The organism is Massilia sp. CFBP9012, assembly GCF_034045115.1.
GTDB lineage: Bacteria > Pseudomonadota > Gammaproteobacteria > Burkholderiales > Burkholderiaceae_D > Telluria.
Genome location: NZ_JAXCWM010000008.1, coordinates 165,888 through 281,230, shown reverse-complemented (window position 1 = coordinate 281,230; position 115,343 = coordinate 165,888). Strand labels below are relative to the sequence as shown.

At 65.6% G+C, this 115,343-nt stretch carries 99 protein-coding genes and 1 tRNA gene (2 of these 100 cut by a window edge); 76 read left to right on the top strand and 24 right to left on the bottom strand.

What is annotated here, in order from left to right; genetic code table 11:
- The 6 genes from SOM61_RS15555 to SOM61_RS15530 all read left to right on the top strand — a co-directional run.
- Positions 1-787 carry the end of an AMP-binding protein gene (locus SOM61_RS15555; protein ID WP_320474923.1) on the top strand. The gene continues 842 nt to the left of window position 1, outside the view, so only the last 787 of its 1,629 coding nucleotides appear in the window; its start codon lies off the left edge, out of view; it ends in the stop codon at positions 785-787.
- A gap of 8 nt (positions 788-795) precedes the next feature.
- Positions 796-1,323: a MarR family winged helix-turn-helix transcriptional regulator gene (locus SOM61_RS15550; RefSeq protein ID WP_320474922.1), complete on the top strand. Its 528-nt coding sequence runs from the start codon at positions 796-798 to the stop codon at positions 1,321-1,323.
- Between the two features lie 499 nt (positions 1,324-1,822).
- Entirely contained in the window at positions 1,823-4,567 is a 2,745-nt protein-coding gene (locus SOM61_RS15545) for a type VI secretion system Vgr family protein (RefSeq protein WP_320474921.1), read from the top strand.
- Between the two features lie 20 nt (positions 4,568-4,587).
- Positions 4,588-6,399, top strand: a complete 1,812-nt coding sequence (locus SOM61_RS15540; protein ID WP_320474920.1) for an esterase/lipase family protein — start codon at positions 4,588-4,590, stop codon at positions 6,397-6,399.
- 11 nt (positions 6,400-6,410) lie between these two features.
- Positions 6,411-7,898, top strand: coding sequence for a T6SS immunity protein Tli4 family protein (locus tag SOM61_RS15535; RefSeq protein WP_320474919.1), 1,488 nt, complete (start codon positions 6,411-6,413; stop codon positions 7,896-7,898).
- Between the two features lie 3 nt (positions 7,899-7,901).
- Positions 7,902-8,168 (top strand): PAAR domain-containing protein, encoded by a 267-nt coding sequence (locus SOM61_RS15530; protein WP_320474918.1) that lies wholly within the window; start codon positions 7,902-7,904, stop codon positions 8,166-8,168.
- Between the two features lie 69 nt (positions 8,169-8,237).
- Here SOM61_RS15530 and SOM61_RS15525 read toward each other — a convergent pair.
- A tRNA-Arg gene (locus tag SOM61_RS15525) sits at positions 8,238-8,312 on the bottom strand.
- A 228-nt stretch (positions 8,313-8,540) separates the two neighbouring features.
- Between SOM61_RS15525 and SOM61_RS15520 the strand changes: the two genes are divergently transcribed.
- The 17 genes from SOM61_RS15520 (at position 8,541) to SOM61_RS15440 (ending at position 29,903) form a co-directional block, all read left to right on the top strand.
- Positions 8,541-10,457 carry an ATP-binding cassette domain-containing protein gene (locus SOM61_RS15520; RefSeq protein WP_320474917.1) on the top strand — a complete coding sequence of 639 codons (1,917 nt, stop codon included), beginning with the start codon at positions 8,541-8,543 and terminating at the stop codon, positions 10,455-10,457.
- Positions 10,458-10,487: 30 nt separating this feature from the next.
- Positions 10,488-11,213: a CAAX prenyl protease-related protein gene (locus SOM61_RS15515; protein ID WP_320474916.1), complete on the top strand. Its 726-nt coding sequence runs from the start codon at positions 10,488-10,490 to the stop codon at positions 11,211-11,213.
- Between the two features lie 36 nt (positions 11,214-11,249).
- Positions 11,250-12,473 (top strand): XrtB/PEP-CTERM-associated polysaccharide biosynthesis outer membrane protein EpsL, encoded by a 1,224-nt coding sequence (gene epsL, locus SOM61_RS15510; protein ID WP_320474915.1) that lies wholly within the window; start codon positions 11,250-11,252, stop codon positions 12,471-12,473.
- An 18-nt stretch (positions 12,474-12,491) separates the two neighbouring features.
- A complete protein-coding gene (locus SOM61_RS15505) occupies positions 12,492-13,877 on the top strand; it encodes an undecaprenyl-phosphate glucose phosphotransferase (RefSeq protein WP_320474914.1) in 1,386 nt (461 codons plus the stop codon).
- Positions 13,878-14,146: 269 nt separating this feature from the next.
- Positions 14,147-15,199 (top strand): GDP-L-fucose synthase, encoded by a 1,053-nt coding sequence (gene fcl / locus SOM61_RS15500; RefSeq protein ID WP_320474913.1) that lies wholly within the window; start codon positions 14,147-14,149, stop codon positions 15,197-15,199.
- A 6-nt stretch (positions 15,200-15,205) separates the two neighbouring features.
- On the top strand, positions 15,206-16,327 hold the full coding sequence (locus SOM61_RS15495) for an EpsD family peptidyl-prolyl cis-trans isomerase (RefSeq protein ID WP_320474912.1): 1,122 nt from the start codon (positions 15,206-15,208) through the stop codon (positions 16,325-16,327).
- A 43-nt stretch (positions 16,328-16,370) separates the two neighbouring features.
- A complete protein-coding gene (epsE, locus tag SOM61_RS15490) occupies positions 16,371-17,159 on the top strand; it encodes a polysaccharide export protein EpsE (RefSeq protein WP_320474911.1) in 789 nt (262 codons plus the stop codon).
- A 33-nt stretch (positions 17,160-17,192) separates the two neighbouring features.
- Positions 17,193-18,611: a chain length determinant protein EpsF gene (gene epsF / locus SOM61_RS15485; RefSeq protein WP_320474910.1), complete on the top strand. Its 1,419-nt coding sequence runs from the start codon at positions 17,193-17,195 to the stop codon at positions 18,609-18,611.
- Positions 18,612-18,640: 29 nt separating this feature from the next.
- Positions 18,641-19,510, top strand: a complete 870-nt coding sequence (gene epsG, locus SOM61_RS15480; RefSeq protein ID WP_320474909.1) for a chain length determinant protein tyrosine kinase EpsG — start codon at positions 18,641-18,643, stop codon at positions 19,508-19,510.
- A 1-nt stretch (position 19,511) separates the two neighbouring features.
- Positions 19,512-20,483 carry an exosortase B gene (gene xrtB / locus SOM61_RS15475; protein WP_320474908.1) on the top strand — a complete coding sequence of 324 codons (972 nt, stop codon included), beginning with the start codon at positions 19,512-19,514 and terminating at the stop codon, positions 20,481-20,483.
- A complete protein-coding gene (gene epsI, locus SOM61_RS15470) occupies positions 20,480-21,232 on the top strand; it encodes an exosortase-associated protein EpsI, B-type (protein WP_320474907.1) in 753 nt (250 codons plus the stop codon). Before xrtB ends, epsI begins: the two co-directional genes overlap by 4 nt.
- 18 nt (positions 21,233-21,250) lie before the next feature.
- Entirely contained in the window at positions 21,251-22,753 is a 1,503-nt protein-coding gene (locus tag SOM61_RS15465; protein ID WP_320474906.1) for an O-antigen ligase family protein, read from the top strand.
- Positions 22,648-24,276 (top strand): oligosaccharide flippase family protein, encoded by a 1,629-nt coding sequence (locus tag SOM61_RS15460; protein WP_320474905.1) that lies wholly within the window; start codon positions 22,648-22,650, stop codon positions 24,274-24,276. Before SOM61_RS15465 ends, SOM61_RS15460 begins: the two co-directional genes overlap by 106 nt.
- A 19-nt stretch (positions 24,277-24,295) precedes the next feature.
- On the top strand, positions 24,296-25,579 hold the full coding sequence (locus tag SOM61_RS15455) for a glycosyltransferase family 4 protein (RefSeq protein WP_320474904.1): 1,284 nt from the start codon (positions 24,296-24,298) through the stop codon (positions 25,577-25,579).
- A complete protein-coding gene (locus tag SOM61_RS15450; RefSeq protein WP_320474903.1) occupies positions 25,515-26,297 on the top strand; it encodes a glycosyltransferase family 2 protein in 783 nt (260 codons plus the stop codon). Before SOM61_RS15455 ends, SOM61_RS15450 begins: the two co-directional genes overlap by 65 nt.
- Before the next feature lie 432 nt (positions 26,298-26,729).
- Positions 26,730-28,964, top strand: coding sequence for a heparinase II/III domain-containing protein (locus SOM61_RS15445; protein ID WP_320474902.1), 2,235 nt, complete (start codon positions 26,730-26,732; stop codon positions 28,962-28,964).
- 81 nt (positions 28,965-29,045) lie between these two features.
- On the top strand, positions 29,046-29,903 hold the full coding sequence (locus SOM61_RS15440) for a beta-1,6-N-acetylglucosaminyltransferase (RefSeq protein WP_320474901.1): 858 nt from the start codon (positions 29,046-29,048) through the stop codon (positions 29,901-29,903).
- Between the two features lie 7 nt (positions 29,904-29,910).
- Here SOM61_RS15440 and SOM61_RS15435 read toward each other — a convergent pair whose 3' ends face one another.
- On the bottom strand, positions 29,911-30,339 hold the full coding sequence (locus SOM61_RS15435; RefSeq protein ID WP_320474900.1) for a VOC family protein: 429 nt from the start codon (positions 30,337-30,339) through the stop codon (positions 29,911-29,913).
- A gap of 156 nt (positions 30,340-30,495) precedes the next feature.
- On the opposite strand from SOM61_RS15435, the gene SOM61_RS15430 reads away from it, so the two are divergent.
- The 12 genes from SOM61_RS15430 to SOM61_RS15375 all read left to right on the top strand — a co-directional run bounded on the left by SOM61_RS15430 (position 30,496) and on the right by SOM61_RS15375 (position 45,775).
- Positions 30,496-31,008 carry an MgtC/SapB family protein gene (locus tag SOM61_RS15430; protein ID WP_320474899.1) on the top strand — a complete coding sequence of 171 codons (513 nt, stop codon included), beginning with the start codon at positions 30,496-30,498 and terminating at the stop codon, positions 31,006-31,008.
- A gap of 81 nt (positions 31,009-31,089) precedes the next feature.
- Complete coding sequence (locus SOM61_RS15425) at positions 31,090-32,310, top strand: glycosyltransferase (protein ID WP_320474898.1); 1,221 nt, start codon at positions 31,090-31,092, stop codon at positions 32,308-32,310.
- Positions 32,310-33,635, top strand: a complete 1,326-nt coding sequence (locus SOM61_RS15420) for a phenylacetate--CoA ligase family protein (protein ID WP_320474897.1) — start codon at positions 32,310-32,312, stop codon at positions 33,633-33,635. Before SOM61_RS15425 ends, SOM61_RS15420 begins: the two co-directional genes overlap by 1 nt.
- Positions 33,636-33,724: 89 nt before the next feature.
- Positions 33,725-34,804, top strand: a complete 1,080-nt coding sequence (locus tag SOM61_RS15415; RefSeq protein WP_320474896.1) for a glycosyltransferase family 4 protein — start codon at positions 33,725-33,727, stop codon at positions 34,802-34,804.
- A gap of 22 nt (positions 34,805-34,826) precedes the next feature.
- Entirely contained in the window at positions 34,827-36,821 is a 1,995-nt protein-coding gene (locus SOM61_RS15410; protein ID WP_320474895.1) for a heparinase II/III family protein, read from the top strand.
- Between the two features lie 88 nt (positions 36,822-36,909).
- Positions 36,910-37,608, top strand: a complete 699-nt coding sequence (locus SOM61_RS15405; RefSeq protein WP_320474894.1) for a WecB/TagA/CpsF family glycosyltransferase — start codon at positions 36,910-36,912, stop codon at positions 37,606-37,608.
- Positions 37,609-37,662: 54 nt separating this feature from the next.
- Positions 37,663-38,661, top strand: a complete 999-nt coding sequence (gene galE, locus SOM61_RS15400) for a UDP-glucose 4-epimerase GalE (protein ID WP_320474893.1) — start codon at positions 37,663-37,665, stop codon at positions 38,659-38,661.
- A 16-nt stretch (positions 38,662-38,677) separates the two neighbouring features.
- Positions 38,678-39,850, top strand: a complete 1,173-nt coding sequence (locus tag SOM61_RS15395) for a nucleotidyltransferase family protein (RefSeq protein WP_320474892.1) — start codon at positions 38,678-38,680, stop codon at positions 39,848-39,850.
- Positions 39,847-41,265: a mannose-1-phosphate guanylyltransferase/mannose-6-phosphate isomerase gene (locus SOM61_RS15390; protein WP_320474891.1), complete on the top strand. Its 1,419-nt coding sequence runs from the start codon at positions 39,847-39,849 to the stop codon at positions 41,263-41,265. Before SOM61_RS15395 ends, SOM61_RS15390 begins: the two co-directional genes overlap by 4 nt.
- 54 nt (positions 41,266-41,319) lie before the next feature.
- A complete protein-coding gene (locus SOM61_RS15385) occupies positions 41,320-42,033 on the top strand; it encodes a PEP_CTERM-anchored TLD domain-containing protein (RefSeq protein ID WP_320474890.1) in 714 nt (237 codons plus the stop codon).
- A gap of 176 nt (positions 42,034-42,209) precedes the next feature.
- Positions 42,210-45,164, top strand: a complete 2,955-nt coding sequence (locus SOM61_RS15380) for an ExeM/NucH family extracellular endonuclease (RefSeq protein ID WP_320474889.1) — start codon at positions 42,210-42,212, stop codon at positions 45,162-45,164.
- Between the two features lie 14 nt (positions 45,165-45,178).
- Positions 45,179-45,775 (top strand): NF038129 family PEP-CTERM protein, encoded by a 597-nt coding sequence (locus tag SOM61_RS15375; RefSeq protein ID WP_320474888.1) that lies wholly within the window; start codon positions 45,179-45,181, stop codon positions 45,773-45,775.
- Here the strand turns inward: SOM61_RS15375 and SOM61_RS15370 are convergent, their stop codons facing one another.
- Positions 45,776-46,120: a hypothetical protein gene (locus tag SOM61_RS15370; protein WP_320474887.1), complete on the bottom strand. Its 345-nt coding sequence runs from the start codon at positions 46,118-46,120 to the stop codon at positions 45,776-45,778.
- 303 nt (positions 46,121-46,423) lie between these two features.
- Between SOM61_RS15370 and SOM61_RS15365 the strand changes: the two genes are divergently transcribed.
- A complete protein-coding gene (locus SOM61_RS15365; protein ID WP_320474886.1) occupies positions 46,424-46,837 on the top strand; it encodes a hypothetical protein in 414 nt (137 codons plus the stop codon).
- Positions 46,838-46,921: 84 nt separating this feature from the next.
- Here SOM61_RS15365 and SOM61_RS15360 read toward each other — a convergent pair whose 3' ends face one another.
- Positions 46,922-50,068: a S8 family serine peptidase gene (locus SOM61_RS15360; protein WP_320474885.1), complete on the bottom strand. Its 3,147-nt coding sequence runs from the start codon at positions 50,066-50,068 to the stop codon at positions 46,922-46,924.
- Positions 50,069-50,118: 50 nt separating this feature from the next.
- A complete protein-coding gene (locus tag SOM61_RS15355; RefSeq protein WP_320474884.1) occupies positions 50,119-50,862 on the bottom strand; it encodes an NF038120 family PEP-CTERM protein in 744 nt (247 codons plus the stop codon).
- A gap of 393 nt (positions 50,863-51,255) precedes the next feature.
- Between SOM61_RS15355 and gspG the strand changes: the two genes are divergently transcribed.
- The 13 genes from gspG (at position 51,256) to SOM61_RS15290 (ending at position 63,453) form a co-directional block, all read left to right on the top strand.
- The gene (gspG, locus tag SOM61_RS15350; RefSeq protein ID WP_320474883.1) at positions 51,256-51,702 is read left to right on the top strand and encodes a type II secretion system major pseudopilin GspG; all 447 of its coding nucleotides are present in this window, start codon (positions 51,256-51,258) and stop codon (positions 51,700-51,702) included.
- 41 nt (positions 51,703-51,743) lie between these two features.
- Positions 51,744-52,931, top strand: coding sequence for a type II secretion system F family protein (locus SOM61_RS15345; RefSeq protein ID WP_320474882.1), 1,188 nt, complete (start codon positions 51,744-51,746; stop codon positions 52,929-52,931).
- Positions 52,928-54,634, top strand: coding sequence for a GspE/PulE family protein (locus SOM61_RS15340; protein WP_320474881.1), 1,707 nt, complete (start codon positions 52,928-52,930; stop codon positions 54,632-54,634). The genes SOM61_RS15345 and SOM61_RS15340 overlap by 4 nt, the downstream gene beginning before the upstream one ends.
- Complete coding sequence (locus SOM61_RS15335) at positions 54,627-55,442, top strand: hypothetical protein (RefSeq protein WP_320474880.1); 816 nt, start codon at positions 54,627-54,629, stop codon at positions 55,440-55,442. Before SOM61_RS15340 ends, SOM61_RS15335 begins: the two co-directional genes overlap by 8 nt.
- On the top strand, positions 55,439-55,984 hold the full coding sequence (locus SOM61_RS15330) for a PilN domain-containing protein (RefSeq protein ID WP_320474879.1): 546 nt from the start codon (positions 55,439-55,441) through the stop codon (positions 55,982-55,984). The genes SOM61_RS15335 and SOM61_RS15330 overlap by 4 nt, the downstream gene beginning before the upstream one ends.
- Complete coding sequence (locus SOM61_RS15325; RefSeq protein WP_320474878.1) at positions 55,981-56,541, top strand: hypothetical protein; 561 nt, start codon at positions 55,981-55,983, stop codon at positions 56,539-56,541. Before SOM61_RS15330 ends, SOM61_RS15325 begins: the two co-directional genes overlap by 4 nt.
- Positions 56,538-57,083 carry a hypothetical protein gene (locus SOM61_RS15320; RefSeq protein WP_320474877.1) on the top strand — a complete coding sequence of 182 codons (546 nt, stop codon included), beginning with the start codon at positions 56,538-56,540 and terminating at the stop codon, positions 57,081-57,083. Before SOM61_RS15325 ends, SOM61_RS15320 begins: the two co-directional genes overlap by 4 nt.
- Positions 57,084-57,106: 23 nt before the next feature.
- On the top strand, positions 57,107-59,125 hold the full coding sequence (locus SOM61_RS15315) for a secretin N-terminal domain-containing protein (protein ID WP_320474876.1): 2,019 nt from the start codon (positions 57,107-57,109) through the stop codon (positions 59,123-59,125).
- Positions 59,122-59,610 carry a type II secretion system protein gene (locus SOM61_RS15310; protein WP_320474875.1) on the top strand — a complete coding sequence of 163 codons (489 nt, stop codon included), beginning with the start codon at positions 59,122-59,124 and terminating at the stop codon, positions 59,608-59,610. Before SOM61_RS15315 ends, SOM61_RS15310 begins: the two co-directional genes overlap by 4 nt.
- A 5-nt stretch (positions 59,611-59,615) precedes the next feature.
- Positions 59,616-59,990, top strand: a complete 375-nt coding sequence (locus SOM61_RS15305; RefSeq protein WP_320474874.1) for a type II secretion system protein — start codon at positions 59,616-59,618, stop codon at positions 59,988-59,990.
- Positions 59,990-60,637 (top strand): type II secretion system protein, encoded by a 648-nt coding sequence (locus SOM61_RS15300; protein WP_320474873.1) that lies wholly within the window; start codon positions 59,990-59,992, stop codon positions 60,635-60,637. The genes SOM61_RS15305 and SOM61_RS15300 overlap by 1 nt, the downstream gene beginning before the upstream one ends.
- A gap of 89 nt (positions 60,638-60,726) precedes the next feature.
- A complete protein-coding gene (locus SOM61_RS15295) occupies positions 60,727-62,793 on the top strand; it encodes a protein-disulfide reductase DsbD family protein (protein ID WP_320474872.1) in 2,067 nt (688 codons plus the stop codon).
- A 21-nt stretch (positions 62,794-62,814) separates the two neighbouring features.
- Entirely contained in the window at positions 62,815-63,453 is a 639-nt protein-coding gene (locus tag SOM61_RS15290; protein WP_320474871.1) for a redoxin domain-containing protein, read from the top strand.
- Positions 63,454-63,465: 12 nt separating this feature from the next.
- On the opposite strand, the gene murJ is transcribed toward SOM61_RS15290, so the two are convergent.
- A complete protein-coding gene (gene murJ, locus SOM61_RS15285) occupies positions 63,466-65,022 on the bottom strand; it encodes a murein biosynthesis integral membrane protein MurJ (protein WP_320474870.1) in 1,557 nt (518 codons plus the stop codon).
- Positions 65,023-65,281: 259 nt separating this feature from the next.
- Here murJ and rpsT point away from each other — a divergent pair, with 259 nt between their 5' ends.
- Together rpsT and SOM61_RS15275 are read left to right on the top strand one after the other, a co-directional pair.
- Positions 65,282-65,548 (top strand): 30S ribosomal protein S20, encoded by a 267-nt coding sequence (rpsT, locus tag SOM61_RS15280; protein WP_005669248.1) that lies wholly within the window; start codon positions 65,282-65,284, stop codon positions 65,546-65,548.
- Positions 65,549-65,929: 381 nt separating this feature from the next.
- On the top strand, positions 65,930-68,161 hold the full coding sequence (locus SOM61_RS15275) for an NADP-dependent isocitrate dehydrogenase (protein ID WP_320474869.1): 2,232 nt from the start codon (positions 65,930-65,932) through the stop codon (positions 68,159-68,161).
- 50 nt (positions 68,162-68,211) lie between these two features.
- Here SOM61_RS15275 and SOM61_RS15270 read toward each other — a convergent pair whose 3' ends face one another.
- Positions 68,212-68,757: a pseudouridine synthase gene (locus SOM61_RS15270; RefSeq protein ID WP_320474868.1), complete on the bottom strand. Its 546-nt coding sequence runs from the start codon at positions 68,755-68,757 to the stop codon at positions 68,212-68,214.
- 128 nt (positions 68,758-68,885) lie between these two features.
- On the opposite strand from SOM61_RS15270, the gene icd reads away from it, so the two are divergent.
- Together icd and SOM61_RS15260 are read left to right on the top strand one after the other, a co-directional pair.
- Positions 68,886-70,139 (top strand): NADP-dependent isocitrate dehydrogenase, encoded by a 1,254-nt coding sequence (gene icd, locus SOM61_RS15265; RefSeq protein WP_320474867.1) that lies wholly within the window; start codon positions 68,886-68,888, stop codon positions 70,137-70,139.
- A 29-nt stretch (positions 70,140-70,168) separates the two neighbouring features.
- Complete coding sequence (locus SOM61_RS15260; protein WP_320474866.1) at positions 70,169-70,477, top strand: hypothetical protein; 309 nt, start codon at positions 70,169-70,171, stop codon at positions 70,475-70,477.
- A gap of 52 nt (positions 70,478-70,529) precedes the next feature.
- Here the strand turns inward: SOM61_RS15260 and cspE are convergent, their stop codons facing one another.
- The gene (gene cspE, locus SOM61_RS15255) at positions 70,530-70,733 is read right to left on the bottom strand and encodes a transcription antiterminator/RNA stability regulator CspE (protein ID WP_005669258.1); all 204 of its coding nucleotides are present in this window, start codon (positions 70,731-70,733) and stop codon (positions 70,530-70,532) included.
- Positions 70,734-71,052: 319 nt separating this feature from the next.
- Here cspE and clpS point away from each other — a divergent pair, with 319 nt between their 5' ends.
- The 3 genes from clpS to SOM61_RS15240 all read left to right on the top strand — a co-directional run bounded on the left by clpS (position 71,053) and on the right by SOM61_RS15240 (position 75,497).
- Positions 71,053-71,355, top strand: a complete 303-nt coding sequence (gene clpS / locus SOM61_RS15250) for an ATP-dependent Clp protease adapter ClpS (protein WP_020653505.1) — start codon at positions 71,053-71,055, stop codon at positions 71,353-71,355.
- Positions 71,352-73,652 carry an ATP-dependent Clp protease ATP-binding subunit ClpA gene (gene clpA / locus SOM61_RS15245; protein WP_320474865.1) on the top strand — a complete coding sequence of 767 codons (2,301 nt, stop codon included), beginning with the start codon at positions 71,352-71,354 and terminating at the stop codon, positions 73,650-73,652. The genes clpS and clpA overlap by 4 nt, the downstream gene beginning before the upstream one ends.
- 252 nt (positions 73,653-73,904) lie before the next feature.
- Complete coding sequence (locus tag SOM61_RS15240; protein ID WP_320474864.1) at positions 73,905-75,497, top strand: methyl-accepting chemotaxis protein; 1,593 nt, start codon at positions 73,905-73,907, stop codon at positions 75,495-75,497.
- A 7-nt stretch (positions 75,498-75,504) separates the two neighbouring features.
- Here SOM61_RS15240 and SOM61_RS15235 read toward each other — a convergent pair whose 3' ends face one another.
- From SOM61_RS15235 to prpR, 3 genes are all read right to left on the bottom strand, one after another.
- A complete protein-coding gene (locus SOM61_RS15235) occupies positions 75,505-76,698 on the bottom strand; it encodes a trans-sulfuration enzyme family protein (RefSeq protein WP_320474863.1) in 1,194 nt (397 codons plus the stop codon).
- A complete protein-coding gene (locus SOM61_RS15230; RefSeq protein WP_320474862.1) occupies positions 76,695-78,074 on the bottom strand; it encodes a cystathionine beta-synthase in 1,380 nt (459 codons plus the stop codon). The genes SOM61_RS15235 and SOM61_RS15230 overlap by 4 nt, the downstream gene beginning before the upstream one ends.
- A 155-nt stretch (positions 78,075-78,229) precedes the next feature.
- Positions 78,230-79,828: a propionate catabolism operon regulatory protein PrpR gene (gene prpR / locus SOM61_RS15225; RefSeq protein ID WP_320474861.1), complete on the bottom strand. Its 1,599-nt coding sequence runs from the start codon at positions 79,826-79,828 to the stop codon at positions 78,230-78,232.
- 164 nt (positions 79,829-79,992) lie between these two features.
- Here prpR and SOM61_RS15220 point away from each other — a divergent pair, with 164 nt between their 5' ends.
- The gene (locus SOM61_RS15220) at positions 79,993-80,301 is read left to right on the top strand and encodes a DUF485 domain-containing protein (protein WP_320474860.1); all 309 of its coding nucleotides are present in this window, start codon (positions 79,993-79,995) and stop codon (positions 80,299-80,301) included.
- Positions 80,301-81,959, top strand: coding sequence for a cation acetate symporter (locus SOM61_RS15215; RefSeq protein WP_320474859.1), 1,659 nt, complete (start codon positions 80,301-80,303; stop codon positions 81,957-81,959). Before SOM61_RS15220 ends, SOM61_RS15215 begins: the two co-directional genes overlap by 1 nt.
- 55 nt (positions 81,960-82,014) lie before the next feature.
- On the opposite strand, the gene SOM61_RS15210 is transcribed toward SOM61_RS15215, so the two are convergent.
- The 3 genes from SOM61_RS15210 to SOM61_RS15200 all read right to left on the bottom strand — a co-directional run bounded on the left by SOM61_RS15210 (position 82,015) and on the right by SOM61_RS15200 (position 83,726).
- Positions 82,015-82,341: an antibiotic biosynthesis monooxygenase family protein gene (locus SOM61_RS15210; RefSeq protein ID WP_320474858.1), complete on the bottom strand. Its 327-nt coding sequence runs from the start codon at positions 82,339-82,341 to the stop codon at positions 82,015-82,017.
- 20 nt (positions 82,342-82,361) lie between these two features.
- A complete protein-coding gene (locus tag SOM61_RS15205; protein WP_320474857.1) occupies positions 82,362-83,360 on the bottom strand; it encodes a zinc-dependent alcohol dehydrogenase family protein in 999 nt (332 codons plus the stop codon).
- A 63-nt stretch (positions 83,361-83,423) separates the two neighbouring features.
- Complete coding sequence (locus SOM61_RS15200) at positions 83,424-83,726, bottom strand: ArsR/SmtB family transcription factor (RefSeq protein WP_071363555.1); 303 nt, start codon at positions 83,724-83,726, stop codon at positions 83,424-83,426.
- 280 nt (positions 83,727-84,006) lie between these two features.
- On the opposite strand from SOM61_RS15200, the gene prpB reads away from it, so the two are divergent.
- The 5 genes from prpB to SOM61_RS15175 all read left to right on the top strand — a co-directional run bounded on the left by prpB (position 84,007) and on the right by SOM61_RS15175 (position 92,801).
- The gene (gene prpB, locus SOM61_RS15195; protein ID WP_320474856.1) at positions 84,007-84,897 is read left to right on the top strand and encodes a methylisocitrate lyase; all 891 of its coding nucleotides are present in this window, start codon (positions 84,007-84,009) and stop codon (positions 84,895-84,897) included.
- A gap of 12 nt (positions 84,898-84,909) precedes the next feature.
- Positions 84,910-86,070: a bifunctional 2-methylcitrate synthase/citrate synthase gene (gene prpC, locus SOM61_RS15190; protein WP_320474855.1), complete on the top strand. Its 1,161-nt coding sequence runs from the start codon at positions 84,910-84,912 to the stop codon at positions 86,068-86,070.
- A gap of 160 nt (positions 86,071-86,230) precedes the next feature.
- The gene (gene acnD / locus SOM61_RS15185; protein WP_320474854.1) at positions 86,231-88,837 is read left to right on the top strand and encodes a Fe/S-dependent 2-methylisocitrate dehydratase AcnD; all 2,607 of its coding nucleotides are present in this window, start codon (positions 86,231-86,233) and stop codon (positions 88,835-88,837) included.
- A gap of 14 nt (positions 88,838-88,851) precedes the next feature.
- Complete coding sequence (gene prpF, locus SOM61_RS15180; RefSeq protein ID WP_320474853.1) at positions 88,852-90,042, top strand: 2-methylaconitate cis-trans isomerase PrpF; 1,191 nt, start codon at positions 88,852-88,854, stop codon at positions 90,040-90,042.
- 143 nt (positions 90,043-90,185) lie between these two features.
- Entirely contained in the window at positions 90,186-92,801 is a 2,616-nt protein-coding gene (locus tag SOM61_RS15175) for an EAL domain-containing protein (protein WP_320474852.1), read from the top strand.
- A 39-nt stretch (positions 92,802-92,840) separates the two neighbouring features.
- On the opposite strand, the gene xth is transcribed toward SOM61_RS15175, so the two are convergent.
- The gene (gene xth, locus SOM61_RS15170) at positions 92,841-93,608 is read right to left on the bottom strand and encodes an exodeoxyribonuclease III (RefSeq protein WP_320474851.1); all 768 of its coding nucleotides are present in this window, start codon (positions 93,606-93,608) and stop codon (positions 92,841-92,843) included.
- Positions 93,609-94,066: 458 nt separating this feature from the next.
- Between xth and SOM61_RS15165 the strand changes: the two genes are divergently transcribed.
- From SOM61_RS15165 to SOM61_RS15155, 3 genes are all read left to right on the top strand, one after another.
- The gene (locus SOM61_RS15165; RefSeq protein ID WP_320474850.1) at positions 94,067-94,411 is read left to right on the top strand and encodes a phiTE_015 family protein; all 345 of its coding nucleotides are present in this window, start codon (positions 94,067-94,069) and stop codon (positions 94,409-94,411) included.
- 10 nt (positions 94,412-94,421) lie between these two features.
- Positions 94,422-94,634 carry a DUF1653 domain-containing protein gene (locus SOM61_RS15160; protein WP_320474849.1) on the top strand — a complete coding sequence of 71 codons (213 nt, stop codon included), beginning with the start codon at positions 94,422-94,424 and terminating at the stop codon, positions 94,632-94,634.
- 134 nt (positions 94,635-94,768) lie between these two features.
- Complete coding sequence (locus SOM61_RS15155; RefSeq protein WP_320474848.1) at positions 94,769-95,155, top strand: hypothetical protein; 387 nt, start codon at positions 94,769-94,771, stop codon at positions 95,153-95,155.
- 208 nt (positions 95,156-95,363) lie between these two features.
- Here SOM61_RS15155 and SOM61_RS15150 read toward each other — a convergent pair whose 3' ends face one another.
- Positions 95,364-96,857: a leucyl aminopeptidase gene (locus SOM61_RS15150; protein WP_320474847.1), complete on the bottom strand. Its 1,494-nt coding sequence runs from the start codon at positions 96,855-96,857 to the stop codon at positions 95,364-95,366.
- A gap of 64 nt (positions 96,858-96,921) precedes the next feature.
- Between SOM61_RS15150 and lptF the strand changes: the two genes are divergently transcribed.
- The 4 genes from lptF (at position 96,922) to SOM61_RS15130 (ending at position 101,608) form a co-directional block, all read left to right on the top strand.
- Positions 96,922-98,079, top strand: coding sequence for an LPS export ABC transporter permease LptF (gene lptF, locus SOM61_RS15145; RefSeq protein ID WP_320474846.1), 1,158 nt, complete (start codon positions 96,922-96,924; stop codon positions 98,077-98,079).
- Positions 98,076-99,260, top strand: a complete 1,185-nt coding sequence (gene lptG / locus SOM61_RS15140; RefSeq protein ID WP_320474845.1) for an LPS export ABC transporter permease LptG — start codon at positions 98,076-98,078, stop codon at positions 99,258-99,260. Before lptF ends, lptG begins: the two co-directional genes overlap by 4 nt.
- The gene (locus SOM61_RS15135) at positions 99,260-99,643 is read left to right on the top strand and encodes a sirohydrochlorin chelatase (RefSeq protein ID WP_320474844.1); all 384 of its coding nucleotides are present in this window, start codon (positions 99,260-99,262) and stop codon (positions 99,641-99,643) included. Before lptG ends, SOM61_RS15135 begins: the two co-directional genes overlap by 1 nt.
- A 135-nt stretch (positions 99,644-99,778) precedes the next feature.
- Positions 99,779-101,608: a DUF4214 domain-containing protein gene (locus SOM61_RS15130; RefSeq protein WP_320474843.1), complete on the top strand. Its 1,830-nt coding sequence runs from the start codon at positions 99,779-99,781 to the stop codon at positions 101,606-101,608.
- A gap of 3 nt (positions 101,609-101,611) precedes the next feature.
- Here the strand turns inward: SOM61_RS15130 and cobA are convergent, their stop codons facing one another.
- Genes cobA through SOM61_RS15100 form a run of 6 tightly spaced genes read right to left on the bottom strand, consistent with a single transcriptional unit; the run spans position 101,612 to position 107,605 of the window.
- Positions 101,612-102,328 carry a uroporphyrinogen-III C-methyltransferase gene (gene cobA / locus SOM61_RS15125; protein WP_320474842.1) on the bottom strand — a complete coding sequence of 239 codons (717 nt, stop codon included), beginning with the start codon at positions 102,326-102,328 and terminating at the stop codon, positions 101,612-101,614.
- Positions 102,329-102,355: 27 nt separating this feature from the next.
- Positions 102,356-103,672: a sulfate adenylyltransferase subunit CysN gene (cysN, locus tag SOM61_RS15120; RefSeq protein ID WP_320474841.1), complete on the bottom strand. Its 1,317-nt coding sequence runs from the start codon at positions 103,670-103,672 to the stop codon at positions 102,356-102,358.
- On the bottom strand, positions 103,672-104,607 hold the full coding sequence (gene cysD, locus SOM61_RS15115) for a sulfate adenylyltransferase subunit CysD (protein ID WP_147934690.1): 936 nt from the start codon (positions 104,605-104,607) through the stop codon (positions 103,672-103,674). Before cysD ends, cysN begins: the two co-directional genes overlap by 1 nt.
- 31 nt (positions 104,608-104,638) lie before the next feature.
- Positions 104,639-105,355 carry a phosphoadenylyl-sulfate reductase gene (locus SOM61_RS15110; protein WP_320474840.1) on the bottom strand — a complete coding sequence of 239 codons (717 nt, stop codon included), beginning with the start codon at positions 105,353-105,355 and terminating at the stop codon, positions 104,639-104,641.
- An 11-nt stretch (positions 105,356-105,366) separates the two neighbouring features.
- Positions 105,367-105,924, bottom strand: a complete 558-nt coding sequence (locus SOM61_RS15105; RefSeq protein ID WP_320474839.1) for a DUF934 domain-containing protein — start codon at positions 105,922-105,924, stop codon at positions 105,367-105,369.
- Positions 105,917-107,605, bottom strand: coding sequence for a nitrite/sulfite reductase (locus tag SOM61_RS15100; RefSeq protein ID WP_320474838.1), 1,689 nt, complete (start codon positions 107,603-107,605; stop codon positions 105,917-105,919). Before SOM61_RS15100 ends, SOM61_RS15105 begins: the two co-directional genes overlap by 8 nt.
- Positions 107,606-107,787: 182 nt before the next feature.
- Here SOM61_RS15100 and SOM61_RS15095 point away from each other — a divergent pair, with 182 nt between their 5' ends.
- From SOM61_RS15095 to SOM61_RS15070, 6 genes are all read left to right on the top strand, one after another.
- A complete protein-coding gene (locus SOM61_RS15095; protein WP_320474837.1) occupies positions 107,788-108,726 on the top strand; it encodes a CysB family HTH-type transcriptional regulator in 939 nt (312 codons plus the stop codon).
- 17 nt (positions 108,727-108,743) lie between these two features.
- A complete protein-coding gene (locus SOM61_RS15090) occupies positions 108,744-109,424 on the top strand; it encodes a class I SAM-dependent methyltransferase (protein ID WP_320474836.1) in 681 nt (226 codons plus the stop codon).
- Positions 109,409-109,924, top strand: a complete 516-nt coding sequence (locus SOM61_RS15085) for a GNAT family N-acetyltransferase (protein ID WP_320474835.1) — start codon at positions 109,409-109,411, stop codon at positions 109,922-109,924. The genes SOM61_RS15090 and SOM61_RS15085 overlap by 16 nt, the downstream gene beginning before the upstream one ends.
- A 31-nt stretch (positions 109,925-109,955) precedes the next feature.
- Positions 109,956-110,411 (top strand): YaiI/YqxD family protein, encoded by a 456-nt coding sequence (locus tag SOM61_RS15080; RefSeq protein WP_320474834.1) that lies wholly within the window; start codon positions 109,956-109,958, stop codon positions 110,409-110,411.
- A gap of 75 nt (positions 110,412-110,486) precedes the next feature.
- Positions 110,487-112,694 carry an aldehyde oxidoreductase molybdenum-binding subunit PaoC gene (gene paoC / locus SOM61_RS15075; RefSeq protein WP_320474833.1) on the top strand — a complete coding sequence of 736 codons (2,208 nt, stop codon included), beginning with the start codon at positions 110,487-110,489 and terminating at the stop codon, positions 112,692-112,694.
- A 282-nt stretch (positions 112,695-112,976) separates the two neighbouring features.
- The gene (locus tag SOM61_RS15070) at positions 112,977-113,642 is read left to right on the top strand and encodes a GNAT family N-acetyltransferase (protein ID WP_320474832.1); all 666 of its coding nucleotides are present in this window, start codon (positions 112,977-112,979) and stop codon (positions 113,640-113,642) included.
- Between the two features lie 193 nt (positions 113,643-113,835).
- On the opposite strand, the gene SOM61_RS15065 is transcribed toward SOM61_RS15070, so the two are convergent.
- Both SOM61_RS15065 and SOM61_RS15060 read right to left on the bottom strand, forming a co-directional pair.
- Positions 113,836-114,864, bottom strand: a complete 1,029-nt coding sequence (locus SOM61_RS15065) for a porin (RefSeq protein ID WP_320474831.1) — start codon at positions 114,862-114,864, stop codon at positions 113,836-113,838.
- Positions 114,865-115,027: 163 nt separating this feature from the next.
- Positions 115,028-115,343, bottom strand: partial view of a PAS domain-containing sensor histidine kinase gene (locus SOM61_RS15060; RefSeq protein WP_320474830.1) — the 3' portion only. 863 nt of this gene lie beyond the right edge of the window; the window shows 316 of its 1,179 coding nt (coding positions 864-1,179); its start codon lies beyond the right edge, outside the window; it ends in the stop codon at positions 115,028-115,030.

Here is a 115,343-nt window from a genome sequence, read left to right as displayed (position 1 = left end):
GGGCGCGATCGCCGAACAGCGCGCCACGGTGTGCTTCACGGCGCCGACCTTTTACCGGCAGATGGCGGCGCAGGCAGGACGGTTCAGGCTAGACAGCCTGCGCGCCAGCGTGTCGGCCGGCGAGGCACTGCCGGTGGCCACGCGCGAGGCCTGGCAGGTGGCGACCGGGCTGGCCATGATCGACGGCATCGGCGCGACCGAGCTGCTGCACATCTTCATATCGAGCGCGGGCGACGACGTCCGCCCCGGCGCCACCGGCAAGCCGGTGCCGGGCTACCAGGCCTGCATCCTCGACGCCCAGGGCCGGCGCGTGGGGCCGGGCGTGATCGGCCGGCTGGCGGTGAAGGGGCCGACCGGCTGCCGCTATTTGGACGACGAGCGCCAGCACGACTACGTCAAGGATGGCTGGAACCTGACCGGCGACGCCTACGAGATGGACGACGACGGCTATTTTTACTACCGCTCGCGCACCGACGACATGATCATCTCGGCCGGCTACAACATCGCCGGCGCCGAGGTGGAAGAAGCGCTGCTGCACCATCCGGCGGTGGCCGAATGCGCGGTGGTGGGGCGCAGCGACCCGGAGCGCGGGCAGGTGGTCGAGGCGCACGTCGTGTTGCGGAGCAGCCACGTGGGCACCGAGGAATTGGCGCACGAACTGCAGGAATTCGTGAAGGGCCAGATTGCTCCTTATAAATACCCGCGCGCAATTCTATTCAAGGAACAACTGCCGCGCACCGAAACCGGTAAACTGCAGCGGTTTAAATTACGCACTGAAGCGGTTTGAGGAGTTGCATGGATGACGACAGGCGCAAAGAGGTTGCCGACGCCGAGAGGGGCGAGGCGGCCGAGCTGGACCTGGAAAGTCGCCTGACGGACGAACATCACCAGTCGCTGCGGCTGTGGCTGCGCATGCTGTCGTGCACGACGCGGATCGAGAACGAGATCCGCAGCCGGCTGCGCACCACCTTCGGGATCACCTTGCCGCGCTTCGATTTGATGGCGCAGCTCGAGCGCCATCCGGATGGGCTGCGCATGGGCGAGCTGTCCAAGCGCATGATGGTCACCGGCGGGAATATCACCGGGATCACCGACCAGCTCGAGCGCGAGGAACTGGTGGTGCGGGTGCAGGATGCGCGCGACCGGCGCGCGTCGGCGGTCAAGCTGACCGCAGCGGGCCGGGCAGCGTTCGCCGAGATGGCGACGGTGCATGAACGCTGGATCGAGGAGATGCTGGCGGATGTGCCTGGCGAGGACAAGGCGGCCATGATCGCCTTGTTGTCGACCATGAAGCGCAAGCTTCGGGTGGACGATGAGGTCTAGGGGCCGCTAGTCACGCTCCGGCTGCTCGCCGATCTGGATCGGCGGCGGCAGCGAGAACGCTGTTATCACATCGCGCGCTTCCCGGCGCGGATTGCGTTCGAAAAAAATGCTTGAATTCCTGGCCGAGCACGGCAAAGGCGCGCCGATCGTGCGTGCCGCCGAGCCGCGCGAGATCGCCAAGATCATCGCCTTCCTGGCGCCGGACAAGGCCAGCTTCATCGGCTGAGCATTGTCAGTCGAATCCCCAAAAAAGGTACCAACAACTGCAGCCGCTGGGTAAGTTACCGCAATCGGATGTCCTGCATTGTCCGTCTGTATATCCGCGCGACCACACTGAAAGCATGAACAAGCGTGGGCTTAATTGATGTCAAGGATATTGTCGCTCCAAATACTTACCATTGATTCTTGGAATGTATTGCGAAGACACCTATAGCCGAGGACGAAGTCGCGCTGTCGCCATGTTTCGTCATCGGGTTAAAGCAGCCTCAGCGGCGGATAAATGAACCTCAATGACCTGATTGAAGGATTTACCAGCCTGAGCGAGTCGCATCGCCCCATACGTTTGCGGTTTTCGCGAGGACAGCAAGCGTCTGGCGACGTCCTGCTGGTCCAGCGTGTCAGCGGAACCGAAAGCTTGTGTGGCGGACTGGAATACCGGCTCCTGTGCGTGTCGACACGCGCCGATCTCGCTCTGAAGGACTTCATTGCACTGCCGGTCGAGCTGCAGTTCGTGACGGACCGCGGCAACATGCGCGGGGTGTGCGGCATCGTCGCGCAAGCGGCTGCCGGCCAGAGCGATGGTGGCCTGGCGACCTATGAACTGGTGCTGCGCGATGCACTGGCGCTGATGGAGCAGCGCACCAGTACCCGGGTCTTCCGCAATATGAACGAACTGGACATCACGCAGGTCATCGTGGGCGAGTGGCGTCGGAACAATCCGGTGCTGGCCAGGGCATTCGACGTGGAGTGGTCGCATGTGAAAGGCATGTTCCCGGCCCGCGAATTCACCATGCAGCACAACGAGTCCGACGCCGACTTCTTGCGCCGTTTGTGGAAACGGCGCGGCATCGCGTGGTTCATGCGTTCAGGGCTCGCTCGCGAATCGCAGGGAGAGGATATGCCGGCGCACACGCTGGTGTTGTTCGACGACGGCTTCACGCTGCCGCAAAATGCCGCGGGCGTGGTGCGCTACCACCGGGACGGCGGTACCGAGCAAAGCGATACCATCTTCGCCTGGAGTCCGGTACGCAAGCTCGTCCCGGGCAATCTCAACCGTCTCACCTGGGACTACCTGCAGGGCCGGCCGATGACCGCCAATATGCCGTCATGTATCGACCAGGGGGCGACTGGCAACCGCTTCGCGCTCGGTCTCGATGACTACCTGATCGACGTGCCGCATGCTGGGGCGGACGGCGACGACTACCGCGAGCTTGGCGAACTACGCATGAAGCGCCATGAGTACGAGTCCAAATGTTTTTATGGCGAGGGCAGTGTGCGCGCGCTTTGTATCGGGGAATGGATCGCCTTGAGCGGCCATCCGGATATCGACACCCACGCGCCGCAGGAACGGGAATTTGTCATCACGTGCCTGGAGGTCGATGCGCAGAACAACCTGCCGAAGACGCTGGACGATCGGATACAGCGGCTGTTTGCGCTCAACCGGTGGCACGAGGTTCATTTCGACAGCGGTCTGCAACAGGCCAGCGCCGAACGCGGCATGCGCTACATGAACCGCTTTGCCTGCGTTCGCCGCAGCATTCCGATCGTGCCGGCATTCGATCCGCGTACCGATCTGCCGCGTCCGCAGCTGCAAAGTGCAATCGTCGTCGGCCCCCCCGGCGAAGAGGTGCATTGCGATGAACACGGGCGGGTCAAGGTACGCTTTCCCGGTACCAGGGTGGAAGACCACGCGCATGCGCAGGGCGCCGGCGCCAGCGGCAGCGACCGGGACTCCGCGTGGATAAGGGTCGCCAGCACCTGGGCCAGCAATCAGTGGGGAACGATCACGCTGCCGCGCGTCGGCGATGAGGTCCTGGTTGGTTTCCTCGGCGGCGATCCGGACAAGCCGATCATCGTAGGCCAGGTCTACGGGCGCATGGCGCCGCCGCCTGCGTTCAGTCATGCCGGAGCGCTGCCTGGAAACCGATACGTGGCCGGCATCAAGAGCAAGGAGGTCGGCGGCGACCGCTACAACCAGTTGCGGTTGGATGACACGTCGGGCCAGATCAATGCACAACTGTCGTCCCAGCACGGTCACAGCGAGTTGAACCTGGGGTGGCTGACCCACCCGCGCAAGGACGGCAAGGGCGAGGCGCGCGGCGAAGGCGCGGAGCTGCGCAGCGACCTTGCCGTCGCGCTGCGGGGCGCGCAAGGGGTCTTGATCAGCGCCGCGGCGCGCCAGAATGCCGGCGGAAAACAACTGGATCGCAGCGAGCTTCTCGGCCTTGCCGAGGTCTTGCAGGGACTGCAGAAGCAACTGGCCGAACTGGCGTCGACGCATCACGCGGACAGTACCGACGATGCGGAGCTCGAACAACTGATCGGCTACCTGAAGCAGTGGGAAGCCGGCAGCAACGCCGAAAAGGTCGGCGCCGGCGGCCAGCCGGTGGTGGCGGTATCCGCGCCGGCCGGCGTCGCCATGACCAGCCAGGACAATATCGCGATCGGCGCGCAGACGCATGTCGATGTGCTCAGCATCGGCAATACCCAGCTGTCGGTCGGCAGGAAACTGCTGGCGCGTGTTTCGGAAAGCATCAGCCTGTTTGCACACCGACTCGGTATCAAGCTGATCGCCGCCGGCGGCAAGCTCGAACTGCAGACACACGGCGACGATATCGAGGTCACTTCCTCCAAACGCATCGTCCTGACTGCCACCGACGAGATCGTGCTGCAGGCGCCCAAGGTCCGCATCGTGGCGCAGGGCGCCCAGGTGGATATCGGCGCCGGCGTCATCACTCAGCAGAGCAGCGGCGAACACACGATCAAATCGTCGAAGTTCGCGCATATCGGACCGGGAGGCGGCAGCCCGGCCGCCGTGACGCCGTCGAAGAGCGAGGCGCAGCACGACCAGCAGACCGTGCTGCGCTGGATCGGGACCGATGAGCCGATGAAGAACCAGCGCTATCGCATCACCACCGAAGACGGCCGCAGCTTCGAGGGGCGGACAGATGCGAACGGACTGACCGAGCGTTTTAGCAGCGCCATTCCGTTTGGACGCTACAGCATCGAGGCACTGGACGACTGATACACCTTGGGGAGCATGCGATGACGACGGCCGAACATCCTTTGCCTGCGCAACATCATGCCCGCGCGGCCCGCAAAGCCGAAGGGTTTGCGACACCGAAGCAGGACAAGACGCCACAGTGCGCGCGGATGCTGCCGAAGCGGGTGCTGCCGGTAATTTTTCTGCCGGGCATCATGGGGTCGAATTTGCGGATGAGCGCCGAACGGCAGAGAGAGTTGAAGCAGAGCGACAATATAGCGTGGCGGCCAGATGCGCTTGGGGCGTCGAACATCAGCAAGAATGCGAACAGCCCGCCGCGTGAACGGCAACTGCGACTGGATCCGCTGCAAACCACGGTCGATATCTACGATCCTTCCGGGCCGTCTGACGTCACGGGCGATGGACGGCATGACAATGTGGCCCTGGAGAAGAACTTTACTTCTCCTCTATTGATGAGCGACCCGGCGACCATGCCGAACGGGCGGACCGCGGTCCAAAAGGCACGGGCACGCGGCTGGGGCGAGGTATTTTTCACGAGTTACGGCGTTTTGTTGCAGCACCTGGAATCTCGCCTGAACAACACGTTCGCCGATGGCAAACTGCGATCCGAATGGCGCGATGTCGTTGGCGTCGATCCGCGTGCGTGGAGCGCGGACCCGAAGCTACCCCAGCAAGTCCTGACCGAACAGGACCTCAAGAAGACGGTCACTGGCTGCTGGTTTCCTGTGTACGCGTTCGGTTATAACTGGTTGCAGTCGAATGGTGACAGCGCACAAATTGTCGCCGCGCGGATCAGTCGGGTTATCGACGATCTGAACGGCTCCGGCTATGAGTGCAACCAGGTGATCGTCGTGACCCATTCCATGGGCGGGCTGGTTGGCCGGGCGCTGGTGCATCCGGCCTTCGGCAGTCTGCAGGACAAGGTGCTGGGCATCGTCCATGGCGTCATGCCGGCTATTGGCGCGCCCGCCGCATACAAGCGCATGCGGGCGGGATTCGAGGATCCCGGCCTGATGCACGCGAGTCTCAGTCGCATCGAAGCTGGCCTGGTTGCGAAGGTGCTCGGCAATTATGGTGACGAGGTCACCGCAGTGCTGGCGAATGCGGCGGGCGGGCTGGAATTACTACCAACCGAATCCTACGGCAATGGTTGGCTGCGCGTGCGGCACAACGGGCACGACCTGGAGTCGTGGCCGAAACACGGAGATCCGTACAAGGAAGTCTACAAGGTACCTGGAAAATGGTTTGCGCTGTTTCGGGAAGACTGGATCAATCCTTCCAACTATCCGGAGAATAAGGGAGGGGGTACATTCAAAAGGACATGTGAGTATCTCGATATGGTCCAGGGTTTTCATCGGCAGATCGCCGGCACCTATCACCGCAGCAGTTATGCGCATTACGGCGCCGATCCTCGGCAGCAGAGCTTCGCCGAAGTTATCTGGGAAATTGAAAAGAACTGTGCCGATCCTAGCGGATGGCAGGATTGGCCTATTATCAGCGATACCAAACAAGGGAAACTCGAACTGGTCCGTTGGGATGCCAACCACCAGGGCAAGACATTTGCAGAGAGCCCACCCATGCCCAGCGCCAATCTGAGCAAGGCTTTTGCCGCACCGATTTCAAACCTTGGTGGCAACAAATCGATTCACGCGACGATTCTTCCGCCAAGCGCACCTGGCGATCAGACGGTGCCTATGGCTTCGGCTGACCATCAACTCCAAAGCGCTATGTTCAGGGGAATCTTCCGTCAAACTGGTTATGAACACCAGTCCAGTTACAAGGACCCGCTGGCCATCGCTTCAACCTTGTACAGCATCGTCCGCATCGCCCAGCAGGCAAGCTGGAAATGCTGAAAGGATTATCCATGCTCGTCGCCGCCCTCAAACGCTTGCACATTGCTGCATTCACGACCACGCTGGTGTTGATTACAGCCTGTGACGGCCACCCCAGACAATGGAAGACCCCGGACATGACCACACTCACGCCACGTCTGCAACCCGTGTTCGAGAAAACCAAGCCAGTCTGCTTCGGCCGCTTCATGGTCGATGTGCCGGCATCAGCCACCGTCGCATGGGGCGGTACCGATGTTCCGCTGGGCGTGACCATTTACCGTGACGGCGTGGATGAGGTAAAGGCCTTGGCGCAGAAGTTCATCGACGAACTTAACAGCAAAAAGGCCATCAACCATGATGATGTCCCCTTGCTGCTATCGGTAGAAGATATGGTCGAGCCTGAAGGCAGGATCGTAACCGGTTATGAGAGTTTTCAGTCCATTAACGGGCTTAAGATCAATGGTTACTTCAAGCTGAACAGCGACGGCGTTATTATCGATGCACGGCATCTAAGGGACGGCTGGGACGCAACATTAGCAGACATAAAAAGTATTGTACGCCGCCTGCGCCAGCGTCCCGAGAACGAAATCCCGACCCAGCCAGGCAACTGCGTTGAACACTTTTTTTTGCCAGACAAGCAAAATCCAACACAGGATGATCTGATGGAGCACATCCGTATTGGCTTTCGTTTGAAAGAGTTCCCCGACGCGCATTTTTCGATTTATGTCGCACCATCGAATCCTCACGATCCTGAGGGCGACTCGCTCCGGACCCAGTGGAAGCGCATCAAGGAAAGCCCAACCACGCTAGACGAGAAAGCGGCGCTCGCCAAAATTGATTTTTTCCGCGAGACCTCGCGCCAGATACATGATTGGAAGACAGGCTACGAGGTCCTCTTGCGTAACCCCGACGAAGAACACGTCCATTCTTATCACGACTTCCAGGCCAAATTCACGGGCGTTCCCCATGACCCGTTCAGACCGTACGCCGACATCCAGTTCCAGACCGGCGTCGGCGACAACGCAGCCGGCTCCACGAAGGCCAGCCTGACCGACGAAGAAGCCATCGCGGTCTGGGACAGGATCATCAGCACCATCCGCGTGCGCGCGACCAGTTCCAATCCCTTGAAATCCGCTGACACCGGTCCACGCCTGCCGCTGGGCGAACTCGCCGCAACCGGGCGCACCTGCCCGCAGACCGGATTGTGGGAGCACGATGGGCCGGGGCCGACGGGGGATAGCCGGCGTCAACACATCCGGGCCGGCGACCGCATGCCGCATGTGGTGGCAATGGGCGAACCGTCGATCTGGCAAAAACTCAAGGGGCAACGGCCCATCCACCGGGCGGCGACGGTCTGGAAACTGGTCAGCTACGATGATGCGCCTGCTCTTGCGCACACGGCGGGGCAGCCAACCGCGATCGTGGGAACCCCTCCCTCGGACGACCTTTCGAAAGACGCTGCCGTTCCCAGGCCGAACGGTGGCCGTGGCGAAGAAACCCCACCCAATGAGAAAGGCTGAGCGATGCCCAATGTGATTCGATTAGGTGATGCGACGTCTCATGGTGGCAAGGTCGAAAGTGTGAGCGCCACGCACTTCACGGTTGATGAAGTCCCGGTCGCCCGCGTCGGTGACGCATGCAGTTGTCCCGTCAAGGGGCATGAGAAATGCACGATTGCCGAAGGCGATCCGAGCCACGTCATCAGCGGCATTGCCGTTGCCTACGACGGACATAGGACGACTTGCGGGGCAAGCCTGATTGCTTCTATCGGAAACTTCAGTGGGCAATGAAGAACCCGTCCCTCTGATATTTCAGGCGCATGTGGAGAGATGCGGTGAAACATTCCGATTGAAAGGGGGTGGTCCCCCCGACTGGAATCGAACCAGTATCCCACGCTTAGGAGGCATGTGCACTATCCATTGTGCTACGGGGAGGAGGCAGGTTCCGCCGTGACTGGCGACGCCTCGCAAGACAAAGCCTGCAATCCGGTGGCCACGCCTGCAAGACAGACCGCGACCATGGACCGACTGCAATTATAGCCGAGGATCGCAAGAGTTTTGCAAGTTCAGGCTCGCCAGTCGGTACAATGTGCGCCTTAATCAATCAACGCACATTTTCCGACCCCGCGCCGGCAACACCGCGCGACGGAACGCTTACCGATCATGGCAGTCATCTCCCTATCTTCCGCACAACTGGCCTTCGGCCATGTCCCGCTGCTCGACCACGCAGACTTTTCGCTGGAATCCGGCGAACGCGTCGGTCTCATCGGCCGTAACGGCACCGGCAAATCCTCGCTCCTGAAGATCATCTCGGGCCGCTCGAAACTCGACGACGGCCTCTTGGTCATGCAGCAGGGCGTGAGCATCGCCTATGTGGAGCAGGAGCCGGTATTCGACCCGCAGATGACGGTGTTCGACGTGGTCGCACTCGGCATGGGCGACCAGCAGGCAATGCTGACCGAATATGAAGAACTCACCGGCAAGTTCGGACAGGGCGACGACGATGCGCTGATGGAGCGCATGCACGTGCTGCAGACCAAATTGGACGCCACCGACGGCTGGAACCTGGCGAACAAGGTCGAGACCACGCTGGGCCGCCTGAACCTGTCCGGCGACGCGAAGATGGGCACCTTGTCTGGCGGTATGCAGAAGCGCGTGGCGCTGGCCGTGGCCCTGGTGTCGGCGCCGGACGTGTTGCTGCTCGATGAACCGACCAACCACCTGGACTTTACCTCGATCAAGTGGCTGGAGAGCTTGCTGCGCGAATTCCGCGGCTCGATCCTGTTCATCACCCACGATCGTAGCTTCCTGGACAATGTCGCCACCCGCATCATCGAACTCGACCGCGGCAAGCTGCTCTCGTTCCCGGGCAATTTCACGACCTATCAGGAACGCAAGCGCGAGCTGCTGGCCAACGAGGAAGTCGAGAACGCCAAGTTCGATAAATTCCTGGCGCAAGAAGAAGTGTGGATACGCAAGGGCGTGCAGGCACGCCGCACCCGCGACGAAGGCCGCGTGCGCCGCCTGGAAGCGTTGCGCCTGCAGCGCTCCGCGCGCCGCGACCAGCAGGGCCAGATCAAGCTCGACGTGGCCACCGGCGAGCGCTCGGGCAAGATCGTTGCCGACCTGGAAGGCGTGTCGAAGCGCTACGGCGACAAGGTCATCGTCGACGGGTTTACCGGCACCCTCATGCGCGGCGACAAGGTCGGCCTGATCGGGCCGAACGGCGCCGGCAAGACGACCCTGCTCAAGATCATCCTGGGCGAAGAGTCCGCCGACAGCGGCAGCGTGCGCCTGGGCACCAAGCTGAACGTGGCGTATTTCGACCAGATGCGCACCCAGCTCAACGAAGAGGCGAGCCTGGCCGACACCATCGCGCCCGGCAGCGACTGGGTCGAGATCAATGGCCAGCGCAAGCACGTGATGACCTACCTGAACGACTTCCTGTTCTCGCCGGAGCGCGCGCGTTCGCCGGTCAAGTCGCTCTCGGGCGGCGAGCGCAACCGCCTGCTGCTGGCGCGCTTGTTCGCCAAGCCGGCCAACTGCCTGGTGCTCGACGAACCAACCAACGACCTCGACATCGACACTCTCGAACTGCTGGAAGAATTGCTGGAGGAATACACCGGCACCGTCTTCCTCGTCAGCCACGACCGTACCTTCCTGGACAATGTCGTGACCCAGGTCATCGTGGCCGAGGGCGGCGGCAAGTGGCGCGAATTCGTCGGCGGCTATACTGACTGGGAACGCGTCAAGGCAGCGGCCCCGGCGTTCCAGGCGCCGGCGCCGGGCGCGGTCAAGGCCAGCGCCGCCAAGGTGGAAGAAGCGCCCGCTCCGGGCGTGGCCAAGAAGGTCAAGCTCAGCTACAAGGAACAGCGCGAGCTCGAAGAACTGCCGCAGCTGATCGCGTCGCTCGAAGACGAGCAGTCCGCGATCACCCAGCAATTGAACGCGCCTGACTTCTACAAGACGAATCCGGCCGACGCCAAGCGCATCAATGCGCGCTTTGCCGAGATCGAAGATCTGCTGCTCGACGCGCTCGACCGCTGGGAACGCATCGAGGCGCGCGCCAGGGGCGAGTAAGCGCGGTTCAAGAACGAAGGGACGGCATCGATGAGCGAACACGATGATTCACAAGCCGTCCCTCCAGCGGCCGCGCTCGCGGCCGACGAACCTTTCCTCAACCGCGCCGCCTGGGCGCGGATCCTGCCTTTCGGCACCTATCTCTTCTTTATCGTCCTTGCCGACGTGCTCGAGCGCTCCGGATACAGCCGCGCCGAGCTGCGCTGGCTGTATCCGGTCCAGGTCGGCGCCGTGCTGGCGCTCCTGGTCGCGTTCTGGCGCGGTTATGACGAGCTGCACCGCTTCGCGCTGTCGCTCAGGCAGGTGCTGGCGGCGGGCGCCGCCGGCATCGTGGTGCTGGTCCTGTGGGTCAATCTCGACGCTTCCTGGATGACGATCGGCAGCGCGCCCGGCTACGACCCGCGCACGCATGGCGAGATCGACTGGCTCTTGGCGTCGATCCGCATCGCCGGCGCCGCCCTGATCGTCCCCGTGATGGAAGAACTGTTCTGGCGTTCTTTCTTGTTGCGCTGGGTCGAGCAGTCCGATTTCATGTCGCTTGATCCGGCGCGTATCGGCTTCAGGGCTTTCATGATTCCATGCCTGTTGTTCGGATTCGAACACCATCTGTGGCTGGCCGGCGTCATCGCCGGCGCCGCCTATGGCTTGTTGTATATGCGGCACCGCAAGCTGTGGTCGCCGATACTGGCTCACGCTATCACCAATGGATTGCTGGGAGTCTGGGTGGTGCATACCGGAGGCTGGCAGTTCTGGTAATTCCTTCGGCGTAGCATTTACCGGGAAACTTAGGACATGCCTTTCAACCCTGCATCGCATCGGCTTCGAACCGTGGCGGCCCTGGCGACGGTGCTATGTTCTTTCCCAGCAGTGTCCGCGCCGAACGACGGGCGGCAAGAAGAGGGCCTGCGGCTGCTTGGCGGCATCGGCTGGGCGTATGACGACAATCTCTTGCGTGTCGCCGATGAGGAGCAACCGTTCGACGGCAAACGCAGCGATTCCTATCGCACGCTCGATGCCGGCGTCGTGCTCGACAAGACCATCAGCCGCCAGCGCATCGCTGCCACTGCCAAGGTGTCGAAGGTCAAGTTCGACCACTTCGACCAGCTCGACTACGACGGCCGCGACCTGCAGGCGAGCTGGTTCTGGCAAGCCGGCAAACAGTACGAGGGCCGCGTCGAAGCGCTGTACATCAAGACGCTGGCGCCGTATACCGACTTCGACAGCGACGAGCGCAATCTGCGCGAGCAGCGGCGCCAGTTGCTCGATGCCGGCTGGAAGCTGCATCCAAGCTGGAAGCTGCGCGCCGGTGCAGCGCGCGACAAGTACACCTACGCGCTGGAGGCCCAGCGCTACAACGACCGCACCGAAAAGACCTATGAGGCCGAGCTCCAGTACCGGCCGAAAAGCGGCAGCACGGTCGGCCTGGTCGCGCGCCGCGTGAAGGGCGCCTATCCCTACCGGCGTCCTTACAACAGCAGCGTGCTCACCGACGATTTCACCCAGGACGAACTCAAGGCGCGGGTCGACTGGCTCGCCAGCGACTCGACGACGCTGCAGGCGCTGGTCGGCTATGCGCGGCGCGACCAGCCTTCGTACGGCGAAGGGCGCACCAGCGGCGTCAATGGCCGTGTCACCTGGCTGTACAAGCCGCAAGGCAAGATCAGCTACGGCGCCTCGCTGTGGCGCGAGTTCGCGCCGATCGAAAGCGTGCGCGTCAGCACGACCCTGAACAAGGGGGCGAGCCTGCAAGCCACCTGGCTGGCGACCGACCGCGTCCGGGTGGACGCCCGCGCGTCCTACGAAAAGCGCGACTACACGGCGCGCGACGAGTTTGCGGGCCTGGATGACCTGAACGACGCGATCCGCAGCGCCAGCCTGCGCGCGCTATGGCAGGTCCGGCCCAAGGTGCAAGTGATTGCCGGCTACGTCTACGAGTCGCGCTCGGGGTCGCAGGCACTTGGCACTGGCAAGTTCGACGCCAATATGGTGCAGCTGAGTGCCAATGTGCTGTTCTGACCATGGATGTGGCAGCGCATGACGGTCAACGACATTCCCATCATTTCGTTCTTCCAGCGCGTGCTCGATCCGCTGATCGTGATGGGCAGCCTGTATTTGGCGACATTGGCCTTTGGCGAACCGTTCTCGGGCTATTGCCTGGTGCTGATGATCCTGGCCTTCTTCATCTCGTCGGCCGTCTACCAGCAAATCGATCCCTACCGCACCTGGCGCAGCGGCCGCATGCTGGCCTATGCGCGCGACACGTTGTTCGGCTGGTGCCTGACGCTCGCCGTGCTGTACTTCCTCGGTTCGGCCAGCGGCATGAAATACTATTTCGACGAGCGGGTGTTGCTGGCCTGGGCGGTGGCGACGCCGCTGACGATCCTGGCCAGCCACATCGCGGTGCGCTTCGCCACCGGGGGCCGCAAGCACCACGCGCGTGAACTGCGCTCGATCGTGGTGGTCGGCGCCAACGAGGCCGGCATCAAGTTCGCCGGGGTGTGCGAGCGCCATCCGAACCTGTTCATGCAGGTGCAGGGCTTTTTCGACGACCGTGCCGACGGGCGCCAGCCGCCCGGCCTGCGCTATCCGACGCTGGGCAAGATGGCCGAGGTCGCCGCTTATGTGCGGCGCAAGAACATCAAGATGATCTTCATCAGCCAGCCGGTCTCGGCCCAGCCGCGCATCCGCCACCTGGTCGACGAACTGAAGGACACCACCGCCTCGGTCTATTTCTTGCCTGACGTGTATGTGTTCGATCTGATGCAGGCGCGTTTCGACACCGTGGGCGGCATGCCGGTGATCGCGATCAGCGAGACGCCCTTCATGGGCTTTAACAGCGTGCTCAAGCGCGGCACCGACGTCGTGGTCAGCGCGCTGGCGCTGGTGCTGTTGGCGCCGCTGATGCTGCTGATCGCCCTTGCCGTGAAGCTCAGTTCGCCCGGCCCGGTGCTGTTCAAGCAGCGCCGCTACGGGCTGTATGGCGAAGAAATCTATATCTATAAATTCCGCTCGATGACGGTGCTGGACGACGGGCCGACCATCGTCCAGGCCAGGGCCGGCGATCGCCGCATCACGCGCATTGGCCACTTTTTGCGCCGCACGTCCCTCGACGAATTGCCGCAGTTTATCAATGCGCTGCAAGGACGCATGAGCGTGGTCGGGCCGCGTCCGCACGCGGTCGCGCACAACGAGGAATACCGCAAGCTCATCAAGGGTTATATGCTGCGCCATAAGGTCAAGCCGGGCATCACCGGCTGGGCTCAGGTCAACGGCATGCGCGGCGAGACGGCCACCCTCGACAAGATGGAAGCGCGCATCCGCTACGACCTCGATTATCTGCGCAACTGGTCGCTGTGGCTCGACCTGTGGATCATCCTCAAGACCGTCAAGGTCGTCTTCACGCGCGAGAACGCGCACTGACGCCGGCCAGTCGCCGCGCGCGAAAAATGAACCGTCGGGCTTCGCGCGCATCGAATGGCAGGGTGGCAGGGATTCCAGCCGGGCTTTCGAGCAAATCATTTTTGTCCTGGAAACGGATGAGCGCTAATCGACGCGCTCTTTGATCTGGACGATTGGCGACAAGCTTGCGCGGCCATCCGCGCTGGGTAGAATCGTTAACGGGAATGCAAGAGCAATGACCGATTCTCCGCTGTAACAGGGGGATGTCGCCATTGATCATGGGAGGCAATGTGCACAACAAGCCACGCATCTACGTTGCCGGCCATCGCGGCCTCGTCGGCTCGGCCATCGTGCGCGCGCTGCGCGCCGCAGACACGGCCGAGATCGTCACCCGCAGCCACGACGAACTCGAGCTGACCGATCAGGTTCGGGTACGCGAATTCTTCCACGACGAAGGTGTCGACCAGGTCTACCTGGCGGCGGCCAGGGTAGGGGGCATCCACGCCAACAACAGCTATCCGGCCGAGTTCATCTACGACAACCTGATGGTGCAGGCCAATGTCGTGCACGAGGCCTGGCGCGCGGGCGTGCGCAAGCTGCTGTTCCTGGGCTCGTCCTGCATCTATCCGCGCCTGGCGGCGCAGCCGATCCGCGAAGAATACCTGATGAACGGCATGCTCGAGCCGACCAATGAACCCTATGCCATGGCCAAGATTGCCGGCATCAAGCTGTGCGAAAGCTATAACCGTCAGTACGGCACCGACTATCGCAGCGTGATGCCCACCAATCTGTACGGCCCCGGCGATAACTACCACCCCGAGAACAGCCACGTCATTCCGGCCCTGCTGCGCCGCTTCCACGAGGCAAAGACGAGCGCCGTACCCGAGGTCGTGATCTGGGGCAGCGGCAAGCCGATGCGCGAATTCCTCTATGTCGACGACATGGCGGCCGCCAGCGTCCACGTGATGGAACTGGCGCCCGAGGCGTATGCGGCCGCTACCGACCCCATGCATTCGCACATCAATGTCGGCACCGGCCAGGACGTCACCATCGCCGAGCTGGCGCGCCTGGTGGGCCAGATCGTGGATTACCGGGGCGAAATCGTCTTCGACGCCAGCAAGCCCGACGGCACGCCGCGCAAGCTGCTCGACGTGTCCAAGCTGGCGGCGCTGGGCTGGCGCGCCAGTACGCCGCTGGCCGAGGGTTTGCAGCGCGCCTATTTCGCCTACCTCGCTCACCTCTCTTGCGAAGCCGGCCTGGACGCCCGATGTGAAATGGACAACAGAGCGGATGGCGCAAGCGGTCCAGAATGGCGGATTTCAACCCGGACCGCGCATGCCTGAGGGGCAATGTCGTCCACGCTGGAGAACACCATGCAGAGCTCGTACCAGAATTCCACAGATTCGCCGCTGTTATCCGTACCGAGGTTGATCCCGATGCGGGCCGTGTGCGCGGCCCTGGTCCTGGCCAGCGTCGCGCTGGCGGGCTGCAACCGGGACAAGCCGGTGCCCGAGACGAAGCCCGGCCAGGCCCTGGCCAGCGTGAATGGCGAAGAGATCACGGTATTGCAGCTCAATGAAGAAATGCAGCGTGCCGGCGTGCCGGCGGCCCAGCAGCAAACCGCCAGCAAGCAGTTGCTGCAAGCGCTGATCGACCGCGAACTGCTCGAGAACGAAGCGGCCAAGGAAAAGATCGACCGCGACCCCAAGGTGATGCAGGCGATCGAGCGCGCGCGCTCCCTGATCATCGCCCAGGCCTATATGCAGAAGCGGGTGGGCGACGTCGGCCGTCCGACCGAGGCCGAGATCGAGGACTACTTCAACAAGCATCCCCAGTTCTTCGCCAAGCGCCGCCAGTTCGCGATGAACCAGCTCGTGTTTCCGGCGTCCAGCGTGACGCCCGAGCTGCGCGCCGCCGCCGACAAGGCCCGCTCGCTCGAGGAAGTGGCGGCCTATCTCGACACCAGGCAGGTCGCCTACGGCCGCGCCCAGGTCACGCGCAGCACCGCCGACCTCAAGCCCGAGCTGGCCGCGAAACTGCTGTCGATGCCGAAGGGCCAGTTGTTCCTGGTGCAGGAAGGGCAGCGCGCGCTCCTGACCTCGATCGACGCGGTGCGCGACGCGCCGGTGTCGCTGGCGATCGCGGCGCCGCAGATCGCGCAATACCTGGCCACCCGCAAGAACAAGGAACTGGCTCAGGCCGAGATCCAGCGCCTGCGCGCCACCGCGAAGATCGACTACCTGAACAAGGACCTGGCGCCCGACGCCGCCAAGCCCGGCGCACTTCCGGCCGCGGCGCCGGCCTCGCTGACCGGCATGCCCGGCGCGCCGGCGGGGTCCGGACTGGGACCGGAGTCGACCTCGAACGACGGCCACGGTGACAACGATATCGGCCCGGTGGCCGACACCGTGGACGCGGACGCGCGCGCCGACAAGGCGGCGCTCGATCGCGGCGTGGCCGGCCTCAAGTAGCGCATTGCCAAGGACTTCCCAACGACGTGCCTGGAGACTGACGATGAAACGCTGGATCAAGTGGATGACGGGGGCCGCCTTCATGCTGGGCATGGGCGTGGCCGTTGCGGCCGAGGTGCAGCTGGGCGCCGGCGACGTGGTCAAGCTGTCCGTGTATGGAAGCCCCGACCTGTCGATCGAGACCCGCGTCAGCGAGAGCGGGCACATCACGTTCCCGCTGCTGGGCCAGGTCGAGGTCGGCGGCCTGTCGGTGGCCGCCGCCGAAAAAAAGATCGCCGGCCAGCTCGAGAAGGGTGGCTACATCAAGCGGGCCCAGGTGAACATGCTGGTGACCACGCTGGCCAGCCAGCAGGTATCGGTGCTGGGCCAGGTGAACCGGCCGGGCCGCTATCCGGTCGAAGGCAGGCGCAAGGTGCTCGACATGCTGGCGCTGGCCGGCGGCATCCATGGCGACGGCGGCGACATGATCAGCCTGGTGCGCACGCGCGACGGCAAGACGACGCGCGAGACCATCGATGTGGTCGACATGGTGCGCAAGGGCGAGCTCGACAGGGACTACGAGGTTGCCGGCGGCGACATCATCTTCGTGGAGCGGGCGCCGCGCGCCTACGTCACCGGCGAGGTCGGCCGACCGGGGGCGTTCCGCCTGGAGCGCGGCATGACGGTCCAGCAGGCGATCTCGGCCGGCGGTGGCCTGAGCCCGCGCGGTAGCGATAACGGCATCAAGGTCACGCGCCGCGACCCCAGCGGCAAGCCGGTCACGCTGGATGTCCAGGCCGGCGATGCGGTCCAGGTCGACGACGTCATCGTGGTGCGCGAAAGCTGGTTTTAACGACGCTGGAGCACCGGCACGTAGAGGTGAGTCATGAGCGTGCATCAATTTTTGCTGATCTTGCTGGCCCGTAAGAAGATCGTCCTGGGAACGCTCCTGGTCACGGTGCTGCTCGCCCTCGGCTGGAGCGTGGTGCAGCAAAAGACCTACGAAGCCACGGCATCGGTGCTGCTCAACTACAAGGGCGTCGATCCGCTCACCGGCCTGACGATGCCGGGGCAGTTGATGCCGGGATATATGGCAACGCAGATGGACATCATCGGCAGCAAGAACGTGGCGCTGCGCGTCGTCGATACGCTGCGGCTGGCGTCCAGCCCGGCCGTCGTCCAGCAATTCCAGGAAGCCAACGAGGGCAGGGGGACGGTGCGCGACTGGCTGGCCGACCTGCTGCTCCAGAAGCTCGAGATCATGCCGTCGCGCGAGTCGAGCGTGGTCGAGATCAGCTTCAGCGGCGCCGACCCCGTGTTCGCGGCCGCGGTCGCGAACGCCTTCGCCGAGGAGTACCGGCGGGCCGGCGTGCAGCTCAAGACCGAGCCGGCCAAGAACGCCTCGCTGTACTTCAATGAGCAGACCAGGCAGTTGCGCGACAACCTCGAGGCGGCCCAGGCCCGCCTGTCGAAGTACCAGCAAGAAAAAGGCATCGTCAGCCTCGACAACAACCGGGTCGATGTCGAGCTGTCGCGCCTGAACGACCTGGCCGCCCAGCTGGTCGTGGCCCAGGCCGCGGCCATGGAAGCGGGCTCGCGTGAAAAGACCGCCGGTACGGCCGGCGCGGCCGTCGATTCGCCCGACGTCGCCAACAATACCCTGATCCAGAACCTGCGCATGAACCTGGCCAGCGCCGAGGCCAAGCTGGCCGAGGCCGGCGCGAACTTCGGTCGCAACCACCCGCAATACCAGGCGGCGGCTGCCGAAGCCGGCAAGCTGCGCGCCGAGCTCGCCAGTGCGCTGGGCACCGTCACCCGCAGCGTCGGCGCCAACGCCGACGTCTACCGCCAGCGCGAAGCCCAGCTGCGCAGCGAGCTGGCGGCGCAAAAGGAGCGCGTACTGGAGCTGAACCGCACCCGCGACGAGCTCGGCCCCTTGCTGAAAGACCTCGAGGGCGCGCAGCGCGCCTTCGATGCGGCCAGCCAGCGCTACTCGCAGACGCGGATCGAGGCCCTGTCCGAGCAATCCGACGTCTCGGTGCTCAACCCGGCCGTGGCCCCCACGACGCCGAGCGGCCCACGCATCCTGCTCAATACGCTGGCGGCGATCGTGCTCGGCACCGTGCTCGGCGTCGGCCTGGCGCTGCTGCTGGAATTGCTGGCGCGGCCGGTGCGCTCGGCCAGCGACCTGCGCGACATGCTGGGCATTCCGGTACTGGGCACCATCGCCTGGCAGGCGCCGCCCGCGCGCGAGGGCCGTATTCGCAGGCTGATGGCGCCCGGCGTGCGACCGCGCCTGAATTGAGCTGAACTGAGCTGAGCCGAGGACTCGCCATGAACTCATCCGTGCTATCCGCCCTGCACAGTGGCCCCGGCCGCGATGCCAGCCTGGGGACGCTGCTGGTCGATGCGGGCAAGCTCAGCGTCGATGACGCCGAGCGCGTGCTGCGCACCCACGAAGACCTGGGCATCCGCTTCGGTGAAGCGGCGCTGCGCCTCGGCCTGGTGAGCCAGGACGATATCCAGCAGGCGCTGGCGCGGCAGTTCGCCTATCCCTATGTGCAGAAAGGGCAGGCCAGGCTCTCGCCCAGGCTGGTCGCCGCCTACGAGCCGTTTTCGCCGCAGGTCGAAGCCTTGCGCGCGATCCGCAGCCAGCTGATGCTGCGCTGGTTCGCGCGCGGGCGGCGCGCGCTGGCGATCGCCGGCGCCGACCCGGACGATGGCGCCAGCCTGTTCGCGGCCAATCTGGCGCTGGTGTTTTCCCAGCTCGGCGAGCAGACGCTGCTGGTGGACGCCAACCTGCGCGCGCCGCGCCAGCATGAACTGTTCGGGCTCAGGCCGCGCCAGGGCCTGTCCGACCTGCTGGCGGGACGGGCCGATCTGGATGCCATCTTGGGGGTGCCGTCCTTTGCCGACCTGTCGGTGCTGCCGGCCGGGACCTTGCCGCCGAATCCGCAAGAACTGCTGGCGCGGCCCGCTTTCCGCACGCTATCGGCGCAGCTGGAAAGCCGCCACGACGTCGTGCTGGTCGACTTGCCGCCCTTTACCGCCGGCGCCGATGCCCTGGCGGTGGCGGGCCGCGCCGGCGGCGTGCTGCTGGTGGCCTGCAAGCACCGCACCCGCATCGCCGACGTGGCGCGCATGGCCGGGCAGATGGCCGATGCCGGCGCCGAAGTGGTCGGTTCGGTGGTGATGGAGTTCTGATATGGCGACCGGGCGCGAGATGGACTTGCGGCACGGCCTGCGCCAGGCCTTGCCCGAATGGTGGCCGGTCATGCTGGGCCTGGCCCTGCTGTTCGGACCGACCTTCCACGACCTGTTCAGCGGCGCCTGGATCGGCGAAGAGCAGGGCCATGGACCGATCATCTTCTTCCTGTCCCTGTGGCTGATCTGGCGCAAGTGGCCCGAGGTGAGGGCGGCCAGCACGCCGGCGCGGCCGCACCCGACCGGCTGGGCGGCGCTGGCCTTCGGCCTGGGCATCCACCTGCTGGGCCGTTCGCAAAACATCTTGATGTTCGAGGTCGCCTCGATCCTGGCGGTGCTGGCGGCAACCGTCCTGCTCAAGCTGGGCGCGGGCGCCCTGCGCCAGCTGTGGTTTCCGTTTTTCTTCATGCTGTTCATGGTGCCCCTGCCGAGCGAGCTGGTGGCGGCGGTGACGATGCCAATGAAGATGGCCGTCTCCTGGGCCACCGAACACCTGCTGTTCGCGGCCGGGTATCCGATCTCGCGCTCGGGCGTGGTGCTGCAGATCGGCCAGTACCAGCTGCTGGTGGCCGATGCCTGTGCCGGCCTGCAGACCCTCCTGACCCTCGAGGCGCTGGGCCTGTTCTACCTGAACCTGATGCGCCATCCTTCGGCCTTTCGCAATATGGCGCTGGCGGTCCTGATCGTGCCGGTCTCGTTCACGGCGAACGTGATCCGCGTGATCGCGCTGACCCTGGTCACCTATAATTTCGGCGACGCGGCCGGGCAGGGCTTCCTGCACGGCTTTGCCGGCATGGTGCTGTTCGTGACGGCGCTCCTGATGATCCTGGCGCTCGACTCGGCCCTGCAATGGTTCATCAAGCGCCGCGAAGACGCGCGTGGCGGCGCGCCGCGCCATCCCGGCGGCGGCCGGCCGGGTTCGCCGCCGAATTCTCCGGGCGTGCCGGGTCCCATGCGTGGGGCCGTCCGATGAAACCGGCGCGCCGCCACCTGGCCGTCAGCATCGTGCTGGGCCTGGCCATGGCCGCCACCTCGGCCCTGACCGGGGCCCTGACGCCGACGCCGCGCGCGCCGCTGCCGCACGAGCGCTTCAGCCTCGAGCAGATGATCCCGCAACGCTTCGGCGCCTGGACGGTCGACCCGGGCGTCGTGCCCCTGCAGCCCGACCCGGAGCAGCAGGGCGTGCTGGCGAAGATCTACGACCAGACCCTGTCGCGCACCTATATCGACCCGCACGGCCAGCGGGTGATGCTGTCGATCGCCTATGGCGGCGACCAGAGCCGGGCATTGCAGCTGCACCTGCCCGAGGTCTGCTACGTGGCCCAGGGCTTTGAGCTGGTCGAGGACAGCGACGACCTGCTGCCCACCCGCCATGGCCGCTTGCCGGTCAAGCGCCTGGTGGCGCGCCTGAGCGAGCGCAACGAGCCGATCACCTACTGGATCACCATCGGCGACAAGGCGACCAAGGCCGGCATCCAGCAAAAACTGCGCCGTCTCGCCTACGGCCTGTCGGGCGAGATCCCGGACGGCATGCTGGTGCGGGTATCGACCATCGGGTCCGACCGCCACGCCGCCTGGCGGGTGCAAGACCGCTTCGTGGCCGACCTGCTCGCGGCGCTGGCGCCGGGAGACCGGGCCCACCTGATCGGCGCCGACACAGTGGCCGTCGCCGCAGATGCGGCCGCCACACCGGCCCGCGCCGCCGGCAGAATGCACCACTGACCCGGCGACAGCGCGGCGATGAACGACATCCTGCCCTATATTTATTATTCGCTGCCGTGGCTGTTCGTCATCGGCCTGTCGCTCGCGGCCGTACTGGGGATCGGCGTCGGGATGGTATGGCCGCGCTTCCTGGTCTATCCCTATCTGCTGGTCTTTTTCTGGGTCAATTCCACCAGCTATGGCAACCTGGCCGTGTTCGCGTCACGCAGCATCTACAGCCGGGGCTCGGGCATGCTGTTCTTCGGCGTGGTGCTGTGGTACGTCCTCGGCGCCTGGCTGTGCGCCCGCATGGCCGCCAGTTTCAATAACAACGTCGCCAGCGGCCCGCAGCCCCAGGACGCCCCGGCCTGCAATCTGCGGCCCTGGTTCCTGGCCTGGACCGTCCTGCTGGCCGCCCACGTCGGCGTCGGGCTGGCCACCGGGGTGCCGCTGGCCGCGTCGCTGGCGCCGTCGGGCTTCTCGAATATCGTCTGGATGGCGCCGCTGATCTCGCTGATGCTGCTGGCCTTCCGCACCCGCGAGCAGGCGCTCGAACTGGCGCGCTTCATCATGCTGGCGGGTCTCGCACGCGCGCTGTTCGGCCTCGGCCGCTGGGCGGCAGCGGGCGGCGACCCGAACAATGTGTATGCCAATATGAATGCCATCCAGATCCGCCTGACCTTCTTCGACATCAACGACAGCCTGCTGTGCACCCTGGCGTTCGCTATCGCCGCCGTCGCGCTGTTCCAGGCGCCATCGGGCGCGGCGCTGCCGGCGCCAGGCCGGCCGTGGCGCGCGCTGGCATGGGCTACCCTCGTCGCGACCACGCTGTGCGTCGTGCTGTCCTATCGCCGCACCGCCTGGATCGGCCTCCTGCTGGCGTTCGCGGTCGTGCTGCTGCGCTTTCCTCCCGCGCGCCGCCTGCAGCTGGGCCTGGCCGCGATGCCGCTGGCCGGCGCCGCCATGGCCTTCGTGGCTGCGCGGCGGCTGGCGCAGACGCGGGCCGAAGGCGGAAGCCGTGCGGCGGGCGGCCTGTTGCACGATATGCAGTCGCGCCGCTTCGGTCCCGAAAGCGAACGGGTGCTGGAACTCAAGCTCGCCTTCGCCGACTTTCTGGCGCACCCGCTGGCCGGCATTGGCGCCTGGGGCCGCTACCATGGCTACCAGGCCATTTCGTGGCAAGGCAATCCGGACGGTGGCCTGTTCCTGCACAGCGGGGTGCTGCACATCGCGCTCAAGAGCGGCCTGATTGGCACGGTGCTGCTGGCGGGGACCATCGTCGCCTTCGTCGTGGGCGCGCGGCGGGCGCTGCGCAGCCTGCCGCCCGAACTGCTGGGGCTGGGTGCGGCCGGGGCGGCGGGGCTGGCGTTCATGATCCCTGACCTTTTGATCGGCACGCCGTTCCCGCAGGTGCGCACCACGCAAATGCTGGCCTTATGCCTGAGCTTGCCTTACCTGGCGCTGGCAGCAGCGCAGGGGCCGACAGCACTGCAGCGGCCGGCCTGGCAGCGCGCGCCGCAGCGCCAACCGGTGCCGGCCTGATGAAGCTGCGCCTGGCCCGCAACGCGTGGTCCAACCTGCTCGGGGCGGCGGTCCCCGCGCTGGTGATGCTGGGCACGGTGCCGCTGGTGGTGCGTGGCCTGGGCCAGGCCGGCTATGGCGTGTACTCGCTGGTGACGGCCATCGTCGGCTATTTCGCGGTGATGGACATCAACCTCACCGCCGGTTCCGTCAAATACATCGCCCAGCACCGCGCCAACGGCGATGCGCGGCAGGTCGCCGAGACCTTGTCCTTCGGCCTGGCCACCTATGCCGCCATTGGCCTCTTCGGCGCACTGGGCATCTATCTGAGCGCGGCCTGGCTGATCGAGGCCGTGTTCGTCGTGCCGGCGGCCTTGCGCCGCGAGGCGGGCGCGACCCTGCAACTGGCCGCGCTGGCTTTCCTGTTCAGCCAGCTGCAGATCTACCTGAACAGCGTGCCGCAGTCGCTGATGCGCTACGATATTTCAGGCCGGCTCGAGATGGCGTTCGGCGCGCTGCTGCCGCTGGCCTCGGTGGGCGTGCTGGCCCTGGGCTTCGGCCTGTTCGAGGTGATCCTGCTGCGCGTGGTCGCCAGCGGCATCCACGCCCTGGTGCTGTGGCGTGCGATCCGGCGCCTGCTGCCTGGCTGGCGCTGGCGCTGGCCGGCCGCCGGCGTGCGTGCCACCCTGCTGCGCTTCTCGGGCTGGACTTTCCTGTCGCGCTTTGCCGCGCTCTCGTATGCCCACGCCGACAAGCTGGTGATCGGAGCCCTGGTCGGCGTCGCCGGCCTGGCGTATTTCGCGGTTGCCGCCACCATGGCCAATCGCGTGCTGGGGCTGAGCTTTCGCCTGTCGGCCGTATTCTTCCCTGCCGCCAGCGCGCTCGCGGCCAGGGGCGAGCTGGCGCGCCTGGACGCGGTCTACCTCAAGGCGACGCGCTACGTGGTGTATTTGAACGCGGCGATCCTGGTGCTGCTGGCGGTGTTCGCCCATCAGATCCTGGGCTACTGGATGGACGCCGCCTTCGCGCGCCATGGCGCCGCCATCCTGGCGCTGATGGCCTTGTCGCAATTCGTCGATTCCCTGACCAGCCTGCCGTCGCTGGTCAACGACGGCATGGGCCACCCGCGCGTCTCGGGCCTGTTCGCCGTGGTGCGCGCACTGGCCGGACTGGGCCTCGTCTACGCCGGCGTGGCCGGCTGGGGCATCGTGGGGGCTGCCTGGGGCCACCTGGCCACCTCGCTGCTGTTCGCCACGGCCTTCCTGGTCTACGTCCATGGCCGCACGGTTCCGACCCCGCTGCGGCGCCTGCTGGTCCATGGCTATGTGCCGGGGCTGGCCGGGATCGCATTGGTCGCCATCGCCGCCAGCGCCGCCGAGGCCCTGTGGGGCGGCAGCCTGGGCGCCTTCCTCGCGATCCTGGCCGCGACCGCGCTGCTGCTGGCCCTGCATGGGGCGCTGTTCGTGCTCGAGCGCGAAGACCGCGACCTGGCCTGGGCCCGCCTCAAGACGCGCTGCCAGCCGGCGCGCGCCCGGGCGGGTTGAGGAAGAAGGACAACAGGACATGCGCATCCTGATGGTGTCCGAGGATTTGCCAGGCGACCAGGTGGGCGGCCTTGGCAAGCACGTGGTGACCCTGGCCAACCGCCTGCTGCAGGAAGGCCATGCCGTCGAGATCCTGGGCCGCGGCGACCGGTCCTCGGCCGACCCGGCGCGCCAGATCGGCTTCGCCGGCCGCTTCCGGCCCGGCTTCGCCATCGCACGGCCGGGCTGGAAAGAGGCCCAGCTGGGCATGTTCAATCCGCTCAAGCGGCCATATTTCGCGCGCCGCATCGCGCGCGCCATCGATGCCCACGCCGCCGGCTTCGACGTGGTCCACTACCATGGCCACCTGCCGATGACGGGCCTGTACGTCCGCGATGGCATCAACTTCGTGCAGACCCGCCACGACCAGGGCAGCGAATGCCTGACCCACCTGCGCTTCGTCGACGGCGCCGTGTGCGGGCGGCTGGCGCCGGGCGCGTGCACGGCGTGCAGCGCGCGCCACGCCGGCCCGAACCCTGGGCCGGTGCGGACGGTGCTGACGGCGCTCGCCGTCAGCGGCTACCGCAGCCAGGCCGCGCGCGCCTTCGCCCGCCACAAGACGGTGTTCGTGTCCGACTTCCTGCGCCGCCGCTTCCTGCGCGCGGTGCCCGATGCCGACCTGTCGCGCAGCCGCGTGATCCCCAACCTGGTCGACTATGCCTGCCTGCGCGCGCTGGCCCTGGCCGCGCCCATGCCACAGGCCGGAGAGGTGGTGCTGGCCGGGAGGCTCGACACCGGCAAGGGTTTTGCGGAATTCCTCGACGCCGCCGCCGGCCGCCTGCCGCTGCAAGCCCGCCTGACGGTCGTCGGCGACGGTCCGCAGCGCGCGGCGCTGGAGCGGCGCCACGCCGGCCCGCAGGTGCGTTTCCTTGGCTGGCAAGACCATGCGGCCACCATGGCCCTGGCCGCGCGCGCCCACCTGTGCGTGGTGCCCTCGGTGTGCGAGGAAGCCTGCAGCACCGCGGTGCTCGAAGCGCTGGCGCTGGGCCGCGGCTGCCTGGCGCTGGCGCGCGGCGGCACACCCGAGCTGGCGCAATACGTCCAGTATCCGGGCCAGCTGGCGCTGGCCCCCGCCATGCCGCAGCTGGTGGCGCGGCTCGCGCGCCTGCTCGCGGCGGCGCCACCGCCGTCACCCATTGCGCCGCCAGCCGGCTTCGGGGCCGACGCCGCCCGCCTGCTGCCCACCTTACTGGAGCTGTATGCCGAACCCGCCGACCTTCTCGATCGTCACCTGCACCTGGAACAGCGCCGCCACGCTGGCTGACACGCTGGCCTCGGTCCAGGCCCAGACCTGCCGCGACCTGGAGCACATCTTCGTCGATGGCGGCTCGAGCGACGCCACCCTGGACATGCTCGCCGCCTATCCCGGCAACAAGCGCGTGCTGCGCGACGTGCGGGGCGGCATCGGCCACGCCATGAACCGGGGCATCGCCGCGGCGAGCGGCCGCTATGTCGCCCACCTGCACTCGGACGACTACTATGCCGGCCCGGCGGTGCTGTCCACGGTCGCGCGGCGCATCGAGCAGGCGCGCGATGGCGGCGGTCCGCCGGCCTGGGTGGTCGGCAAGATCCAGGTGCTCAAGGCGGGCCGCCTGCTGCCGCCGAACGCGATGCCGCCATTCTCTTACCGCTCTTTTGCCGCCGGCCGCGCCTGGGTGCCGCACCCGGCCGTGTTCGTGCGGCGCGACGTGTTCGCCCTGGTCGGTGGCTTCGACGAGCGCCTGCGCTATGCGATGGACGTCGATCTGTGGCTGCGGCTGGGCATGTTGAGCCCGCCGGCGCTGGTGGACGCGGTGCTGGCCGTGTTCCGCGACCATGCCGGCAGCGTCTCGTCGCGCAACCGGATCGCGGCGCGGCGCGAGGAATTCGCCGTGCGCCGCCGCCATGCGGGCAAGGCGCCGCTCTCGTTCGGCGTCTATTGCCTGCGCTACCTGAAGCGCATGCGGGCCTTGCACGCCCGAGATGGCCAGGCGCAAACCTAAGTACTCACCCGTAAATAAATGTGTTTTTGGCTGCCAGAACCGGCGCGTTGCCGCGTTGGCGCCTGCTTGCAGTGCTCGCACTGCGGCGCAGTCGCCGCCTTGCACCGCATCCCGTTCCGTTTGCCAAAATTCACATTTATTTCCAATTGAGTACTTAGTTATCGCACAGTCTTTCCACATCGAGCACGACAGTTACAGGACAGAACATCCTGTTCACAAAATGTTAAATCGCTCGTGTTGGATTCGTGCGAACGGCAGGCGAAAAAGCAAATAAACCTCGTGTTTCCATGGGGAAGTTGATTTTGTTCAAAAAAACCTGCGGTAACATTCTTCCTATCAAGCAAGCATCGTCCGATGCCTGCAGCAGGTATCGATCCAGCGCCCGACCGTGGCGCGGTCCCTGAACAATCCTAGTTCTCTCGGAGCTTGAGCATGAATTTTCACCGGAAAGGTCTGGTCCACGCGCTAGCGCTGGCGTCGCTCTTGGTATGTGCGAGTGCGCGCGCGGACTGGGCCCAGTCCCCCGATCCTTTGGTCGTCCAACCCAGCCCGGCTTTGGGCCAGGTCCAGGCCCAGAACCCGCCCGGATTCACCTGGGCGCGCCACGCAAACGGCCCCGCCGCCTATGAACTCGAGATCACGCCAAGCGGCGGTGCGCCGGGAAAGGTCGTCACCGAGCGCAACTGGTACCTGCCGCCGAAAGCCCTGGCCCTGGGCAAGTACACCTGGCGCGTGCGTCCGGTCGGCAGCGACGACTGGTCGACGCCGCGCGCGTTCTCGGTCACCAGCCGGTCGAACCTGTTCGAGGTGCCGGACAATGCCACGCTGCGCGCGCGCATCACGGCCAAGGCGCGGCCGCGCGCGCTGCCGCCCTCGTTCACGCCATATGCGAGCTGGAACAGTGCCAAGCGCGCCGAACTCGATCCCTACGTCAGCCGCATGAGCAACGAGATCAAGCTGCAGATCAACGCCGTGCCGACCCTGAGCGATGGGCGCTGGCCGATCGTCATCAGCTCGCCGCTGACGGCCGCCATGGCCAGCCAGCAGACCGACATCCGCCAGCGCGTCAACGAAGCCAGCCGCCAGCTCGAGGCCGCCGCCGTGATGTGGCGCATGAAGGGCGAGCGCCTGTTCCTCGACGAGGCATTGCGCCGCGGCGACCAGATGGCGGCCCTGGACCCGCGCGGGCCCACCAGCTATGCCAACCAGGACCAGGCCACGCGCCAGATCTCGGTCTCGCTGATCAAGGCGGTCGACATCCTGGCCGGCGACCTGGACGCGCCGCGCCGCGCGCGCTGGCTGAACACGGTCAAGATCCGCACCGAAGAGATCTATGGCAACCTGGCCGGCGACAACGGCCGCCTCGACCAGTACCCCTTCGATTCGCACGGCAACACGAGCCTGATCTTTCTGTCGCTGATCTCGACCCTGGCGCTGGGCGACATCCCGGAGGCGCAGAAGTGGTTCGATTTCTCGTTCCGCGCCTATGCCAATTCGCCGTCGCCCTGGAGCGGCGAGGAGGGCGGCTATGCCAACGGCACCGCGTATGCCGAGTACGCGGCCGGCTACCTGGTCGCGCTGTGGGACCCGATGTCGCAAGCGTCCGGCGTGAATTTCTATGCCAAGCCCTGGGTCCAGGGCCTGCTCGACTTCGCCACCCAGTTCACGCCGCCGGGCTCGCGCGTGCATGCCTTCGGCGACGGCTCCGAGACCAAGCCCGACACCCGCGTCTGGCACGCCTTCGGCTCGCGCATGGTGTCGCCGCGCGCGGCCTGGTACGTCGCCAGCCTGGGCGGCACCGAAGACACGCTGAGCCTGCTGCAAGCGCCTTATCCGCTGCCGATCAAGGACACCAAGACCAAGGCTCCGCCGACCAACTCGGCCTATTATCCGAGCATCGGCTGGGCCTCGATGCATAGCGATATCGGCTCGGCCGAGCGGACCTCGCTGTACTTCAAGTCCAGCCCCTATGGCTCGTTCAACCACAGCCATGGTGACCAGAACGGCCTCCTGCTGTCGAGCGCGGGCCAGCCGCTGCTGGTCAAGGCCGGCTGGTACGACTGGTACGGTTCGCCGTACTGGAGCGACTGGTACCACCAGACCCGCTCGCAGAATGCGGTCACCTTCGACGGCGGCAAGGGCCAGATGGTGACGGGCTACCGCGAACAGCTGCAGCGCAACGGCAAGATCACCGGCTTCGCCGCCCAGCCCGCCTATGATTTCGCCGAAGGCGACGCCACCGCCGCCTATGGCGGCCAGCTGACCATGGCCAAGCGCCAGGTCTGGCATCTGCGCAATGCCGGCAACGCGATCCTGGTGCGCGACCGCCTGGCCAGCACGATCGCCCGCACCTATGAGTGGAATATCCATACCCCTGTCATCATGACGGTGGAGAACGCGCAGAACGTCAAGGTGTCGGCCGGCGGCCAGTCGCTGTGCCTGCGCTCGCTGAACCCGGACGCCGGTTTCGCCAAGTGGATCGGGCCGGGCGCCAAGGTCAATGTGATCGAGGACCACGGCGCCTTCTACCTCAAGAACGACGGCAAGTCGACCGCCGAGTTCCTGGTGCTGCTCGACGTCGGCTGCAGGAAGCCGAAGGTAGACATCGCCACCTCGGGCACGGTGCGTACCGTGACCGTCGCGGGCCAGAGCGTGACCTTGAACTAGTCAATAGCCCAGCACCTAGGTGGCGCGCTCCGTTCATGCGCGATGCTAGTTTGGCGCGCATGAGCGTAGCTGCGGCCACCGATGAAACAGGCGTTCCTGATCTGTGCGCACAAGGACATGGACCAGCTCAATGGGCTGGTCCGGCAATTGTGCGATCCCGACTTCTGCGTTTACGTCCACCTCGACCGCAAGAGCGCGCTCGATCCGGCGCGACTGCATCCGGCTGCCCGCCTGGTGCGCGAACGGGTCGCCGTGCGCTGGGGCGATGTGTCCCAGGTCGAGTCCACGCTGGCATCGATGCGCCAGATCCTGCTCGACGTCCCGGACTTCGACAAACTCATCCTCCTGTCGGCCCAGGACTTCCCGCTGTTGCCGAATCATATGTTGAAGGCAGCGCTGGCAAGGATGCGTGGATACGAGATGATCGAGACCGCGCCGATTGCGGCCCATGGCTGGCGCGTGATGCATCGTTACGCGTACTTCCATCGCGACAGCGGCAGGCTGGCCGAACGACTAGCCTGCGCCGTCGCGAATCGCGCCCTGCGCCTGCTGCGACGCACACGGCATCTGCCGGATGGATTTGTGCCCTATGGCGGCTCATGCTGGTGGACCCTGTCACGCGGCTGCGTGCGCGAATTGCTGCGCCTGGCCGACGCGCATCCGCGCCTGCTGCGTTTTTGCCGCAGCGTCCAGTCGCCCGACGAGCTGTTCTTCCAGACGCTGGTGATGCATTCGCGCTTCGCCGGCCGAGTGCTGCCGGACAATTTGCGCTACATCGCGTGGCCGGATGGCGGCTCCTGCAATCCCAGGGTGCTGGACGAAGACGACTTCGAGCGCATCAAGGCCTCCGGCGCCCACTTCTGCCGCAAGCTCGACAGCCAGGCCAGCGCCGTTTTGCTGTCACGCCTGCTGGCGTGGAAGGAGGGCCGGCTGGCGTGAAGGCTGTTCAGAAAGTGATCTTGATCTCGCGCGCGCTGAAAGTCGCTTCACCGTGGTACACGGCTTCGATATTGTTCCCGTCGGGATCGATCACGAAGGCGCCGTAATAGCCCGGGTGGTAGCGCCGTTCTCCCGGCGCGCCATTGTCCTTGCCGCCGGCGGCCAGCGCCGCATGATAAAAGGCGTCGACCATGGCGCGGTCGCGCGCCTGGAAGGCCAGGTGATGGCGGCCGGTCAATTGGCCCTGGGCCGCTTCGCTGTCCGCCGTCGAGACGAACAGCTCGTCGGCCCAGAAATAATCAATGCCCGAGCCGGCCAGCGGGATGCCCAGCACCTCGAACACGGCCGTATAAAACCTGCGTGAAGCGGGCAGGTCGCGCACCACCAGCTGGATGTGGTCGATCAGGCGGCCGCGGTAGATCTCCATCGTTTCCATCAGGTTCTCCTCGTGAAGGTTGGCTGAGCAGCCGATTATACGAAAGCCGGCGTGGCGCGTGCGCGTCAATACCTTGTGGAATGGCTGAGCGTGGCGACACGCATCTTGCGTGAATGGCATGATTTGCAGGAAATCGAACCGGACGAGGATAGACGAATGCAAGTGTGGTGGAGCCAGAGCTGGGTGACGATCCAGCGTGAATTTTCCGACCTGAACAATGCCGAAGACGTGACCACCGTCGTCGTGCGCCTGCTGGTGGCCACCGTGCTGGGCGGCCTGCTGGGTTACGAACGCGAATCGGTCGGGGCGTCAGCCGGCCTGCGCACCCACATGCTGGTCTCGGTCGGCTCGGCGCTGTTCGTGCTGATTCCGCTGCAGGGCGGCATGAAGATCGAGGACCTGTCGCGCGTCCTGCAAGGGGTGACGGCAGGCATCGGCTTCCTCGGCGCCGGCGCCATCCTCAAGCAGAAGGAGAGCAACGACATCAAGGGCCTGACGACGGCGGCCAGCGTCTGGATGACGGCGGCCATCGGCGTGGCGGCCGGGATGGGACTCGAGGCCACGGCGATCCTCAGCGCCTTGTTCGGCCTGGTGATCCTGTCCATCCTGCGCACCCCGGCCAAGAAGGCGGGCGAGTACGGCAAGGCCGACCGCGACAGCGATCGCTAACATCCACGTCTGCGATAGCTGAAACGTTTGCGTCGTGCGCCGGTCTAGTATCGTAGGTCCCACCCATCGATACGAGGCGCCATGCGCAAGCCGTTTTCCATTGCCTTCATCGTGCGCGACCCCTTGCCGCCGGTGCGCGCCGACCTGCTGACCCTGTTCGGCGTCGAGATGCCGCGCCATGGCGTCGGCAGCGAACTGGTCGGCCAGTCCGGCGGCGCCCGCCCGGTGGAGTGGGGTGGCGGCTGCATGCACGCCGTCGGCAGCCTGGGCAGCCGCTACGCCAGCGTGCTGTCGCCCGCCTGGGACTTGCTGGGCCTGGCGCGCGCCTGGCGCCGCCGCAAGCCGGACGGCATCCAGGTGCGCGACAAGATCGCGTCCGGCCTGCTGGGTCGCCTCGCCGCCGCCGCGCTCGGCGTGCCCTTCCTGTACTGGATGTCGTTCCCGATCGTCGAAGGCTTCGAGGTGCGGCGCGACGAGATCGCGCGCCGCGGCCGGGGTCCGCGCTGGCTGGCGCATGCGGCGCGCGCCGCCGCCTCGCGCTGGCTGCTCTACCGCCTGGTGCTGCCGGGCGCGCGCCATGTGTTCGTGCAGAGCGAGGCGATGGCCGACTGGCTGGCAGGCAAGGGATTCGCACGCGAGCGCATGACGGCGGTGCCGATGGGCGTCGATGCGGCGTTGTGCGAGCGCGGGCGCATTCCTCCCAGCCTTGACCCGCGCCTCGACGGACGGCGCGTGGTGCTGTACCTGGGCCGGGTCGCGCAGGCGCGCGGCTCCGGCTTCCTGCTCGACGTCGTCGAGCAGCTTGCCCTCGATGTGCCCGACATCCTGCTGGTGATCGCCGGCGACGCCCCCTCGGGCGACGAGATGGCGTGGATGCGCGCCGAGATCGCCCGCCGCCAACTGGACGAGCGCGTGCTCCTGACCGGCTGGCTGGCGCGGCACAAGGCGCTCGGCTATGCGGTGCGGGCCGAGGTCGGCCTGTCGCCGATTCCGCGCGGCGTCCTGTACGACGTCTCATCGCCGACCAAGCTGGTCGAGTACCTGGCGCTGGGCATCCCCGGCGTGGCCAACGATATCCCGGACCAGGCCCGGGTACTGGCCGAGAGCGGGGCCGGGCTGTGCGTGCCGATGGAGGCGCCGGCCTTCGCCGCCGCCGTGCGCCGGCTGCTGCACGAGCCCGGCCTGGCCGCCGACTGTCGCGCGCGCGGGCCGGCCTGGGTAAAAGCCCATCGCAGCTATGCGATCCTGGGGCAGGTGGTGGCGCAGGCTTACGCCGGCATCCCGGCCGGGCGGGGCGCCTGATGGCTGCGCGCACGCTCGCCCTGGCGTGGAGGTCGCTCGGCCGCCTGCTGGCGCGCGGCCTGCCGGCGCGGCTGCTGGTGCTGCCGGCTCTATTGCGCAACGAGAGGTCGGCCGCTGCCCTGAATACCTACGTGGCGCGGCGCGCGCGCCGCCTCGGCGTGGACGTGCCGCCGGACGCGACCCGGCTGCACGCGGTGCCGCCCGGCGCCTTCCTGCTCGCCAAGTCGGCGCTGCGCCAGGACCCTGCGCGCCACCTGCGGCCGCGCCGCTTCGGCTCGCTGCTGCGCAACACGATCCGCACCAGCGGCACCTCGGGTTCACCGCTCACCCTGGTGCAGTCGCTCGGCGCCGTGATCCGCGAGGAAGCCTTCATCCAGCGCCAGCTGCGCTGGATCGGCTGGCGCCCGGGGCAGCGCCGCGCCTGGATCCGCGGCGACCTGGTGTGCGACGAGCGGCCCCCTGATGGACGTTACTGGCGCCGCGATCCGGTCGGCAAGCTGCTCGTGATGTCGTCCTATCACTTGTCCAACGCGACTATCGGCGCCTATGTGGCGGCGCTGGAGGCCTTCGATCCGGTGGTGATTCACGCCTATCCGTCCTCGATCGGCGCCATCGCCCACTGGCTCGAAGCGGCCGGACGCCGTTATGGGGGGCGGGCCTTGCGCGGGGTGATGACCTCGTCCGAGACACTCGAGCCGGATGTGCGCGCGGCCCTCATGCGCGCCTTCGGCGTCCTCGTGTTCGACTGGTATGGGCAGGCCGAGCGGGTCGCGGCCGTCGGCACCTGCGAGCATGGCCGCTACCACCTGCTGAGCGACTATGGCGGCGTGGAGTTGCTGGCGCTGCCGGACGGCAGCAGCGAACTCGTCGGCACCAGCCTGAACAATGCCGCGATGCCGCTCGCGCGCTACCGCACCGGCGACACCGTGCTGGTGGGCATGGGCATGGGCATGGGCATGGGCATGGGCGAAGGCGGGGGCAAACCCGCGCCTTGCCCCTGCGGCCGCGTGTTTCCGACCGTCGAGGCCGTGATCGGACGCCAGGAGCGCAGCGTGACCTTGCCCGATGGCCGCATGGTGGCGCGCCTCGATCGCGTGTTCCAGGGCAGCGGCCTGCGCCTGCTCGAGGGCCAGGTGCGCTACCACGGCCAGGCCCGCTTCACCTTGCGGGTGGTGGCGGCCGACGGTTTCGGCAGCCGCGACGAGGCCGCCTTGCGCGAACAATTCCTGCAGCGGGTGCCTGGCGTACAGGTCGCCGTGGAGCGGGTCGAGGCGATTCCGCGCGGCGCCAACGGCAAGTTCGAGTTCATCGCCGTCGATGGCTGAATCGTGCGCGAGATCGGACAATACGCCATGTATGATCGTAAATATTGCTCCTTTGGTAAGCAGTCGCAAAGTTTTCCAGGGGCGCCTGCATGAGCTCGGCGCCCCCACGTGTGTTGATGGTTGGAACGGCGCTAGGGGGCAGGGGAGGCATCGCCAGCGTGGTCGAGGTGCTGCGCGCCGACGGCCTGTTCGAGCGCGAGGGCGTCACCTATGTCGCGACCCACGCCGAAGGGCGCAAGCTCGGCAGCGCGCTGCGCGGCCTGTGGCGCACCGGGCAGGCCTGCCTCGGCCCTGGCGCGCGGCCGGCCATCGTCCACGTGCACGCCGGCTCGCATGCCAGTTTCCTGCGCAAGTCGCTGGTGCTGCTGATGGCGCGCATGGGTGGCGCGCGCACGGTGTTCCACCTGCATGGCGGCGGCTTCCGGCGCTACGCGGCGATAGAGGCCGGGCCGCTGCTGCGGCGCTGGATCCGGCACACCCTGGAAGCGAGCTCGCGCGTGATCGCGCTGTCGCCCGGCTGGGCCGCCTGGGTGCGCGAATGCGCGCCGCGCGCGCGGGTCGAGGTGGTGGCCAATCCGGTACGCCTGACGCCGCACGCGGCGCGTGAACATGCCGAAGCCGGCCGCATCCTGTTCCTGGGGCGCCTCGATCCGGCCAAGGGCGTGGACGAACTGCTGCACGCCTGCGCGGTGCTGGCCGCGCGCCACCCGCGGCTGCGCCTGGTGCTGGGCGGCAGCGGCGACCTGGGCTGGGTGCGCCGCCGCGCCGCCGAACTCGGCATCGCCGGCCGGGTCGAGACGCCGGGCTGGCTGGATGCGGCCGCGCGCGACGCGCAGCTGGCGCGCGCCTGGCTGTTCTGCCTGCCGTCGCATGCCGAAGGCTTGCCGATGTCGGTGCTCGAGGCGATGGCGGCCGGGGTGCCGGTGGTCGCCACGGAGGTCGGCGGCATCCCGGAAGCGCTGGCCGGCGGCGAGCGCGGCCTGCTGGTGCCGGCGCGCGACGCGGCGGCGCTGGCCGGCGCCATCGGGCGCCTGCTGGACGACGGCCAGCTGCATGCCCGGCTGGCGTGCGCGGCGCGCCCCGCCATTGAACGACACTACTCGGCCGGGGTGGTGTGCGCCAGATTGGCCGCGCTGTACGCGCAATTGCTGGACGAGAGGGCGCAATGATGAAAACGGTGAGGGAAATTTGATGAACGCAACAGTACGCATGGCATGGCTGGTCAACCGGCTGCGCTGCATGTCGGTGCCGGAAATGGCTTACCGCGTGCGCCAGGCGGCGACGATCCGCCTGGCGCGCCGCTCCATCGGCCGCGCCGCGCCGCCGCCGCTGCCGCGCACCCTGAACCTTGGCGTGCGCGGCGCGCCGGCTTTGGCGCGGGCCGAAATCGATGCGCTGCTGCTCGACGCCGAACGCATCGAGGCCGGCCACGTCGTGCTGTTCGGCGAACGCCGCTTCGACGTCGGCGTGCCGACCGCCTGGAACCGCGATCCCGAGACCGGCGTCGTCGCGCCGTCGCTGTACCGTGGCGACATCGCCATCAGCGACCGCGAACTGGTGGGCGACATCAAGCATCTGTGGGAACTGAACCGCCACCTGCACCTGGTGACCCTGGCCCAGGCCTGGGCCTTGACGGGCGAGCCGCGCTGGCTGCAGGCCCTGGAGCACAATCTGCGCAGCTGGTTCGAAGCCTGCCCGCCGCTCACCGGGCCCAACTGGACCAGCTCCATGGAGATGGGCATCCGCCTCGTCAACTGGAGCCTCATCTGGCAACTGGTGGGCGGCGAGAACAGCGCCTTGTTCGAGGGCGATGGCGGACAGCGCCTGCGCGCCGACTGGCTCGACAGCATCCATGCCCACTGCCGCACCATCGCGCGCCACCTGTCGCGCCACTCCTCGGCCAACAACCACCTGATCGGCGAACTGGCCGGCCTGTATGCGGGCGCCGTCACCTGGCCGTGCTGGAAGGAATCGAAAGACTGGGAAGCCCAGGCGCGGCGCGAGCTGGAGCACGAGGCCCAGGCCCAGTTCTCGCGCGACGGCGTCAACCGCGAGCAGGCCTTTGCCTACCATATGTTTTCCTGTGAATGCCTGTTCGTGGCCGGGCTGCTGGGCCAGGCCGGGAGCCAGCCCCGCAGTCAACCATTCTCGCGCAGCTACTGGGCCGTGCTGCAGCGCGCGCTGCGCTTCCTGCGCTCGGTGCGCGACGTCGACGGCGGCCTGCCGATGGTCGGCGATGCCGACGACGGCTGCGCCTTCCGCCTGCACGCCGGCAGCGGGCGGCCGGGCCCGGACCGCGCCGCGCAATTGCTGGCGCTGGGCGATACCGTGTTCGGCGGCCAACCCGATCACCACCCCGGCGTGCGCTGGCTGCTGCATGCGCTGCCGGGCGGGCGGCCCGACTGCGATCCGCACGAGGTCGAGTCCGGATGGTCCTTCCCCGACGGCGGCTACCTGCTGTTCGGCAACCACTTCGGCGAGGCGGACGAGATCAAGGGCGTGCTCGACTGCGGTCCGCTGGGCTACCTGGGCATTGCCGCCCATGGCCACGCCGATGCGCTGGCATTGACCCTGTCGGTGGCAGGCGAGGCCTGCCTGGTCGACCCGGGCACCTATTCCTACTGGCAAGACCAGAAATGGCGCGATTATTTCCGCGGCACCTCGAGCCACAATACCGTGCGCATCGACGGCCTCGACCAGTCGGTGCCGGGCGGGCGCTTCATGTGGCTGCGCAAGGCGCAGGCCAGTATCGAGCGCATGCCTGCCTCGCCTCAAGAGTTCGACTTCCGCGGCTCGCATGACGGCTATGCGCGCCTGCCGGACCCGGTGCTGCACCTGCGCAGCGTGCGTTTCGACGGCGCCAGCAACACCCTGACCGTGCGCGACGAGGTGGCGGCCAAGAAACCGCACAAGGTCGAGGCGTTCTGGCACTTCGCACCCGGCCTGGACGTGCGCCTGACCAGCCAGGGCCTGTCGGTGCGCGGCAAGCGCTTCGTGTTGCAGATGCAGGCCAGCGGCGAAGACCTGCACCTGGAACTGGTGCGCGGCGCCGAGAATCCGCCGCTGGGCTGGTATTCGGCCGCCTATGAATCGAAGACGCCGTGCGAAGTGCTGCGCATTACGACCGTATCGTCCGCCGTTCCCATCGAATGCAGGTTTACAATCACCTTTATCGATGATAAATAATTAATGGCAAGAAACGTCAGTTACCGGACCGGAGGCACGCATGAACGAGCGCGTCACACTGTTTGGTTGTAATATAGATAACGTTTCAATGGAAGAGACCCTGGAACTTGTCGAGGGTTTCGTGCGCACCCGGCAGCCGCACCAGCATGTGGTGGTCAATGTCGACAAGCTGGTCAAGGCCAGCCGCGACGAGGACCTGCGCCGTATCATCAATGCCTGCGACCTGGTCAATGTGGACGGCATGCCGGTGGTGTGGGCCTCGCGCCTGCTGGGCAAGCCGCTCAAGGAAAGGGTCGCCGGCATCGACCTGTTCGAGGCCCTGATGCGGCGGGCGGCGCAGAAAGGCTGGCGGGTGTTCCTGCTCGGTGCGCGCCACGATGTGGTGCGCGAGGTGGCCATGACCTATGCCCGGCGCTATCCAGGCCTGACGCTGGCCGGCGTGCATGACGGCTACTGGCAGGGCGGGGACGCGGAAGCAGGGGTGGTGCGCCAGGTGCGCGACAGCCGCGCCGACCTGCTGTTCGTGGCGATTTCCTCGCCCAGGAAAGAACAGTTTCTCGGTCTGCACCAGGCCGAGATGCGGATACCGTTCGCGATGGGGGTGGGCGGGAGCTTCGACGTGGCGATCGGCCGGGTCAAGCGGGCGCCGGCCTGGATGCAGAAGTCCGGGCTCGAGTGGTTCTACCGCTTCCTGCAGGAGCCGCGCCGTATGTTCCGGCGTTACTTTATCGACGACATGGCGTTTATCTGGCTCGTGATCAAGGAAGCGGCCAGGACAAATGAGTGAAACGCGATGACAAGAAGCAGATCATCAACAAACTATCAACTGAAAGCGAAAGACATGAAGATTCTGGTTACTGGCGGCGTGGGCTATATCGGGTCGCATACCGTCGTCGAACTGCAGAGCGCCGGGCACGACGTGGTCGTGGTCGACAACCTGTCGAATGCCCAGCAGTCGGTCTGCGAGCGCGTCGAGCGCATCAGCGGCAAGCCGTTCGCTTTCATCCAGGCCGACATCCGCGACCGCGCGGCCATGGAAGCCGCGTTCGCCGAGCACAAGCCCGAGGCGGTGATCCACTTCGCCGGCCTGAAGGCGGTCGGCGAATCGGTGGCGCAGCCGCTGCGCTACTACGACAACAACGTCAACGGCAGTGTGGTGCTGTTCGAGACCATGGCCAAGTTCGGCTGTAAATCGCTGGTGTTCTCGTCCTCGGCCACCGTGTACGGCGATCCGGCCTCGGTGCCGATCCGCGAAGACTTCCCGCTGTCGGCCACCAATCCCTATGGCCGCAGCAAGCTGATGATCGAAGACATCCTGCGCGACCTGGCCAAGGCCGAGCCCGACTGGCGCATCGCGCTGCTGCGCTACTTCAATCCGGTCGGCGCCCATGAAAGCGGCCTGATCGGCGAAGAGCCGAGCGGCATCCCGAACAACCTCGTCCCCTACATCGCCCAGGTCGCCAACGGCCAGCGCGACAAGCTGTCGGTGTTCGGCGGCGACTACGATACCCCGGACGGCACCGGCCTGCGCGACTACATCCACGTGGTGGATCTTGCCATCGGCCACGTCAAAACGCTCGATCGCCTGAACAAGGGCCCGGGCATCGTCACCTACAACCTCGGCACTGGCCGGGGTAACAGCGTATTGGAAATGGTGCGCGCCTTCGAAGCGGCCAGCGGGCGCCCGGTCGCCTACCAGATCGTCGACCGCCGTCCCGGCGACGTGGCCAAGTGTTATGCCGATCCGGCCCTGGCGCGCGAAGAACTGGGCTGGACTGCCGAACGTGATGTCGCTCAAATGTGCGCTGACGTATGGCGCTACCAAACCACAGCCAAATAGTACAAAGGATAGTCTAATGAAAGCCATGATTCTCGCCGCAGGCAAGGGCACGCGCGTCCGTCCGCTGACCTATGACCTGCCAAAACCCATGATCCCGATTCTGGGCAAACCCGTGATGGCTTACCTGATCGAACACCTCAAGAAAAATGGTGTGTCCGAAATCATGGTCAACGTCAGCTGGTTGCACGAAAAAATCGAAGAGTATTTCGGCGAAGGCGAGCAGTTCGGCGTCCAGATCGGCTACTCCTTCGAAGGCTATACCAAGGACGACGGCGAAGTCGTCCCCGAACCGATCGGCTCGGCCGGCGGCATGAAGAAAATCCAGGAATTCGGCGGCTTCTTTGACGACACCACCGTGGTGCTGTGCGGCGACGCCCTGATCGACCTCGACCTCAAGGCGGCGCTGCTGGAGCACCGCCGCAAGGGCGCGATGGCCACCGTCATCACCAAAGAAGTGCCATGGGACAAGGTTTCGTCTTATGGCGTGGTGGTCTCGGACGAGCAGGGCCGCATCGTGGAATTCCAGGAAAAGCCGAGCCAGCAAGAAGCGAAGTCCAACTTCATTTCCACCGGCATCTATATCTTCGAGCCAGAAGTGATCGACCTGATTCCGTCGGGCGTGGCGTTCGACATCGGTTCCGAGCTGTTCCCGCTGCTGGCCGAGCGCGGCCTGCCGTTCTATGCCCAGGGCCGCCCGTTCAACTGGCTCGACATCGGCACCATGGGCGACTACTGGGAAGTACTGCAGTCGGTCATCACCGGCGAAGTCAATAATATGGATGTGCCGGGCATCCAGATCAAGCCGGGCGTCTGGGTCGGCCTGAACACCAGCATCGACTGGGAGGGTACGACCATCGAGGGACCCGTCTACATCGGCTCCGGGGTTAAAGTGGAGGCCGGCGCCCGCATCGTGGGCCCGACCTGGATCGGCCATGGCAGCCATATCTGCGAAGGCGCCGAGATCGTGCGCAGCATCCTGTTCGAATACACCCGCGTGTTGCATGATGTAACATTGAATGAAATGATTGTCTTTAAGGAATATAGTGTCGACCGAAAAGGCGAAATGAAGCACGCCTCCGAATATTCATCGGAGGAATGGCTCAATGCACGCGATCGTCGCCGCTCCCGGCGCAAGGATTTCGTGGATCACGACACCAACGAGTTAGAGAAAGAGAAAGTCAGCGCATGAAGATCTATCCAGTCATCCTTTCCGGCGGCGCCGGCACCCGCCTGTGGCCGCTGTCGCGCAAGGTCCTGCCGAAGCAGTTGCTGCCGCTGGTTGCCGACAAGACCATGCTGCAAGAAACCGCATTGCGCGTGGCCGGCTGGCCGGAGATGATGGCGCCGCTCGTGGTGTGCGGCAATGACCACCGTTTCATGGTGGCTGAGCAATTGCGTGAAGTGGGTATCGCGCCGCTGGGCATCCTGCTCGAGCCGGTCGGCCGCAACACGGCGCCGGCCGTGGCCGCCGCCGCCCACCACCTGCAGGCGATCGACCCCGAGGCAGTGATGCTGGTGCTGCCGGCCGACCACGTGATCGAGAACGGCGAAGCCTTCCGTGAAGCGGTCGACCGCGCCACCCGCCTGGTGGCCAACGGCGCCCTGGCCACCTTCGGCATCGTGCCCAAGACCCCGGAAACCGGCTACGGCTACATCCGCCGCGGCGAACCGGTGGACGAGTGCGGCGAATGCTACAAGGTGGCGCGCTTCGTTGAGAAGCCCGATGCCGCCACGGCCGAAGGCTTCCTGGCCGAGGGCAGCTACTACTGGAACAGCGGCATGTTCATGTTCGCCGCCGCGCGCTATCTGCAAGAGCTGGAGCAGCATGCCCCGGCCATCGCCGGCGCCGCCAGCCAGGCCATGCACGCGGCCTACCGCGACCTCGATTTCTGCCGCCTCGACGAGAGCGCGTTCTCGGCCTGCCCGTCCGATTCGATCGACTACGCCGTGATGGAACACACCCGCGACGCCGCCGTGGTGCCGGCCGATATCGGCTGGAACGACGTCGGTTCGTGGTCGGCCCTGTGGGAAACCCAGGCCAAGGATGCCAACGGCAATGCCCAGCGCGGCGACGTCTACCTGGACGGCGTCAAGAATTCGCTGGTGCGCGCCGAAAGCCGCATCGTGGCGGTGGTGGGCCTGGAAGACGTGGTCGTGGTCGAGACCCAGGATGCGGTGCTGGTCACCTGCAAAGCCGCGGTGCAGCGCGTCAAGCAGGTGGTCGAACACCTGGCTTCCAAGGAACGCACCGAGCACCTGCACCACACCCGCGTCTACCGCCCATGGGGCCACTACGAGGGCATCGATGCGGGCGACCGTTTCCAGGTCAAGCGCATCACGGTCAAGCCGGGCGAGAAGCTGTCGCTGCAGATGCACCACCACCGCGCCGAGCACTGGGTCGTGGTGTCGGGCACCGCGCGCGTGACCTGCGGCGACACGGTCAGCCTGCTGTCCGAGAACGAATCGACCTATATCCCGATCGGCATGAACCACCGCCTGGAAAACCCGGGCAAGCTGCCGCTGCACATCATCGAAGTGCAGTCGGGCAGTTACCTGGGCGAGGACGACATCGTCCGCTTCGAGGATATCTACAAGCGGGCGTAATCTCCCCAGGCCGCGCGCCCGGAACTTGTCCTGCAACGGCCAGTCTGACGTTGCATGAACAAGATCCTGGCACGGGGCGGGGTGGCCGCCATCCTTGTTGCAGCGCTTGGCCTGGCGGCAGCGCCGGCAGTGGCGCAAACCGACACGCCGCTGCTCGATCCCAACCTGCAGGGCCAGCTCGAACGCTGGCTCGGCGCCGGTCCCCTCTATCTCGAGAACGTCTACACGCGGCAGCCGGGCGACGACTCGCTCGACTTCCATGCCGCTGCAGATGGGCGCGGCAGCAACTTCACCCTGATGCGCATCGCCAACGACAGCGGCGACAGCTGGGTGGTGGGCGGCTACAATCCGCGCAGCTGGTCTTCCACGGCCGGCTGGCACGTTTCCGAACTTGACTGGCAACGCACCGGTTTCCTGTTCAACTGTACCGATCCCGCGGTCTACCGCCAGCTCCTGCTCGACAACGTCCTGCCCAGCCAGGGTTCGCGCCAGACCTATAATTCGCCCGATCACGGCCCCACCTTCGGCGCCGGCCCCGACCTCTTCGTCGACGACAAGCTGACCACCTCCATCTCCTGGCAACTGAGCTATGGCGACCCCGCCTTCGAAGGCCGCAGCATCATCGACGGCACCTATGGCGGCCAGTTCAGGCGCATCGAGGCGCTCGAGACCTATGCCATTTCACTCGTGCCCGAGCCCTCCGCTTTTGCGCTGCTGGTCGGCGGCCTCGGCGTGATCGGCTGGGCCGCGCGGCGTCGCCGGCGCTGAGCTTCCATTCGTTGATTCCCTGCGGCAACCTGACTCCCGTCTGTTGAATTGCCGCTAAGCTAGAAATTATCCATATCGGCTAATTTCTAGTAATCATGTTGTCAATATCCTCAATTACTATCATTCTGCTAATGGAAATGGCAGGCACATCTTGTGCGATAACTAATGGGGAATCAATGACCACCTTTGCAACTTTTACTCCGCGGCGTACGCTGCTGGCGACCCTGATCGCCGGCCTGGCCGCGAGCGCACCGACGCTTGCCGCCGACGTCGTCATCAACCAGCTGTATGCCCACTCGCACAGCACCTCAAGCAACTTCGGTCACGATTTCGTCGAGCTGTATAACCGTGGCAGTGCGCCGGTGAGCCTGGCCGGCATGCGGCTGCAATACCAGTCGGCCACCGGCAGCAGCTGGAGCAGCGTCACCGCACTGCCGCCGGTCACGCTTGCTCCGGGCCAGTATTTCCTGCTGCGCGGCGCGCGCGACCAGGGCAAGACCCCGATCGAGCAATTCGATGTCCAGGCGCCGAGCTTCAATATGGCTGGCGGAACCGGCAAGGTCGCCATCAGCGACGGCACCCGCATCCTTGACCTGGTCGGCTACGGCAGCGCCAACCTGTCCGAAGGCGCGCCGGCGCCGTCGCCGACGCTCGAGAATTCGCTCCAGCGCGCCGCAGCCGGCTGCCAGGACAGCGATGACAACCGCGCCGACTTCGTGCTGGCACCGGTGATCGGCCCGCGCACCACGACATCGCCGCTGCACGCCTGTGGCGACACCGGCCCGACACCCAAGCCGATCGTGCTGGCCTGCCCGGCAACGGTGCAGGTCGAGCAGGGCCGCGGTGGATCGGCGCTGCTGTCGGCGATCGATGGCGACGCCATCGTCAACCGTGCCGCCATCGTGTCGAACGGCGTCGCCGGCATCACCCTCGGCGGGTTCACCCCGGCCACCGCAGCCGGCGGCAAGGCCGAGGCGCGCCTCGACATCGCCGACACCCTGGCCGGCGGCCGCTATCCGGTGCAGGTCGAATTCGGCAACGATGCCGGCGAGACCGAGCGCTGCACCATCGATGTCGCCGTTGCCGGCCTCCTGACCATTCCGCAGATCCAGGGCTCCGGCGACAGCAGCCCGTTCGCCAACACCGTGCAGACCGCCCGCGGCGTGATTACCGCCAAGGTCGACGGTGGCTTCTTCATCCAGGATCCACAGGGCGATGGCGATCCGTCGACCTCGGACGGCATCTATGTCTACGGCACCGACACCGCGCATGCGGTCGGTACCCTGGTCAGCGTCACCGGGCAGGTGGTCGAATTCCGCCCGAACGGCGCCGACCGCACCTATACCGAGTTCAAGGACGTCACCAATATCACCGCGCTGGGCGCCGGCCCGGCCATCGTGCCGGCCAATATCACCTTGCCGGGCACCGACCTGGCCAGCGTGGAAGGCATGCTGGTGCGCTTTACCAATACGCTCACCATCAACGGCAACGGCGATCTGGCCAACCGCGGCGAGCTGACCCTGTCCAACGGCCGCCGCGAGCAGCCGACCAGCCGCTTCCCGCAGGGTTCGCCAGAGGCCGCGGCACTCTATCGCGAGCACATGAGCAACCGCATCGTGCTGGACGACGGCCTGTTCCGCGCTCCGGCCGCCATGCCTTACCTGGCCGAGGACGGCACCGTGCGCGCCGGCGACACGATCGATAACCTGACCGGTGTGGTCGACTTCGGTTCCACCGGCGCCAGCAGCGGCGCCAGCACCGGCTTCAAGCTGCAGCCGACCGAAGCCCCGGTGATCAATCGCGCCAACGAGCGCCAGGCGGCGCCGGTGCTGCCGGACGGCGTCAAGGTCGCGGCCGCCAACGTGTTGAACTTCTTCACCACCTTCACGAATGGCGGCGATGCCTGGGGCAAGTCGGGCCAGGGTTGCCAACTGGGCAGCAATACATCCGCCGGCAATTGCCGTGGCGCCGACAATGCGGCCGAGTTCGTCCGCCAGCGCGACAAGATCGTCGCCTCGCTGGCCGCGCTGAACGCCGACGTGGTGGGCCTGATGGAAATCCAGAACAACGGCGATGTCGCGGCCAAGTACCTGGTCGACGAGATCAACCGCGTCACCGCGCCGGGCACCTACGCCGTGGTGCCGGCCCCGGTCGGACTGGGCACCGATGCGATCCGCGTCGCCATGATCTACAAGCCGTCGAAGCTGACCCTGGTGGGGGGCGCGCTGTCCGACCCGCACGAGATCAATAACCGTCCGCCGATGGCGCAGACCTTCATGGCCGCCAACGGTGGCAAGTTCTCGGTCATCGCCAACCACCTGAAGTCGAAGGGGTGCGGCGGCGCCAGCGGCGGCGATGCCGACCAGGGCTATGGCCAGGGTTGCTATGACGCCACCCGCGTCCTCCAGGCCCAGCGCCTGACCAGCTTCTTCATCCCGCAAGTGATCGCGGCGGCGAAGGACCCGGATGTGCTGGTGCTGGGCGACCTGAACGCCTACGCCTTCGAGAGCCCGATCAACCACCTGACCGGCGCCGCCGGCATGGTCAATGTGATCGAGCAGTTCGTGCGCCCGCATGCGATGCCGTATTCCTATGTGTTCAACGGCCTGGCCGGCTCGCTCGACCACGTCCTGGCAAGCAACTCGCTGGCGCCGCAGGTGGTGGGTGCGGCCGAATGGCACAATAATGCCGATGAACCGAAGGACATCGACTACAACATCGAGAGCACCGGCACCGATGTCTATCGCAAGAACGCTTACCGTGCCTCGGACCACGATCCGCTGGTGGTCAGCCTGAACCTGGCCGGCTCGTTCACCGACGTCACCGCGTCGAGCAAGATCGTGATCGGCGGCTTCAGCATCAACCGCGCGACGGGCAAGACCACCGGCAATGTCACCATCACCAACACGAGCGCCAAGGCGCTGACCGGTCCGCTGCACCTGGTGCTGCAGGGCCTGCCGGACGGGATCACGCTCGACAATCCGGCGGGCACGCACGCAGGCGCGCCGTACCTGACCTTGTCCCAGGCGACCATCGCCCCGGGCGCCACGGTCACCGTCCCGACGGTGTTCACCAACGGCGCCAAGCGCAACTTCACCTATACGCCGCAGCTGGTCTCCGGCGCGTTCTAAAGGAAAACATCATCATGTCCAATTTCTCATCCCTGTTGTTCCGCGTTCTGCTGGCGCTGTCGATCGCGATCGGCGCCCCGGCGGCCCTGGCCGGTCCGATCTACCGCGTCTCGCTCGATACCTCGGCCCTGGCCGGCACGGTCGGCTACCTCGACCTGGGCCTGAACGGCCCGGTGGACGCGGCGCCGGTGGTGGCCAGCCTCGGCAATTTCAGCGGCGCCTTCCTCGATGGCGGTGTCTTGCCGCCATCGGGTAATGCCAGTGGCGATGTCGTGAACGGCGTCGTCCTGCGCAACGGTCCGGACTTCAACTTCTTCGAGCAGCTCGTCACGTTTGGCGGCCTGTTCAGCTTTGACGTCGCGTTCGAGGTGGGCGAGGGCATCAACGGCAGCCTGTTCAGCGTCGCCTTCATCGACGAGGCCTTCAATTACCTGGGCGCTGCCGGCAATGTGATCGAGATGAACCTGGTCGCGGGCCAGAGCGTCGAGTTGCAGCTGGTGGACGGGGCGTTCGCCAGCGTGGCCGAGGTGCCGGAACCGGGCGCCTGGCTGCTGCTCGCGAGCGGCCTGTTCCTGCTGTGGACGACGCGCCGCCTGCGCCAGCGTCCTTGATCAGGTTTGCGGCAGGCTGGCCTCGAGCGCGGCGCGGCGCTGGGCATCGATGCGCCAGGCTTCTGCATTGCCGTCGATGATGCGCAGGCTGGCGCAGCCTTCGGCGGCGCAGTCGGGCGCCGGCATCGTGGCCGAGGCGACCGTGGCGAAGACTGGAGTGCCTGGCGCCAGCGCTGGCGCCGGGGCGGCGATCGCCCCGGTTTCCGGCGTGTTCACGGTGGCAGGCCCACTGGCTGTCGTGGCGGTCGACGCGGTCTGGACGGTCGTCTCGATATCGAACTGGCCGCCGCAGGCAGCCAGGACGCAGGTCAGGGAGAGGGCGATGATGGAGCGCAGGAAGGTCATGTATGGACTCGAACAAGCTCGTCTGTAATGAAGCGATTGTAGTCAGTAAATTTTCCTACGCTCAATTTTTTACATTTACGAACGTCCAGGTTTGCATTTGAAAAGAATAGGATGCGCGACGTTCACGTCATTTGCCTGCAAATGAGAAATATATCCTCACGGAAACTTAAGATGTTCTGACGCAAGCGCGCGGGGCGTCAGCGTGTTCCGTAAGGTGGGCGCAACATCAGGCCGACACAATTGGTAACAGTTAGTTAATGTTATCCGCTTGACCAGTCACATCGTGCGCGCGAAGATGGCGGCATGAAAAAACTCCTCCTCATCCTCCTGTTCGGCGCCACCGCCGCCTGCACCACCCAGGCCAACGATCCGGCCCAGCCGCCGGTCAAGGACGGCGCGCCGCCGGTGGTTGCGCTCCAGCCCGGCGCCACCGTCTCCGAGATCAAGCGCCTGATTGGCACGCCCGCCTGCAGCGACAATGCGCAATGCCGCTCGCTCCCGGTCGGCGCGCTGGCCTGCGGCGGCCCGCAGGAATACCTGCCGTACTCGACCGCGCAGACCGACGAGAAAGCCTTGCTGGCCCTGGCCGAACGCTCGAAGACCGAGCGCCAGGCCGAGATCCAGCGCACCGGCGAGATGTCGATCTGCATCCATCATCCCGATCCGGGCGCCGTCTGCGTCGCCGGCGCTTGCCAGCTGGGTTCGCCGGCAGCCTGATACGTTTCCATCCATTCGATCGGTTCCTGAAAAGACAAAGCGCGCCGAGGCGCGCTTTGTCTTTTACTGCTTGCTACTCATGGCTTACACACCGACGTCCCTCTCCTTGACGCGCTGCGGACGCTCGGCCTTCGGCACCGGCTGGTTGGTCTCGACCTGCAGCACGGTGGTCGAGCCGACCGCGCCGCTGGCGTCGAGCAGGCGCACGGCGCCCAGGAAGCGCTTGCCGGTCGGCAGGCCGGACCAGCTCACCGCCACCGTCGCCTTGCCGCCGGCATACACGGTGGCCGGCACCATGGCGCGCAGGTTGCCGCCCTTGTCGCCAGTGTTGACGACCACCGCATGCAGGCCATACGAGGTGGCGCCGCCGGACGCGGTGCTGTAGCCCAGCGTGCAGACCTTGTAGTTGCCTGCCGGCGGAGCCGCCAGCGCGATCGTCTCGTCCGAGCCGTAGGTGGCCGAATAGGCGACCAGCTGGCCAGCCGCGTTCACCATCACCAGGTCGAGGTCGTCGCCACCATTGCCGCTGGTATCGCGGTCGAACAGCTCGAACTGCGCCGCCATGGTGTCGGCGGTGAACGTCACCGGCAGCACGCGGGTGCCGTACAGGCCGCGGTGGCAGGCGTCGGCCATCAGGGCCAGCGTGTCGAGGCTGCCATCCGGCGCCGGGGCGATCGTGTTTGCGGTGCGCACGATCTCCTTCAGGCCGCCGACGCTCGATCCCATCTTGCCGGCGAAGCCGGTGCTGATGCTCATGGCCTTGCTGCCGCTGGCGCGGTCGCTCGAGATGAACGCCGGGGCGATGATCAGCTTGCCGGAACGGGCCACGATCGGGCTGCGCACGGTGTGGCCGCCGCCGGTCCAGGTCAGCGTGCCATACTGCCAGGCGTTCTCGGGCGCATTGGTACGGGTCAGGGTCACCGTGAACGACTTGGTCTGGCCAGGCTCGATCGCCAGCGTGGCCGGCGACACCACGGCGCTATAGCCCGGCACCGAGATCTGCGAGTTGAAGCTTGAGGTGCTGGCGCTGACATTGGTCACGGTGCGGGTGATCTTCAACGCGCCGAGCACGTTGCCGACGGCGATCGACGGCAGGTTCAGCTCGTAGCCGGGGATCTGGCCGCCCGCGCACTGGCTCGCCACGCCGGCGCCGCACAGGTATTTGCGGTAGTCGGCTTCGCCGATGTCATAGACCAGGCCCGGATCGAGGGCGGCGGTCGGGTTGACGTGGCCGGCGCCCTGCGCGAACGGCAGGATGCCGCGCAGATCGCCCTGCTGGGTATCCGGGAAGGTGTCGGTCGCCGTGGTCATCATTGCCGACTTGATCATCGCCGGCGTCCAGCTCGGGTATTTCTGGCGCAGCAGGGCGGAAATGCCGGCCACGTGCGGGGCCGACATCGAGGTGCCCTGCAGCGATACGAACTCGACCGGCGGCACCAGGGTGCCATTGACGATGTCGTCATGCTGCTCCTGGGTCAGGCCCGGCGTGCCGCCGGCGATGATGTCCACCCCCGGTGCGGTGACGTCGGGCTTGAGCACGTTGGCGTCGGCGCGGTTCGGCCCGCGCGACGAGAAGGCGGCCATGATCGGAGCGTTCAGCTTGGACGCGCCGACCACGAACTTGCTGATCGCCGCGGTGGCGTTGGCCGCGCTCGCGGCTGCATAGCTGCGGATCGCCTGGCCGTCGGCCTGGGTCACGTGCACCGACGGCACCGAGTGCATGTCGGCCACGAGACCGGTGCCATTGTCGACCTGGATCATGCCGACGCCGCCGGCCTCGCGCACCGCGCGGCTCTTGTCGACGCGGTCGTTCTCGCCGCGGTTGCAGATCACGACCTTGCCGGCCACCTTGGCCGGGTCGAGCACGGCCTGGCCGCCGTTGAACGAGGCGCTGTAGCAGAAGGCCAGACGGGCGGCGTTGGCGCCCGGCAGGCCAACCGCCGAGGCGTCGACCAGCTCCTCGGACGGTAGCGGTTGGGTGTTCATCGAGGCGCCAGTGTATTTCTGGCCATTGCCCAGGGTAACAGTCGCCTGGAATTCGCGGTTATGGGTCGAGGCGCCGACCGTGGTGTGCCACGGGCTGATGTGGGCCACCTGGTTGCCCGGGCCGTCGTTGCCGGCCGAGGCCACGGCCACGACGCCGGCATTGGCCGCGCCGAAGAACGCTTGCTCGACCGGGTCGGTGAGGCTGGTGCCTCCGCTGATCGAGAAGTTAATCACATGCACGCCGTCGGCGACGGCCTTTTCGATCGCGGCAACGCTGTCGCCGACGAAGCAGCTGTTGCGCCGGCCAATCGTCACGCTCGGGTCGACGTAGGTCCAGCACACCTTGTACGAAGCGATGCGCGCGCGTGGAGCCACGCCCGACATCTCGCCGATGTCGACGCCGGCCATGGTCACGTCCACGCCATAGTTGCCGCCGGCGGTGGTCGAGGTGTGGGTGCCGTGGCTGCCTTCGCCGGCGTCGCCGCCGAGCGAATCGCGCGGCGAGGAGCGGAACTCGCTCCAGTGGGTGGTGCGCCCGGTGCTCAGGTAGACGCTGTCGAAGTATTGCGCGCCAATCAGCTTGTTGTTGCAGTGGGCGGTGGTGAAGCCTTCGCCGGTCTGGCAATCGCCCTGCCAGCGCGCCGTCGGCGCCGAATAGACCACGCTGCCGCTGTTGTCGTGGGTCGGCTTGCCGTTGGCGTCCACGCGGTCGGCGTAGGACGTGTGTTCGGGCCAGATGCCGCCGTCGACGATACCGATGATGACGTCCTCGCCGGCCTCGGTCACGCCGCCGAGCTTGGACCAGGCGCCGTTGGGGCCGGTCAGCTTGAGGAAGTCGCGGGTGGAGACGGTGGTCAGTTCGCGCGGCACGTCGGGCGTGACCGCCAGCACGTCGGTGCGGCCGACCAGGGCGCGCACTTCGGCGTCGGTCAGCATGGCCGAGAAGCCGTTGAGCACCACCTTGTAGTCGTGCACGACGGGAGCGCCGCCGATGGCGGCGCGCACGGCGGCTTTCTTCTGGGCCAGGTAGCCGCTGTAGAGCTGGACGCTGGCGCTGTCCAGGTCGAGGCGCTGGCCGGGGCGCGGCTGGGTGGCGGCGAGGCCGCTGACGCCGCCGTCATAGGAGGCGATCGGCTTGTCGGTCAATTGCACGACATAGGGGCGGCGCACATCGTCGGCCTGGACTGCCAGCGACAGGCCGGCCAGTGCGAACAGGATGGCTGCGGAAATTGGGCGGAGTTTCATGGATGCGTGTCCTTGGGTTCTGCGAGATTCGGCTGGGTCGGGCGGTACGGTCAGGCTTGGCGGCGGCGGGCGCGGGCGGCGAGGCCGGCAAAGCCGAGGCCGAACAGCGCGAGCGTAGCCGGCTCGGGAACCTCGGCCAGGGCGTCTTCGAGCACCAGGTTGTCGATGGCGAACTGGCCACGGTTCGAGTTGAATGCCGAGCAATTACCGGTGGCATTGCAGGTAAAGCCGAACATCGCCACGCTCACGAAAGCGGTGTTGGCGAAGGTCTCGAATGGGGTGTAGCGGCCGAATTCGAAGCCGCTCGATCCGGGGCCGTCGAGCAGCAGGTCTTGCAGCAGATAGGTGCCGTCGGCCAGGAAACCCTGCATGCGCAGGATGCCGGAGATGGCTGGATAGCCGCCCAGCGCAGCGTCCAGGCCGATGAAGCTTGCGTCGAGCGACTTCATCATGAAGGAAGCGCCGGCGCTCGCGGACGAAAGCCAGACGATGCTATCGTTGAGGGCGCCGTAATAGCCGCCGTCGCCATTGACCGGGCAGGCCATGGCGACGCAGAAGCCCGGATCGCTGGAATCGGCGATCATGCCGACCAGGCTCCCGGCATCGGCCGGGTTATACGCCTCCGTGAGCATGTTGTAACCGCTTTCCTGCCAGGTATCGCCACTGCCGAACAGCATGCCCGCGCCACTGTCGAACGTGATGTTTGCAGCCTGGACAGGTGCGGCAATCGCTGCCGCGCCGAGCGCGGCAGCGGCAAACTTGGCCAGGGGGCTGGTCAGGGAGGGTAATGCCATCTGCGATTTCCGAGTCATGATTTGCCTTTGTGGTTGGGAGTTCTCTCGCCAGGGTACGGCGGGGCACAGCGTTTCGCACCTGAGGTTCAGGTTGCCAAGAAATATATCAATGGAAGTAATAAAAGTGTAAAAAAGTTTAACAAGCAATATTTTGACTTTTCGCAACTTGCGTTAATTAAATTTGGTTTTCTCTATGACCAATCATTGTTTCCCGTCCTTTTTCATCTGTTTGAAATATGCATCATTGAATTTGAGAAATATTGTTATATCCGATGAAATGCTGTACGCCCCCACCAGAGAGGTGCTTTTTTGAAAAGAACAGTTGTCGCAGCGCTCAGCAGCGTGTTACCTTTCACCGGCAGGATTTCAAAGAAGCAATCTAGGAGTCGCTTGATGGTTTTTGCTATGAAACAGGGCGCCGTCGTCCCTGCCGGGCGGAGCGCGGGCTTCACGCTGCTGGAGCTGCTGGTGGTGATCGTCATCATCGGCCTGCTCGCCGCCTATGTCGGACCCAAGTACTTCTCGCAGCTCGGCAAATCCGAAGTCACCGCCGCCCGCGCCCAGATCGACGCCTTCGACAAGACCCTCGATACCTACCGGCTCGACGTCGGCCGCTATCCGACCACCGAAGAGGGCCTGGCCGCCCTCATGACGGCGCCGCCGAGCGCCGGCGCCAAGTGGAACGGCCCCTATCTCAAGAAGGCGATTCCGCCCGACCCTTGGGGCAATCCCTACCAGTACCGGGCGCCGGGCGCCCGTGGCGACTACGAGGTGCTGTCCCTGGGCAAGGATGGACAGCCGGGCGGAACCGGCGACAACGCCGACATTAGTTCCAACTGAACGTTTCCTTTTCGTTTCACCGCAACCTGGCCGGGCATCCCATGCAGTTCGCCGTTCGCACCCTTGCGCCCGATATGTCGATCTCCAGCGTCCTCGTCGACGCGCCCGACGCCCAGGACGCGCGCCGCCAGGTCGAGGCGCGCGGCCTGTTCGTCAGCGCCGTCGAACCGGCGCGCGGGGCGGCGCTGGCGCGCCCCAAGGGGGGCAAGCTCTCGCTCGTGCTGTTCAGCCAGGAACTGCTGGCGCTGCTCAATGCGGGCCTGGGCATCGTCGAAAGCCTCGAAGCCCTGCTCGAAAAGGAAGGCGCGCCGTCCACCCGCGGCGTGCTGGAACGGCTGCTGGGCGGCCTGCGCGAAGGCAAGCGCTTTTCCAGCGTGCTGGCGTCGCAACCGGCGCTGTTCCCGCCGCTGTACGTCGGCATCGTGCGCGCCGCCGAAGGCACCAGCGACCTGCCGCGCGCGCTGGCGCGCTACATCGATTACCAGCAGCGCATCGACACCGTGCGTTCCAAGATCGTCAGCGCCTCGATCTATCCCGTGATCCTGTTGATGGTCGGCGGCGGCGTCAGCGCCTTCCTGATCGGCTACGTGGTGCCGAAGTTCGCCGAGGTCTACCACGGCGCCGGCCGCAACCTGCCGTGGATGTCGCAGCTGCTGCTGGACTGGGGCCAGTTCGCGGCAGGCCACGGCAGCGCGATCCTGGTCGCCGCGGCGCTGCTGGTCGCCGGCGCGATTGCCGGCGTGCGTCATCTGCTGCGCAGCGGCGGCATGGCGCGCCTGCTGGCGAAACTCCCCGGCATCGGCGAGCGGGCCCGCGTCTATGAGTTGTCGCGCCTGTACCTGACGCTGGGCATGCTGACCGAGGGCGGCATCACCATCGTGGGCGCGATCGAGACCGTGCAGCCGATGGTGTCGGGCCACCTGGCGCGCAACCTGGCCGCCGCGCGCGCCGCGATCGAGGCCGGCCAGCCGCTGTCGAACGCCTTCGAGGCGCATGGCCTGACCACGCCGATCTCGCTGCGCATGCTGCGCGTGGGCGAGCGCACCGGGGAAATGGGGCCGATGCTGACCCAGTCGGCCGCCTTCTACGACGGCGAGATCGGGCGCTGGATCGATCGCTTCACGCGCACCTTCGAGCCGCTCCTGATGGCGGGCATCGGCCTGGTGGTGGGCGCCATCGTGGTGCTGCTGTACATGCCGATCTTCGACCTGGCGGGAGACATGTCGTGAACCTTGTTCCAGACGCCGGCCACGCCGAACCCTTCGACACCGCGCTGCTGGCGCGCGCCCGCGCCGCCGCCGCCGTCTCGCGGCGCGGGCTGGTGCTCGAGCTCGAGGCCCTGACCGGGCGCGATCCGCGCGAGCTGGTGCGCGAGCTGGCTGCGCCGTTCGGCCTGCCGGTCATGGAGACCGGCGCCATGCTGGCGCTGGCCCCGGCCTTCGAACTCTTGCCGCTGGCCCAGGCGCTGTCGCGCCACTGCGCGCTGCTGCGCCATCCGGACGGGCGCCTGACCGGGGTGTTGTCCGATCCCTTCGACCTCGACCTGCAGACCTGGCTCGGGGCCCAGGCGCGCGCCAGCGCCAGGAACCCATTGGAGTTGTGCCTGGCGCTGCAGTCCGACATCCAGGCCTATCTGTCGAAGCAGGAAGAGTCGGCGCGCGCCGTCGACTCGCTGGTGGGCGGCGCCCAGGACGCGCGGCGCGATGGCAAGTCGGGCACCGTGCTGTCCTTCGCCTCGGTGTCGGAAGCGGGCAGCCCGGCCGTCAAGCTGGTCAACTCGACCCTGTACGACGCGTTGAAAGCCGGCGCCTCGGACATCCACCTGGAGAGCACCGCCGGCGGCCTGGCCGTCAAATACCGGGTCGACGGCGTGCTCGATCACGCCGCCACCGTGGGCGGCATCGAGCTGGCCGAGCACATCATCTCGCGCCTGAAGGTGCTGGCCGAACTCGACATCGCCGAGCGCCGCGTTCCGCAGGACGGCAGCTTCCGGGTCGAGGCGGGCGGGCGCGACATCGACCTGCGGGTCTCGATCATGCCCAGCATCCACGGCGAGGACGCGGTGATCCGTATCCTCGACAAGCGCGCCATGATCGAGGCCTATGGCGCGCTCACGCTGGAGGCGCTGGGCTTCGATGCGCCGTCATTGGTCACCTTGCGGCACCTGGCCCAGGAGGCTTACGGGATGCTGCTGGTGACCGGCCCCACCGGCTCGGGCAAGACCACGACCCTGTACGCGGCGCTGACCGAGATCCATAACGGGCGCGAGAAGATCATCACCATCGAGGACCCGGTCGAATACCAGCTGCCGGGCATCCTGCAGATCCCGGTGAACGAAAAGAAGGGCCTGACCTTCGCCAAGGGCCTGCGTTCGATCCTGCGCCACGATCCGGATAAAATCATGGTGGGCGAGATCCGCGACCGCGAGACCGCCGAGATCGCGGTGCAGTCGGCGCTGACCGGCCACCTGGTGCTCACGACCGTCCACGCCAATAATGTGTTCGACGTGTTCGGCCGCTTCACCCACATGGGAATCGATCCGTATGCCTTCGTCTCGGCCCTGAACGGCATCTGGGCCCAGCGCCTGATCCGCATGTGCTGTCCGCGCTGCGCCGAGCGCTACGAACCGGGCGAGCAGGAGCTGGCCTCGGTGCATCTGCGACGCGAGGAAGTCGTGGACTATGTGTTCATGCGCGGCAAGGGTTGCGGCGACTGCCGCGGCACCGGTTACAAGGGCCGCCGCTCGATCGCCGAGATCCTGACCCTGAACGACGAGATCCGCGAGCTAATCGTCGACAAGCAGCCGATCCGCCAGATCAAGGCCGCGGCCCACGCCAACGGCACCCGCAGCCTGCGCCTGGCGGCGCTCGACCTGGTGCGGCGCGGCGCCACCACGATCGACGAGATCAAGCGGGTGACCCTGCATGCGTAGATTGCATTTCCCTCCCATCGGACAAGCCCTGCGCCTGGGCGTGGCCGCCAACGGACTGGCCCTGGTCAAGCATCGCCGCCTGTTCGGCGGCGCGCCGCTGGCCCTGGCGGAGCAGCCGCTCGACCTGTTCGCCCCCGATGCGCTGGCGCCGGGCTTGCGCATGCTCTTGTCCGACCTGCCGGTCAAGGGCTGGCCGCTGAGCGTGGTGCTGGCAGACGAGCTGGTGCGCCTGTGGCAAGTCCCGCCGCCGCCCGGCGCCACGCGGATGGGCGACCTGGAGGCGGCCGCCGCGCTGCGCTTCCAGCACCTGTTCGGGGCCCCCGGCGCCGAGTGGAAGATCAGCGCCGACTGGGATGCGGTCGATCCCTTCCTGGCCGCGGCTGCACCAAGAGCCCTGCTCGACGCGCTGGCGCAGGCCGCCCGGGAACACGGTTTCCACCTGGTCGAGATCGGCCCGCAATTCGTCGCCGCCATGAACGCCTGGCGCGGCGAGCGCAGGAGCGGGGCCTGGTTCGGCCTGGTCCATGGCGGCGTGTTGTCGCTGGCGGCCTACGATGGCCGCAAGCTGGCGGCGGTGAGGAGCGCCCCGATCCCGGCGGGGGCCGACCGCGACTGGCTCGATTCCCATATTGCGCGCGAAGCGCTGCGGGTCGGGATCGCACGGCCCGAGCGCCTGCAGTTGAGCGGCGCCGCGCCCGCCGCCTGGGCCAGCAGCCCGGGTCGCCTGAAATTCGCCTGCAGCCTGCTCGAGCAGGCCGACGAGTGGTCGGAACTGGCGCGCCTGGCCCGCACCGGAGTGCCTGTATGAAGCGCACCCGCATCGATTTCGCGCCGCCTGGCCTGTCCCGCACGCTGTTCCGTGCGCCGCCAACCCTGATCTATGCCGTACCGGGCGTGCTGGCGCTGTGCATCCCGGCGCTGTTCATGACGCAGCGTTACTTCGAGCAGCAGGAAGAAGTGCGCGACCTGCAGGCGGCGCTGGCCGCGCGCAGCGCGCCGGCGACTGTGGCCGCGCCGCCGGCCCCGAAAGTAGCCGTGGCGCCGGCCCAGGCCGGCGCCGTCAACGCCGCCATCCTGCAACTGAACCTGCCGTGGCGCGACCTGGCGGCGGCGCTGGGCGAAGCCACGCCGAACACGATCGCACTGCTGGCGCTGGAGCCGGACGCGAAACGGCGCACGGTGCGCATCAGCGCCGAGGCGCGCTCGAGCGACGAGATGCTGGCCTATATCACGCGCCTGCAGGCCGAGGAATGGTTCAGCAGCGTGGTGCTGCTGCGCCACGAGGTGATGGAGCAGGACCCGAACCGTCCGCTGCGGTTCCAGGTCAGCGTGCAGTGGGAGGCGTCATGAAGGCGGGCGCATTCCTGCTGCGCGCGCGTCTGCTGCTGGCGCGCATCGATCCGCTGGTGGCCCTGGTGCTGGCGCTGCTGCTGGCCGGGGCCGCGGTCCAGGTGGCGCTGCTGCCGGCGCGCGCGCAACTGAACCAGGAATACGAGGCGGCGCGCCAGGCGGCGCGCACGCCGCTGCCACCGCAGAGCGCACCTGCGGCGGCGCCGCCCAGCAGCGACCAGAACCTGCAGCACTTCTATGCGACCCTGGGCGAGCGCCGTGGGGTAGAGCGCCAATTGAAGGAAGTATTTGCGCTGGCCGAGCGCCACGGCCTGGCGCTGCGCCAGGGCGAGTATCGGGCCACCAATGACCGCAATGCGCAGCTGGTCGCCTACCAGGTCAACCTGCCGGTCAAGGGTAGTTATGGCGCGATCTGGGAATTCGCGATGGACGTGCTGCGCGCGATCCCGCACGCCTCGCTGGACGACGTCGCCTTCCGCCGCGACAGCGTGGGCGAGGCCGGGGTCGAGGCGCGCCTGCGCCTGACTTTCTATTTAGCCGAAGGAAGCAAGCCGTGAAGCCGCGCCACATTGCCATGGGCGTGGCGCTGGCGCTGGCCGCCGGCCTGGTCGTGTTTGGCGACAGGACGCCGGAGGCGGAGCTGGCCGAGCCGGTCGAACGCGCGGCCGCCACGACGGCCGCCGAACCGGTGCGCAGCGCCGCGCCATCGATCAGGAAAACCGGAGACGACGTCGCCATCGCGCGCCTGATCCCGCGCGAGACCTTGATCGGCGCCAGCGGCGAGCGCTTCGGGGACGGCGACAATAGCCTGTTCGCGCGCCATGACTGGACGCCGCCGCCACCGCCGCCATCGAACGAGCCGCCGCCACCGCCGCCGCCGCCGAGCGCGCCGCCGCTGCCGTTCACCTACATCGGCAAGTCGCTGCAGGACGGCGTGTGGCAAATCTACCTGGCGCGCGGCGAACGCACCTATCTCGTCAACGATGGCGACACCATCGACGGCACCTACCGCGTGGACGCGATCCGTCCGCCGGTGCTGACCCTGACTTACCTGCCGCTGGAACAACGACAGCAGCTCAATATTGGAGTATTCGACTGATGGTGCGAACCCGGATTCAAGGTATGGCCCTGCTGCTCTTGCCACTGCTGCTGGCAGGGTGCGCGGCCCAGCGCGCCTACCAGGAGGGCAATGCGCTGGTGGCCCGGGACCAGGTGGGCGCTGGCCTGGCCAAGTACCAGGAAGCGCTGGCGTCCGAGCCGGACAATCCCGTCTACCGGGCGGCCTTCCTGCGCGCGCGCGACAACGCCACGGTGCGCATCGTCGACCAGGCCGAGCGCGCGCTGGAAGCCGGCCAGGTGGAGCTGGCGACCCAGGAGTACCGGCGCGTCCTCGCGATCGATCCGGTCAACGACCGCGCCCGCGCCGGCCTGCGCCAGGTCGAGGCCGAGCGCCGCCACGCGGCCGCCATAGTCGAGGCGCGCGCCGCCTTCGACAAGGACGAATTGGAAACGGCGCGCCAGAAGCTGGCGGCGGTGCTCACCGAACGCCCCGCGCACGAGGCGGCGCGCCAGCTGATGCAGGAAGTCGACGAGAAGGCGGCGGCCGCGCCGAAAGGCCAGGCGGCGCTGGCGGCCAGCTACCGCAAACCCATCAGCCTGGAGTTCCGCGAGGCGCCACTGAAACAGGTGTTCGAGGTGATCGCGCGCCACTCGGGCCTGAACTTCATCTTCGACAAGGACGTCAAGGCCGACGCCCGCACCTCGATTTTCCTCAAGAACAGCACGGTCGAGGCGGCGGTGTACTACCTGTTGATGACCAACCAGCTCGAGCGCCAGGTCATGGACGGCAACACGGTCCTGATCTACCCGAACGTTGCGGCCAAGGTGCGCGAATACCAGGAGATGACGGTCAAGACCTTCTTCCTGGCCAATGCCGAAGCCAAGAGCATCGCCAACACCTTCAAGACCATCCTCAAGGCGCGCGACGTGGTGGTGGACGAGAAGCTGAACCTGGTGATCTTGCGCGACAATCCGGAAGCGATCCGCATCGCCACCCAGCTGGTGGCCCTGCAGGACGTGCCCGAGCCCGAAGTCATGCTCGACGTCGAGGTGCTCGAGATCCGGCGCAGCAGCGTGATGGACCTGGGCATCGCCTGGCCGACCAACCTGTCGTTCGCGCCGCTGCAGACGCTGGACGGCATCCCGCTGACGATCGACAGCCTGCGCACCTTCAACAGCAGCAATATCGCGGTGAGCGACATCAGCGCCACGGTCAACGCCAACAAGACCGACGGCGACACCAATACCCTGGCCAATCCGCGCATCCGCGTGCGCAACAAGGAGAAGGCGAAGGTCGTCATCGGCGACAAGATCCCGAACATCTCGGCCACGGTGTCGTCGGGCATCGGCGGCTTCGCTTCCGAGAACATCAACTATATCGACGTCGGCCTGACCCTGAACGTGGAGCCGACCATCTACCTGAACAACGAGGTGGCGATCAAGATCGGGCTCGAGGTCAGCAGCCTGGGCGAATCGGTGCGCACCACCAGCGGCACCGTGGCCTACCGCATCGGCACCCGCTCGGCCACCACCCTGCTGCAACTGAAGGATGGCGAGAACCAGGTGCTGGCCGGCCTGATCAGCAATGAAGACCGCAGCAGCGGCAGCAAGGTGCCGGGCATCGGCGACCTGCCGGTCGTCGGCCGCCTGTTCGGCAGCCAGCGCGACCAGCGCGACCGCACCGAGATCGTGCTGTCGATCACGCCGCGCATCGTGCGCGCCATCCAGCGGCCGCCGGCGTCGGCGTCGGAATTCGGCGCCGGTACCGAGGCCAGCTTCCGCCGCCGTCCCGACAATGGGGTGCGGGTGCAGGTCACGGGATCGCCCATCCGCGCGCCGGCGCCGGTGCAGGCGGTCGAGACGACCCCGGTCGCGCCGCCGCCGGTCGCGCCGTCGCCCGACCCGACGCCGAGCTTCTCGGTGCCGCCGTCGGCACTGCCGGCCACGCCGCAACTGGGCTCGCCGCCGTCGGCGCCGCCGGGCGCGCCCGTGCCGCCGCCCGAACCGGCGCCGGCGCCCGAACCCGAAGTCGTGCCGGCCGCCTATCCGCCGGGCGTCAATCCGCCGATTCCGCAGCGATGAATGTCCAGGCCCAGCGCGCGCGTTCTGGATTCACGCTGATCGAGCTGCTGGTCACGCTGGCCATCCTCGCGCTGCTGGGAACCCTGGTGCTGCCGGTGGCCGAAGTCACGGTGCAGCGCCGCGATGAGCAGGAGCTGCGGCGCGCGCTGCGCGAGATCCGCGCCGGCCTGGACGCTTTCAGGAAGGCGGGCGACGAAGGCCGCATCAGTAAGGCGGCGGACGCCAACGGCTATCCGGAACGCCTGGAGCTGCTGGTCGAGGGCGTGCCCGACCTGCGCAGTCCCAAGCAGGCCAAGATCTACTTTTTGCGGCGCCTGCCGCGCGACCCATTCAATTCCGATCCCGAGCTGTCGGATGCCGCCACCTGGGGCAAGCGCAGCTACGCCAGCGAAGCCGATGAGCCGAAGGAGGGCGACGACGTCTACGACGTGTACTCGACCTCGCAGCGGATCGGCCTGAACGGCATCCCCTACAATAAATGGTGAACCCGATGAGAGCACGACGCGGCTTCACGCTGATCGAACTGCTGGTGGTGCTGGGCATCGTGGCGCTGCTGCTCACGCTCGCCGTGCCGCGCTTCTTCCCCAGCATCGACAGCGCGAAAGAGACCATCCTGGCCGACAACCTGCGCAATACGCGCGCGGTAGTCGACCAGTACCGCTCCGACACCGGGCGCTATCCGGAATCGCTCGAACAGCTGGTCGAACAAAAATACCTGCGCGAGATCCCGCTCGACCCGGTCACCGAAAGCCGCGAGACCTGGGTATTGGAGGCGCCGCAGGACGGCGAGCAGGGCGGCTTTTCCAACCTGCGCAGCGGCGCGCCCGGCAACGACCGGCGCGGGCGTCCCTACCTGGAGTGGTAATGAGGGCGCGGCGCCAGGCCGGTTTCACCTATCTCGGCCTGATCATCTTCGTGGCCATCATCGGCCTGGTGGGCGCGGCCACACTCAAGATCGGATCGCTCCTGCAGCGCGCCGCGGCCGAGGAAGAATTGCTGGAAATCGGCGCCGCCTTCAGCGCCGCGCTGGACAGCTATGCCGCGGCCACGCCGCGCGGCGCCTCGCCGTATCCGCCGTCGCTGGCCGAACTGCTGAAGGACCCGCGCTCGCCCGCCGTGCGGCGCCACCTGCGCAAGGTCTACGTCGATCCGCTGACCGGCAAGGCCGAGTGGGGCATCGTCTTCCTGGGCGACGGCGAGACCGGCGTGGTCGCCTTCCACAGCCTGTCGGATGCCAGGCCGCTCAAGCTCGCGAACTTCGATAGCCGCTTCAAGGGGCTGGACAACAAGGAAAAGATTTCGGAGTGGCGCTTCAGCGCAGGCGAGCGCAGCCTGGCGCCTGCCGTCACGACGACGCAGTCCGGTGGGCCGGGCGCGCAGCCGGCGCCGCCCGCGCCGCAAGCGGCGCCCCCCATCCCGCAGCCTGCTGCGCCGCCGCCTCCACCAGCGCTGGAAGAACCCGCGCCGCCCGAGCCGGCCGAGGAGGAAGGCGAAGCGGTTGATCGGGAGTGAGGCAACGTGATACTTTTGCACGACTGCCCGACACTCCCGACTATCGCATGCCTCTGTCTTTACACACTGCCCGAACGTCCTGGCGCGGCTTGACCATCGCGTTGCTGCTCGTCGTATTGACGCCGATGCTGGCCGTGGCGGCGGAAAGCAATGTGCAGCAAAGCCCGCGCGCCACGGTATCGCTGGTGAGCGAGTACGCCGCCGTGAGCCCGGGTCAGCAATTGCGCATCGGTCTGCGCCAGCGACTGGCGCCGCACTGGCATACCTACTGGAAAAATCCCGGCGACGCCGGCTCGCCACCGAGCATCGCGTTCGAGGCGCCGGACGGCGCCGCGGTGGGTGAGATCGCCTGGCCGGGCCCCGACCGCTTCATCATCGGCCCGGTCGCCAGCTATGGCTACGAAAACGAGATCGTGTTCCCGATGGCCCTGACGGTGCCGCGGGATGCGCGGCCCGGCAGCCAGCTGGTCCTCGAGGCCGATGCCGACTGGGTGGTGTGCGAGAAGGAGTGCATTCCCGAGGAAGGCAAGTTCCGCCTGTCCTTGCCGGTGGAGGCGAGCGCCCGTCCAGCCAGTGCCGAGGTCCTGGCCGCGTTCAAGAACGCCGACGCGCGCCAGCCGCAGCCATCGCCGTGGCGCGCCTCGGTGAGCGTCGGCGAAGCGACCCTGCAACTGGCGGTCGAGGGCGAAGGCATCGCGCCGGCCTCCGTGCAATCGGCCCTGTATTTCCCGGACAGCTGGGGCATCGTCGATCACGTGGCGGACCAGGTCCTGACGGTGGAAGAGGGCAGGCTGTCGCTGGCGACGACCAAGGGCCAGGGCTACACGCCCGGGCCATCCGCCGGCCTGCTGGCGATCACCGACGGCGGCGGACAGAAACGCTGGTTCGCGCTCGAGCTCACGCCGGCGGCGGCCAATCCCGCACCTGCCACCGAGGCGCCGGCCACGCTGCCCCTGTGGCAGATGGCCTTGTTCGCCTTCCTGGGCGGCCTGATCCTGAACCTGATGCCCTGCGTATTCCCGGTGCTGGCGATCAAGGCCACGGCGGTGGCCGGGATGTCGGGCGGCGACCGGCGCGAGGTGCGGCTGTCCGGCCTGTTCTACACCCTCGGCGTGCTGGCCGCCTTCATGGCGCTGGCAATGGCCCTGCTGGCCGTGCGCGCTGGCGGCACTGCCGTCGGCTGGGGCTTCCAGTTCCAGTCGCCGCTGTTCGTGGCGGCGATGTCCTGGCTGATGCTGGCGATCGGCCTGAACCTGTCCGGCGTGTTCGAGGTGGGCGGTGCGCTTGCGGGCGCCGGCCAGGGCCTTGCCGAGCGCAAGGGCCACGCCGGCAGCTTCTTCACGGGCCTCCTGGCGGTGGTGGTGGCCACGCCCTGCACCGCGCCGTTCATGGGAGCCGCGATCGGCTCGGCACTGGTGGCGCCTGCGTATGTCAGCCTGGTGGTGTTCGCGACGATGGGCCTCGGCCTGGCCCTGCCGTTCCTGTTACTTGGCATTTTCCCGGCGGTCGCCCGGCGCCTGCCGCGGCCCGGTGCGTGGATGGTGACCCTGCGCCAGGCGATGGCCTTCCCGATGTATGCGACCGCCGCCTGGCTGCTGTGGGTGCTGGCCCAGCAGGCGGGCGAGGCCGGCCTGCGCATGGCGCTGGCGGGGCTGGTGCTGGTAGGCCTGGTGGCCTGGCTGGTGGGCTTGGGCCAGCATGGGGCCAGGAAGCGCTGGTGGCCGCGCGGCGCGGCAGCGGCCGGCGTGGCCGGGATTGCCGGATTGATGGTCATGCTGCATGGCGCCGAGCCGCAGGCCGCCGCAGCCCCTGCGCAATCCACGCAGGCCGAACCCTACAGCGCCGGGCGGCTGGCCTTTCTGCGCGCCGAAGGCAAGCCGGTGTTCGTCAATATGACCGCCGCCTGGTGCATCACCTGCCTGGTCAACGAGCGCACGACCTTGTCGACGGCCGCCGTGCAAGAGGCGATGCGCGAACACGATGTGGTCTACATGAAGGGCGACTGGACCAACCGCGATCCCGCCATCACGGCATTTTTACAATCGTTCCAGCGCGACGGCCTGCCGTTCTATGCCTTCTATCCGGCCGGGAAGGAGCCGGTGGTCCTGCCGCCGGTGCTGACCCAGGCCATCGTCACCGAATCATTCAAGCAGTAATCATTCACAAGGAGATTTCATATGAACGGTTCTTCTCGTCGCGCCATGCTGCGCACGACCGCATCGGCCGCTGCCCTGCTGGCAGCCGGCTTCCTGGGCGCTGCGCCGGCACTGGCCGCGCCAGTCATCGGCCAGCCGGCGCCCGCCTTCACGGCGGTCGACAGCAAGGGCAAGCAGCACAACCTGGCCGATTACAAGGGCAAGGTCGTGGTGCTGGAATGGACCAACCACGATTGCCCTTACGTGAAGAAGCACTACCAGGCGAACATCCCTGCCTTGCAGAAGCAGGCGCAGGACGCGGGCGTGGTCTGGTTGAGCGTGATCTCGTCGGCGCCGGGCGAGCAGGGCTTCGTGGACGGCAAGAAGGCCGACGAGCTGACGGCCAGCCGCAATGCCGCGCCAGGCGCCGTGCTGCTCGACCCGAAAGGCACGGTCGGCAAGGCTTATGACGCGCGCACCACGCCGCATATGTACGTGATCGACGCCAAGGGCGTGCTGCGCTACGCGGGCGGCATCGACAGCATCGCATCAAGCAAGCTGGAAGACATCGAGAAGGCCAGCCCGCTGTTCAAGACCGCGATGGAAGCGGTCGTGAAGGGCCAGAACGTGGCCCAGGCCACCACCCGCCCTTACGGCTGCAACGTCAAGTACAAGTCTTGAGCGCGGACCATCTCAGGCCGCGCGGCGCCGGAAGTCGCGCGGCCTGAAGCCCAGCACCGCCAGCACGGCGAAATAGGCGAAGGCAGAGGCGCAGATGATGCCGAGCAGGGCGCCGATGCGCAGCGCCGGCGTTGCCTTCATCGCCGCCCAGTCGAACTGCGCCTGGCCGAACCAGGCGAGAAGCCCCATCACGCCGACCGCGACGGCCAGCTTGATGAAGAATGTCAGCCAGCCCGGCTGCGGCGTATAGATGCCGCGCCGGCGCAGGCCCACGTACAGGCAGGTGGCGTTGATGCAGGCGCCCAGGCCGATCGACAGGGCCAGCCCCGCCACGCCCAGGTCGAGCCAGAACACGAACAGCACGTTCATCAGCTGGGTGGCGAACAGCACCATGATCGCGATGCGCACCGGCGTCTTGATGTCCTGGCGCGCATAGAAGGCGGGCGCCAGGATTTTGACGAGGATGATGCCGAGCAGGCCTGCGCTGTAGGCCATCAGGGGCATGGCCGAATTGGCCAGTGCCGCGTCATCGAATTTACCGTAGTGGAAGAGGGTGGCGATCATCGGCTCGGCCAGGGTCGCCATGCCCACCGCAGCCGGCAGCGCCAGCAGGAAGGTCAGGCGCAGGCCCCAGTTGAGCAGCGCCGCATACTCTTCGGTATTGCCTTCGCTATTGGCTTTCGACAGCGACGGCAGCAGGATGGTGCCCAGGGCCACGCCCAGCATCGCGGTCGGGAATTCCATCAAACGGTCGGCATACTGCAGGGCCGAGACGGCGCCGGCCGCCAGGCTGGCGGCGATGCCGGTATTGATCAACAGGCTGATCTGGGCCGCCGACACCGCGAACACGGCCGGACCCATTTTTCTCAGCATGCGCCGCACGCCGGCGTCGCGCAGGCCGTGCAGCGGGTTGAGCGATATGCGCGGCAGCATGCCGATCTTGACCAGCGAAGGGATCTGGATCGCCACCTGCAACAGGCCGCCGACGCAGACGGCGATCGCCATCGCATAGATCGGCTGCTCCAGGTAGTTGACCAGCACCAGCGAGGAGAAGATGAAGGACAGGTTGAGTAGTACCGGTGTGAAGGCGGGAATCTTGAACTGGCGCCAGGTATTGAGGATGCCGCCGGCCAGGGCCACGAAGGACATGCAGGCGATATACGGGAACATCATCTGCGTCATGATCACCGAGGCGTCGTAGGCGCCGGGCGTCTCGCGCAGGTCGCCGGCGAGCAGCGTGATCAGGAGCGGGGCGCCGACGATGCCGACGATGCTGGTCAGCACCGTGGCCCAGATCAGGGCGGTGGCGACGTGGTCGACCAGGGTCTTGGTGGCCCCTTCGCCGTGCTGGGTCTTATATTCTGACAGGATCGGCACGAAGGCCTGCGAGAACGCGCCCTCGGCAAACAGCCGGCGCAGCAGGTTCGGCAGGCGGAAGGCGATGATGAAGGCATCGGTATAGGCCGAGGCGCCGAAGGCGCGCGCGAACAGGCTTTCGCGCAGCAGGCCGGTGACGCGCGACAGCATGGTCATGCTGGAAATGGCGGCGAGGGTTCTGAGCAGGTTCATGGCGCAAGATTATACTTGGGCAACTGGTCGGAATCCGCTACGTTTCGACGTACTGCGCTCCACTCCCGGAAGGGCAGTAAACCGACAATCTTTGAATTATGAATTGCTCGGAATTGAAACCTTCGCTATAATCGTGGGCTGTACTGAATTCTGTTAGCAGACACTAATCGTTGGGCAGGCACCGCATCGCTAACCCCGGCGCCAGTTTGACCGTCGCTAATGTTTGCAAACGCAACTTGACCCCGATTTAGGAAATTCCATGGCAAATACCGCACAAGCGCGCAAACGCGCTCGTCAAGCAGTTAAGCAAAACGCACACAACTCGTCGCAGCGTTCGACCCTGCGCACCGCAATCAAGGCCGTCCGCAAAGCCATCCAGGCTGGCGACAAGGCAGCTGCGACCACCATCTTCCAGCAATCCGTGTCGAAGATCGACAGCATCGCTGACAAGAAGATCATCCACAAGAACAAGGCAGCGCGTCACAAGAGCCGCCTGGCTGCAGCCCTGAAAGCACTGTCGGCTTAATAGCCGTTTGCGACGCGGCCCTCAGGGCCGCGACGGCAAAGTTCTGTGCAGTTGGAAAGACCCGCCCGACTTCGGTCCTGGCGGGTTTTTTTGCTTGGCGCTTCATTTTCCTCGCAACGGCCCGCCAAACTTGTCGAACGCTTAAAAACTGGTAAGCCGCGCAAAGCTCGGGCATAATATGGCGCGTCTTATGTCTTATAGAAGACTTCGGCGCTGACCGCGACGCCGCGGGGTGATGTGATCACTCTTTTGCGATCTGCCATCCCGGAGTCGGGAGGGGTAGAATGTCCGGCATCAGTGCGGAGCGCCAGGGTCTTGGCCTGTGGCCAATTGTCAGTTTTATACTCGCGACAGCGTTCGCGACTACCGAGGAAAATGTGCATGAGCAGTGATCAGACCATCATCTACACCCTGACCGACGAGGCGCCGCTGCTGGCGACCCACGCCTTCCTGCCTGTGGTCAGCACCTTCACCAAGCCGGCCGGCATCACGGTCGAGGCCAGCGACATCTCGGTCGCGGCCCGTATCCTGGCCGCCTTCCCGGAGAACCTGACTCCGGAACAGCGCGTGCCCGACGCGCTGGCCGAACTGGGCAAGAAGACGCTCACGCCGGAAGCCAACATCATCAAGCTGCCGAACATCAGCGCCTCGGTCACCCAGCTGACCACCGCGATCAAGGAACTGCAGGACAAGGGCTACAACATTCCCGACTATCCGGCCGATCCGAAGACCGACGAAGAAAAAACCATCAAGGCCAAGTACGGCAAGTGCATCGGCTCGGCGGTGAACCCGGTCCTGCGCGAAGGTAACTCGGACCGCCGCGCACCGCGCGCCGTCAAGGAATACGCACGCAAGAACCCGCACTCGATGCAGCCATGGTCGCAGGCGTCGCGCACCCACGTCTCGCACATGACCCATGGCGACTTCTACCACGGCGAAAAGTCGATGACCATCGACGCGGCGCGCGAAGTCAAGATGGAACTGGTCACCAAGAGCGGCCAGACCATCGTCCTGAAGCCGAAGGTCGCCCTGCAGGCCGGCGAGATCATCGATTCGATGTTCATGAGCCGCAAGGCCCTGCTGGACTTCTACGAAGCCCAGATCGAAGACGCGCACCAGACCGGCATGCTGTTCTCGCTGCACGTCAAGGCGACCATGATGAAGGTCTCGCACCCGATCGTGTTCGGCCACTGCGTGCGCATGTTCTACAAGGATGCTTTCGCCAAGCACGGCGCCCTGTTCGACAGCCTCGGCATCAACGTCAACAACGGCATGGCCGACCTGTACAACAAGATCGCCGACCTGCCGTCGTCGCAGCGCGAAGAAATCATCCGCGACCTGCACGCCTGCCAGGAGCACCGTCCTGAACTGGCCATGGTCGACTCGGCCAAGGGCATCACCAACTTCCACTCGCCGAACGACGTGATCGTCGACGCGTCGATGCCGGCGATGATCCGCGCCGGCGGCAAGATGTACGGCGCCGATGGCCGCCTGAAGGAAGTGAAAGCCGTCATCCCGGAGAGCACCTTCGCCCGCATCTACCAGGAGATCATCAACTTCTGCAAATGGCATGGCGCTTTCGATCCGAAGACCATGGGCACCGTGCCGAACGTCGGCCTGATGGCCCAGCAGGCCGAAGAATACGGCTCGCACGACAAGACCTTCGAGATCACCGAAGCCGGCGTGGCCAACATCACCGACCTCGCCACCGGCGAAGTATTGATGAGCCAGAACGTCGAGCAGGGCGATATCTGGCGCATGTGCCAGGTTAAGGACGCGCCGATCCGCGACTGGGTCAAGCTGGCCGTGACCCGCGCCCGCAACTCGGGCATGCCGACCGTGTTCTGGCTCGACCCGTACCGTCCGCACGAGAATGAGCTGATCAAGAAGGTCAAGGTCTACCTGAAGGATCACGACACCAGCGGTCTGGACATCCAGATCATGTCGCAGGTGCGCGCGATGCGCTACACGCTGGAGCGCGTCAAGCGCGGCCTGGACACCATCTCGGTGACCGGAAACATCCTGCGCGACTACCTGACCGACCTGTTCCCGATCATGGAGCTGGGCACGTCGGCCAAGATGCTGTCGATCGTGCCGCTGATGGCCGGTGGCGGCATGTACGAAACCGGCGCCGGCGGTTCGGCACCGAAGCACGTGCAGCAGTTGGTCGAAGAAAACCACCTGCGCTGGGATTCGCTGGGCGAGTTCCTGGCCCTGGCCGTCTCGCTGGAAGACCTCGGCATCAAGACCGGCAACAACAAGGCCAAGGTGCTGGCCAAGACCCTGGATTCGGCCACCGGCAAGCTGCTGGACAACCGCAAGTCGCCATCGCCGAAAACCGGCGAACTCGACAACCGCGGCAGCCAGTTCTACCTGTCGATGTACTGGGCGCAAGAGCTGGCCGCGCAGACCGAGGATGCCGAACTGGCCGCCAAGTTCGCGCCGCTGGCCAAAGAGCTGGGCGAGAGCGAAGCCAAGATCGTCGCCGAACTGCTGGAAGTGCAGGGCAAGCCGGCCGACATCGGCGGCTACTACAAGCTGGACGAGGCCAAGGTGGGCGCCGTGATGCGTCCGAGCGCGACCTTCAACGCTGCGCTGGACTCGCTGGCGTAAAGCTGAAGCGCCAGTGAAAAACCCGCCGTACCGTGAGGTCGGCGGGTTTTTTACATCCTTACCTCGGTATGTTCACCGGGCATCAATGGATGCGTCGCCAGCGAAAACGGCCCGATACTGCTGCGAACCAGGCGCAGGGTAGGCAAGCCCACTGCCGCCGTCATCCGCCGCACCTGCCGGTTCTTGCCTTCTTCGAGCGTGATCGCGATCCACGCGGTGGGCTTGTCCTGGCGCGCGCGGATCGGCGGATTGCGCGGCCACAGCCATTCGGGCTCGGCGATGCGTACCGCGCGGCATGGCTTGGTGACGAAGTCGCCCAGGTCGAGCGGCGCCTGCAGCCGCGCCAGCGCGGCGGCGTCGGGCACGCCATCCACCTGCACCAGATAGGTCTTGGCTTCCTTGAGGTCGGGGTGGGCGATCTTGTGCTGCAGCTTGCCGTCGTCGGTCAGCAGCATCAGGCCCTCGCTGTCGGCGTCCAGCCGGCCGGCGGGATAAATGCCTGGAATATCGAGATAATCGGCCAGCGATTCGCGGCCCTCCTGCGGCGAGAACTGGCACAGGACCTGGAATGGCTTGTTAAAGAGAATCAGGGGCATGGGAAGTGTGTGAGCGCATGAGGATAGCTGAGGCATAATGCAGGGCAAGCCGATGCATCGTGGCGGCATGCCGGGCGTCATTGTAAGCGAGTTCGCGCCGCAGGCCGCCGCCCTACCTGGAGGAATGGATGGTCCAGCATATCACCGTCCCGGCCGCTGGCCGGAAGATCACCGTCAACGCCGACTTCACCCTGAACGTCCCGGACCACCCGGTTATTCCCTATATCGAAGGCGACGGCACCGGCGTGGACATCACGCCGGTCATGATCAGGGTGGTCGATGCGGCGGTGGACAAGGCCTATGGTGGCGCGCGCAAGATTAGCTGGATGGAAATCTTTGCCGGCGAGAAGGCGACGCAACGCTACGGCGCCGACACCTGGCTGCCGGACGAGACGCTCGCCGTGCTGAAGGACTACGTGGTCTCGATCAAGGGCCCGCTGACGACGCCGGTGGGCGGCGGCATCCGTTCGCTCAACGTTGCGCTGCGCCAGGAACTCGACCTCTACGTGTGCCTGCGTCCGGTGCGTTACTTTGCCGGCGTGCCGTCGCCGCTCAAGCAGCCGGAAAAGACGGATATGGTCATCTTCCGCGAGAACTCCGAAGACATCTACGCCGGCATCGAGTGGGAAGCCGGCTCGGAAGGCGCGAAGAAGCTGATCGCCTTCCTCTCCGAGGAAATGGGCGTGAGCAAAATCCGCTTCCCTGACACCTCTGGGCTGGGCATCAAGCCGGTCTCGCGCGAAGGGACGGAGCGCCTGGTGCGCAAGGCGATACAGTACGCCATCGACAATGACAAGCCTTCGGTGACCCTGGTCCACAAGGGCAATATCATGAAGTACACCGAGGGCGCGTTCCGCGACTGGGGTTACAAGTTGGCGCAACAGGAATTCGGCGCCGAGCTGTTCGACGGCGGCCCGTGGTGCCGGATAAAGAATCCGACGACGGGGCGCGACATCATGATCAAGGATTCGATCGCCGACGCCTTCCTGCAGCAGATCCTGCTGCGTCCGGCGGAATACAGCGTGATCGCCACGCTGAACCTGAATGGCGACTATATCTCGGACGCGCTGGCGGCCCAGGTGGGCGGCATCGGCATCGCGCCCGGAGCGAATATGTCCGATTCGGTGGCAATGTTCGAAGCCACCCACGGCACGGCGCCCAAATACGCGGGCAAGGATTATGTGAATCCGGGTTCGCTGATCCTGTCGGCCGAGATGATGTTGCGCCATATGGGCTGGAGCGAGGCGGCCGACCTGATTATTTCGGCGATGGGGCGGGCGATCGTCTCCAAGACCGTGACCTATGATTTTGCGCGCCTGATGGAAGGCGCGACCCAGGTGTCGTGTTCGGGATTCGGCGAGGCCATGATCGAAAACATGTAGACGTCATTTAAATCGCATAAGGAGGGACTGTGAGCGAAGAATCAATCACGCAAGCCAGATACGAGAAAATCGGACGATTTATTGATGCTTTCCAGCGGCATGCCGATCCGGAGCGCTTGCGCGCGGCGGCCGCAACCGCCGAACTGGCGCCCGACCTGGCCGAGCGTGCGGCGTCGCTGGTACGCCGTTATGACGAGGCGCTCGAAGCGCTGCAGCGCAACAGTCCGCAAGCCATGCCCGACTCGGTTGACGACGATCAGCTCAATGCGATTCTGGCCGACGCGGAGGCTTTCGTCCGGAAGAGTGGCTGGACGCACGAAGATGGACCTGGCCAATAGTTGAAAAAAAACCCCGCATGCGCGGGGTTCTTTGCTTCCGGGAGGGGAGAGATTACAGACCCTGGATGTTGGAAGCTTGCTTGCCTTTAGGGCCTTGCGTGACTTCGAATTGGACTTTTTGACCTTCTTTGAGGGTCTTAAAACCGTTCATGTTGATCGCGGAGAAGTGAGCAAACAGATCCTCGCCGCCGTCATCAGGAGTGATGAAGCCAAAACCTTTGGAATCATTGAACCACTTAACAGTACCAGTTGCCATAAAAGAACTTTCAAATTTAACAAATCACACGAGCCATAAAAGCAAGAAGCCTCTTGCCCCCTCCTCAGCCTTGCTCACTTCTTATCAACAAGTACATAAGTACAATGTCAATAACTGCATTGTTGGTGGAATAATCACTGAAGTCAAGCGCTTTTACGTGCCTATTGCCAAATATTTCAGGCCTAAGTCATCCACGCTCTTGATTTCCTCAATCGGAACGCCATCTGCGCAAATATCCGAAAACGCGTAAGATGGAAGCACCAGAAAACGAGCTGATGTTTACGCTTGGCACCAACCTCGGAAGTATTAGAATAACCCCATGGCAACGAAGCACGATACTGAACAGCTGCTTGAGCGGCAGACCGTCAAACCGCCTCCGCTGTATCAGGTGGCGCTACTGAACGATGACTACACGCCGATGGAGTTCGTGGTCGCCGTGATCCAGGAGTACTTCAACAAGGATCGCGAAACCGCAACCCAGATCATGCTCTCTGTTCACCGTCATGGTAAGGGTGTGTGTGGGGTGTTTTCCAAAGATATAGCGTGTACCAAAGTGGAGTTTGTCTTAACGCATGCGCGCAAGGCCGGGCACCCCCTGCAGTGCGTGATGGAGGAAGTATGATTGCGCAGGAACTTGAAGTATCCCTACACATGGCCTTTGTCGAGGCTCGCCAGGCACGTCACGAGTTCATCACCGTGGAACACCTGCTGCTCGCGCTCCTCGATAATCCATCGGCCGCCGAAGTCCTGCGTGCGTGCGCGGTCAATATCGAAGACCTGCGCAAGACCTTGACTAATTTTATCGGTGATAACACCCCGACCGTGCCTGGCACGGGCGAGGTCGACACCCAGCCGACGCTCGGTTTCCAGCGCGTGATCCAGCGCGCGATCATGCACGTGCAGTCGGCTTCGAACGGCAAGAAAGAAGTGACCGGCGCGAATGTGCTGGTCGCGATCTTCGGCGAGAAGGACTCGCACGCCGTCTACTACCTGCACCAGCAGGGCGTGACCCGTCTCGACGTCGTCAACTTCATCTCGCATGGCGTGCGCAAGGACCAGCAGATGGACACCCAGAAGGCGTCCGAAGGCGTGGAAGAAGCGCAGGTCGAAGGCCAGGCCAAAGAGTCGCCGCTGGACCAGTTCACCCAGAACCTGAACAAGGCGGCCGCCGACGGCAAGATCGATCCGCTGATCGGGCGTGAAGAAGAAGTCGACCGCGTGATCCAGATCCTGTGCCGTCGCCGCAAGAACAACCCGCTGCTGGTGGGCGAGGCTGGCGTGGGTAAAACCGCGATCGCCGAAGGCCTGGCCTGGCGCATCGTGCAAGAGGACGTGCCCGAGATCCTGCAGAACGCCGTCGTGTTCTCGCTCGATATGGGCGCGCTGCTGGCCGGCACCAAGTACCGCGGCGATTTCGAGCAGCGCTTGAAGGCCGTGCTCAAGCAGATCAAGGATACGCCCAACGGCATCCTGTTCATCGACGAGATCCATACGATCATCGGCGCCGGCTCGGCCTCGGGCGGCACGCTCGACGCGTCGAACCTGCTCAAGCCAGCGCTGGCCAATGGCCAACTGAAGTGCATCGGCGCGACCACCTTCACCGAATTCCGCGGCGTGTTCGAGAAAGACCATGCACTGTCGCGCCGCTTCCAGAAAGTCGACGTCAACGAACCGACCGTCGAGCAGACCGTGGCGATCCTGCGCGGCCTCAAGTCGCGCTTCGAAGAGCACCATGGCGTGAAATACTCGGCGTCGGCGCTGTCGACCGCGGCCGAGCTGGCGGCGCGCTTCATCAACGACCGTCACCTGCCAGATAAAGCGATCGACGTGATCGACGAAGCCGGCGCGGCCCAGCGCATCCTGCCGAAGTCGAAGCAGAAGAAAACCATCGGCAAGACCGAGATCGAGGACATCATCGCGAAGATCGCGCGGATTCCCCCGCAAACGGTCAACCAGGACGACCGCAGCAAGCTGCAGACGATCGACCGCGACCTGCGCAACGTCGTGTTCGGGCAAGACCCTGCGATCGAGGCGCTGTCGGCCGCGATCAAGATGGCGCGTGCCGGCCTGGGCAAGACCGACAAGCCGATCGGCTCCTTCCTGTTCTCCGGTCCGACCGGCGTCGGCAAGACCGAGGTGGCCAAGCAGCTGGCCTTCATCCTGGGCATCGAGCTGGTGCGCTTCGACATGTCCGAGTACATGGAGCGTCACGCCGTGTCGCGCCTGATCGGCGCGCCGCCGGGCTATGTCGGCTTCGACCAGGGCGGCCTCTTGACCGAGGCCATCACCAAGAAGCCGCACACCGTGCTGCTGCTGGACGAGATCGAGAAGGCCCATCCGGACATCTTCAACATCCTGTTGCAGGTGATGGACCATGGCACCCTGACCGACAACAACGGCCGCAAGGCGGATTTCCGCAACGTGATCATCGTGATGACCACCAATGCGGGCGCCGAAAGCCTGACCAAGCGTTCGCTGGGCTTCCTCGATTCGAAGGCGGCCGGTGACGAGATGGCCGACATCAAGCGCATGTTCACGCCGGAGTTCCGCAACCGCCTGGACGCGATCATCAGCTTCCGTGCGCTGGACGAGGACATCATCCTGCGCGTGGTCGACAAGTTCCTGATGCAGCTCGAAGAGCAGCTGCATGAGAAAAAGGTCGAAGCGATCTTCACCGAGAAGCTGCGCAAGTTCCTCGGCACCAAGGGCTTCGACCCGGCGATGGGCGCGCGTCCGATGGCACGCCTGATCCAGGACATGATCCGCAAGGCGCTGGCCGACGAGCTGCTGTTCGGCCGCCTGACCAACGGCGGCCGCGTGACGGTCGACCTGAACGAGAAGGACGACGTGGTCCTCGAGTTCCCGGAGGGCGACGCACTGCCGCCACCGGCGCCGGCAGAGACGGTCGAGATCGAGTAAGGAGGGCGCCGCAAGGCGCTCTCGACAAGAAGCCCGCGCACCCAGTGCCGCGGGCTTTTTTTTGTTCGCGCTTCGATACGCGATGGCGCACGACGCTCGCTCTGAGTAGCATGGCTTTTATTTAACTTAGTTATCTTTATTTCAAACTCTTTGCAAAGAACCATGGTAATTCTTGAAATGTGAGTTCATGACTGTGTCATATAACATTTCTAGAATGCACGCATCGTTGTCCCACCTCATCACGGACTACCCATGCGACTCCCACAGCTCAACACTTCCGCCAAGCTCATCGGCGCCTTCGGCATCCTCTCCCTCGTCATCGTGATCATTGCCGCCGTCGCGGTATGGCGCATGCACGCGGCGGATGTCATCACCTCCAACCTGGTCGACGACAAGCTGGCCAAGCAGCAGCTGGTGTCCGACCTGCTCGGCATCGAGCGCCTGAACGGCTCGCGCACCGTCTCGATCGCACGCAGCGACAGCCTGGAGCTGGCCGACTACTTCCAGGCCCAGCTGGCGGAAGGTCGCAAGAACATCGCCGCCATCGAGGCGAAGCTGGCCCAGCTGCCGGTGTCGGAGCGCGAGCGCGCGATGCTGCAGGATGCGGCCCGCCACAAGGCCGCGCTGGGCACCGTCCAGGAAGCGCTGTTCAAGGCCAAGGACCTGGGGCAGACCGGCCTGGTCGAGGAAATCCTGACCAGGCAATGGGAACCGGGCTACAAGGCCAAGGTCGGCGCGTTCGAAGCCTTGCTCGCCTACGAGAGCAGCGAGGCGCACCGCCTGGCCGACGAAACGACCGCCGCGTCGAGCTTCAGCAAGATACTACTGCTGGCCCTGGGCGGCGCGGCGTTGCTGGTGGGCGCCGGCCTGGCCTGGGCCTTGAGCCGCAACCTGGTAGTGCCGCTGCAGCAGGCCGCGATGCTGGCCGAGCAGGTGGCGCACGGCGACCTGCGACCGACCATCAGCCACCAGCGCAGCGACGAGATCGGCCGCCTGTTCGACGCCCTCAACGGCATGACCCACGGCGTCTCGAATACCGTGTCGCAGGTGCTGGTCGGCGCCCAGGCGATCGACTCGGCCTCGAACGAGATCGCCGAAGGCAACCAGGATCTGTCGAACCGCACCGAGCGCCAGGCCGACGCGCTGCGCCAGACCGTGAGCGCAATGGATGAACTGAGCGAGGCGATCGCCAGCAACAACGCCAATGCGAAGAATGCCAATGCCCTGGCCCAGACCGCGTCCGGCGTGGCCACCGAGGGCGCGCGGGCGGTCGAGCAGCTGGTGGCGCGCATGGGGGCGATCAAGGCCTCCGCCGCGCGCATCGTGGACATCACCGGCATGATCGACAGCATCGCCTTCCAGACCAATATCCTGGCGCTGAACGCGGCGGTGGAAGCGGCGCGCGCCGGCAGCGAAGGCCGCGGCTTCGCCGTGGTGGCCAGCGAGGTGCGCAACCTGGCCCAGCACTCGGCCGGGGCGGCCAAGGAAATCAAGAAGCTGATCGGGGAGTCATCGAGCGAGATCGAGGCCGGCACCGGCATGGCCGAATCGGCCGGCTCGACCATGCGCGCCATGCTGCAGCACGTGCACGAGGTGGCCGGCATCCTCGGTCAGATCCACATCGCCAGCGCGGGCCAGGCCGACGGCGTCACCCAGGTCAGCAAGTCGATCGCCGAGATCGACATGTCGACCCAGCAGAACGCGGCGATGGTGGAAGAAGCCGCGGCGGCGGCGGCCTCGATGCGCCAGCAGGCGGCGGAGTTGTCGGCGCTGGTGGCGACGTTCAAATTGCGCAGCGTGCTGGCTGCGCCGGAGCCGAGGCAGCGCCTGCTCGAAGCGGCTTAAACCAGGTTCAGATCGCCGCCAGCGCCCGCCGCAAATCTTCGCGCTGGTCGTCGATATGCTCGATACCGACCGACAGACGAATCAAGCCATCGCCGATCCCCAGCTCGGCGCGTTGTTCCGGCGGAATGGTGGCGTGGGTCATCAGGGCCGGATGCTCGATCAGGCTTTCCACGCCGCCCAGGCTCTCGGCCAGGGTGAACACTTCGCAGGCTTCCAGGAAGCGGCGCGCGCCGGCGATGTCGGTATCGAGGTCGATCGACACGATGCCGCCGTAGCCGTGCATCTGGTGGCGCGCCAGCGCGTGCTGCGGATGCGATTCCAGGCCCGGGTAGTAGACCTTGCGCACCTGCGGCTGCTGCTCGAGCCAGCTGGCCAGCAGGAGGGCGTTGGCATTGCTGCGCTCCACGCGCAGGGCCAGCGTCTTGATCCCGCGTAGCACCAGGAAGCTGTCGAACGGGCCCTGGATGGCGCCCACCGCGTTCTGGATGAAGCCGAGCTTCTCGGCCAGGCCGGTCTGGCTGTCGCCGGCGCCGACCACGGCCACGCCGCCGATCACGTCCGAGTGGCCGTTCATGTATTTAGTGGTGGAGTGCACCACGATGTCGAAGCCGTGTTCCAGCGGACGCTGGTTGATTGGGCTGGCGAAGGTGTTGTCGCACACGCTGATGATGCCGCGCGCGTGGCAGATGCCGGCGATGGCGGTCAGGTCGGCCAGCTTGAGCATCGGGTTGGTCGGGGTCTCGACCCATACCATGCGCGTTTCGGGCTTGATGGCGGCGGCCAGCGCGTCGGGGTCGGACAGGTCGACGTAGCTGAACGACAGGCCGGCGCTGTCGCGGCGCACGCGCTCGAACAGGCGGTAGGTGCCGCCATACATATCGTCGCCGGCCACGATGTGCGAGCCGGCCGGCAGCAGTTCGAGCACCGCCGCAATGGCGGCCAGGCCCGAAGCGAAGGCGAAGGCGGCCCGGCCGCCCTCGATATCGGCCACGCAGCGCTCGAGCGCCCAGCGCGTCGGGTTGTGCGAGCGGCCGTAGTCGAGGCCCTTGTGCACGCCCGGGCTCTCTTGCCGGAAGGTCGAGGTGGCGAAGATCGGCGGCATCACGGCGCCGGTGGCCGGTTCGGGCGACTGGCCGCCGTGGATGACGCGGGTAGCCAGGTGCCGTTTGAATTCGATTGGATGAGTCAACGGAGTAGTCAAGACAGGGTCCTTCGCAGATGGTTGAGCAGGTCGTAGCGCGTGATCAGGCCGTAGAAGGTCGGCCCGTCGGCGATGACGGCGGTGAGGCCATGGTCGAGGATCTCGCGCAGCTGGCCCATGCTGGCCGCCGGATGCAGGGTTTGCAGTTCGGACGTCATGGTGCCGGACACCGGCGCATTGAAGCGCGCGGTATCTTGCGTTACCTGGTGCAGCAGGTCGGATTCGTCGATCAGGCCCAGCAGACGGCCACCCGCATCGACCACCGGCAACTGCTGCAGGTCGCTCGAGCGCATGCGGTTGAAGGCGGTCAGCAGGGTGTCGTCGGGCGAGAGCGTGATGACTTCGCCGGCGTCGTGGCGGCGGCCGATCAGGTCGCGCAGGTCGCCTGTCTTGGGCCGCGTGATCAGGCCCTGATCGACCATCCAGCCGTCGCTGTACACCTTGGAGAGGTAGCGGGTGCCGGTGTCGCACACGAAGGTGACCACGCGCCTGGGGCGGGTCTGGGCGCGGCAATAGCGCAGCGCGGCCGCCAGCAGGGTGCCGGTGGAGGAACCAGCCAGGATGCCTTCTTGCTGCAGCAGCAGGCGCGCGGTGGAAAAACTTTCTTCATCGCTGATGGTGTAGGCGGTCTTTACACGCGACAGGTCGGCGATGCCGGGAATGAAGTCCTCGCCGATGCCCTCGACCGCCCACGAGCCCGCGTGTTGCGAGACGTGGCCGGTCTCGACGTACTCGGCCAGAATCGAGCCTTTCGGATCGGCCAGGACGAATTCGAGTAGGGGCTGGGTCTTTTTGAAGTAGCGCGACAGGCCGGTGAGGGTGCCGCTCGATCCGACGCCGACCACGATGGCGTCGAGCTTGTGGTTGGTCTGGTCCCAGAGTTCAGGGCCGGTCGTCGTCTCGTGGGCGCGCGGATTGGCGGGATTATTGAACTGGTCGGCGAACCAGGCGCCGGGGATCTCTTTCGCCAGGCGCGCGGCGTAGTCCTGGTAATACTCGGGATGGCCCTTGCCGACGTCGGAGCGGGTCAGGTGGATCTCGGCGCCGAGCGCCTTCAGGTGCAGGACTTTTTCGGCCGCCATCTTGTCTGGCACGACGAGCACCACGCGGTAGCCCTTGATGCGCGCCACCAGCGCCAGGCCCAGGCCGGTATTGCCGGCCGTGGCCTCGATCACGGTGCCGCCGGGCTGCAGCAGGCCGTCGTGCTCGGCCTGCTCGATCATGGCCTTGCCGATGCGGTCCTTGATGGAGCCGCCCGGATTCTGCGACTCGAGCTTGAGGAACAGCTGGCAGGGGCCGGTATCGATCCGGGTCACTTCCACCAGCGGGGTATCGCCGATCAGCGAAAACAGTGCAGCTTGCGACGCATGTTGCATATTGCCTCCGTTAAGCCGACCAGCCGGCGCGGGTAGCGCAAGAGTCCGCGGCGGGCCGGCGTGCTACGACGACTGGCGCGGATCCGCGCCAGCACTTTGAACATTCATGATACGAGTTTTTGTCGAGTGCTGCTTTGGAGCAGCTTAAAGTTTTATTAAGCCTCGCCCTTGAGGCGGCGCCACAAGGTGGTGCGGCTGATGCCAAGGTGCTGCGCGGCAAGATCGCGTTGTCCGCCGAAGCGGGCCAGCACGGCAGCCACCGATTCGCGCCCAGGCGCAGGGGAGGGCGCAGTGTCAGGTGACGCCGCTTGCCGCCCCAGTTCCGGCGCCACCGACAGCATGAAGGCCGGCGTCAAGGCCTGCAGCGGCTCGGCCGCCAGGAACAAGGCGACCCGTTCCATCAGGTTGCGCAGCTCGCGCACATTGCCCGGCCAGGCATAGGAAGCGAGCAGGGGCGCGCAAGCCTTGACCTCGGCCGCCAGGTTCGGATGCGGGCGCGCATCGAGCGCGGCCAGTGCGTGCTTGAGCGACCATTCGGCCAGCGGCGCGATGTCCTGCGCGCGGGCGCGCAGCGGCGGCAAGGCCAGGCGCAGCACCGCCAGCCGATAGAACAGGTCGGCCCGAAAACGTCCCTCGCGCACCCGCGCTTCGAGGTCGCAGTGGGTGGCGCTGATCACGCGCACGTCGATCGGCACCGGGCGCGTGCCGCCAACCCGCATCACCTCGCGCTCTTCCAGCACGCGCAGCAGGCGGGTTTGCAGTGCCAGCGGCATTTCTCCGATCTCGTCCAGGAACAGCGTGCCGCCGTTGGCGGCCTCGAACAGGCCGGCATGGCCGCCGCGGCGCGCCCCCGTGAACGCGCCTTCCTCGTGGCCAAACAGCTCCGATTCCAATAATGACTCGGCGATCGCGCCGCAGTTCACCGCCACGAAGGGACGGTTGGCGCCACGGCGCGGACTTTCGCGGTGGATCGCCTGGGCCACCAGTTCCTTGCCGCTGCCGGTCTCGCCCTCGATCAGGACGGTGCTGGGCGAACGCGCATACAGCACCACGGTCTGGCGCAGGCGCTCCATCGAGGGGGAGTCGCCGCGCAAGTCGTTCATGCCGCGCTGCGCGCGTTGTTCCGCTCCCTTGCGCCGTCCGCGGCCGGCCTCGAGCCGGGTCAGGCGCGCCAGCTCCAGCGCGTCGTCGAAGGCCTGGCGGATCGAGGCGGCCGAGTACAGGAATACGCCGGTCAGCCCGGCTTCCTCGGCCAGGTCGGTGATCAATCCCGCGCCGACGATCACGGCGATGCCTTCGGCCTTGAGCTCGTGCACCGCGGCGCGCGCATCCTCGCGCGTCACATAGGTGCGCTGGGCCAGGTCCAGGCCGAAGGTGGCGGCGAAGTCGCCCAGTTCCGGCAGCGGCGCCTGATAGCTAATGACGCCGATCCGGCTCGAGACCCGGCGCGCCCGCGCCAGCGCTTTCAATACGTCGAAGCCGCTGGCCTTGGCCGCCACCACCGGCACCGACACCCGGCCCTTGAGCCAGGCGGCATTCGAGCCGGCTGCGATGACGACGTCGCAGTGCTCGCTGGCAAGGCGCTCGCGGATATGTTTCGCAGCCTCGTCAAAACCAAGATGCAGCGGTTCGATCAAAGCTAGATGGTCGTATTCGACGGTGATGTCGCGGAACAGCTCGGACAGGCGCGAGACGGAGACGGTCCAGATGACGGGCTTGTCGCCGGCGTCGAGCGGGGAGCGGGGTGCATTCATGTTTCAAGTTTAGTGCATTTTTCAGCGCCAAGTTTCAATTTGAAACGCCGCGGCGTAATCGAACGAGCGGTCAATTACTTTTATGCCGTAAGAATCCGGTAAGGGGCTGCCCGTAGGATGGGTCTCAGCCGCAAAGGCAACACCAGAAAAATCAGGAGACAAAAGTGGATCAAGACGTCGTACAAAGGGTCAAGAGCGACCCGAATTACCAAAAGCTCAAAGAGAGCCGTTCCAAGTTCGGCTGGACGCTGACCTGGGCCATGATGATCGTTTACTACGGCTTCACGCTGCTGGTCGCGTTCAACAAGGAGTTCATGGGTTCCCGCATCGGTGACGGCGTCATGACCTGGGGCATTCCCCTGGGCCTGTTCGTCATCGTGTTCACCGTCGTCATCACCGGCATCTACGTGCGTCGCGCCAACCGCGAATACGACGAACTGAGCGACGCCATCAAAGCGAAAGTGGGTGCCTGATGAAACGCTTCCACACCTCAGTCGCCCTGGTCCTGCTGGCTGCGGCCGGCATCGCCCACGCGGCCCCTGACCTCGGCCAGGGCGTCAAGCAAGCCACCAACTGGACCGCCATCATCATGTTCGGCGTGTTCGTGCTGGGCACCCTGTACATCACCAAGTGGGCCGCCGCCAAGACCCGCTCGGCATCGGACTTCTATACCGCCGGCGGCGGCATCACCGGCTTCCAGAACGGCCTGGCGATCGCGGGCGACTTCATGTCGGCCGCGTCCTTCCTGGGTATTTCCGCCGCCGTGTTCCTGGACGGCTTCGATGGCCTGATCTATGCGATCGGCTTCCTGGTCGGCTGGCCCGTCATTACCTTCCTGATGGCCGAGCGCCTGCGCAACCTGGGCCGCTTCACCTTCGCCGACGTGGCCTCGTACCGCTTCGCCCAGAAGCCGATCCGCGTGTTCGCGGCATCCGGCACGCTGGTCGTGGTCGCCTTCTACCTGATCGCGCAGATGGTCGGCGCCGGCCAGCTGATCAAGCTGCTGTTCGGCCTGGACTACTGGATCGCCGTGGTGCTGGTTGGCGCCTTGATGATGGTCTACGTGCTGTTCGGCGGCATGACCGCCACCACCTGGGTGCAGATCATCAAGGCCGTGCTGCTGCTGTCCGGCGCCTCGTTCATGGCGTTCTCGGTGCTGGCCCAGTACAACTTCAGCCCGTCGCTGCTGTTCCAGACCGCGACCGAACTGCACGCCAAGGGCGACGCGATCATGGGTCCGGGCAGCTTCATCAAGGATCCGATTTCCGCGATATCGTTCGGCATGGCGCTGATGTTCGGCACCGCCGGCCTGCCGCACATCCTGATGCGCTTCTTCACCGTCCCGAGCGCCAAGGAAGCACGCAAATCGGTGCTGTGGGCGACCACCTGGATCGGTTACTTCTACATCCTGACCTTCATCATCGGCTTCGGCGCGATCGTGCTGGTCGGCACCAACCCGGCCTTCAAGGATGCTGCCGGCGCACTGTTGGGCGGTAACAATATGGCGGCGGTCCACCTGGCGCAAGCCGTGGGCGGCGACGTCTTCCTGGGCTTCATCTCGGCCGTGGCCTTCGCGACCATCCTGGCGGTGGTGGCCGGCCTGACCCTGTCGGGCGCCTCGGCGGTCTCGCATGACCTGTACGCTACCGTCTTCAAGAAAGGCCAGGCGACCAGCGAGAACGAACTGAAAGTGTCGAAGATCACCACCATCTGCCTCGGCATCATCGCGGTGCTGCTGGGGATCGCCTTCGAGAAGCAGAACGTTGCCTTCATGGTGTCGCTGGCCTTCGCCATCGCCGCGTCGGCCAACTTCCCGGTGCTGTTCATGTCGGTGCTGTGGAAAGACTGCACCACCCGCGGCGCCACCGTGGGCGGCTTCCTGGGCTTGACCACCGCAGTGGTCCTGACCATGCTGTCGAAATCGGTCTGGGTCGACGTGCTGGGCAATAGCGCAGCGATCTTCCCTTACGCGTCGCCAGCGATCTTCTCGATGGCGGTCGGCTTCTTCGGCATCTGGATCTTCTCGATCACCGACAAGGGCCCACGTGCCCGCATCGACCGCGCCGGCTTCGAGGCGCAGGAAGTGCGCGCCGAGACCGGTATCGGTGCGGCGGGTGCGTCGGCGCACTAAACCGCAGTTGAGTATGTAAAAAAGGGGGGCGGCCTGTGAGGGCCGCCCCCCTTCGTTATTTACCCGACGTCGCATCCCACGGCCCGATGGAAAAGGGCGCACCTTCGATGTGGCGGACGGCGGGTTCGCCCGCGAGAAAGTCCTGCAAGCCCGCCATGAACATCTGGTGGTCGTCGCTCGTTTCGAAGTTCGGGGTGTGATCTTCCAGCGTCTGCCAGCGCACGATCAGCGTGAACTGTTGCGGTAGCTCGACCCCGGGCGCCAGCAAATGGCCCCGATAACCCTTCGCGCGGGTAAGCAGGTGAGCGACGTCGGCAAATGCATGCCTGAACGCGTCGGTGCGGTCGGGACGGACGAGCAGGGTGGCGATTTCGTAAACCATGATATTCCTTTCGAAGTGGATCAATCGGCTCGGGCTTGTGCGCCGGTGCGATCGGCCAACGGTCCCACCGCGATCGCGATCTTTCCCCTGAGGCCGTTGTCGCGGCTTTCCAGCCGCGCATGGGCAAGCGGGATGTCGGCCAGCGAATAGACGGCGCCGACGTGGGGTTTCAGCTGGCCGCGCTCGATCAGGCCGCTCAGTTCGTCGAGCTTGCCGCGGTTCTGGCGGGTGAAGACGAAGTGGTAGCTGGCGTTCTTGCCCCAGGCCTGGATCAGGTTCTGCGGCTGCGCGATGTCCACGATCGAGACGACGCGGCCGAGTTGCGCCAGCACGTCCGCGCTGCGCGTCAGGGTATCGCCGCCGATGGTGTCGAACACCACGTCGACGCCTTCGCCGCCGGTCTCGCGCAGGATGGCGTCAACGTAATCTTCTTTCGTGTAATCGATGACCACGTCGGCGCCCAGGGAGCGGACGAACTCGAAATTGTCTTCCTTTACCGTGGTGAATACGCGGGCGCCCATCGCCTTGGCGACCTGGATCACGACGTGGCCGACACCGCCGGCGCCGCCGTGGATCAGGATGCTTTCCCCGGCTTTCAGCTGGGCGCGCACGGCCAGGGCTTCCCAGGCGGTTCCGCCGACGAGGGTCAGGCTGGCGGCTTCGAGGTGGGTCAGCGAAGCGGGTTTCTTGCCGACGATGTTTTCATTAGCCACATGGTATTCGGCATAGCTTCCCGGACCATCGAAGATTTGCGGGGTGTACCAGACTTCGTCGCCTGGCGCGAACGCGGTCACGCCCGGGCCGACTTCCTCGACCACGCCCGACACGTCGTGGCCGGTGATGCCGGGCAGCGGCACCAGGTCGGCATAGTCGCCGCGGCGGACCTGATAGTCCAGGGGATTGATGGAGGTGGCCTGCACCCGGACCAGCACCTGGCCGGCTTGCGGCACGGGTTTCGGCACATCGCGCAGTTCAAACGATTGCGGGCCGCCAAAAGAAGTGAGCACTTGAGCTTTCATGATTTTTCCTCGTTTCGTCAAAAAGGGATATCGGTAATTCTCGATATATAGTGATAAAAAAATTTACAGCTCTTTTCCGATGATCTCGGCGAGGGCGCTGATGGTTGCCTCGTTCCTCTTGTAGTACGTCCACTGGCCAATACGCCGTACTTCCACCAGGCCAGCGCGCTGCAATGTTGCAAGGTAGTCGGACACGGTCGACTGCGACAGGCCTACGCCTTCCTGGATACTGCTCACGCAAACACCAACCGTGTGCACGTCGCCCTCGTCTTGCGGAGGGAAATGTTTCTCCGGGTCCTTCAAGCCTTTCAGGATATCGAGGCGTGTGCGGTTAGAGAGGGCTTTGAAGATGTCGAGCAGTTCCATGACTCGCAGTATATCGGGATATCCCGATATGTCAAGACGTTCGTTTCGATCACGGCAGCACTTTAAGCTGGTCTTAATTGTTTCAAGCGTTGCATCATATTGTTTCAGCATGAAACGATACGAAGGGCGACGCCAGGTATGTACGCCGTGATCGGGTGCGGCAAGCCGCTCTAAGTAACTGAATACAATAGGAATAGCTTGATAGATGGAGATTGTCGGCGCGCTGGCACGAGGTTTGCAATATCAGTCTGGACATCCACCGCATCTGAAAGGACACCGCATGACCAAGCTCTCCGCCGGCGCCGCATTCCGCAAGGCAATGCAGGAAGAATCCCCATTGCAAGTGGTCGGTGCGATCAACGCCAACCACGCCCTGCTGGCCCAGCGTGCCGGCTTCAAGGCGATCTACCTGTCGGGCGGCGGGGTGGCCGCGGGTTCGCTGGGCTTGCCGGATCTTGGCATTTCGAACCTGGACGACGTCCTGATCGACGTACGCCGCATCACCGACGTGTGCGACCTGCCGCTGCTGGTCGACGTCGACACCGGTTTCGGCGCATCGGCCTTCAATGTGGCGCGCACCGTGCGCACCCTGGCCAAGGCCGGCGCCGCCGCCTGCCATATCGAAGACCAGGTCGGCGCCAAGCGCTGCGGCCACCGTCCGGGCAAGGAAATCGTCAGCAAGGACGAGATGGTCGACCGCATCATGGCGGCCGCCGATGCCCGCCCGTACGACGAGTTCGTGATCATGGCGCGCACCGATGCGCTGGCCGTGGAAGGCCTGGACGCCGCCATCGAGCGCGCTGTCGCTTGCGTGGAAGCTGGCGCCGACATGATCTTCCCCGAGGCGATGACGAGCCTGGAGATGTATAAACAGTTCGCCGATGCGGTCAAGGTGCCGGTGCTGGCCAACATCACCGAATTCGGCTCCACGCCGCTGTTCACCGTCGACGAACTGAAGGGCGCTGGTGTCGGCCTGGTGCTGTACCCGCTGTCGGCCTTCCGCGCGATGAACAAGGCGGCCGAGAACGTGTACAACGCGATCCGCCGCGACGGCACCCAGCAGAACGTGCTCGATACCATGCAGACGCGCGCCGAGCTGTACGACCGCATCGACTACCATAGCTATGAACAGAAGCTCGACGCGCTGTTCGCCCAGAACAAAGCGAAATAAGGAGAGCAGAGGATGACGACCCAGAACAACGAGACCCCCACCTTCAAGCCGAAGAAATCCGTGGCCCTGTCCGGCGTCGCTGCCGGCAATACCGCGCTGTGTTCGGTCGGCAAATCGGGCAATGACCTGCATTACCGCGGCTACGACATCCTGGACGTGGCCGGCGCCTGCGAGTTCGAGGAAATCGCCTATCTGCTGGTGCACGGAAAGCTGCCGAACGAGGCCGAGCTGCGCGGCTACAAGGCCAAGCTCAAGTCCTTGCGCGGCCTGCCGCAGGCCGTCAAGAGCGCGCTCGAGGCGCTGCCGGCTGGCGCCCATCCGATGGACGTGATGCGCACCGGCGTCTCGGTGCTGGGCTGCACCTTGCCCGAGAAGGACGACCATAATATCGCCGGCGCGCGCGACATCGCCGACCGCCTGATGGCGTCGTTCGGTTCGATGCTGCTGTACTGGCACCACTACAGCCACAATGGCAAGCGCATCGAAGTGGAAACCGACGACGATTCGATCGGCGGCCACTTCCTGCACCTGCTGCACGGCTTCAAGCCGAGCGAGTCCTGGGTGCAGGCGATGCACACCTCGCTGATCCTGTACGCCGAGCACGAATTCAATGCCTCGACCTTTACCGCGCGCGTGATCGGCGGCACCGGCTCCGACATGCACTCGGCCATCACCGGCGCCATCGGCGCGCTGCGCGGTCCGAAACACGGCGGCGCCAACGAAGTGGCGCTCGACATCCAGAAGCGTTATGAAAGCCCCGACGAAGCCGAAGCCGACATCCGCAACCGCATGGCCAACAAGGAAGTCGTGATCGGCTTCGGCCACCCGGTGTACACGATCTCGGACCCGCGCAATAAAGTGATCAAGGAAGTGGCGCGCTCGCTGTCTCTTGATGCCGGCTCGATGAAGATGTTCGACATCGCCGAACGCCTGGAGTCGGTGATGTGGGATGTGAAAAAGATGTTCCCGAACCTGGACTGGTTCTCGGCCGTGTCGTACCACATGATGGGCGTGCCGACCGCCATGTTCACGCCGCTGTTCGTCATCTCGCGCACCTCGGGCTGGGCCGCCCACGTCATCGAGCAGCGCATCGACAACAAGATCATCCGCCCGAGCGCGAATTATGTCGGTCCGGAAGACCTGCAGTTCGTGCCGCTGGCGGAGCGTAAGTAATCAGTTAGCACCACCAGCCCCAACACGTCGTTCCCGCGAAGGCGGGAACCCAAGTTAGTTCGCAGGCCACGAGCGCAGTGTTGGTCACGCACGCTAAACTTGGGTCCCCGCCTTCGCGGGGACGACGGTTTTTAGGTTAGCTAATTAATCGAGCATCGCCATGAATACCAACCACCTGAAACCCCTCCCAGGCACCGACCTGGACTACTTCGACACGCGCTCCGCCGTCGACGCCATCCAGCCCGGCGCCTACGACACCTTGCCTTACACCTCGCGCGTGCTGGCCGAGAACCTCGTGCGCCGCTGCGATCCCGCCTGCATGACCGACTCGCTCAAGCAGATCATCGAACGCAAGCGCGAGCTCGATTTTCCCTGGTTCCCGGCGCGCGTGGTCTGCCACGACATCCTGGGCCAGACCGCCCTGGTCGACCTGGCCGGCCTGCGCGACGCCATCGCGCTGCAAGGGGGCGACCCGGCCCTGGTCAATCCGGTGGTGCCGACCCAGCTGGTGGTCGATCACTCGCTGGCCGTCGAATGCGGCGGCTTCGATCCGGACGCGTTCACCAAGAACCGCGCGATCGAGGATCGTCGCAACGAAGACCGCTTCCACTTCATCGACTGGACCAAGAAGGCCTTCCAGAACGTCGACGTGATCCCGCCCGGTAACGGCATCCTGCACCAGATCAACCTCGAACGCATGTCGCCCGTGATCCAGGTGGAGAACGGCGTGGCCTATCCGGACACGCTGGTCGGCACCGACTCGCACACGCCGATGGTCGATGCGCTGGGCGTGATCGCGATCGGCGTCGGCGGGCTGGAAGCCGAGAGCGTGATGCTGGGCCGCGCCTCCTACATGCGCCTGCCCGACATCGTCGGCGTCGAGTTGACCGGCCGGCCCGGCCCCGGCATCACCGCCACCGACACCGTGCTGGCGCTGACCGAGTTCCTGCGCAAGTCGAAAGTCGTCTCCGCCTACCTCGAGTTCTATGGCGAGGGCGCCGCCGCACTCACCCTGGGCGACCGCGCGACCATCTCGAATATGGCGCCGGAATTCGGCGCCACCGCCGCGATGTTCTACATCGACGAGCAGACCATCAAGTACCTGCGCCTGACCGGGCGCGAGGACGAGACCGTACACCTGGTCGAGACCTACGCGAAACAGGCCGGACTGTGGGCCGACAGCCTGCGCAATGCCCAGTACGAACGCACGCTGAGCTTCGACCTGTCCAGCGTGGTGCGCAATATTGCCGGCCCGTCGAACCCGCACAAGCGCGTGCCGACCTCGGAACTGGCGGCGCGCGGCATCGCCGGTAAAGTGGAGAATGAGCCGGGCCTGATGCCCGACGGCGCCGTGATCATCGCCGCCATCACCAGCTGCACCAACACCAACAACCCGCGCAATATGATCGCTGCGGGCCTGCTGGCGCGTAATGCCAACCGCGCGGGCCTGCTGCGCAAGCCCTGGGTCAAGAGCTCGCTGGCGCCGGGTTCGAAAGCCGTGGCGCTGTACCTGGACGAAGCCGGCCTTACGCCCGAGCTGGACAAGCTTGGCTTCGGCGTCGTGGCGTTTGCCTGCACCACCTGCAACGGCATGAGCGGCGCGCTCGACCCGACCATCCAGCAAGAGATCATCGAGCGCGACCTGTATGCGACCGCCGTCCTGTCGGGCAACCGCAACTTCGACGGCCGCATCCACCCGTATGCGAAACAGGCCTTCCTGGCGTCGCCGCCGCTGGTGGTCGCGTATGCGATCGCCGGCACCATCCGCTTCGACATCGAGAAGGACGTGCTGGGCTTTGACGCCGCCGGCAAGGAGATCCGCCTGGTCGACCTGTGGCCATCGGATGAAGAGATCGATGCCGTGGTCGCCGCCAGCGTCAAGCCCGAGCAGTTCCGCAAGGTGTATACGCCGATGTTCGCGCGCGTCGTCGACGATGGCGCCGCGGTCAGCCCGCTGTACGACTGGCGTCCGATGAGTACTTACATTCGTCGGCCGCCGTACTGGGAAGGCGCGCTGGCAGGTGAGCGCAGCTTGAGCGGCATGCGCCCGCTGGCGGTCCTGGGCGACAACATCACCACCGACCACCTGTCGCCGTCGAACGCGATCATGCTCGATTCGGCCGCCGGCGAATACCTGGCGAAGATGGGCTTGCCGGAAGAAGACTTCAATTCCTATGCCACCCATCGCGGCGACCACCTGACGGCGCAGCGCGCGACCTTCGCCAATCCGACCTTGAAGAACGAGATGGTCAAGGATGGCCTGGGCAATGTGATGGCCGGCTCGCTGGCGCGCATCGAGCCGTCGGGCGAGGTGACCCGCATGTGGGAAGCGATCGAGCATTATATGGAACGCAAGCAGCCGCTGATCGTGGTGGCCGGCGCCGACTATGGCCAGGGCTCGTCGCGCGACTGGGCGGCCAAGGGCGTGCGCCTGGCGGGCGTGGAAGCGATCGTGGCCGAAGGTTTCGAGCGCATCCACCGCACCAACCTGGTGGGCATGGGCGTGCTGCCGCTGGAGTTCAAGCCCGGTATGAATCGCATCACGCTCGGCATCGACGGCACCGAGACCTTCGACGTGGTGGGCGAGCGTACGCCGCGCGCCGACCTGACGCTGGTGATCCACCGCCTGAACGGAGAGCAGCTCGAGGTCGTGGTGACCTGCCGCCTCGATACGGCCGAGGAACTCGCCATCTATGAAGCGGGCGGGGTGCTGCAGCGCTTCGCGCAGGACTTCCTTGAATCGTCGGCGCCCAAGGCGGCGGCCTGATGGAGAACCGCACCATGTCCCACACCCCCCAAATCAGGATCCCTGCCACCTATATGCGTGGCGGCACCAGCAAAGGCGTGTTCTTCAAGCGCGAAGACCTGCCTGCAGCCGCGCGCGACGCCGGCGCCGCGCGCGACGCGCTGCTGCTGCGCGTGATCGGCAGCCCCGACCCCTACGGCAAGCAGATCGACGGCATGGGCGGCGCCACCTCCAGCACCAGCAAGGCCGTGATCGTCGAGCGCAGCAGCCGTCCCGACCACGACGTCGACTACCTGTTCGGCCAGGTGGCGATCGACAAGCCCTTCGTCGACTGGAGCGGCAACTGCGGCAACCTGTCGGCCGCGGTCGGGCCGTTCGCCATCGCCAACGGCCTGATCGACCCGGCACGGGTGCCGCAGGACGGCATCGCGGTGGTGCGCATCTGGCAGGCCAATATTGGCAAGACCATCATCGCCCATGTGCCGATGACGGATGGCCAGGTCCAGGAAACGGGCGACTTCGAGCTCGATGGCGTGACCTTCCCGGCGGCCGAGGTGCAGCTCGAATTCATGGATCCGGCGGCCGAGGAAGAGGGCGCAGCTGGCGCGATGTTCCCGACCGGGAACCTGGTCGACGAACTGGACGTGCCCGGTGTCGGCACCCTGCGCGCGACCATGATCAACGCCGGCATCCCGACCATCTTCGTCGAGGCGGGGGCGGTCGGCTACGACGGCACCGAGCTGCAGGACGCGATCAATGGCGACGCGCGCGCGCTGGCGATGTTCGAGACCATCCGCGCCCACGGCGCGCTGCGCATGGGCCTGATCGCGAGCATCGAGGACGCCGGCAAGCGCCAGCACACCCCGAAGGTCGCTTTCGTCGCGAAAGCGGCGGGCTATATCTCGTCCAGCGGCAGGCAGGTGGCGCAGGGCGACGTCGATCTGCTGGTGCGCGCGCTGTCGATGGGCAAGCTGCACCACGCGATGATGGGCACGGCGGCGGTGGCGATCGGCACCGCGGCGGCGATTCCCGGCACCCTGGTCAACCTCGCGGCCGGCGGCGGAGAACGTACCGCGGTGCGCTTCGGCCATCCGTCCGGCACCCTGCGCGTGGGCGCCGAGGCGGTGCAGCGGGACGGCGCCTGGAGTGTCAACAAGGCCATCATGAGCCGCAGCGCGCGGGTACTGATGGAGGGGCGAATATGCGTGCCGGGTAACGCCCTTTGAAGTTTTGCGGCGACGTGCGCGCGGTGTCGCTTTCTTGCCGCATGCAAGTCAATTGCAGGCCGGTTTCGGGTTATGATGGTCGCCCTTGTTGCCAATCGGCAACTCGAGGCAACCATGAGTACTAGCCGCGACTGCAACAACCGATGGATGGATTTTCGAACCTGCAATTAGCTGACGTTGCGGACGCCGGTGGATACGACGCGGACCTGGCGCGGCTGGCCGACCTGGCCGGCTTGCGGCGCATGGTGCGCGAGCAGCGCGCCGTGTTCGAGAACGCGCCGGTCGGCATTGCCGTCACCCAGCCCGACCGGATCCGCTCGTTCAATCCGCGCGCGGGCGAGATGTTTGGCTTCGCTCAGGACGAGGTGGGAGGCATCGCGCCGGCCGAGGTCTGCGTCTCGCCCGAGGATTACGAGACCTTGATCCGGGAAGCGTTCGCGGTGCTGACCGCGGGCGGGCTGTTCGAAAAGAGCGAGCAGCAGTTCCGCCGCCGCGACGGCAGCACCTTCTGGGCGCGCCTGCGCGGCTGCGCGGTCGAACCGGGCAACCGCGACGCCGGGACTATCTGGATCGTCGAGGACGTGACCGAGGCGCGCCAGGCCATGAGCGAGGTGCAGGCGATCATGACCAATGCCTCGATCGGCATCATGTTCACCCGCAACCGCGTGATCCGGCGCGCCAATCCCGCCTTCTGCCAGATGTTCGGCTATGCCGAGGGCGAGCCGATCGGGGTATCCACGCGCGTGATCTACCCCGACGAAGCCGCCTATCGCCAGCTCGGCGCCGAGGCCTATCCGCAGCTGGCCGACGGCCGGCCGTTCACCACCTCGCGCACCCTGGTGCGCAAGGACGGCACGCCGGCCTGGGTCCAGATGATCGGTTATCAGGTCAATGCGAAAGACCCCGACAAGGGCACGATCTGGATGCTCGAAGACCGCACCCGCGAGCGCAGCGACGAGCAATCGCTGCGCGAGGCGCTGATGGAGAACCGCGCCATCCTCGACAACGCGGTGCTGGGCATCGCCGTGGTCGAGGGCGGTCGCACCCTGCACTGCAATCGCAAGATGGAAGAGCTGTTCGGCGCGCCGCCGTGCGGCATGGACGGCATCGCGGTGCGCTCGCTGTATCCCGACCACGCCAGCTGGAAGGAGGCGCGCGAGCTCTCCGGACGCCAGTTCGCGCTGGGCCAGGCCCACATGGCCGAGCACGAGATGGTGCGCCGCGACGGCGGCCGCTTCTGGGCGCGCCTGTCGGGCCGTCTGTTCGACCTGGCCCAGGCGGGCGGCAGGAGCGTGTGGCTGGTGGACGACGTCACCGCCCAGCGCGAGGCGGCCGACGCCATCCTGCGCGCGCGCGACGAACTCGAGGTGCGGGTGGCCGAGCGCACCGCCGAACTGGCCGGCGCCAACGCCCTGCTGCAGGAAGAGATCAACGAGCGGCGCCAGGCCGAGGCGCGCGTGCACCACATGGCCTACCACGACAGCCTGACCGGCCTGCCCAACCGCGCCATGCTGTCCGAACGGCTCGATGCGGCGATGCGCGCCGTGGCCTTGGGCGACGCGCCGCATCAGGGGCAGCAACTGGCCCTGATGTTCATCGACCTCGACCGCTTCAAGAACATCAATGACACCCTTGGCCACATGGTCGGCGACCAGCTGCTGCGCAACGTCGCCCTGCGCCTGGTGACGGCGGTGCGGCCCAGCGACCTGGTGGCGCGCCTGGGCGGCGACGAGTTCGTGGTGCTGGTGCCGGAGATCGCCGGCGGCGCCGATGCCGCCGCGGTGGCTGACCGCATCATCTCCGCGCTATCGATGTCTTGCCAGATCGACGGCCACAGCCTGCACATCTCACCGTCGATCGGGATCTGCCTGTATCCGGACGACGGGGTCGACGTCGAGACCCTGATGCGCCACGCCGACGCCGCGATGTACCAGGCCAAGGCGGCCGGCCGCAACAATTACCAGTTCTTCACCGAGCGCATGAACCTGGCGGCGGCGCGCCATTTCGAGCTCGAATCGAGCCTGCGCGGCGCCCTGGCGCGGGACGAGTTCGCGCTGTATTTTCAGCCGATCATGTGCACCGAAACGCGCCGCCCGCGCGCACTCGAAGTGCTGCTGCGCTGGCGCCGCGATGGCGCGCTGGTGGGGCCGGACGAATTCATCCCGATCCTGGAAGAGAGCGGCATGATCATGGAAGTGGGCGAGTGGGTGATCCGCAGCGCCTGCGTTCAGGCCATGCAGTGGCAGCGCGAGGGGCTGGACGTGGTGCCGCTGGCGATCAACCTGTCGGCGCGCCAGTTCACGCACCAGGGCCTGGTCGACTCGATCCGCGCCATCGTCGACGAGACGGGGATCGCACCGAGCCTGGTGGAGTTCGAGATCACCGAGACCGCGCTGATGCAGCACGGCGGCCAGACGCTCGAGATCCTGCGTCAGATAAACGCGATGGGGATGTGCCTGTCGATCGACGATTTCGGCACCGGGTATTCGAGCCTGGCCTACCTGAAGCGCTTCCCGGTACGCAAGATCAAGATCGACCGCGCCTTCGTGCGCGAGCTCGAAGCCAGCACCGAGGACCGCGCCATCGTGGCGGCGGTGATGGCGCTGGCCAACAGCCTGCAATTGTCGGTGGTGGCCGAAGGGGTGGAGACGGAAGGGCAGTATGCCCTGCTGCGCTCCTTCGGTTGCCAGTATGCGCAGGGCTATCTGTTCGCGCGGCCGTTGCCGGCGGAGCAGGCGGCCAGGTTGCTGGCGGGGTAACTCAACCGGCCGGTGCACACCGACCGGTCGATCACAGCATCAATCCGCCAAGGTCGCCACCACCGGCGCATGATCCGACGGCTGCTCCCACTTGCGCGTCTCGCGATCGATGTGGCACGCGGTGCAGCGATCGGCCAGTGTCTTCGACAGCAGGATGTGATCGATGCGCAGGCCGCGGTTGCGGCGGAACGCCATCTGGCGGTAGTCCCACCAGCTATACTGCTTCTCGGGCTGCTCGAACAGGCGGAAAGCGTCCGACAGGCCGAGCGCCATCAGCTCCTGCAGCGCGGCGCGCTCGGGCAGCGAGAAGTGGATGCGGCCTTCCCACTCGGCCGGGTCGTGCACGTCGCGCGCTTCGGGCGCGATATTGTAGTCGCCCAGGATCGCGAACTGCGCGTGCGCGGCCATTTCCGCCGCCACCCAGGTGCGCAGTGCGTCCAGCCAGGCCAGCTTGTACGTATATTTGTCGGAACCCACCTCCTGACCGTTCGGCACGTAGGCGCAAATGAAGCGCACGCCCCCGATCGTGGCCGCCAGCAGGCGCTGCTGGGCGTCTTCATAATGCGGGTTGTTCCTGACCACGTCCTCGATCGGCAGCTTCGACAGGATGGCCACGCCGTTATAGGTCTTCTGGCCCGAGAACGCGACCTGGTAGCCGGCGGCGTTCAGCTCGGCCAGGGGGAATTTGTCATCCGTGAGCTTGGTCTCCTGGATGCAGACCACGTCGACCGGATTGGCATCCAGCCATTGCAGCAGATGCGAGAGTCGGACTTTCAGGGAGTTTACGTTCCAAGTAACTATTTTCATTGTTCTATGTGTGTCATGGTAGAGTGTTGGCTGTAACATACTGTCGTGCAGCCAAGTTGCTTGCCAACCAGCTATTATTACCGAGTTTGCGATGACCCATCGGGTGGTTGCACTTTCCTTGGATGGAAGTGAGGCCGTCGGCTTGGCTAAGTCGCAACACGTGATAATAAAATTGATTAACAGATTGCCAAAGAGTATTGCTCCGCTGCCGGCTCGGCGCTATAAACAAGATCTGGGTGGAGTTTGATACGAACGAACTCAGCAGTGTGAGTTTGTTGCTTTTCGGTAATAATAAAATTGCGTCCGGGCAACTTCCATTGTACCATTAGCCTGTCGTGAAGCAGGTTCGGTCGGACCACACGGTTGTCCAAGGCCATCGACACGCGGTAGTGGTACTATTGTGAAATATTCGGTTTCACAAGTTAATGATCCGAACGCAGATTTGAAAAAGGACAGAAATGCGCAGTGCATTTGAAGCGTGGGCCCAGCGTGAGGGCCACATTGTTCGCCGCCGCGAAGACAAGCCCGAGGAATACCTCGTTTTTGAAACCCAGCGCCGTTGGGTGATCTGGCAGGCAGCGTTGGCGCATGGCGCCAAGGCCGCCGCCGATACGCCATCGAAGTTCGCCAAGGATGGCGCCGCGCCGGCGATCGCCCAGGACGAAGCAGCCGTGCGCAATCGCGTGCTGAACGAAGTGCTGGACGCCTTCAGCGAACTGGACGAGACCGCCGGCATGGAAGGCGTGCTCAAGGTTATCCAGGGCCTGAAGAAAAAGCAGAAGGCCGAGACCGAAAAGGTCTGAGCTCGTCCGCATGCCTACGCGTTACCGCCATTACAAGGGCGGCATCTACGAGCTGGTATGCGAAGCAGTGCTGGAAGCCGATCACACACCCGTGGTCGTCTATCGCGGCCAGGATGGTGTCGTGTGGGTACGGCCCCGTGACGCCTTCTTCGAGACGGTGACGGTCGACGGCAGGATCCTGCCGCGATTCACCCTGCTCGACGCCACACCCGCGTGCGCGTAGCGGGCAGGGCTTCAGTTATGGCGCGCTGCTGCCGTTAACGAGGTATCTGCCTCTCGATGCTCGCCATGTCGTTTCCATTCCGCTCGTTTGCCGTTGCCGCTGTTGCCTCCCTTGCCCTGGGTGGATGCGCGACCATGTCCGAATCCCCCGTGCAGCAACTCGAGGTGCGCGCCGTGCTCGATTACCGCGAGATCGGCGGAGTCGGTTGCATCCTCAGCAATGACGTCGGGCGCTGGTACATGATCGCGCCCGGGCGCGTGACCGTCACCCGCAGCAGCGAGCCGCTGTCGATCAGCTGCAAGAAGGGTTCGGCCGCCACCGCCGCCGAAGTCGTCCAGGCCAGGCTCGATACCAGCAACCTGATGGGCAATCTTGTCATCAGCGCGGGGCTCGGCTACTTCGTCGACCGCCATTCGGGGGCGGGTTATGGCTATCCGGCCATCCTGACCGTCGTCATGCAGCCGTCCGCGCCGCCGCCCGAGGCGGCGGGGGCGAATCCGCTCGATACGCGGGTGTTCTGAGCTAACCAGCCCAGTCTCGTTTTCCGTTAGCCCCAAAACGTCGTCCCCGCGAAGGCGGGGACCCAAGTTGCATGCGTAGCCGCTGAAATTAACTTAAGTGGTTTGCATGCGAGCTTGGGTCCCCGCCTGCGCGGGGAGTCGTTTCTGCCAGTGGCAGAAACGACGTGTATGCGCTGACGAAAAAATCACACGTCAGCGTTCGATCAGCTTAAACGCGATTCATCAGAAACGTGGTCAAGAGCGGCACCGGACGGCCGGTCGCGCCCTTGTTCGCACCCGATTTCCAGGCGGTGCCGGCGATGTCCAGGTGGGCCCAGGTGTACTTGCGGGTGAAGTTCTCCAGGAAGCAGGCCGCGGTGATCGAGGCTGCGCCCGGGGTGCCGATATTGGCCAGGTCGGCGAAGTTCGACTTGAGCTGGTCGTTGTAGATATCGCCCAGCGGGAAGCGCCATGCCACGTCGCCCGCCTGCTTGCCGGCGTCCAGCAGCTCCTGGGCCAGGCCATCGTGGGCCGCGTCGTCGCGCGTGAACAGGCCGCTGGTGTGGTGGCCCAGGGCCACGATGCAGGCGCCGGTCAGGGTCGCGATGTCGACCACGGCGGCCGGCTTGAAGCGCTCGGCGTAGGTGAGGGCGTCGCACAGGATCAGGCGGCCTTCGGCATCGGTGTTCAGCACTTCGATGGTGGTGCCGTTCATCGCGGTGACGATGTCGCCCGGCTTGGTGGCGCGGCCCGACGGCATGTTTTCGCAAGCGGCGACGATGCCGACCACATTCAGTTTCAGGCCCATCTCGCCGATGGCGCGGAAGGTGCCGAGCACCGAGCCGGCGCCGCACATATCGTACTTCATCTCGTCCATGCCTGGACCGGCTTTCAGCGAGATGCCGCCGGTGTCGAAGGTGATGCCCTTGCCGACCAGGACCACCGGCGCGTCTTTCGACTTGCCGCCGTTGTGCTTGAGGACGATGAACTTCGGCGCTTCTTCGCTGCCGCGCGTCACCGACAGGAAGCTGCCCATCTTGAGCGCTTCGAGCTGCTTGCGTTCCAGGACTTCGATGTCGAAGCCATAGTCGTCGGCCAGCTTGCGCGCGGTATTGGCCAGGAAGGTCGGGGTGCAGACGTTCGGCGACAGGTTGCCCAGTTCCTTGGTCAGGTTCATGCCGTTGGCGATCGCCGCGGCCTGGGTCAGCGTGGCCTTGTCCAGGCCGGCGGCTGGCGCCGCAACGACGATCTTGCGCACGCCGGCGAGGGCTGGATCCTTCTTGCTCTTCTGGCCGTCGGTACGGAATTCGGCTTCGCTGGCGCCGATCACGAGGGCGCGCAGCGCCCAGTTTGCGTCGCGCTCTTTCACGCTGTCGAGCGGGAGTGCGATAATGGCGTCCGCCGCGCCCAGGGTCGAGAACACCTTCAGTGCGGCGGTGACGCCGGTAGTGAAGCTTTTCTCGCTGACGACTTCATCGGCGCCCAGGCCGACCAGCAGCACGCGCGCGGCGCTAACGCCGGTCACGCCGCGCAGCAGCAGGGTCGAACCCGGCTTGCCGCTGATGTCGCCCGACTTGAGCGCCGCGCTGATGTCGCCGTTCACATCGAGTGCTTTGGCCGCAGCCGACAGTTTCTTGTTCTCGTACACCGCAACCGCGATGCAGCCTGATTTCGCAGCGGCCAGGGTGTTTTTTGTGTCGAATGCTTTTATGCTAAAGTCCATTTGGTTCTCCGGTTCGATGTTTGGCGGCGGACTGCCTAATCTGCAATTATAACGACTCTATTGAATGATTTTCCGACGTTCCCTGCAACGTGAATTGGCGAGCGCCGCCGGCGCCACTTTTACGGTGCTGTTTTCCATCCTCGTCACCTGGACCCTGATCGCCATTCTCGGCCGGGCCGCGGGTGGTAAGGTGGCATCCGGCGACGTGCTGGCGCTGATCGTCTTCCGCAGCGCCGAGCTGCTGCCGATCATCCTGATCCTCACGTCCTTCATCGCCGTGGTGGCCACCGTCACGCGCAGCTACCGCGATTCCGAAATGGTGGTCTGGTTCGCCTCGGGTCAATCCCTCCTCGGATGGATCCGGCCGGTGCTCACGCTCGGCCTGCCGATGGTGGCGCTGGTGGCCGCGCTGTCCTTCGTCGTCACGCCCTGGGCCAAGATGAAGAGCGCCGAATTCGTCGAGCGCTTCCAGAAACGTGAAGACTTGCAGCGCGTGGCGCCCGGCCAGTTCCGCGAATCGAGTTCGAGCGACCGCGTGTTCTTCGTCGAGCGCAGCACCGAGGGTTCGACCGTGGTGCAGAACGTGTTCGTCGGCGGTGTCGATGGCGACAGCCACTCGGTGGTGGTGGCCAAGCAGGGCGTGATCGAATCGGACGGCAAGGGCGGCCAGTTCCTGGTGCTTAGCAATGGCCGCCGTTACGAAGGCGTGCCGGGACAGGCCGATTTCCAGACCATGGAATTCGAGCGCTACAGCATGCGGGTGGCGACCCAGGCGCCGATGATCGGCGCCGACGTACCGGTGGCGGCGCTGTCGACCTCGACGCTGCTGGTCGCGCCCAACCGCTTCACCGAGGCCGAGCTGCTGAACCGGATCGCGGCCCCGATCACCTGCCTGATCCTGATGCTGCTGGCGATCCCGCTCGGCTTCGTCAACCCGCGCGCAGGCTCGTCGGCCAACCTGATCGTGGCCTTGCTGATCTTCTTCACTTATAACAACCTGGTGCGGCTGACCGAGGCCAGCGTCAAGCAGGGCAAGCTGGCCTTCGGCATGGGCTGGTGGCCGCTGCACCTGCTCGCCTTGCTGGTGGTCGTGGGCCTGTTCGCCTGGCGCCTGAACGTGAACCACCGTTATCACCCCTTGGTGCTGATTAGCGCCTTCAAGCGGCGCCGCCTGCGCAAGCAGTCGCCGGCCGCCAAACGCGAAGAGGCACGGTCAGAATGAAGATCCTCGATCGCTATTTCGCAGTCAATATTTTCCAGGCGGTGGCCTTCGTGCTGGCCGCCTTCCTGGCCTTGGTCGCCTTCATGGACCTGACCAGCATCCTGCCATCGGTCGGCAAGAATGACTTCGGCATGCAGCATGCCTTGCTGTATGTGCTGCTGCTGGTGCCCGGCAATGTGTATCAGGTGATGCCGGTGGCGGCCCTGATCGGCACCATCTATACGATGGCGCAATTTGCCTCGAGTTCCGAGTTCACCATCATGCGCGCCTCGTCGATGTCGACCCGCCAGGCCGCCATGATCCTGTTCAAGATTGGCGCGATCTTCGTCCTGATCGCCTTCGTGTTCGGCGAACTGATCACGCCGCGCACGGCGCCGATCGCCGAGCGCATGCGCCTGACCGCCAAGGGCGGGTCGGTGTCGGCGGAGTTCCGGTCGGGCATGTGGACCAAGGACAGCGTGCACGCAGAAGGTGTGCGCGGCAACATCATCGGTTCGCGCTTCTTCAACGTGCGCCGCATCGCGCCCGATGGCCAGCTCGAAGACGTGCGCCTCTACGAGTTCGACAACAATATGCGCATGCGCTCGATCGTCACGGCGGTGCGCGGCACCTATGGCGGCAACAATACCTGGCGCCTGTCCGACGTCACCGAGACCATGTTCACCAATAGCCGCGAGCTGCCGGCGCCTGGTTCGGCGGTCCCGGCCGGACAGACCATCCAGAGCACCTATGGCCAGGAAACGGCCGCGGTCTCGACCCGCAAGCTCGACAGCTACGTGCTCGCTTCCGAGATCACGCCCAAGATCCTGTCGGTCTCGCGCTCCGACCCGGAACGCATGTCGGCCGCCGAACTGGCCGTGTACACGCGCCACCTGGCCGAAAACCGGCAAGAGACCGAACGCTTCAAGGTCGCGTTCTGGAAGAAGGTCATCGATCCGTTCTCGATCTTCGTGCTGATGGCGCTGGCGCTGCCGTTCGCCTACCTGCACACGCGCAGCGGCGGCGTCAGCCTCAAGATTTTCATCGGCATCATGATCGGGGTGAGCTTCCTGCTCATCAATTCACTGTTCTCGCACCTGGGCGTGCTGACCATCCTGCCGGCTTTCCTGACGGCGGTGGCGCCTAGCCTGCTGTTCCTGCTGATGGCGCTCGGGGCGCTGTGGTGGGTGGAAAGGCATTGATGACGCAGCCAACCCAACGAGGACTGATCCTGTTCGCCCACGGCGCGCGCGCCGCTTCCTGGGCGGCGCCGTTCGAGCGCCTGCGCGACGCCACGCAGGCGCAGCTGCCCGCCTGCGACGTGACGCTGGCCTTCCTGGAACTGATGACGCCCAGCCTGCCGGATACGGTGGCGGCGATGGTTGCGCGCGGGATCGACCAGGTCACCGTGGTGCCGGTATTTTTGGGGCAGGGCGGCCACCTGCTGCGCGACCTGCCGGCCCTGTGCAACACCATCCGCGCCGCGCATCCCGGCCTGGACCTGAACGTGGTCGGCGCGATCGGAGAAGACCCGGGCGTGCAACGCGCCATGGCCGATTACTGCGTGGCTGCGCTTGGTAATTAATATTTGCCATTATTTGTTGATGTTCAAATATTGTGTTGGATATTGACATTATTGCCGCACATAGTTCACTTTTTCCCTATCTGGAACAGCCCGCCTGGCGCATGATCCCCTGAAGCCACTCTTCAGGATACTTTCATGAGCACCGAACTCGACTACGCCCCGGTCGGCATCGTTGACGACCGCGACACGCTGTTCACCACCTTGCACGACGGCGATCTCGCCGCCACCTTGCGCGCCATCGACACCGGCCCGCTGACCGGCGGGCGCTGGGTCATCGACAACCAGGCGCAGCCCGGGCTGTTCCGGATCGCCTACGATCCGGCGCTCGACGCCTCGGCGCGGCTGATCGTGGCGAATGCGGCCTTGCTCGAGGAAGGCCGGCCGGCCTCGGTCACCGTGCACTACTACGACCATCACCAACTGGACGCGCGCGGCAATCCCTTGCCCGGCCGCGGCATCGCCGAGACGCTGGTGTATGCGGTGGAGGCGGGCCGCACGCAGGACCTGGACGGCTTCGGCGCCGAGTCCGCGCTCGATGCGAATGGCGCCGGGACAGACCCGGCCATGGCCACCCTGCCCGATGGTCGCCTGGTCACCGTGTGGCAGTCGGCGGGCGCATCGGTCTGGTGCCGGATCGGCCAGGCCGCCTTCGAGATCGCCGGCGCGGCCGCGAACGAACCGGTGGTGACGGCGCTCGCCAACGGCGCTTGCGTGGTCGCCTATGGCATGGGTGGCGGCATCGCCTACCGCATCGTGGGCGCCGACGGCGGCATCGGTGGAGAACACCGGGCCAACACGGGCGCGCATGCGGACGCCGCCATGCCCGACCTGGCGCTGTTGCAGGACGGTTCCTTCGCCCTGGCCTGGCGCGAAGACGGGCAGGTTGCGGTGCGCCAGTTCGACGCCGACGGATCGCCGCGCGGCGCCGTCGAGACCTTCGGCGCGCTCGGCACGGCCTACAGTCCCCAGGTGGTGGCGCACGGCGGCAGCTACGCCGTGTCCTGGGGCGAGATCGGCGATGGCAACGTCTACCTGGCGCGCAGTGGAGACACCCCGGTGGCCGTCACTGGCGACGGCATGGCGGCCAGCGACAGCACCGGCGCGCCGCTGCCCGGCATGACTGCGCTGGCGGACGGCGGCTTCGTGGTCGCCTGGGACAGCTACGTCAACAACCCCTTTGGCTTTGCCAGCAGCGACGTGTTCTTCCAGCGCTACGACGCCGCCGGCCAGGCGGCGGGCGGCATCACCCAGGTCAACACCGATCACGCGATTACGGGCCGGTTCGACGCCCAGGTGACGGCGCTCGCCGGCGGCGGCTTCGTCGTGGCCTGGCAGGCGGGCGACTTCGATGGCAACGGGATCTACGGGCGCCGTTTCGACGCCCAGGGCGAGGCGGTCGATGCGCGCGAATTCGCGATCAACGAACTGCGCCAGGGCGACCAGGCCGGCCCGGCGCTGAGCGCGCTGGCGGACGGCGGCTTCGCCGCGGCCTGGGTCGACACCCAGGCCGATGGCATGGCGCGGATCGAGACGCGTGTGCTGGCCGGCGCAGCGCCCGAGGCGCTGGCCCTGAGGCTCGACATCGACGGCGTCGCCGGACAAGCTTACCGGCTGTATGCGGCGGCCTTCGACCGCACGCCGGACCCGAAGGGGCTGGGCTACTGGATCGACATGATGGACAAGGGCGTGAGCCTGCGCGCAGCGGCCGCCGGATTCACGGGCAGCCAGGAATTCATCGAGCTGTATGGGGCCCACACGAGCGATGCGCAATTCGTCGACCTGCTGTACCAGAACACCTTGCATCGCGCGCCGGATGTGCAAGGGTGCCAGTTCTGGGTCGATGCGATGCAGGTGCAGGGCGCGGGGCGGGAGGAATTGCTGGCGCAGTTCAGCGAGAGCCCGGAAAACCAGGCGCAGGTGATCGGGGCGATCCAGGACGGGATCGCATTCACGCCGTGGTTGTAATACTCAGGCCTGGTGCTCGCGTTTTGCAAGCGCTTCGCCCATCATCACCAGCACGGGCCCGTGGCCAGGCTCGAGGCCTTGCGCAAGGTCGGTGAGGGTCAGGCGCAGGATGCGCTCGTCGGCGCGGCTGCAGTTTTCCACCACCACCACCGGCAGGTCGGCACGCCGCCCTTCGGCCAGCAGGCGCTCGGCGGTGGCGGCGGCTTCGCGGCCGCCCATGTACTGGACCAGGGTGTCGGTTTCGGGCAGGGCGGGGTGATCCGGTTCGTCCGGCGCGGTGCTCGAGGTGAAGAAGGCGACGCTGCGCGCCAGGCCCCGCTTGGTGAGCGGCTGCTTGGTCGCGGCGGCGGCGGCGACGGCGGTCGTGATGCCGGGGACGATTTCGACCTCGATGCCCTCAAGCTCCAGCGCGCGCAATTCCTCGTCGGCGCGGCCGAACAGCATCGGATCGCCGCCCTTCAAACGCACGACCAGCGCATATTTTCTTGCGCACTCGACCAGCTGCTCGTTGATCAGTGTCTGCGCCATCGAGCGCTGGCCCGAGCGCTTGCCGACCGAGATTTTCTCGGCCCGCACACACAGTTCCAGCATCTCGGGCGTGACCAGGGCGTCGTACAGCACCACATCGGCCTGCGCCAGCAGGCGCGCGCCGCGCACCGTGATGAGATCAGCCGCGCCGGGACCGGCTCCTACCAGATACACTTTGCCCAGCGCCGCCATGGAATCAACCCCGTCCTCTAGAAACGATTACTCTTCGATGCGGATCATACCCGCTGCAACGGTCTGGTGGGTCACCTCATCGATCAGGATGAAGGCGCCGGTGGCGCGGATGTCGGCGTAGGCGTCGGCCGCCAGCGGCTGCTGCACCGTCAGCTGCACGCGTGCGATGTCGTTCAGCTTCAGGCCTTCGGCGGGATGGCGTTCTTGCGTGTTCACGTCCAGGATGGTGTCCAGGCGCGCCACCTTGGCCGCGGTCTGGCGCGTGCCGTGCTTGATCCAGTACTTGCGGCGCAGGTCGAGCGGCTCGTCGGCCATCCAGCACACATCGGCCGTCACTTGCTTGAGCAGGGTCGCCGGCTGCTCGCTGCCTGCCAGCATGTCGCCGCGCGAGACGTCCACGTATTCGTTCAGCACCAGGGTCACCGACTGGCCGGCCACGGCCGATTCCAGCGAGCCGTCGAAGGTGACGATCTCTTTCACCGTCGCGCTCTGGTTCGAGGGCTGCACGGTCAGCTTGTCGCCCACCTTGACCACGCCCGATTCGATGCGGCCCATATAGCCGCGGAAGTCGTTCGCCTCGTGGCCGTTGTGACGCGCCACCAGCTGAACCGGGAAGCGGAACGGCGCGGCGTGCGACTGGTCATAGACCGACAGCGATTCGAGCAGCTCGATCAGGGTCGGGCCTTCGTACCAGGCCAGTTTTTCCGAACGGTCAACCACGTTGTCGCCGGCCAGCGCCGACAGCGGAATCGCGGTGATGTCCTTCAGGCCCAGCGACTGGGCGAACTTCTCGTATTCGGCGACGATGCGCTCGTAGACATTGCGGTCGTAGTCGACCAGGTCCATCTTGTTCACGGCCACCACCACGTGCTCGATCTGCAGCAGCTTGGCGATGGTCGAATGGCGCTTGGTCTGCGTCAGCAGCCCGACGCTGCCGTCGTCGCCCAACTTCACCTTCGAGACGTCGATCAGGATGATCACGGCGTCGGCGGTCGAGGCGCCGGTGACCATATTGCGGGTGTACTGCTCGTGGCCCGGGGTGTCGGCGATGATGAACTTGCGCTTCGGCGTGGCGAAATAACGGTAGGCCACGTCGATGGTGATGCCCTGTTCGCGCTCGGCTTCGAGGCCGTCGGTCAGGAGCGACAGGTCGATGGTGTCGCCCACGGTGCGCTTGTGCTTGGCGCGCGAGACGGCGGCCAGCTGGTCGGCGAAGATGCCCTTGCTGTCGAACAGCAGGCGGCCGATCAGGGTGCTCTTGCCATCGTCCACCGAGCCGGCGGTGATGAAGCGCAGCAGGGTCGAGCCTGCCTGTTGGTTCAGTTTGTCTGTCATGGCGTTCATCAGAAATATCCCGCTTTTTTACGTTTTTCCATCGAGGCTTCGGAAGTCTGGTCGTCCATCCGGGTCGCACCGCGCTCGGTCACGTCGGTGACGGCGGTTTCGGCGATGATGCCGGCCACCGTGTCGGCATCGGACGCCACCGGGCAGGTGCACGAGATGTCGCCCACGGTCCGGAAGCGCACGGTGCGCGTTTCGACGGTCTCGCCTTCGCGCGCCGGGGTCAATGGGGTCAGCGGCACCAGCAGGCCGTTACGCGGAATCACTTCGCGCTGGTGGGCAAAATAGATCGGCGGCAGCGCCAGCTTTTCGCGCGCGATGTACTGCCACACGTCCAGCTCGGTCCAGTTCGAGATCGGGAACACGCGCATGTTCTCGCCCGGGTGCACGCGGGTGTTATACAGGTCCCACAGCTCGGGGCGCTGGGCTTTCGGATCCCACTGGCCGAACTCGTCGCGGAAGGAGAAGATGCGTTCCTTGGCGCGCGCTTTTTCTTCGTCGCGGCGGGCGCCGCCGATGCAGGCGTCGAAGCCGTGCTCGGCGATGGTTTCCAGCAGGGTCACGGCCTGGGCCGCATTGCGCGAATCCGTCTGCGGATTGCGCAGGCGCACGGTGCCGCGCTTGATCGAGTCTTCGACGCTGCCGACGATCAGGCGCTCGCCCAGCTCGGCGGCGCGGGCGTCGCGGAAGGCGATCACTTCGTCGAAGTTGTGGCCGGTATCGATATGCACCAGCGGGAAGGGGAATTTGCCCGGGCGGAAAGCCTTCTCGGCCAGGCGCAGCAGGACCACCGAGTCCTTGCCGCCCGAGAACAGCAGGGCGGGATTGCTGCATTCGGCCGCCACTTCGCGCAGGATGTGGATCGCTTCCGATTCCAGCGCGTCCAGGTGGGCGGCGTTCACGTCGCTCAGTACTACATTGTCGCTAACAGTTGTCATCGCTATGCCTGTTCTTTTCTCGGTTCGTGGCTCAAGCGGCCACGGATTTGATGCGAATAAGTTTGCCGTCCACCACATGCAAGCCGCATTCCTTGGACTCCGGGTTTTCCCACCACCAGCGTCCGGCGCGCACGTCCTCGCCCGGCTGGATGGCACGGGTGCAGGGTTCGCAGCCGATCGACGGGTAGCCGCGGTCATGCAGGGCATTGTAGGGCACGTTGTTGCTGCGCAGGTAGTCCCAGACGTTCTGCTCGCTCCAGTCGGTCAGCGGATTGAACTTCTGCATGCCGTGTGCATGGTCGTCTTCCTGCACCGCCAGTTCGGCGCGCGTGCTGGACTGGGCGCGGCGCTGGCCGGTGATCCAGGCGCGCTTGCCGGCCAGGGCGCGGCCCAGCGGCTCGACCTTGCGGATGCGGCAGCATTCCTTGCGCATCTCGACGCTGTCATAGAAAGCGTTCAGGCCGTGGTCCGCGACGTAGCGCTCCACCGCCTTGGGCTGCGGGCGGTACAGGGCGATATCGTAGTCATACGCTTTTTTGACGCGCTCGATCATCGACAGCGTCTCGGCATGCAGGCGGCCGGTCTCGAGCGAGAAGATCGCGATCGGCAGTTTGGCCTTCAGGATCAGGTCGGTCAGCACCATGTCTTCGGCCGCCAGGCTCGATGCGAAAACGGCGGGCGTGAAATCGCGGGCAATACGGGTCAGTATCGCGTGGGTTTCATCCACGCGATGATGCAGGTCGCTCATGCGTAAAGCTCCTAGATGCCGGCGCCGATGTCGCGGTGTTCCGCCGGGGTGTCGCGTGGGACGCGGCGGAACAGCGGGATCGGATTGTCGACCGTCGCCTGGTAGGTTTCCGAGAACACCGACAGGCCCTTGAGCGCATCGTGGATGCTGCGATCTTGCCTGGTGGCGTAGGCGTCGAAGCCGCAGCGCGCCATCTGGAACAGCTGGTCGCGCAGCACGTCGCCAATGGCGCGCAATTCTCCGGTCCAGCCCAGGCGCTTGCGCAGGTTGTAGGCGATCGAGTAGCCGCGGCCATCGGTGAATTTCGGGAAGTCGATGGCGATCACGGCAAAGCGCTGCAGGTCGTCCTTGATGGCGGCGGCGCTTTCGTCCGGCGCCAGCCAGACACCCAGTTCGGCGCGCCCGAGCAGCGCATCGCGCTGGGCCTGCCACACGCTCAGCGGCACGATGATCTTGCCGGCGGGGACTTCCACGCTGTCAGCGCTCTGGCCCTCGTCGAGCTTGAGCACGCTCCAGTCGTCATTGACCACTTCGCGACCCTTGATGATCTGCGGGTGTTGATTAAGCATAGTGGTCCTCTCCAACCAGTTCTTCCGCCGCGATCGGCGTGGCATACACGTGTTCCTTGAATGGGGCCAGCCCCAAGCGCTGCGCGGTGTCGACGAAGCGCTCACCTTCGATGCGACAGCGGACATAGACTTCGAGCAGGCGTCCAATGACTTCAGGCATCTGTACCGCCGAGAACGACGGGCCGATGATCTTGCCGATGGCGGACTCGTTGCCCTGGGCGCCGCCGATCGACACCTGGTACCACTCGCTGCCGTCCTTGTCGACGCCCAGCACGCCGATATTGCCGACGTGGTGGTGGCCGCAGGCATTGATGCAGCCCGAGATATTCAGTTCGATGTCGCCGATATCGTGCTGGAAGTCCAGGTCGTCGAAGCGCTCGGCGATCGCGGCGGCGATCGGGAGCGATTTTGCGTTCGCCAGCGAGCAGTAGTCGCCGCCGGGGCAGGCGATGATGTCGGTCAAGAGGCCGATGTTCGGCGTCGCCATGCCTTTCGACTTGGCCAGCTGCCACACCTCGAACAGTTTACTTTGCTCGACGTCGGCCAGCACCAGGTTCTGCTCGTGGGTCACGCGCACCTGGGCAAAGCTGAAGCGGTCGGCCAGCTCGGCCACGAAGTCCATCTGCTCGGCGGTGGCGTCGCCCGGCGGCACGCCGGTCTTCTTGAGCGACAGCACGACGGCGGCGTAGCCCGGTACCTTGTGCGGCTTGACGTTACGGTTGAGCCAGTTGGCGAAGGCGCGGTTGTCGGCCTGGCTTGCGGCGACGTCAGTGTCGGCCAGCTCGCGGTAGGCATGCGGATGGAACCATTTGGCGACGCGGTCGAATTCTTCTTGCGTCAGGGTCTCGGGACCATCCTTCAGGTCGGCCCATTCCTGCTCGACCTGGCGGGTAAACTCTTCGACGCCGAGGGCCTTGAGCAGGATCTTGATGCGGGCCTTGTACTTGTTGTCGCGGCGGCCGTGGGTGTTATACACGCGCATCACGGCTTCGGTATAGGTCAGCAGGTGCTGCCATGGCAGGAAGTCGCGGATCACGCTGCCCAGGATCGGGGTGCGGCCCATGCCGCCGCCGGCCATGAACTTGAAGCCCACTTCTCCGGCATCGTTATGGACCACGGTCAGGCCGATATCGTGCACGGCGATCGCGGCGCGGTCTTCCAGGGCGCCATTGATGGCCACCTTGAACTTGCGCGGCAGGGCCAGGAATTCGGGGTGGAAGGTGCTCCACTGGCGCAGGATCTCGGCGAAGGGACGCGGATCGATGATCTCGTCGGCCGCCACACCGGCGAACTCGTCGGTGGTAATGTTGCGGATGCAATTGCCCGAGGTTTGGATCGCGTGCATTTCGACCGAGGCCAGGTCGGTCAGGATGTCCGGCGTCTGCTCCAGCTCGATCCAGTTGTACTGGATGTTCTGGCGCGTGGTGAAGTGGCCATAGCCGCGGTCATACTTGCGGGCGATATGGGCGAACATGCGCACCTGGTTCGACGACAGCAGACCATACGGCACGGCGACGCGCAGCATATAGGCGTGGCGCTGCATGTACAGGCCATTCTGCAGGCGCAGGGGCAGGAATTCTTCTTCCAGCAGCTCGCCGGAGAGGCGGCGGGCGACCTGGTCGCGATACTGGGCGATGCGCTCGCGCACGATGAGGTGGTCGTAGTGGTCGTAGCGGTACATGTGCAGGGTCCGTAGGCAGAGGCGGATGGTGTTCGCCCATTAAATAATGTCCCGATGATACGGAGCTAAGCTTATATTCCAAACTACGGATAATTTATTTGCTTATATACGTAACCCGAATAAGCATCTTAGAATGTCGTTCGTCACCGGCTTGCTGTCTATTTAACAACAATAATTATCAAATGAATCTCCATCAACTACGCTTCGTGCGCGAGGCCGTCCGCCAGAACTACAATCTGACCGATGCCGCCAAGGCATTGTTCACCTCCCAGCCCGGGGTCTCGAAGGCCATCATCGAGCTGGAAGAAGAGCTCGGCGTCGACATCTTCACCCGCCACGGCAAGCGCATCCGCGGCTTGACGGAGCCGGGACGGCTGGTGCTGCAATCGGTCGAGCTGATCATGCAGGAGATCGAGAGCCTGAAACGCATCGGCAAGGAGTATGCCGCCCACGACAGCGGCAGCTTCACCATCGCCACTACCCATACCCAGGCGCGCTATATGCTGCCGAAGGTGGTGCAGGGCTTCATGCAGAAGTACCCGAAGGTACGCCTGTCGCTGCTGCAGGGTAATCCGAAGCAGATCGCCGACATGGTCAAGAACGACCAGGCCGACCTGGCCATCGCCACCGAATCGATCGCCGCCGTCGACGGCCTGATCACCTTGCCCGCCTACCAGTGGGAGCACGTGGTGGTGGCGCCGCCGGACCACCCGCTGTTCAAGTCGCGCGCCATCTCACTGGAAGAGATCGCTACTTACCCCGTGATCACGTATGATGCCGCCTTCGCCGGCCGCAGCAAGATCGACCACGCCTTCTCCTTACGCAACCTGAAGCCGGACGTGCTGCTGGAAGCGATCGACGCCGACGTGATCAAGACCTATGTGGAGCTGGGCATGGGCGTCGGCATCATCGCCGGCATGGCCTTCGACCCCGAGCGCGACCGCAACCTGCGCGCGCTGCCGGTCGGCCACCTGTTCGGCATGAACACCTCGCGCGTGGCGATCAAGCAGGGTGCCTACCTGCGCAGCTATATCTATACCTTCATCGAGCTGCTGACGCCGACGCTCAACCGCAAGATGGTCGAGTCGGCGATGCGCGGTGGGGAAAACTACGAACTTTGATGGTCAGGGAATTAAAGATGGACAATAATCGTGCCGACAACGCGGTCGTCGCCTACTACGACAGCATCGCCGCCCACTACGACAACGCGTCCGCCGAGTATTCGGAAGAGCAGCAGGAAGACCTGGACGAGGCGCGCGAGCAGATCGCCACCCTGCTCAGCGGCCACCGCATCCTGGAACTGGGTTGCGGCAGCGGCGCCTGGACCGACGTGCTGGCCGAAACCGCCGAATCGGTGCTGGCCACCGACGCCAGCCCATTCATGCTCGACCTGGCGCGCATGCATGGCGAAGACCTGGACAATGTCGAGTATCGCCTGGTCGATGCGCTGGCGCTGCCGGATGATCTCGGCAGCGGCGACGAAAAATTCACCGCCGTGTTCATGGGCGGCCTGTGGGCCCACCTGACGCGCGAGCAGGGCGACATGCTGTTGTTGTCCCTGAAGAAGAAGTTGGGCAAGGACGTGCTGCTGGTGATCTTCGACGACGCCTATGTGGAAGGCGAGAGCGCCACGATCGTGCGCACCGATCTGCTGGGCAATACCCATGAATTCCAGCTCGATGCCGACGGCGCACGCCACGAACTGGTCAAGAACTACCCGACCGACAGCACGCTGCGCAAGCGCCTGGACAAGGTCGCGCGCGAGATCAAGGTTGCGCGCTGGGAGTTCTATTGGGTGAGCACTTGCCGATTGAAGTGATGCCCGCCTTTTCGATCGAGCGCGCGGTCGTGGCCGAGCGCCCACTGCTGTTTCGCTTGCTGCAGCTGTACTTCTTCGAGGCCACACGCTGGAGCGGCGAGGATATCCTCGACGACGGCCTGTACGATTGCGACGAGGATGGTCTGCAGGGCTATTTCGATGAGCAGGGCGTGGACGCGGCTTACATCCTGAGGGTCGATGGCAAACCGGCGGGCTTCGCCCTGGTCGAATGGATCCCGTACGAGGGCGGGCAGATCCGGGAGTTTGCCGACCTGTTCGTGCTGCCGAAATATCGCCGCCTTGGCCTCGCCGAGGCGACGACGCGCCGGGTCGTGCTCGAGACCGAAGGCCCATGGCTGATCGCGGTATTTCGAAAGGATGAAGCCGCCCTGAGCCACTGGCAGAACGCCTTCGTGCGCCTGCCGTTCCGCTCGGTCCGCCACGGCCCGAAGGACGATGTATTTCATCAGTTCATCGTCAACGACACTTCTGCCGCATAATCCGGCAATCACTTCATACATATCTATTTCCATGCACATCTGGGTCGACGCCGACGCCTGTCCCGCCGTCATCAAGGACATCCTGTTCCGGGTAGCCGAACGTTTGCAGCTCGATGTCACGCTGGTCGCGAACCAGCTGATCCGGGTGCCGGGCTCGCGCTTCATCCGCGCGCTGCAGGTGCCGGCCGGGCCTGACATGGCCGATGCCGAGATCGTCGAACGCGTGAATCCGGGCGACATCGTCGTGACCGGCGATATTCCGCTGGCGGCGCTGGTGCTGGACAAGGGCGGCCTGCCGCTCAATCCGCGCGGCGAGTGGTACACCAAGGACACCATCGCCCAGCAACTGACGATGCGCGCCTTCATGGAAGAGTTGCGCGGCAGCGGTGTCGATACCGGCGGGCCGGCCGCGTTCAGCCAGGCCGACCGCCAGCAGTTTGCCAACGCACTGGACCGCGAGCTGGCGCGCCGTCGACGGCCAGGCTAGTCGATTGCACGATCCTGCGGTGCGCGCGGCATCGCGCGACATCGGTAGAGTTCGCTCATCAATTGAGGAGCGGACATGAAGTTCGACAAACCGGCAAGGATCAATCCGATCGACCGCATGAAGGTGGTCGGCAAACCAACCCAGCGCGTCGATGGCGCGCTCAAGGTCAGCGGCGCTGCGCCGTATGCGTACGAGCACCAGGAGGCGCCGGGCGCGGTCTACGGTTATATCGTTGGCGCCGGCATCGCCAAGGGCCGGATCGTCTCGATCGACCTGGAGCGGGCGCGTGCCGCGCCCGGCGTGCTCGGCATCTTGACGGCAGCCAATGCCGGCAAGCTCGGCAAGGGAGAGTTTTCCGTCGCTCGCGCGCTGGCCGGCCCGGAGGTCGAGCATTACCACCAGGCGGTGGCGATCGTGGTCGCCGAGACCTTCGAGCAGGCGCGCGCGGCGGCGGGGCTGGTGGCGGTGCGCTACGAGAGCACGAAGGGCAGCTTCGACCTGGCTGCCGAGCGTGCGCGCGGTGCTGCCAAGCGACCGGCCAAGCCGAATCCAGACCTGGCGACAAGCATCGGCGACTTCGATGCCGCCTTTGCCGCGGCGGAGGTAGCGCTGGACGCGACCTACACCACGCCCGACCAATCGCACGCGATGATCGAGCCGCATGCGACCATCGCAGCCTGGCGGGGCGACCGGCTGACGCTGTGGACCGCGATCCAGCTGGTGACCTGGGGCGTGCGCGATATGGCCATGACGCTCGGGATACCGAAGGAAAATGTGCGGATCGTGGCGCCGCACATCGGCGGCGGCTTCGGCGGCAAGGGCGGGATCATGAGCGATGCGGTGCTGGCCGCGCTGGCGTCAAAGCAGGTCGGGAGGCCGGTCAAGGTGGCGCTGCAGCGCTCGCTCATGGCCAACAATACGACGCACCGCGCCGCCACCATCCAGCGCATCCGCATCGGCGCCGGCCGGGACGGCAGGATGACGGCGATCGCCCATGACAGCTGGTCGGGCAACCTGGGCGACAAGCCCGAGGGCGCCACCGCGCCGACGCGGCTGCTGTATGCCGCCGCCCACCGCATGACCAAGCTCAGCGTGGCCCATCTGGACTTGCCCGAAGCCCACGATATGCGCGCGCCGGGCGAGGCGCCGGGCATGATGGCGCTGGAGATCGCGATGGACGAGATGGCCGAAAAGCTCGGCCTCGATCCGGTCGAATTCCGTATCCTGAACGATACCCAGGTCGATCCGGAGTCGCCCGGCGTGCCGTTCTCGACGCGCCGGCTGACCGAGTGCCTGCGCCTGGGCGCCGAGCGCTTCGGCTGGCGCGCGCGCAGCCCAAGGCCTGGTGCACGCCGCGACGGCCGCTGGCTGGTTGGCATCGGCATGGCGGCGGGCATCCGCGGCGCGCCGGTGGTCAAGTCGGCGGCGCGCGTGCGGCTCGAGCGCAGCGGCGCCGTCACTGTCGAGACCGACATGACCGATATCGGCACCGGCAGCTACACCATCCTGGCCCAGACCGCGGCCGAAATGCTCGGCGTCGACCTGGACCAGGTGACGGTGCGCCTGGGCGACTCGGACTTCCCGGACGGGGCGGGATCGGCCGGCCAGTGGGGCGCGGCATCGTCGACCGCCGGCGTGTATGCGGCCTGCGTCAAGCTACGCGAAAAGATTGCGCAGCAACTCGGCTTGAACGGGACCAATGCCGAATTCACGGGCGGGCGGGTGCGTGCGGACGGTGCCAGCCGGCTGCTGCGCGACGCAGTCGCCAAGGGGCCTCTGAGCGGCGAGGATACGATGGAGTACGGCGACCTGGACCAGCGCTACGCCCAGCAAACCTTCGCCGCCCACTATGTCGAGGTCGGTGTGGACGCCGTTACCGGCGAGATCTGCGTGCGCCGCATGCTGGCCGTGTGCGCGGCCGGACGCATCATCAATCCGCTGGCCGCGCGCAGCCAGATCATCGGCGGCATGACGATGGGGGCTGGCGCCGCGCTGATGGAACATCTGGTGGTGGACAAACGCGCCGGCTTCTTCGTCAACCACGACCTGGCCGGCTACGAAGTGCCGGTGCATGCCGACATCCCGCACCAGGACGTGATCTTCCTCGATGAAGTCGATCCGACGGCCGGGCCGCTGAAAGCCAAGGGCGTTGGCGAACTCGGCATCTGCGGGGTGCCGGCCGCGATTGCGAATGCGGTCTACAACGCCACCGGGATCCGGGTGCGGGACTATCCGATCACGCTCGACAAGCTGCTGGATCGCCTGCCCGGCGTCGACGCCTGAACAGGTATATTTCCGCGCCGGTCGCCATCTGGCAAGACATATTGACCTGCGCACGATACTGTTGTGCTGGTGATAATAATGTTGTTCTTGTTATAATGCGTTAAGGGTGCACGCTCTATTGACGGAGTGGCAGGATGCGCGATGGTCGGGCCGCCACGCGTAACATTTCACGCCCATGTCAACCGGACGCAAGCGTGAACGTTGAGAGCTTGCCATGCACGCCAACGTCCCACGCGATTACCGCACCGAACCACTATCGTCAGCATTCCCGAGGGTGGCCGCATGACGCGCACCCGCTACGGCCTGCGCTCGCCCGACAGCCCAGACGGCCGCAGTGGCGCCAGCCTGCTGATCGAGCGCATGTACTCCTGGCGCGGCTACCAGGCGGGGGGGCTCGACGCCGACGACCCGCACCGCATCACCCTGACCGCCTCCGACCGGGGCGAGGTGGTCGGCACCCTGACCATCGGGATCGATGCCGGCCGCGGGCTGATGGCGGACCATATGTACAAGGAAGAACTGGATGCCTTCCGACGCGAGGGCGGGCGCCTGGCCGAGGTCACCAAGCTGGCCTTCGACCATTCGGTCCAGTCCAAGCATGCACTGGCCAGCGTGTTTCATCTCGCCTTCATCTACGCGCGCGAAATGCACGGCTGCACCGACGCCGTCATCGAAGTCAATCCGCGCCATCGCCGCTTCTACGAACGCATGCTCGGTTTTCGCCGGGTAGGGGAGCTGAAGGTGAATGCGCGCGTGAACGCGCCGTCCTTCCTGCTGCACGTGAGCCTGGCCTATGTGGCGCAACAGGTCGAGGCGGTGGGCGGCGCGTTCAAGCGCGGCATCGACACCGGCGAGCGTTCGTTCTATCCCTATTTCTTCTCGCCGGAAGAAGAACGCGGTATTGCGGCCCGGCTGCTGCGCACCGAGGCCGTGGACGCCGATCGCTGAGCCAGGCTGTGGCAAGCGAGGAGTACGGCCGATGATTGATCGGTCGCAAGCGATGGCCCGACGCGGCTGCGGAAATCATTGTGGGCGCCATGAAAAACGCCGGCATGTGCCGGCGTCAGGCGTTCCCGCGGACACGGAAACGAAGAGGAAACCGTCACAGGCCGCCGTAGGCGACCTGCGTGGCCCTGCGTGATTAGAACGAGTGACGCAGGCCGACGGTGAACACCGATGGATCGGCGCCCAGCGCGGTGGCTGGCGGGGTCACGTTGTTCGACGAGGCGTTGATGCCGAAGGCGCCGCGGCCGTTGTTGCGCAGTTGGGCGTAGGTGGTATAGATGTTGGTGCGCTTCGACAGCGAGTAGGTGTACGACACCGACACGGTGTTGCCCTTGGCGTCGGTATTGTCCAGCTTCTGCTGCTGGAAGTTCAGGAAGAACTTGTTCGCGCCGACGGCGTACGAAGCGCCGATGTTGGCGTTGGTGTATTCAGGGTTGACAGCGTTGCCGGCGCCTTCCAGCTCGGCCTTCATCCAGTTACCCTTGATTTCGAACGCGCCGAAGTTGTAGCCGGCGCCGAATGCCATTTCCTTGTCGTCGCCTTCGGTCAGGCGCTCGATGGTGTGGTAGCCGGCGCCCAGGTACAGGCCGCCGTTCTTGTATTCCAGCGATGCGCCCAGCAGGTCGCCCGACGGGTCGACGGTCGTTTCGCCGGTCGAGTAGGCGGCATTGACGACGAAGCCCGACAGCGAGTTCGATTTGTAGTTGACCGAGTTGGCCAGGCGGCGGGTCAGGCGGCTGGTGCCGAAGGCCGACAGGTTCGAGCCGTACAGGCCCTGGCCGTTGATGTCGGTGGCGGCGGCGACGGCGGCGATCGGCGAGTATTCGCGGCCGACGGTCAGGGTGCCGAAGTTGCCTTGCAGGCCGACCACGGCGCGGCGGCCGAACGTTTGCGAGTCGGTGGCGCCGGTGTCGAGCGACACGCCGGCTTCGATGTTGAACAGGGCTTTCAGGCCATTGCCGAGATCTTCGGTACCGCGGAAGCCCAGGCGGCTGCTCGACTGGTTGCCCGAGCTGACGGTGGTGCGGCGGTCTTGGCCCGGGGCATCGGTGTCTTCCAGGGCGATGGCAGCGTCCATGACGCCGTAGATCTGGACGTTGGTCTGGGCTTGGGCGAACAGTGGCAGGGACGACAGCACAGCGGCGGCCAGGAACTTATACTTCATGAAGATCTCCAGTTTAGTTTCGACAAGATGTTGAGTTAGCAAGTCAACTCAGATCGACAGCGATCTTATCGAGCCAATATGTCGAGTTCATGACATCCTGACTATGTTGTTTTTACGCAATAGCCCGAACAATATTCTTTACTTTCGGCATCCGGAGAAAATTTTAGACGACGTGTCCGCTCAGCGGCAGCACGATGTCGATGCGGGTGCCGGGCGCTTCGTCGCCGGCGATGGTGATGTCGCCGTGCATGGCCCAGACCCGCTCGCGCATGCCAACCAGGCCCAGCGACTGGGCCTTTTCCATGTCCTCGGCGCGGATGCCGCGGCCGTCGTCCTGGATCGTCACCAGCAGCTCGCCATTGGTCCGGTCGAGATTGAGCAGGACGTTCTGCGCCCCCGCATGGCGCGCGATATTGGTCAGCGCCTCTTGCACGATGCGAAACACGGCCGTGCTGGCGGCGTCGTCCAGGCGCAGCTCG

Excerpts from the sequence above, each read along its gene's own strand:
- SOM61_RS15100 (WP_320474838.1), bottom strand. The coding sequence starts at position 107,605 with ATGTACCGCTACGACCACTACGACCACCTCATCGTGCGCGAGCGCATC.
- gspG (WP_320474883.1), top strand. The coding sequence starts at position 51,256 with ATGGTTTTTGCTATGAAACAGGGCGCCGTCGTCCCTGCCGGGCGGAGC.
- SOM61_RS15330 (WP_320474879.1), top strand. The coding sequence starts at position 55,439 with ATGAAGCGCACCCGCATCGATTTCGCGCCGCCTGGCCTGTCCCGCACG.
- SOM61_RS15520 (WP_320474917.1), top strand. The coding sequence starts at position 8,541 with ATGGCAGTCATCTCCCTATCTTCCGCACAACTGGCCTTCGGCCATGTC.
- rpsT (WP_005669248.1), top strand. The coding sequence starts at position 65,282 with ATGGCAAATACCGCACAAGCGCGCAAACGCGCTCGTCAAGCAGTTAAG.
- SOM61_RS15300 (WP_320474873.1), top strand. The coding sequence starts at position 59,990 with ATGAGGGCGCGGCGCCAGGCCGGTTTCACCTATCTCGGCCTGATCATC.
- SOM61_RS15435 (WP_320474900.1), bottom strand. The coding sequence starts at position 30,339 with ATGGAAACGATGGAGATCTACCGCGGCCGCCTGATCGACCACATCCAG.
- xth (WP_320474851.1), bottom strand. The coding sequence starts at position 93,608 with ATGAAAATAGTTACTTGGAACGTAAACTCCCTGAAAGTCCGACTCTCG.
- SOM61_RS15370 (WP_320474887.1), bottom strand. The coding sequence starts at position 46,120 with ATGACCTTCCTGCGCTCCATCATCGCCCTCTCCCTGACCTGCGTCCTG.
- epsF (WP_320474910.1), top strand. The coding sequence starts at position 17,193 with ATGAGCGTGCATCAATTTTTGCTGATCTTGCTGGCCCGTAAGAAGATC.
- epsL (WP_320474915.1), top strand. The coding sequence starts at position 11,250 with ATGCCTTTCAACCCTGCATCGCATCGGCTTCGAACCGTGGCGGCCCTG.
- icd (WP_320474867.1), top strand. The coding sequence starts at position 68,886 with ATGGTCCAGCATATCACCGTCCCGGCCGCTGGCCGGAAGATCACCGTC.
- SOM61_RS15450 (WP_320474903.1), top strand. The coding sequence starts at position 25,515 with ATGCCGAACCCGCCGACCTTCTCGATCGTCACCTGCACCTGGAACAGC.
- SOM61_RS15210 (WP_320474858.1), bottom strand. The coding sequence starts at position 82,341 with ATGGTTTACGAAATCGCCACCCTGCTCGTCCGTCCCGACCGCACCGAC.
- SOM61_RS15065 (WP_320474831.1), bottom strand. The coding sequence starts at position 114,864 with ATGAAGTATAAGTTCCTGGCCGCCGCTGTGCTGTCGTCCCTGCCACTG.
- clpS (WP_020653505.1), top strand. The coding sequence starts at position 71,053 with ATGGCAACGAAGCACGATACTGAACAGCTGCTTGAGCGGCAGACCGTC.
- SOM61_RS15325 (WP_320474878.1), top strand. The coding sequence starts at position 55,981 with ATGAAGGCGGGCGCATTCCTGCTGCGCGCGCGTCTGCTGCTGGCGCGC.
- epsI (WP_320474907.1), top strand. The coding sequence starts at position 20,480 with ATGAAACCGGCGCGCCGCCACCTGGCCGTCAGCATCGTGCTGGGCCTG.
- SOM61_RS15135 (WP_320474844.1), top strand. The coding sequence starts at position 99,260 with ATGACGCAGCCAACCCAACGAGGACTGATCCTGTTCGCCCACGGCGCG.
- SOM61_RS15310 (WP_320474875.1), top strand. The coding sequence starts at position 59,122 with ATGAATGTCCAGGCCCAGCGCGCGCGTTCTGGATTCACGCTGATCGAG.
- xrtB (WP_320474908.1), top strand. The coding sequence starts at position 19,512 with ATGGCGACCGGGCGCGAGATGGACTTGCGGCACGGCCTGCGCCAGGCC.
- SOM61_RS15380 (WP_320474889.1), top strand. The coding sequence starts at position 42,210 with ATGACCACCTTTGCAACTTTTACTCCGCGGCGTACGCTGCTGGCGACC.
- SOM61_RS15155 (WP_320474848.1), top strand. The coding sequence starts at position 94,769 with ATGTCCGAATCCCCCGTGCAGCAACTCGAGGTGCGCGCCGTGCTCGAT.
- SOM61_RS15160 (WP_320474849.1), top strand. The coding sequence starts at position 94,422 with ATGCCTACGCGTTACCGCCATTACAAGGGCGGCATCTACGAGCTGGTA.
- SOM61_RS15290 (WP_320474871.1), top strand. The coding sequence starts at position 62,815 with ATGAACGGTTCTTCTCGTCGCGCCATGCTGCGCACGACCGCATCGGCC.
- SOM61_RS15095 (WP_320474837.1), top strand. The coding sequence starts at position 107,788 with ATGAATCTCCATCAACTACGCTTCGTGCGCGAGGCCGTCCGCCAGAAC.
- SOM61_RS15425 (WP_320474898.1), top strand. The coding sequence starts at position 31,090 with ATGCGCAAGCCGTTTTCCATTGCCTTCATCGTGCGCGACCCCTTGCCG.
- SOM61_RS15460 (WP_320474905.1), top strand. The coding sequence starts at position 22,648 with ATGCCTGAGCTTGCCTTACCTGGCGCTGGCAGCAGCGCAGGGGCCGAC.
- SOM61_RS15385 (WP_320474890.1), top strand. The coding sequence starts at position 41,320 with ATGAACAAGATCCTGGCACGGGGCGGGGTGGCCGCCATCCTTGTTGCA.
- prpF (WP_320474853.1), top strand. The coding sequence starts at position 88,852 with ATGTCCCACACCCCCCAAATCAGGATCCCTGCCACCTATATGCGTGGC.
- cspE (WP_005669258.1), bottom strand. The coding sequence starts at position 70,733 with ATGGCAACTGGTACTGTTAAGTGGTTCAATGATTCCAAAGGTTTTGGC.
- SOM61_RS15545 (WP_320474921.1), top strand. The coding sequence starts at position 1,823 with ATGAACCTCAATGACCTGATTGAAGGATTTACCAGCCTGAGCGAGTCG.
- SOM61_RS15430 (WP_320474899.1), top strand. The coding sequence starts at position 30,496 with ATGCAAGTGTGGTGGAGCCAGAGCTGGGTGACGATCCAGCGTGAATTT.
- epsE (WP_320474911.1), top strand. The coding sequence starts at position 16,371 with ATGAAACGCTGGATCAAGTGGATGACGGGGGCCGCCTTCATGCTGGGC.
- SOM61_RS15445 (WP_320474902.1), top strand. The coding sequence starts at position 26,730 with ATGAATTTTCACCGGAAAGGTCTGGTCCACGCGCTAGCGCTGGCGTCG.
- cysN (WP_320474841.1), bottom strand. The coding sequence starts at position 103,672 with ATGAACGCCATGACAGACAAACTGAACCAACAGGCAGGCTCGACCCTG.
- SOM61_RS15395 (WP_320474892.1), top strand. The coding sequence starts at position 38,678 with ATGAAAGCCATGATTCTCGCCGCAGGCAAGGGCACGCGCGTCCGTCCG.
- SOM61_RS15415 (WP_320474896.1), top strand. The coding sequence starts at position 33,725 with ATGAGCTCGGCGCCCCCACGTGTGTTGATGGTTGGAACGGCGCTAGGG.
- SOM61_RS15455 (WP_320474904.1), top strand. The coding sequence starts at position 24,296 with ATGCGCATCCTGATGGTGTCCGAGGATTTGCCAGGCGACCAGGTGGGC.
- SOM61_RS15130 (WP_320474843.1), top strand. The coding sequence starts at position 99,779 with ATGAGCACCGAACTCGACTACGCCCCGGTCGGCATCGTTGACGACCGC.
- cobA (WP_320474842.1), bottom strand. The coding sequence starts at position 102,328 with ATGGCGGCGCTGGGCAAAGTGTATCTGGTAGGAGCCGGTCCCGGCGCG.
- SOM61_RS15365 (WP_320474886.1), top strand. The coding sequence starts at position 46,424 with ATGAAAAAACTCCTCCTCATCCTCCTGTTCGGCGCCACCGCCGCCTGC.
- SOM61_RS15335 (WP_320474880.1), top strand. The coding sequence starts at position 54,627 with ATGCGTAGATTGCATTTCCCTCCCATCGGACAAGCCCTGCGCCTGGGC.
- SOM61_RS15070 (WP_320474832.1), top strand. The coding sequence starts at position 112,977 with ATGACGCGCACCCGCTACGGCCTGCGCTCGCCCGACAGCCCAGACGGC.
- prpB (WP_320474856.1), top strand. The coding sequence starts at position 84,007 with ATGACCAAGCTCTCCGCCGGCGCCGCATTCCGCAAGGCAATGCAGGAA.
- prpC (WP_320474855.1), top strand. The coding sequence starts at position 84,910 with ATGACGACCCAGAACAACGAGACCCCCACCTTCAAGCCGAAGAAATCC.
- SOM61_RS15550 (WP_320474922.1), top strand. The coding sequence starts at position 796 with ATGGATGACGACAGGCGCAAAGAGGTTGCCGACGCCGAGAGGGGCGAG.
- SOM61_RS15275 (WP_320474869.1), top strand. The coding sequence starts at position 65,930 with ATGAGCAGTGATCAGACCATCATCTACACCCTGACCGACGAGGCGCCG.
- SOM61_RS15535 (WP_320474919.1), top strand. The coding sequence starts at position 6,411 with ATGCTCGTCGCCGCCCTCAAACGCTTGCACATTGCTGCATTCACGACC.
- galE (WP_320474893.1), top strand. The coding sequence starts at position 37,663 with ATGAAGATTCTGGTTACTGGCGGCGTGGGCTATATCGGGTCGCATACC.
- SOM61_RS15205 (WP_320474857.1), bottom strand. The coding sequence starts at position 83,360 with ATGAAAGCTCAAGTGCTCACTTCTTTTGGCGGCCCGCAATCGTTTGAA.
- murJ (WP_320474870.1), bottom strand. The coding sequence starts at position 65,022 with ATGAACCTGCTCAGAACCCTCGCCGCCATTTCCAGCATGACCATGCTG.
- SOM61_RS15515 (WP_320474916.1), top strand. The coding sequence starts at position 10,488 with ATGAGCGAACACGATGATTCACAAGCCGTCCCTCCAGCGGCCGCGCTC.
- epsG (WP_320474909.1), top strand. The coding sequence starts at position 18,641 with ATGAACTCATCCGTGCTATCCGCCCTGCACAGTGGCCCCGGCCGCGAT.
- SOM61_RS15215 (WP_320474859.1), top strand. The coding sequence starts at position 80,301 with ATGAAACGCTTCCACACCTCAGTCGCCCTGGTCCTGCTGGCTGCGGCC.
- SOM61_RS15165 (WP_320474850.1), top strand. The coding sequence starts at position 94,067 with ATGCGCAGTGCATTTGAAGCGTGGGCCCAGCGTGAGGGCCACATTGTT.
- SOM61_RS15540 (WP_320474920.1), top strand. The coding sequence starts at position 4,588 with ATGACGACGGCCGAACATCCTTTGCCTGCGCAACATCATGCCCGCGCG.
- paoC (WP_320474833.1), top strand. The coding sequence starts at position 110,487 with ATGAAGTTCGACAAACCGGCAAGGATCAATCCGATCGACCGCATGAAG.
- SOM61_RS15105 (WP_320474839.1), bottom strand. The coding sequence starts at position 105,924 with ATGCTTAATCAACACCCGCAGATCATCAAGGGTCGCGAAGTGGTCAAT.
- SOM61_RS15150 (WP_320474847.1), bottom strand. The coding sequence starts at position 96,857 with ATGGACTTTAGCATAAAAGCATTCGACACAAAAAACACCCTGGCCGCT.
- SOM61_RS15360 (WP_320474885.1), bottom strand. The coding sequence starts at position 50,068 with ATGAAACTCCGCCCAATTTCCGCAGCCATCCTGTTCGCACTGGCCGGC.
- SOM61_RS15465 (WP_320474906.1), top strand. The coding sequence starts at position 21,251 with ATGAACGACATCCTGCCCTATATTTATTATTCGCTGCCGTGGCTGTTC.
- SOM61_RS15090 (WP_320474836.1), top strand. The coding sequence starts at position 108,744 with ATGGACAATAATCGTGCCGACAACGCGGTCGTCGCCTACTACGACAGC.
- lptG (WP_320474845.1), top strand. The coding sequence starts at position 98,076 with ATGAAGATCCTCGATCGCTATTTCGCAGTCAATATTTTCCAGGCGGTG.
- SOM61_RS15530 (WP_320474918.1), top strand. The coding sequence starts at position 7,902 with ATGCCCAATGTGATTCGATTAGGTGATGCGACGTCTCATGGTGGCAAG.
- SOM61_RS15230 (WP_320474862.1), bottom strand. The coding sequence starts at position 78,074 with ATGCAACATGCGTCGCAAGCTGCACTGTTTTCGCTGATCGGCGATACC.
- SOM61_RS15420 (WP_320474897.1), top strand. The coding sequence starts at position 32,310 with ATGGCTGCGCGCACGCTCGCCCTGGCGTGGAGGTCGCTCGGCCGCCTG.
- SOM61_RS15345 (WP_320474882.1), top strand. The coding sequence starts at position 51,744 with ATGCAGTTCGCCGTTCGCACCCTTGCGCCCGATATGTCGATCTCCAGC.
- SOM61_RS15495 (WP_320474912.1), top strand. The coding sequence starts at position 15,206 with ATGTCGTCCACGCTGGAGAACACCATGCAGAGCTCGTACCAGAATTCC.
- SOM61_RS15315 (WP_320474876.1), top strand. The coding sequence starts at position 57,107 with ATGGCCCTGCTGCTCTTGCCACTGCTGCTGGCAGGGTGCGCGGCCCAG.
- SOM61_RS15355 (WP_320474884.1), bottom strand. The coding sequence starts at position 50,862 with ATGGCATTACCCTCCCTGACCAGCCCCCTGGCCAAGTTTGCCGCTGCC.
- prpR (WP_320474861.1), bottom strand. The coding sequence starts at position 79,828 with ATGAATGCACCCCGCTCCCCGCTCGACGCCGGCGACAAGCCCGTCATC.
- SOM61_RS15110 (WP_320474840.1), bottom strand. The coding sequence starts at position 105,355 with ATGAGCGACCTGCATCATCGCGTGGATGAAACCCACGCGATACTGACC.
- clpA (WP_320474865.1), top strand. The coding sequence starts at position 71,352 with ATGATTGCGCAGGAACTTGAAGTATCCCTACACATGGCCTTTGTCGAG.
- lptF (WP_320474846.1), top strand. The coding sequence starts at position 96,922 with ATGATTTTCCGACGTTCCCTGCAACGTGAATTGGCGAGCGCCGCCGGC.
- SOM61_RS15390 (WP_320474891.1), top strand. The coding sequence starts at position 39,847 with ATGAAGATCTATCCAGTCATCCTTTCCGGCGGCGCCGGCACCCGCCTG.
- SOM61_RS15375 (WP_320474888.1), top strand. The coding sequence starts at position 45,179 with ATGTCCAATTTCTCATCCCTGTTGTTCCGCGTTCTGCTGGCGCTGTCG.
- SOM61_RS15175 (WP_320474852.1), top strand. The coding sequence starts at position 90,186 with ATGGATGGATTTTCGAACCTGCAATTAGCTGACGTTGCGGACGCCGGT.
- SOM61_RS15240 (WP_320474864.1), top strand. The coding sequence starts at position 73,905 with ATGCGACTCCCACAGCTCAACACTTCCGCCAAGCTCATCGGCGCCTTC.
- acnD (WP_320474854.1), top strand. The coding sequence starts at position 86,231 with ATGAATACCAACCACCTGAAACCCCTCCCAGGCACCGACCTGGACTAC.
- SOM61_RS15270 (WP_320474868.1), bottom strand. The coding sequence starts at position 68,757 with ATGCCCCTGATTCTCTTTAACAAGCCATTCCAGGTCCTGTGCCAGTTC.
- SOM61_RS15505 (WP_320474914.1), top strand. The coding sequence starts at position 12,492 with ATGACGGTCAACGACATTCCCATCATTTCGTTCTTCCAGCGCGTGCTC.
- SOM61_RS15410 (WP_320474895.1), top strand. The coding sequence starts at position 34,827 with ATGAACGCAACAGTACGCATGGCATGGCTGGTCAACCGGCTGCGCTGC.
- SOM61_RS15440 (WP_320474901.1), top strand. The coding sequence starts at position 29,046 with ATGAAACAGGCGTTCCTGATCTGTGCGCACAAGGACATGGACCAGCTC.
- SOM61_RS15080 (WP_320474834.1), top strand. The coding sequence starts at position 109,956 with ATGCACATCTGGGTCGACGCCGACGCCTGTCCCGCCGTCATCAAGGAC.
- SOM61_RS15405 (WP_320474894.1), top strand. The coding sequence starts at position 36,910 with ATGGAAGAGACCCTGGAACTTGTCGAGGGTTTCGTGCGCACCCGGCAG.
- cysD (WP_147934690.1), bottom strand. The coding sequence starts at position 104,607 with ATGACAACTGTTAGCGACAATGTAGTACTGAGCGACGTGAACGCCGCC.
- SOM61_RS15305 (WP_320474874.1), top strand. The coding sequence starts at position 59,616 with ATGAGAGCACGACGCGGCTTCACGCTGATCGAACTGCTGGTGGTGCTG.
- SOM61_RS15200 (WP_071363555.1), bottom strand. The coding sequence starts at position 83,726 with ATGGAACTGCTCGACATCTTCAAAGCCCTCTCTAACCGCACACGCCTC.